The sequence below is a fragment of the Bacteroidota bacterium genome (assembly GCA_016715425.1).
GTDB lineage: Bacteria > Bacteroidota > Bacteroidia > Chitinophagales > BACL12 > JADKAC01.
In genome coordinates this window covers 45,001-160,343 of sequence record JADKAC010000008.1, presented here as the reverse complement: position 1 = coordinate 160,343, position 115,343 = coordinate 45,001, and the positions used below count along the sequence as shown (strand labels likewise).

The 115,343-nt window shown below is 34.0% G+C and carries 91 protein-coding genes and 4 pseudogenes (2 of these 95 only partly in view); 38 read left to right on the top strand and 57 right to left on the bottom strand.

Annotated features, from left to right (window positions below; genetic code table 11):
• Nucleotides 1-34, bottom strand: partial view of a type III pantothenate kinase gene (locus tag IPN31_14810; protein MBK8683145.1) — the 5' end (the start) only. It extends 707 nt beyond the left edge of the window; 34 of the gene's 741 nt are visible here — the first part of the coding sequence; its start codon is at nucleotides 32-34; its stop codon lies off the left edge, out of view.
• Nucleotides 35-80: 46 nt separating this feature from the next.
• Entirely contained in the window at nucleotides 81-404 is a 324-nt protein-coding gene (locus IPN31_14805) for a hypothetical protein (protein MBK8683144.1), read from the bottom strand.
• A 106-nt stretch (nucleotides 405-510) separates the two neighbouring features.
• Between IPN31_14805 and gldC the strand changes: the two genes are divergently transcribed.
• The 4 genes from gldC (at nucleotide 511) to IPN31_14785 (ending at nucleotide 3,910) form a co-directional block, all read left to right on the top strand.
• Complete coding sequence (gene gldC, locus IPN31_14800) at nucleotides 511-861, top strand: gliding motility protein GldC (GenBank protein ID MBK8683143.1); 351 nt, start codon at nucleotides 511-513, stop codon at nucleotides 859-861.
• 47 nt (nucleotides 862-908) lie between these two features.
• Nucleotides 909-1,676 carry a patatin-like phospholipase family protein gene (locus IPN31_14795; GenBank protein ID MBK8683142.1) on the top strand — a complete coding sequence of 256 codons (768 nt, stop codon included), beginning with the start codon at nucleotides 909-911 and terminating at the stop codon, nucleotides 1,674-1,676.
• Between the two features lies 1 nt (nucleotide 1,677).
• Nucleotides 1,678-2,211, top strand: coding sequence for a gamma carbonic anhydrase family protein (locus IPN31_14790; GenBank protein ID MBK8683141.1), 534 nt, complete (start codon nucleotides 1,678-1,680; stop codon nucleotides 2,209-2,211).
• A 73-nt stretch (nucleotides 2,212-2,284) separates the two neighbouring features.
• The gene (locus IPN31_14785) at nucleotides 2,285-3,910 is read left to right on the top strand and encodes a T9SS type A sorting domain-containing protein (GenBank protein MBK8683140.1); all 1,626 of its coding nucleotides are present in this window, start codon (nucleotides 2,285-2,287) and stop codon (nucleotides 3,908-3,910) included.
• A 212-nt stretch (nucleotides 3,911-4,122) separates the two neighbouring features.
• Here the strand turns inward: IPN31_14785 and IPN31_14780 are convergent, their stop codons facing one another.
• The 5 genes and pseudogenes from IPN31_14780 to IPN31_14760 all read right to left on the bottom strand — a co-directional run bounded on the left by IPN31_14780 (nucleotide 4,123) and on the right by IPN31_14760 (nucleotide 10,415).
• Complete coding sequence (locus IPN31_14780) at nucleotides 4,123-4,641, bottom strand: hypothetical protein (protein MBK8683139.1); 519 nt, start codon at nucleotides 4,639-4,641, stop codon at nucleotides 4,123-4,125.
• A gap of 69 nt (nucleotides 4,642-4,710) precedes the next feature.
• Entirely contained in the window at nucleotides 4,711-6,288 is a 1,578-nt protein-coding gene (locus IPN31_14775; GenBank protein ID MBK8683138.1) for a PspC domain-containing protein, read from the bottom strand.
• Nucleotides 6,285-6,628 (bottom strand): annotated as a pseudogene (locus IPN31_14770) (PadR family transcriptional regulator). The gene IPN31_14775 and the pseudogene IPN31_14770 overlap by 4 nt, the downstream one beginning before the upstream one ends.
• A gap of 146 nt (nucleotides 6,629-6,774) precedes the next feature.
• Nucleotides 6,775-8,454: a hypothetical protein gene (locus tag IPN31_14765; GenBank protein ID MBK8683137.1), complete on the bottom strand. Its 1,680-nt coding sequence runs from the start codon at nucleotides 8,452-8,454 to the stop codon at nucleotides 6,775-6,777.
• Nucleotides 8,454-10,415 (bottom strand): hypothetical protein, encoded by a 1,962-nt coding sequence (locus IPN31_14760; protein ID MBK8683136.1) that lies wholly within the window; start codon nucleotides 10,413-10,415, stop codon nucleotides 8,454-8,456. The genes IPN31_14765 and IPN31_14760 overlap by 1 nt, the downstream gene beginning before the upstream one ends.
• 73 nt (nucleotides 10,416-10,488) lie before the next feature.
• Here IPN31_14760 and IPN31_14755 point away from each other — a divergent pair, with 73 nt between their 5' ends.
• Together IPN31_14755 and IPN31_14750 are read left to right on the top strand one after the other, a co-directional pair.
• Entirely contained in the window at nucleotides 10,489-12,030 is a 1,542-nt protein-coding gene (locus IPN31_14755) for a hypothetical protein (protein ID MBK8683135.1), read from the top strand.
• A gap of 5 nt (nucleotides 12,031-12,035) precedes the next feature.
• Nucleotides 12,036-13,298 carry a CHAT domain-containing protein gene (locus IPN31_14750; GenBank protein ID MBK8683134.1) on the top strand — a complete coding sequence of 421 codons (1,263 nt, stop codon included), beginning with the start codon at nucleotides 12,036-12,038 and terminating at the stop codon, nucleotides 13,296-13,298.
• Nucleotide 13,299: 1 nt separating this feature from the next.
• Here IPN31_14750 and IPN31_14745 read toward each other — a convergent pair whose 3' ends face one another.
• The 3 genes and pseudogenes from IPN31_14745 to IPN31_14735 all read right to left on the bottom strand — a co-directional run bounded on the left by IPN31_14745 (nucleotide 13,300) and on the right by IPN31_14735 (nucleotide 17,377).
• Nucleotides 13,300-13,686, bottom strand: a complete 387-nt coding sequence (locus IPN31_14745) for a hypothetical protein (protein ID MBK8683133.1) — start codon at nucleotides 13,684-13,686, stop codon at nucleotides 13,300-13,302.
• A gap of 429 nt (nucleotides 13,687-14,115) precedes the next feature.
• Nucleotides 14,116-15,483: pseudogene (locus IPN31_14740) on the bottom strand (NAD-dependent succinate-semialdehyde dehydrogenase).
• 599 nt (nucleotides 15,484-16,082) lie between these two features.
• Nucleotides 16,083-17,377 (bottom strand): annotated as a pseudogene (locus IPN31_14735) (MFS transporter).
• 105 nt (nucleotides 17,378-17,482) lie between these two features.
• Here IPN31_14735 and IPN31_14730 point away from each other — a divergent pair.
• From IPN31_14730 to IPN31_14710, 5 genes and pseudogenes are all read left to right on the top strand, one after another.
• Nucleotides 17,483-18,827, top strand: a pseudogene (locus tag IPN31_14730) (MFS transporter).
• Nucleotides 18,828-19,332: 505 nt separating this feature from the next.
• Nucleotides 19,333-20,814 carry a potassium/proton antiporter gene (locus tag IPN31_14725; GenBank protein MBK8683132.1) on the top strand — a complete coding sequence of 494 codons (1,482 nt, stop codon included), beginning with the start codon at nucleotides 19,333-19,335 and terminating at the stop codon, nucleotides 20,812-20,814.
• A 4-nt stretch (nucleotides 20,815-20,818) separates the two neighbouring features.
• Nucleotides 20,819-21,637, top strand: coding sequence for a universal stress protein (locus tag IPN31_14720; protein MBK8683131.1), 819 nt, complete (start codon nucleotides 20,819-20,821; stop codon nucleotides 21,635-21,637).
• Between the two features lie 539 nt (nucleotides 21,638-22,176).
• Nucleotides 22,177-22,443, top strand: a complete 267-nt coding sequence (locus IPN31_14715) for a class II glutamine amidotransferase (GenBank protein ID MBK8683130.1) — start codon at nucleotides 22,177-22,179, stop codon at nucleotides 22,441-22,443.
• Between the two features lie 32 nt (nucleotides 22,444-22,475).
• The gene (locus IPN31_14710; GenBank protein ID MBK8683129.1) at nucleotides 22,476-22,883 is read left to right on the top strand and encodes a hypothetical protein; all 408 of its coding nucleotides are present in this window, start codon (nucleotides 22,476-22,478) and stop codon (nucleotides 22,881-22,883) included.
• Between the two features lie 268 nt (nucleotides 22,884-23,151).
• Here the strand turns inward: IPN31_14710 and IPN31_14705 are convergent, their stop codons facing one another.
• The 10 genes from IPN31_14705 to IPN31_14660 all read right to left on the bottom strand — a co-directional run bounded on the left by IPN31_14705 (nucleotide 23,152) and on the right by IPN31_14660 (nucleotide 38,015).
• Nucleotides 23,152-25,290 carry a catalase gene (locus IPN31_14705; protein MBK8683128.1) on the bottom strand — a complete coding sequence of 713 codons (2,139 nt, stop codon included), beginning with the start codon at nucleotides 25,288-25,290 and terminating at the stop codon, nucleotides 23,152-23,154.
• A gap of 29 nt (nucleotides 25,291-25,319) precedes the next feature.
• On the bottom strand, nucleotides 25,320-25,886 hold the full coding sequence (locus IPN31_14700) for a ferritin-like domain-containing protein (GenBank protein MBK8683127.1): 567 nt from the start codon (nucleotides 25,884-25,886) through the stop codon (nucleotides 25,320-25,322).
• Between the two features lie 452 nt (nucleotides 25,887-26,338).
• On the bottom strand, nucleotides 26,339-26,896 hold the full coding sequence (locus tag IPN31_14695; protein MBK8683126.1) for a YceI family protein: 558 nt from the start codon (nucleotides 26,894-26,896) through the stop codon (nucleotides 26,339-26,341).
• Nucleotides 26,897-26,927: 31 nt separating this feature from the next.
• Complete coding sequence (locus IPN31_14690) at nucleotides 26,928-27,650, bottom strand: pirin family protein (protein MBK8683125.1); 723 nt, start codon at nucleotides 27,648-27,650, stop codon at nucleotides 26,928-26,930.
• Nucleotides 27,651-27,984: 334 nt separating this feature from the next.
• Entirely contained in the window at nucleotides 27,985-28,608 is a 624-nt protein-coding gene (locus tag IPN31_14685; GenBank protein MBK8683124.1) for a Crp/Fnr family transcriptional regulator, read from the bottom strand.
• Between the two features lie 173 nt (nucleotides 28,609-28,781).
• Nucleotides 28,782-29,363: a hypothetical protein gene (locus IPN31_14680; protein ID MBK8683123.1), complete on the bottom strand. Its 582-nt coding sequence runs from the start codon at nucleotides 29,361-29,363 to the stop codon at nucleotides 28,782-28,784.
• Complete coding sequence (locus IPN31_14675) at nucleotides 29,360-30,112, bottom strand: alpha/beta hydrolase (protein MBK8683122.1); 753 nt, start codon at nucleotides 30,110-30,112, stop codon at nucleotides 29,360-29,362. Before IPN31_14675 ends, IPN31_14680 begins: the two co-directional genes overlap by 4 nt.
• Before the next feature lie 2 nt (nucleotides 30,113-30,114).
• On the bottom strand, nucleotides 30,115-31,953 hold the full coding sequence (locus IPN31_14670) for a glycoside hydrolase family 13 protein (protein MBK8683121.1): 1,839 nt from the start codon (nucleotides 31,951-31,953) through the stop codon (nucleotides 30,115-30,117).
• Between the two features lie 1,503 nt (nucleotides 31,954-33,456).
• Nucleotides 33,457-35,028 carry a RagB/SusD family nutrient uptake outer membrane protein gene (locus IPN31_14665; GenBank protein ID MBK8683120.1) on the bottom strand — a complete coding sequence of 524 codons (1,572 nt, stop codon included), beginning with the start codon at nucleotides 35,026-35,028 and terminating at the stop codon, nucleotides 33,457-33,459.
• Between the two features lie 11 nt (nucleotides 35,029-35,039).
• On the bottom strand, nucleotides 35,040-38,015 hold the full coding sequence (locus IPN31_14660; protein MBK8683119.1) for a SusC/RagA family TonB-linked outer membrane protein: 2,976 nt from the start codon (nucleotides 38,013-38,015) through the stop codon (nucleotides 35,040-35,042).
• 386 nt (nucleotides 38,016-38,401) lie between these two features.
• Here IPN31_14660 and IPN31_14655 point away from each other — a divergent pair, with 386 nt between their 5' ends.
• The 4 genes from IPN31_14655 (at nucleotide 38,402) to IPN31_14640 (ending at nucleotide 45,079) form a co-directional block, all read left to right on the top strand.
• Nucleotides 38,402-39,130 (top strand): T9SS type A sorting domain-containing protein, encoded by a 729-nt coding sequence (locus IPN31_14655; GenBank protein ID MBK8683118.1) that lies wholly within the window; start codon nucleotides 38,402-38,404, stop codon nucleotides 39,128-39,130.
• A gap of 153 nt (nucleotides 39,131-39,283) precedes the next feature.
• Nucleotides 39,284-42,085, top strand: coding sequence for a T9SS type A sorting domain-containing protein (locus IPN31_14650; GenBank protein ID MBK8683117.1), 2,802 nt, complete (start codon nucleotides 39,284-39,286; stop codon nucleotides 42,083-42,085).
• 321 nt (nucleotides 42,086-42,406) lie between these two features.
• Nucleotides 42,407-43,909 carry a T9SS type A sorting domain-containing protein gene (locus IPN31_14645; protein ID MBK8683116.1) on the top strand — a complete coding sequence of 501 codons (1,503 nt, stop codon included), beginning with the start codon at nucleotides 42,407-42,409 and terminating at the stop codon, nucleotides 43,907-43,909.
• 51 nt (nucleotides 43,910-43,960) lie between these two features.
• The gene (locus tag IPN31_14640; GenBank protein MBK8683115.1) at nucleotides 43,961-45,079 is read left to right on the top strand and encodes a gliding motility-associated C-terminal domain-containing protein; all 1,119 of its coding nucleotides are present in this window, start codon (nucleotides 43,961-43,963) and stop codon (nucleotides 45,077-45,079) included.
• A 442-nt stretch (nucleotides 45,080-45,521) separates the two neighbouring features.
• Here IPN31_14640 and IPN31_14635 read toward each other — a convergent pair whose 3' ends face one another.
• Nucleotides 45,522-46,223, bottom strand: coding sequence for a L,D-transpeptidase family protein (locus tag IPN31_14635; protein ID MBK8683114.1), 702 nt, complete (start codon nucleotides 46,221-46,223; stop codon nucleotides 45,522-45,524).
• A 44-nt stretch (nucleotides 46,224-46,267) separates the two neighbouring features.
• Between IPN31_14635 and IPN31_14630 the strand changes: the two genes are divergently transcribed.
• The 3 genes from IPN31_14630 (at nucleotide 46,268) to nadA (ending at nucleotide 49,623) form a co-directional block, all read left to right on the top strand.
• On the top strand, nucleotides 46,268-47,347 hold the full coding sequence (locus tag IPN31_14630) for a hypothetical protein (GenBank protein ID MBK8683113.1): 1,080 nt from the start codon (nucleotides 46,268-46,270) through the stop codon (nucleotides 47,345-47,347).
• A gap of 295 nt (nucleotides 47,348-47,642) precedes the next feature.
• On the top strand, nucleotides 47,643-48,218 hold the full coding sequence (locus IPN31_14625; protein MBK8683112.1) for a nicotinate-nucleotide adenylyltransferase: 576 nt from the start codon (nucleotides 47,643-47,645) through the stop codon (nucleotides 48,216-48,218).
• Nucleotides 48,219-48,609: 391 nt separating this feature from the next.
• A complete protein-coding gene (gene nadA / locus IPN31_14620) occupies nucleotides 48,610-49,623 on the top strand; it encodes a quinolinate synthase NadA (GenBank protein MBK8683111.1) in 1,014 nt (337 codons plus the stop codon).
• A 1-nt stretch (nucleotide 49,624) separates the two neighbouring features.
• Here the strand turns inward: nadA and IPN31_14615 are convergent, their stop codons facing one another.
• The 10 genes from IPN31_14615 to rho all read right to left on the bottom strand — a co-directional run bounded on the left by IPN31_14615 (nucleotide 49,625) and on the right by rho (nucleotide 57,504).
• Nucleotides 49,625-49,945, bottom strand: a complete 321-nt coding sequence (locus IPN31_14615) for a helix-turn-helix transcriptional regulator (GenBank protein MBK8683110.1) — start codon at nucleotides 49,943-49,945, stop codon at nucleotides 49,625-49,627.
• Nucleotides 49,945-50,283 carry a helix-turn-helix transcriptional regulator gene (locus IPN31_14610; GenBank protein ID MBK8683109.1) on the bottom strand — a complete coding sequence of 113 codons (339 nt, stop codon included), beginning with the start codon at nucleotides 50,281-50,283 and terminating at the stop codon, nucleotides 49,945-49,947. Before IPN31_14610 ends, IPN31_14615 begins: the two co-directional genes overlap by 1 nt.
• A gap of 57 nt (nucleotides 50,284-50,340) precedes the next feature.
• The gene (gene tsaB / locus IPN31_14605) at nucleotides 50,341-51,030 is read right to left on the bottom strand and encodes a tRNA (adenosine(37)-N6)-threonylcarbamoyltransferase complex dimerization subunit type 1 TsaB (protein ID MBK8683108.1); all 690 of its coding nucleotides are present in this window, start codon (nucleotides 51,028-51,030) and stop codon (nucleotides 50,341-50,343) included.
• A complete protein-coding gene (locus IPN31_14600) occupies nucleotides 51,031-52,095 on the bottom strand; it encodes a M28 family peptidase (GenBank protein MBK8683107.1) in 1,065 nt (354 codons plus the stop codon).
• Between the two features lie 626 nt (nucleotides 52,096-52,721).
• Nucleotides 52,722-54,389, bottom strand: coding sequence for a S41 family peptidase (locus tag IPN31_14595; GenBank protein ID MBK8683106.1), 1,668 nt, complete (start codon nucleotides 54,387-54,389; stop codon nucleotides 52,722-52,724).
• A gap of 26 nt (nucleotides 54,390-54,415) precedes the next feature.
• Nucleotides 54,416-54,655, bottom strand: a complete 240-nt coding sequence (gene yidD / locus IPN31_14590) for a membrane protein insertion efficiency factor YidD (GenBank protein ID MBK8683105.1) — start codon at nucleotides 54,653-54,655, stop codon at nucleotides 54,416-54,418.
• Nucleotides 54,630-55,007: a ribonuclease P protein component gene (gene rnpA / locus IPN31_14585; GenBank protein MBK8683104.1), complete on the bottom strand. Its 378-nt coding sequence runs from the start codon at nucleotides 55,005-55,007 to the stop codon at nucleotides 54,630-54,632. Before rnpA ends, yidD begins: the two co-directional genes overlap by 26 nt.
• Before the next feature lie 37 nt (nucleotides 55,008-55,044).
• Nucleotides 55,045-55,212 (bottom strand): 50S ribosomal protein L34, encoded by a 168-nt coding sequence (gene rpmH / locus IPN31_14580; GenBank protein ID MBK8683103.1) that lies wholly within the window; start codon nucleotides 55,210-55,212, stop codon nucleotides 55,045-55,047.
• 89 nt (nucleotides 55,213-55,301) lie between these two features.
• Complete coding sequence (locus tag IPN31_14575) at nucleotides 55,302-55,922, bottom strand: hypothetical protein (GenBank protein MBK8683102.1); 621 nt, start codon at nucleotides 55,920-55,922, stop codon at nucleotides 55,302-55,304.
• A 31-nt stretch (nucleotides 55,923-55,953) separates the two neighbouring features.
• A complete protein-coding gene (gene rho, locus IPN31_14570) occupies nucleotides 55,954-57,504 on the bottom strand; it encodes a transcription termination factor Rho (protein MBK8683101.1) in 1,551 nt (516 codons plus the stop codon).
• A 232-nt stretch (nucleotides 57,505-57,736) separates the two neighbouring features.
• On the opposite strand from rho, the gene serS reads away from it, so the two are divergent.
• The 3 genes from serS to IPN31_14555 all read left to right on the top strand — a co-directional run bounded on the left by serS (nucleotide 57,737) and on the right by IPN31_14555 (nucleotide 60,496).
• Nucleotides 57,737-59,008 carry a serine--tRNA ligase gene (gene serS / locus IPN31_14565; GenBank protein MBK8683100.1) on the top strand — a complete coding sequence of 424 codons (1,272 nt, stop codon included), beginning with the start codon at nucleotides 57,737-57,739 and terminating at the stop codon, nucleotides 59,006-59,008.
• Between the two features lie 63 nt (nucleotides 59,009-59,071).
• Nucleotides 59,072-59,680, top strand: a complete 609-nt coding sequence (locus tag IPN31_14560) for a hypothetical protein (protein ID MBK8683099.1) — start codon at nucleotides 59,072-59,074, stop codon at nucleotides 59,678-59,680.
• 78 nt (nucleotides 59,681-59,758) lie between these two features.
• Nucleotides 59,759-60,496 (top strand): hypothetical protein, encoded by a 738-nt coding sequence (locus IPN31_14555; protein ID MBK8683098.1) that lies wholly within the window; start codon nucleotides 59,759-59,761, stop codon nucleotides 60,494-60,496.
• 91 nt (nucleotides 60,497-60,587) lie between these two features.
• Here the strand turns inward: IPN31_14555 and IPN31_14550 are convergent, their stop codons facing one another.
• Both IPN31_14550 and IPN31_14545 read right to left on the bottom strand, forming a co-directional pair.
• On the bottom strand, nucleotides 60,588-61,139 hold the full coding sequence (locus IPN31_14550; GenBank protein ID MBK8683097.1) for a YdcF family protein: 552 nt from the start codon (nucleotides 61,137-61,139) through the stop codon (nucleotides 60,588-60,590).
• Between the two features lie 146 nt (nucleotides 61,140-61,285).
• The gene (locus IPN31_14545; GenBank protein MBK8683096.1) at nucleotides 61,286-62,287 is read right to left on the bottom strand and encodes an aspartate-semialdehyde dehydrogenase; all 1,002 of its coding nucleotides are present in this window, start codon (nucleotides 62,285-62,287) and stop codon (nucleotides 61,286-61,288) included.
• Nucleotides 62,288-62,387: 100 nt separating this feature from the next.
• Here IPN31_14545 and IPN31_14540 point away from each other — a divergent pair, with 100 nt between their 5' ends.
• Entirely contained in the window at nucleotides 62,388-65,006 is a 2,619-nt protein-coding gene (locus tag IPN31_14540) for a lamin tail domain-containing protein (protein ID MBK8683095.1), read from the top strand.
• A gap of 55 nt (nucleotides 65,007-65,061) precedes the next feature.
• Here the strand turns inward: IPN31_14540 and IPN31_14535 are convergent, their stop codons facing one another.
• From IPN31_14535 to IPN31_14520, 4 genes are all read right to left on the bottom strand, one after another.
• Nucleotides 65,062-65,505, bottom strand: a complete 444-nt coding sequence (locus tag IPN31_14535) for a hypothetical protein (GenBank protein MBK8683094.1) — start codon at nucleotides 65,503-65,505, stop codon at nucleotides 65,062-65,064.
• An 11-nt stretch (nucleotides 65,506-65,516) separates the two neighbouring features.
• Nucleotides 65,517-65,987 carry a hypothetical protein gene (locus IPN31_14530; GenBank protein ID MBK8683093.1) on the bottom strand — a complete coding sequence of 157 codons (471 nt, stop codon included), beginning with the start codon at nucleotides 65,985-65,987 and terminating at the stop codon, nucleotides 65,517-65,519.
• Nucleotides 65,988-66,109: 122 nt separating this feature from the next.
• Nucleotides 66,110-72,169: a hypothetical protein gene (locus IPN31_14525; protein MBK8683092.1), complete on the bottom strand. Its 6,060-nt coding sequence runs from the start codon at nucleotides 72,167-72,169 to the stop codon at nucleotides 66,110-66,112.
• Between the two features lie 114 nt (nucleotides 72,170-72,283).
• Nucleotides 72,284-73,297, bottom strand: coding sequence for a hypothetical protein (locus IPN31_14520; protein MBK8683091.1), 1,014 nt, complete (start codon nucleotides 73,295-73,297; stop codon nucleotides 72,284-72,286).
• Nucleotides 73,298-73,370: 73 nt separating this feature from the next.
• Between IPN31_14520 and IPN31_14515 the strand changes: the two genes are divergently transcribed.
• Together IPN31_14515 and IPN31_14510 are read left to right on the top strand one after the other, a co-directional pair.
• Nucleotides 73,371-76,484 carry an ATP-dependent helicase gene (locus tag IPN31_14515; protein ID MBK8683090.1) on the top strand — a complete coding sequence of 1,038 codons (3,114 nt, stop codon included), beginning with the start codon at nucleotides 73,371-73,373 and terminating at the stop codon, nucleotides 76,482-76,484.
• Nucleotides 76,485-76,529: 45 nt separating this feature from the next.
• The gene (locus IPN31_14510; protein MBK8683089.1) at nucleotides 76,530-78,335 is read left to right on the top strand and encodes a glycogen/starch synthase; all 1,806 of its coding nucleotides are present in this window, start codon (nucleotides 76,530-76,532) and stop codon (nucleotides 78,333-78,335) included.
• 69 nt (nucleotides 78,336-78,404) lie between these two features.
• Here IPN31_14510 and IPN31_14505 read toward each other — a convergent pair whose 3' ends face one another.
• Nucleotides 78,405-80,303 carry a gliding motility-associated C-terminal domain-containing protein gene (locus tag IPN31_14505; protein MBK8683088.1) on the bottom strand — a complete coding sequence of 633 codons (1,899 nt, stop codon included), beginning with the start codon at nucleotides 80,301-80,303 and terminating at the stop codon, nucleotides 78,405-78,407.
• Between the two features lie 174 nt (nucleotides 80,304-80,477).
• On the opposite strand from IPN31_14505, the gene IPN31_14500 reads away from it, so the two are divergent.
• Nucleotides 80,478-80,660: a hypothetical protein gene (locus IPN31_14500; GenBank protein ID MBK8683087.1), complete on the top strand. Its 183-nt coding sequence runs from the start codon at nucleotides 80,478-80,480 to the stop codon at nucleotides 80,658-80,660.
• Nucleotides 80,661-80,812: 152 nt separating this feature from the next.
• Here IPN31_14500 and IPN31_14495 read toward each other — a convergent pair whose 3' ends face one another.
• The 8 genes from IPN31_14495 to IPN31_14460 all read right to left on the bottom strand — a co-directional run bounded on the left by IPN31_14495 (nucleotide 80,813) and on the right by IPN31_14460 (nucleotide 93,088).
• Nucleotides 80,813-82,375, bottom strand: coding sequence for an Ig-like domain-containing protein (locus tag IPN31_14495; protein MBK8683086.1), 1,563 nt, complete (start codon nucleotides 82,373-82,375; stop codon nucleotides 80,813-80,815).
• Between the two features lie 68 nt (nucleotides 82,376-82,443).
• The gene (mnmG, locus tag IPN31_14490; GenBank protein MBK8683085.1) at nucleotides 82,444-84,306 is read right to left on the bottom strand and encodes a tRNA uridine-5-carboxymethylaminomethyl(34) synthesis enzyme MnmG; all 1,863 of its coding nucleotides are present in this window, start codon (nucleotides 84,304-84,306) and stop codon (nucleotides 82,444-82,446) included.
• Between the two features lie 76 nt (nucleotides 84,307-84,382).
• Nucleotides 84,383-84,817, bottom strand: coding sequence for an rRNA maturation RNase YbeY (gene ybeY / locus IPN31_14485; protein ID MBK8683084.1), 435 nt, complete (start codon nucleotides 84,815-84,817; stop codon nucleotides 84,383-84,385).
• Complete coding sequence (locus IPN31_14480) at nucleotides 84,817-85,233, bottom strand: ATP-binding protein (GenBank protein ID MBK8683083.1); 417 nt, start codon at nucleotides 85,231-85,233, stop codon at nucleotides 84,817-84,819. The genes ybeY and IPN31_14480 overlap by 1 nt, the downstream gene beginning before the upstream one ends.
• Before the next feature lie 2 nt (nucleotides 85,234-85,235).
• Entirely contained in the window at nucleotides 85,236-88,577 is a 3,342-nt protein-coding gene (locus tag IPN31_14475) for a DUF4175 domain-containing protein (protein MBK8683082.1), read from the bottom strand.
• Between the two features lie 195 nt (nucleotides 88,578-88,772).
• On the bottom strand, nucleotides 88,773-89,240 hold the full coding sequence (locus tag IPN31_14470; GenBank protein ID MBK8683081.1) for a DUF4878 domain-containing protein: 468 nt from the start codon (nucleotides 89,238-89,240) through the stop codon (nucleotides 88,773-88,775).
• 68 nt (nucleotides 89,241-89,308) lie between these two features.
• On the bottom strand, nucleotides 89,309-89,698 hold the full coding sequence (locus IPN31_14465; protein ID MBK8683080.1) for a hypothetical protein: 390 nt from the start codon (nucleotides 89,696-89,698) through the stop codon (nucleotides 89,309-89,311).
• A 105-nt stretch (nucleotides 89,699-89,803) separates the two neighbouring features.
• Nucleotides 89,804-93,088: a vitamin B12-dependent ribonucleotide reductase gene (locus IPN31_14460; protein MBK8683079.1), complete on the bottom strand. Its 3,285-nt coding sequence runs from the start codon at nucleotides 93,086-93,088 to the stop codon at nucleotides 89,804-89,806.
• Nucleotides 93,089-93,638: 550 nt separating this feature from the next.
• Between IPN31_14460 and IPN31_14455 the strand changes: the two genes are divergently transcribed.
• The 5 genes from IPN31_14455 to IPN31_14435 are packed head-to-tail and all read left to right on the top strand — an operon-like array spanning nucleotide 93,639 to nucleotide 96,797.
• On the top strand, nucleotides 93,639-94,400 hold the full coding sequence (locus IPN31_14455) for a geranylgeranylglyceryl/heptaprenylglyceryl phosphate synthase (protein ID MBK8683078.1): 762 nt from the start codon (nucleotides 93,639-93,641) through the stop codon (nucleotides 94,398-94,400).
• Between the two features lie 53 nt (nucleotides 94,401-94,453).
• A complete protein-coding gene (rsgA, locus tag IPN31_14450) occupies nucleotides 94,454-95,380 on the top strand; it encodes a ribosome small subunit-dependent GTPase A (GenBank protein MBK8683077.1) in 927 nt (308 codons plus the stop codon).
• Nucleotide 95,381: 1 nt separating this feature from the next.
• Nucleotides 95,382-95,834: a D-tyrosyl-tRNA(Tyr) deacylase gene (locus IPN31_14445; protein MBK8683076.1), complete on the top strand. Its 453-nt coding sequence runs from the start codon at nucleotides 95,382-95,384 to the stop codon at nucleotides 95,832-95,834.
• On the top strand, nucleotides 95,831-96,463 hold the full coding sequence (locus tag IPN31_14440; protein MBK8683075.1) for a hypothetical protein: 633 nt from the start codon (nucleotides 95,831-95,833) through the stop codon (nucleotides 96,461-96,463). Before IPN31_14445 ends, IPN31_14440 begins: the two co-directional genes overlap by 4 nt.
• 4 nt (nucleotides 96,464-96,467) lie before the next feature.
• A complete protein-coding gene (locus IPN31_14435) occupies nucleotides 96,468-96,797 on the top strand; it encodes a nucleotide pyrophosphohydrolase (protein ID MBK8683074.1) in 330 nt (109 codons plus the stop codon).
• A 134-nt stretch (nucleotides 96,798-96,931) separates the two neighbouring features.
• On the opposite strand, the gene IPN31_14430 is transcribed toward IPN31_14435, so the two are convergent.
• From IPN31_14430 to IPN31_14420, 3 genes are all read right to left on the bottom strand, one after another.
• Nucleotides 96,932-97,525, bottom strand: a complete 594-nt coding sequence (locus IPN31_14430; GenBank protein ID MBK8683073.1) for a hypothetical protein — start codon at nucleotides 97,523-97,525, stop codon at nucleotides 96,932-96,934.
• A gap of 197 nt (nucleotides 97,526-97,722) precedes the next feature.
• Nucleotides 97,723-98,298 (bottom strand): hypothetical protein, encoded by a 576-nt coding sequence (locus IPN31_14425; GenBank protein MBK8683072.1) that lies wholly within the window; start codon nucleotides 98,296-98,298, stop codon nucleotides 97,723-97,725.
• Nucleotides 98,299-98,308: 10 nt separating this feature from the next.
• Entirely contained in the window at nucleotides 98,309-99,133 is an 825-nt protein-coding gene (locus IPN31_14420) for a hypothetical protein (protein MBK8683071.1), read from the bottom strand.
• 520 nt (nucleotides 99,134-99,653) lie between these two features.
• Between IPN31_14420 and IPN31_14415 the strand changes: the two genes are divergently transcribed.
• From IPN31_14415 to IPN31_14405, 3 genes are read left to right on the top strand one after another with little or no spacing between them, the layout of a single operon-like run.
• Nucleotides 99,654-100,829: an MFS transporter gene (locus IPN31_14415; protein ID MBK8683070.1), complete on the top strand. Its 1,176-nt coding sequence runs from the start codon at nucleotides 99,654-99,656 to the stop codon at nucleotides 100,827-100,829.
• A 10-nt stretch (nucleotides 100,830-100,839) separates the two neighbouring features.
• Nucleotides 100,840-101,046, top strand: a complete 207-nt coding sequence (locus IPN31_14410; protein ID MBK8683069.1) for a hypothetical protein — start codon at nucleotides 100,840-100,842, stop codon at nucleotides 101,044-101,046.
• The gene (locus tag IPN31_14405; protein ID MBK8683068.1) at nucleotides 101,043-101,510 is read left to right on the top strand and encodes a hypothetical protein; all 468 of its coding nucleotides are present in this window, start codon (nucleotides 101,043-101,045) and stop codon (nucleotides 101,508-101,510) included. The genes IPN31_14410 and IPN31_14405 overlap by 4 nt, the downstream gene beginning before the upstream one ends.
• On the opposite strand, the gene IPN31_14400 is transcribed toward IPN31_14405, so the two are convergent.
• Genes IPN31_14400 through gcvT form a run of 3 tightly spaced genes read right to left on the bottom strand, consistent with a single transcriptional unit; the run spans nucleotide 101,511 to nucleotide 104,856 of the window.
• Nucleotides 101,511-102,992 carry a T9SS type A sorting domain-containing protein gene (locus IPN31_14400; GenBank protein ID MBK8683067.1) on the bottom strand — a complete coding sequence of 494 codons (1,482 nt, stop codon included), beginning with the start codon at nucleotides 102,990-102,992 and terminating at the stop codon, nucleotides 101,511-101,513. It lies immediately after the preceding gene.
• Nucleotides 102,993-103,026: 34 nt separating this feature from the next.
• Nucleotides 103,027-103,761, bottom strand: a complete 735-nt coding sequence (locus IPN31_14395) for a 2-phosphosulfolactate phosphatase (GenBank protein ID MBK8683066.1) — start codon at nucleotides 103,759-103,761, stop codon at nucleotides 103,027-103,029.
• Between the two features lie 9 nt (nucleotides 103,762-103,770).
• Nucleotides 103,771-104,856, bottom strand: coding sequence for a glycine cleavage system aminomethyltransferase GcvT (gene gcvT / locus IPN31_14390; GenBank protein ID MBK8683065.1), 1,086 nt, complete (start codon nucleotides 104,854-104,856; stop codon nucleotides 103,771-103,773).
• A gap of 59 nt (nucleotides 104,857-104,915) precedes the next feature.
• Between gcvT and IPN31_14385 the strand changes: the two genes are divergently transcribed.
• Nucleotides 104,916-105,644, top strand: coding sequence for a metallophosphoesterase family protein (locus IPN31_14385; GenBank protein ID MBK8683064.1), 729 nt, complete (start codon nucleotides 104,916-104,918; stop codon nucleotides 105,642-105,644).
• Between the two features lie 371 nt (nucleotides 105,645-106,015).
• Here IPN31_14385 and IPN31_14380 read toward each other — a convergent pair whose 3' ends face one another.
• The 3 genes from IPN31_14380 to IPN31_14370 form a co-directional block, all read right to left on the bottom strand.
• The gene (locus tag IPN31_14380; GenBank protein ID MBK8683063.1) at nucleotides 106,016-107,329 is read right to left on the bottom strand and encodes a hypothetical protein; all 1,314 of its coding nucleotides are present in this window, start codon (nucleotides 107,327-107,329) and stop codon (nucleotides 106,016-106,018) included.
• A gap of 17 nt (nucleotides 107,330-107,346) precedes the next feature.
• Complete coding sequence (locus IPN31_14375) at nucleotides 107,347-108,522, bottom strand: dipeptidase (protein MBK8683062.1); 1,176 nt, start codon at nucleotides 108,520-108,522, stop codon at nucleotides 107,347-107,349.
• 109 nt (nucleotides 108,523-108,631) lie between these two features.
• A complete protein-coding gene (locus IPN31_14370; protein MBK8683061.1) occupies nucleotides 108,632-109,306 on the bottom strand; it encodes a VWA domain-containing protein in 675 nt (224 codons plus the stop codon).
• 136 nt (nucleotides 109,307-109,442) lie between these two features.
• Between IPN31_14370 and IPN31_14365 the strand changes: the two genes are divergently transcribed.
• Both IPN31_14365 and IPN31_14360 read left to right on the top strand, forming a co-directional pair.
• On the top strand, nucleotides 109,443-110,282 hold the full coding sequence (locus tag IPN31_14365) for a helix-turn-helix domain-containing protein (protein ID MBK8683060.1): 840 nt from the start codon (nucleotides 109,443-109,445) through the stop codon (nucleotides 110,280-110,282).
• 34 nt (nucleotides 110,283-110,316) lie between these two features.
• The gene (locus IPN31_14360; protein ID MBK8683059.1) at nucleotides 110,317-110,724 is read left to right on the top strand and encodes a hypothetical protein; all 408 of its coding nucleotides are present in this window, start codon (nucleotides 110,317-110,319) and stop codon (nucleotides 110,722-110,724) included.
• Nucleotides 110,725-110,979: 255 nt separating this feature from the next.
• Here IPN31_14360 and IPN31_14355 read toward each other — a convergent pair whose 3' ends face one another.
• Nucleotides 110,980-111,804 carry a potassium channel family protein gene (locus IPN31_14355; protein MBK8683058.1) on the bottom strand — a complete coding sequence of 275 codons (825 nt, stop codon included), beginning with the start codon at nucleotides 111,802-111,804 and terminating at the stop codon, nucleotides 110,980-110,982.
• Between the two features lie 92 nt (nucleotides 111,805-111,896).
• Nucleotides 111,897-112,475 carry a DUF1211 domain-containing protein gene (locus IPN31_14350; protein MBK8683057.1) on the bottom strand — a complete coding sequence of 193 codons (579 nt, stop codon included), beginning with the start codon at nucleotides 112,473-112,475 and terminating at the stop codon, nucleotides 111,897-111,899.
• Between the two features lie 116 nt (nucleotides 112,476-112,591).
• Here IPN31_14350 and IPN31_14345 point away from each other — a divergent pair, with 116 nt between their 5' ends.
• Entirely contained in the window at nucleotides 112,592-113,533 is a 942-nt protein-coding gene (locus IPN31_14345) for a UDP-3-O-(3-hydroxymyristoyl)glucosamine N-acyltransferase (protein MBK8683056.1), read from the top strand.
• A 200-nt stretch (nucleotides 113,534-113,733) separates the two neighbouring features.
• Nucleotides 113,734-115,343, top strand: the 5' portion of a protein-coding gene (locus tag IPN31_14340; protein MBK8683055.1) for a putative metal-binding motif-containing protein. Its footprint extends 313 nt past the window's final position; only the first 1,610 of its 1,923 coding nucleotides appear in the window; its start codon is at nucleotides 113,734-113,736; its stop codon lies off the right edge, out of view.

Below are 115,343 nucleotides of genomic sequence, written 5' to 3'. Positions count from 1 at the left end.
CTGTGGTGTTACCAAGATCTATAATTAAATGCACGCTGCAAAAGTAGAATGAATTAAAGTAGAATTAAGATTGAAGACGATTACTTTTTGCGCCATGCGGCATCACCTTTCCAAGTGGTATATGCAATTACCAAATCCGCTTCGCTGCGATATTGTGTGAAATAAATTTTAAGTTTTGCTTCACTTTTCCATTCTGTAAAATACCAGATTCCACTCATGGGTTCTGCATCGCTTTTCCATTCGGTTTTAAAAACAACTACATCGGCATCACTTTGCGCATCGGTAACATACACGATTTTATCTGCTTCCGATTTCCATTCGGTAACATATACTATCTGGCTATAAGATTGTATTGAAATAAAAGATAAAATTGCAATAACAATAATTTTGAATGAGTTCTTCATTTTGTAGGTGTTTAAAACTTAAAGTTAACAGAAAATATAAATTGTTTGATTCCTATTTCTGATTTCTTCGTGCCATATTTGACTAATTTCGTGCCAAAGCAAGTATATGAGTGAATTTGAAAAACGATCGGATATTAAGTTCAGTGTGTATCTGGATAATGAAAAATTACCATCGAAAATTGAATGGCATGCTACCGACAGCACTTCTGAAAAACCACAAGAATGTAAAGCTGTAATGGTGTCTATTTGGGATCCACATTATGAAGAAGCATTGCGCATTGATTTATGGACAAAGGAAATGCGTCAGGATGAAATGAATAAATTTTTTTTTCAAACATTTATCTTAATGGCAGATACATATCATAAAGCAAATAACAACGAAACGCTTACCAAGCAAATAAAAGATTTTGCTATGCAATTTGGTGAAGCAACGGAAGTAATTAAAAAGAAAAATTAGTGCATTTAATAAACACATTTCAGTAGTGTTATGATTATTTTTAATCGATGAAACATCAGATAGGAATAGCATTATCCGGCGGTGCTGCAAGAGGAATTGCACATGTAGGAGTATTACAGGCTTTGTATGAAAATGGTTTACATCCCGATATCATTTCCGGTTGCAGTGCGGGTGCCATCATCGGTGTATTGTATGCGGATGGCATGTTACCGAAAGATATTTTGAAACTGGTTGAGCATAAAAATTTGTATAGTATTATACGTATGCGATTGCCCGATAGGGGAATGATGGAATTGGGTTATTTTAAAGATATGCTTACGAAAGAATTGAAGCATAATAATTTTAATGCATTAAAAAAAGAATTTTATTTATCTGTTACTAATCTGAATAAAGGTGGATGCGAAGTGATTCACAACGGTGATGATCTGATACAGTTTGTTATAGCTTCCGCATCTATTCCACTTGTATTTAAACCTGTAAAAATTAATGATCATTATTATGTGGATGGTGGTGTAATAAATAATATGCCTACCGAAGCAATACGGGAAAAATGTGAAGTGCTGATTGGTGTGAATGTAAATACGGTGAAATATAACAGCAAGATAAATGGAATTAAAGATGTGGGAATGCGATGTCTTGATATCAGTTTAAAAGAACATGTACAATCACGATTAAAGCAATGTGATATCGTTATTGATCCTGACACATCTGCATTCGGTTTATTTGATTTACAAAAATCAAAAGCAATTTATCAGGCAGGATATAATGCAGCACTTGAAGCAGTGCCTGCTATAAAAGAAAAATTAAAAAAATAATATGGCACTCATACTTCCGGTAAATAATATTTCACCAAAAATGGGCAATGGTTGCAGCCTTGCACCAACAGCTACAATTGTGGGTGATGTAATAATGGGAGATGAATGCAGTGTTTGGTTTAATGCTGTGGTGCGAGGCGATGTGAATAGTATTCGCATTGGCAATAAAGTAAATATTCAGGATAATGCAGTAATTCATTGCACTTATGAAACAGCGCCAACAACAATTGGCAATAATGTAAGTATTGGTCATAATGCAATTGTTCATGGATGCACTGTTCATGATAATGTATTGATAGGTATGGGTGCAATTGTAATGGATCATGCAATAGTAAATTCCAATGTATTAATTGCAGCAGGTGCAGTTGTGTTGGAGAATAGTGTTCTTGAAAGTGGATTTATTTATGCGGGTGTTCCGGCAAAAAAAGTAAAAGAATTAACTCCAGAAGTTTTTAAACATAATATTGAACGCATTGCCAATAATTATATCAAATACGCAAGTTGGTTTAAAGATTCTTTTTTAAAGAGCAACTGAATTTCGTACTTTACATTCCTATTACAATGCCACTTTGTAATTAATTAATTTAGCGAACTCAAAATCAGACAAATTGAAAAAATTATTTTTTCTAATCACAATGTGCGGTAGTATAATTGTTACAAATGCACAATCCACTTTCGAATCAGTATATAGTGTATTACAAATAAATTGTGGTGCATGTCATATGCCCGGTAATGAAAGTGGATTAGTATTAAATGGAAGCAAAGATGAAGTGTATGATGTATTATATGATGTTGCTCCAACTAACAGTACAGCATCTGCAAAAGGATTTAAATTGGTTACACCGGGTGATCCTTATCGGAGTTTTTTATTCAGTAAAATAAATAACGGACTTGCAATAGATGTGGATCTGGAAGCAGGTGAAGGAACTGCTTGCCCTAAAGATGTAGCCCCGCTGAATGATAAAGTTATCGAGTTGGTAAGGCAATGGATTATTTATGGTGCAAACAAAACAGGATCTCCTGTTGACACCGCTTTAATTGCTGAATTTTATGATAATGAAGGCATTCAAAGTGTACCATCGCCACCTGCTCCACCTGCGGAAGGCGAGGGTTATCAAATACATTACGGCCCTTGGTTTTTATGGCCTGGAACGGAAGCAGAATACTGGAGCAAATTCGAAACTCATATTCCAGAGGATATTGAAATAAATAGTTTGCAAATTGTTATGGGCGACTATTCACACCATTACATTATTTATAAATATGAACTAGAAACGTATCTCTTCAATCCTTATGGTTTACGTGAATCAGATCCTGAATTTTTAGGTGTATCCATGGTAACCGCTGCGCAATATGCAGGCACATTAGATTTGCCACAGGGAACCGCTTTTAAATGGGAGGCAGACACATGGTTAGATTTAAATTCGCATTATATAAATTACTCTACTGATAAGGCAATGGCTTGCGAAGTGTATGTAAATATTTATACTCAACCCACCGGAACCGCAGTGTATGAAATGCATACTGACTTACCTACGAATACAGATATTTATATTCCGAATGATTCCCAAATTCATTCATTCAGCGATGCAGTATATAGTCCGGGAGTAACGGATGAAATATTTGTTTGGGCCATGTCTTCGCATACACATAAATATGGTTACGATTACGACATCTATTTGCGCAATAGTGATGGCTCCCAAGGTGAACATATCTTTGATGCTTCTTGTGAAGGAACAAGTGGCGTTCCCGGTTGCCCGGACGAAATATATGATTACCGTCATCCCCCTACAAGATACTGGGATAATTTTTTACCTGTTGTTCCTAAAAATGGAATTATTCATGAAGCAAAATATTATAACAATGGTCCCGAACCAGTATGGTTTGGTTTAACAAGTGATGATGAAATGATGGTGATGTTATATTTCTTTATTGAAGATACAACAGGTCTTAATTTACCCACTGCATTGCATGAAATTCCAAATACCGATGCCATTATTAATTTATTTCCGAATCCGGCAAACGATATTTTTTATATTCAAACAACATTACCCGAAAATGAAAAAATATTGGTAAGCTTAAGTGATGTCAGTGGCAAAAAAATTACTTTAAATACTACTGTAGAAAATAATTTAATTATAATTCCTTGTTCTGATGTTGCACCGGGATTTTACAATGTCTCCTGGTTTACTGAAGATAAAGTCGGTGGTAGTTTACCTGTGATGATATATTAATATAATGGTGAATTATCGGTAGAGTTTAATTATTTAGTTGCGAATTATTCTACATATTTTCTAAACCACAAATTTGAAAATACATTAAAGCAAAAATATGCGCTATCTCATTGAAAAAAGATAACGCACATTTCAACAAAGTCTAAGAAAATAGATTAAAATACTACATCAGATTTCAAATGATAATTGACGATGCATGTATTGCTTTTTATTTAATCATCATCATTATCCATCTTCATTTTTTCAGTATTACCAGACTTCACATTTTCTGTTTGGCTGCCCGCTTCATTGCGAATTTCTGCATGCATAATTTTACCGCCGGTATATCCTGTGTATCCTAAAAAACCAGCTGCAATAATTGAAGCAAGAAATGCAAGTAAAATCATTAAACCTGTCCATTCACTTTTCCATTGCATGATACCAAGAGCGATAAGTGCAACTACAGCTGCTCCTATAATAGCAGCCAATGCACCTAACGCAAATTCTTCATGTTGTTCAAGATAAGTCTCACTGACCACAGTTGAATTTTCAACTACATCCTCTGCGGCCTCACCGGTATTATAAGCCGGAATAGCAAACAGACCCGCAACGACAATGATGAACAGCGATGCCTTGCGAAACCCGTTGTTTTTAATAAAAAGCGATGCGAACAAAAAACCTGTTCCAATGATACTGAGTATGATTGGAAAATGATTGAGCAATAAATGCCAATGTGCTCCATTGATTTGCATAATTGTATATTTAAATTGTTATAAAATAATTTTACAATTACGCTGCCTTCTGTATGCCTTACAAAGGTTTTAAAAATATACTACACTCTTTAATCCGGAGGGAGTCATCCGCAATTTAGAACCAAATAATTCTTTATCCGAAAGATTATCTGTGATTGCATTATCATTTAAATATTCCTCTAACTGTTTATCTAATTCAATCATTTTATTATCCGGCACTTTTATTACAATTCCTATTTGCTGACCTCTCCATAATTCAGTTTGACCGAGATTAATTGTGGAGGGAATTATAATTACCGAATCATTTTGATTGATGGAATATTGAAATTGTTCTGCCCTTGATTTACTATCTGTTCTGCTACTACCTCTTGCACTTTTATACAGATTTATATAAAATAAAGAATCTGTGCTGCGCTCAATTGTAAACTCTATATTATTGAACAATACGGTGTCTTTATAAATAACCACATTATCCCATTCATCCCATTTATATCTCTTGCCATAACCATAGTTTTCATAAAAATTATTTTTATAAGAATCATCCAATTGGATATACATAATATCATTTGCCGGTTGTGTAATCTCTACTTTTTCAGATGATCTTCCTTCATACTCAAAGCTCTGACCTAATTGAATACCCACAACAATTACTGCGGTAAAACAAACTATCCAAAGAGCAAATAAAGTCCAGTCCAATGCTTTGAATTTTCCTTTCACATTTAAAAGAAATTTCATCCCTTTAAATATCAGAGAAAACAAGGGAATTGCTAACAGTGCTAGTGCGCCGCCAATTAAAATTGTTGCCTGTTTTTTATTCTCAAATATATGTGCAGATGCAAAATTTAATTGTGAACTCAATCGACCTGAGTCTGTAAAAAATGCAACACAAACTGCAACCAAAGCAATTAAACAAACTGCTACAATTGCAAATACGATAATGCGCATAATTTGTTTAAAAAAAGGTTTCAATGATTCTAATACGCTTTCAATAAATCCACCTAGTGAATTACTTGTACGCTGCACATTTTCTTTTGAAAATGTTTCTTTCACTTCTTCACCAAATTCATTTAATCGGGTTTTCATGTGCGTAGTTTCTGTCTTAATACTGCGCTCAATATTTGAAATATTTACACGTTCGCCACGCATTACCAATTTCTCGGCTCTTGTTTTTGCAGTTGGAATTATTATCCATAAAATCAGATACAATAAAAATCCTGTTCCGAAAAATAACATCGACAATGCAAATGCTAATCGCAACCAAAGTGGATCTACATTAAAGTATGCTGCAATTCCGGAACACACACCACCCAAAACACGATTATCAGCATCTCTATAAAAATGTTTTGTTCTCGGCGTTGCATAATCAAATTTTTCATCGGTCATTGTATCCGCTTCAAACTCTTCCGGCCTTCCCATTGTAGTGATAATACTTTCTACGTGTTGCATCATTACTGCACCATTTAATCCCACCTGCTCAATTAATAATTCTGCAATACGCAATTCTATATCATTGATTATTTCATCACCACCATTGGTAGTGGCATATTTCTTTTTAATGCTGTTGAGATATGCATCCATTTTATGATAAGCACTTTCATCAATCTGAAAAACAGTGCCTCCTATATTTACATTTAATAACTTATTCATCTTTCGTTAGGTTTTAAGTGTTTTGTGTTAACTGATACTGCCTTGGCAAGTTCCTGCCATGTTTTGTTGAGTTCGTTTAAAAAAATATTTCCTTGCTCTGTGAGCTGGTAATATTTCCGGGGCGGCCTGAACTGCTTTCTACCCATTTATAGCTGAGTAATCCCATAACCCGCAACCGGTTTAGCAGCGGATAAATGGTGCCTTCAGCAACCGATAGTGAGCTTTCTTTTAGTCTTCCAATAATGTCCGACGGATAAATTTCACCTTGGTTGATGATGGCCAGAATACAATACTCCAGCACCCCTTTACGCATTTGAGCTTGAGCATTTTCTACATTCATGGTGCAAACATAATGCATAGGATAATACCATGCAATACATAGTAGCTTTTAAGGCAGGTACTTGGTGTTAAACATTGTTAAGTAAAACAAGGAACCCTTATTTTACTAGGCTTTTGAAGGAAATAAAAATTAAAAAAAAGTGAAAATTATTTTGCCCACCAATGATAACATTCGGTTACCTTGCCATTTTTCAGACGAATAAAAAGATTTTGAGCAGGATAGAGATACAAAGTTGTACCCGATTCATAGCGGATAGCATACGGCTGACCATAAGCTTTTATTAATTCTTGTTCTGTGCTGCCGGCATGAATGCCTTTACTTGTAGAAGTTTGTTTATCAGTCATACTGATTATTCGAATATATCGGAATGGACTGCCTCCGGGTTTTGGACGGATATCATACAACATCCCTCCGGGAATAGTATCATAAAATATAGTAGCATATCCTGCGGAAAGATCAAAACGATTAAAACGAGATGCACCATGTCCATCCATATAAGTACCTATATATTCTCCATCAATAGTGGTAGAAGTATCAGAACCAATAATTAATGAAGGAGAAATAATTTGAGAAGGATCTGCATAAATGTGCAGATTGATTTGTGCTGTTTTGCTACCGTTTTTTTCTGCATCATTCAATGCATCTTTTGCAAGATCTATTTTTCCTTTTAATAAATAACTCAAGCCGGAAATTTCATCATATAAAAATTTTCTATCGGCAGGAAGCAATGGTTGCACTTCATCTAATACATCAGTACATGAACCATATTTTTTAAGTAATAGCAGCGCAATACATTTATTGATATATGCAGGATAAAAAGTATTGTCTAAATAAATTGCATTGTCTAATAATGTCAAAGCATTATTCAATAACTCTTTTGCTTTCTCTGTATTATCACTTCCGGAATTTCCTCTGGTGCCGCCCATAGAATATAAAACAGATTCTGTTTCAATAATTAACGGCCATTGTAAATTAAGCAGAGTATCATTATCTAAATAAACCAATGCTTGCATGATATCGGCAATAGCAAGGTTATTAAACATTTCTTTGGTCTGAATATTTTTATCCAGAATTGCATTGATACTAGAAGATGCTAATTGCAAAATACTGAGCATCTCTTCACCTGAGTACATAGTTGCAATTTGTAACAGCAATGTTGCAGATTCAAAAGCTGGAATTAAAGTTTCAATATCTTTTGCTGCATCAGCGGCAATTTCTTTGCGTGAAGTTTTACTGGGATAGCCCAACAGTTTTTCTTTTAGATGATACCAATAATAAGTACTGTCAAGCACCATATCGGCAAGGCGGTAAGTATCATAACCTGCACTGAATGCATAATACATTGCGTAAATATCTGCTTGTGTTTCGTGCAATTGAATTGTAATTGTATCCGCACCAATTTTTGAAAGTTCTAATCCCCATTGCTCATCGGCATAAGAAGAACCAACCACATTTCCCCATAAATGATTATTGTAATAGTGCATTAATTCATGCGAAAGAATATGAGCAAGAGCGGCGGAAGAATCTGCGCCAAACGATCTGAAATGATCTATTAATTGATAACCAATTTTTATCTGACCATCGGAATAAGTACTTGCAATTAATGAAGCATTATTCTCAACAATTAAAACCGGTCGGCTCGGTGTATTTCTGTTGATGGTGCGCAGCAATGTTTCAAACACTTCGTAAGCATAATCTGTATTGCGTTGTGCATTTACACGGATAGCAGAAAACATCAACATAAAAAATACGGCAGGAAGAACTACCCTGCACAACCTGAAGTGCAGTAGATTCTTCCCACCTGTATATAAAGTATTACTCATCATTATTTTGGACTACTCACTTTTGTATAATCAGAAGGACCTTTTGCAAATGTTTCATTGCCACCAATTGTAGATCCCGGACTTCCTGTTGTTTCTACATTGCGAACAAAGGCATTGTTATCATACAACTGCATCATCACATTTCCATTCTCATCCATCACCATTGCATATCCGTCAATCACACCATTGTGATAATCTAAAATGATTTTATAACCATCGGCATATTCAACACGAGTTACACCATTGCTGCTACCTTGTTTCCAGTTACCCACCACTTTTGATCCATCGGGATATTGCATCACACCATAACCATCTTCAACACCGTCTTTAAATTCACCATCATAAATTACACCGCCGATATATTCACGTTTGCCATCACCGAATAAACAATCACCATCTTTACAATCCGCACTTGCATACGCTAAAGCAGCAGGTTCAAACATATTAAACTCACGCATGGCTGCAAGCATTTCGGATGATGCAAAACCATAAGTAGATCCGCTTTCCATTTTACCATAACTCCATTTTCCCGCTTCCACTTTTCCATTAGTATGCATCATATATCCAAAACCATGAGGTGAATCATCATACCATTCGCCTACATATAAATCACCATTACTGTATTTCATTTTTCCTAAACCTTCACGCTTGTCATTTTTCCATGAACCGGAATATTTCATACCGTCAGTGAAAGTATATTCACCATAACCATTGCGTATAAAACCGGAAGAAAGAGTACCATAATAAGTATCACCATTATTGTATTTCCAATCTGCAAATCCGGAAACCAATTTATCATTTTCATAAATGCATGTTCCATATTCACCGGTTGGTAAATAACGAGTTGCTTCACCATTGCGCATTCCATTTTTCCATTGACCTGCATATACTTCACCGGTTGGCCATGTATAAATTCCGTACTGATCATAATTGCCTGCGGTAAAATTTCCCTCATAGCGAGTGCCATCTTCAAATACATACACACCATAACCATCAGCACAATCACCGGTTGAACAACCTGCACCCAATAAATTTTCCATTGCTCCCACTGTTCCTAAGTCAATCCAAAAAGCCTGATAAACAAACTTTGCCCAATCATCATAAGATACCCAGATGAAACCTTTGTTGCCCCAACCTTCACCCCATGAATTCATAATTTCGAATGAGCCACCATTTTTATTATCATCATATCCAACAACAGTCATTGCATGTAATTGATGCATACCTGTATTATCCAAAACTGATTTACCGGGATTACTTCTTTCCTCAGCAGTAGCACTCCAATAATTTCCTGAAGCTGCAAAAAATGAAGCGGGAATATAACTTGCAAATGCAATTGGGCTTCCAATAGTTAATGCAGTTTTTACTTGTTCAATATCAACTTTAGGTTTTGAATTGAAATAATTATTCAATGCAGTTTCTGTGCGTTCGCTTGGCATTATATCCGTTGTATTATATAAAATATATGCATTTGCAATGCGATAATTTGCTGCATCATTCATCATCGCATCTGTAATTTCTGTTCCACATCCTATCACAGGCATATAGAATTTTTTTGCTCCTACATCCATTAAAAGCAATAATGAATTTTCAACAGAACTTCCACTCTGACATGATTCATCTGCTTTCACTTGGTTGTAAATAAAATAAGGATCGAAAGCTAATCCGGTAATTAAATTACGATTAGTAAATCCTAAATTATAAGCATAAGCAGTGGTTAATGTTCCATAGGCTACAGACCATGAAGTACAAGTACCATAGTTACCTTGATTTTTTGCATAAGGTGTATGTGCTTTCAATGAAAAACTTTCAGGAATTTCACTTCCATATCCTGCTGATACAGGAGTTTTGGATTTAAATTTTTTGGCAGCGATGGGATCAGGTATAACGCCGGTTCCATACTGCGCATAAGAGGCACTTGTTACTAAACAAGAAGCTACTAAGATTAAAAACAGGTTGCGCATAAAATTGATTTAAAGTTTATAAAATTGTTTTAATAGTAATTTAGATGAACCAAAGATAAAATTCCATAAGTGTATGTTGCATAGATTTTTAATGATAACCTTGTTTTCTGTAATGATTCCAATTATTGGCTTCACACAATCTTATACAGAACTTGCTAATAGTTGTGATCTTTTAATGGAGCAAGAAAAGTATTTGGAAGCTTGTGATATATGTCTTCTAGCAAAAAATTTAGCATGGGAAACACACCTTGGTGATACCATAAGAATTAATGCAGCAATCTTTGCGGGTAATGCATATTTCTTTGCAGGCAAATATCAGGAAACAGAAGAAATGTATGTAGAAGCCTTAACGCTTTGCAAACAAATTACTAAAGATGCTGCATGGATATTTGATATCACTTATGGTTTAGTACATGTTACTGATGTAACAAAAAATTTGGATTTACAATTAGAAATGACAACATCCGCTATTGCATTATCAAAACAATTATATGGGTCACCAAATGAATACGAAGTTGAATTATATCAGACGCTAAGCAGCTATTATGCGAATCTGGGAGATTATAATACTTCTGATAAATATTTAGAACAGGCGTTTGATACTTATGAAGCACTTGGCTTTGGTAAGGATGCCGGCTATGCAAATCTGATGGTATTTTATGCAGGTAATTTATTTAGTGTAGGAAAATATTCTGCATGTGTGGAAGCATGTATTGCTGCAATAGAAATATATAAAAATACACCCGGCTATGCGAGTGCTTTATGCAGTACGTTTGCTATGGAAGCGAATTGTTATTTCAGTAATGGTGAAGCAGAACAGAGTATGAATGTCGCATTGGAAGGTGTAGGTTATCTGGATTCTCTCGAGACCTCAGAAGAAATAATGTCCAACGCAATGATGTTTGCATTGCTTGTCATAAATGTTGATTTACAGCAAGGAACTACAATTGCGGATGAAACCGGTTTGTTAGAAGCATTAAAAACCGGAATTGCCTTTTTTGATACTTTGCCATACAGCGATCCAAACAATCTTATAAACGCCAATATCGGAATAGGCAATTATTATATTCAAAAACAAGAATGGGATAGTGTGCGATTATATTATTCCAATGCATTAAACAACACTTTAAAATATTTTGGAAGAGGAGATATTATTTACATGTATTGTCAAACTGTTTTAGCAAGCTCATCCGAACATTTACAAGATTTTGATGCAGCCGAAAAAATTTATCTCGACATCATTGATTACAGTGTTGATTTTTTAAAGTCGAATTTTTTATTTGTTTCAGAAGTGGAGAAGGAATATTTGCTCGGGCAATTTACATCTACACATAATAACTTTTTATACTTCTTAAAAGAACATCAACAAACATATCCTCAACTAAAAACTGTAGCAGCAGAAACAGATTTATTTTTAAGAGGTTTATTATTGAAAAACATTACATCATTGCGCAATAATTTTTTGCAATATGGCAGTGTTGACGATATACAAACTTTTAATACATGGTTAGCGGTTCGGCAACAAGCGGCTTCAGTTTCTGCACAGAATCCTTCATTGGCAACACAGCTTGAAAGTCAGGCAGAGCAAATGGAGAAAAATTTCCGGATACATTAAAAGCTATGATTAAAAGTACAGATGTGCAATCATGGAATTCTTTAGAAACAAGTTTGAAACCCGACGAAGCAATTATTCAATTTATTGATATTGATAACTCTGTTGAAACCGGATATTTTCGAAAAGATTATATAGCACTAATTACTATACCGGGTTCTGCTGATCCTGAGTATGTGTATCTGTGCAACAGCGATGAGTTAAATGAAATTTTACAAAGAAGAAATGATGAAAACGATCGCACTTATGTTCAACGTATTTATGGTTTTCCTGATCCTGATTTTCCTGAGGATACTTTATATTATCAGGGCGATAAATTATATGCCTTGCTTTGGAAACCGATGGAAAATTATTTGCAACAATCAACAACAATTTATTATTCGGCGGCAGGTATTATAAATCAAATTGCAATGCATGCTTTACCTATTAATAAAAATACTTGTGTATTTAATAAGTATCATTTGCTGTTGCAAACAAATGTGGGTGATCGCATTGTAGAAAGCACAAAACCCTTTTCATCTGTATTGTTAGCAGGTGGAATTAATTATGAAAGTGCAACTCCAACAGATGATGATGCCTACCTTGCTTTAGCAGAAACGGATACAGATATTTCAAGAGGTGATACCTGGAAAGCATTGCCGGGGACATTAACTGAAGTACAGGAAATTGCAGCAGATGCAAAAGAAAATAATTTGGCCACTAAAATTTATAAAGGCAGCAGCGCAACTGAAAAGAATATAAAAGATGCTGCCGGAAATTATGATGTAATTCATATTGCTACACATGGTTATTTCTTTGCTGATGCAGATACTTCAGTTACTGATTTAAATACACCGGGTTATAGTTACCGACATTCAAAAAATCCATTGATGCGCAGTGGAATTATTTTAGCCGGAGGAAATAACACATGGATAAATGGTGTTACAGATAGCACACAGGAAGATGGTATTTTAACTGCGTATGAAATCTCCAATTTGAATTTATTAAATACTCAACTCGTAGTGTTAAGTGCATGCGAAACAGGATTGGGAGATGTGCAGGGAACAGAAGGTGTATATGGTTTACAACGAGCATTCCGCATGGCAGGTGCAAAACAATTACTCGTCAGTCTCTGGAAAATTCCCGATCAATATACCGCCGAGTTTATGCAACTATTTTACACTGCATTATTAAATGGTGATGATGCACAAGCAAGTTTATACAAGGCAAGAATTGCTATGCAGAAAAAGACAGATGCATATAATTGGGCGGCGTTTGAACTGGTGCAATAAATCAGGAAAGTGCAGCAGCAAGAAAATGCCGGTAGTTTCCTTTTAATTCGTTGAATAGTTTTTCGTAAGTCTGTACACGATCTCGTAATTCTTCATGATCTAAACCTTCTACAGATTCCATTTCAGGATTGCGTTCAAGTATTACTTTTAAATTATGATCTGCAATTTTTAAATCATGAAATAATTCATCACTCACTTCTTTATGTCTGATAAACTGACTTTCAAAATGTTGTGCAAATTGCATCACATCCATCTCCTGTGGAGAAGAAAGTAATTCACCTAATTGATGTTCGAATATTGCAATCTCATCACGCACCAACAAAACGAGTTCTTTCCATTCCACTATCTCTTTATGTAGAGTTGCAATATTATATGTTTGATTTTCCATAGCTATATAATTTTTATAAAGATGTAAATATATTTCTGTATTGATCCAGAAAAAATCAACTGAAAAGGAAATAATTGTCATTCATTTAAAGATGCCATCGCATCCAATGTTTATAGCAAAACCCATTGTTATAATTTGTTCGACCCCTTCGGGTTCGCATGTAATTTGGGTGCGTGTTTTCTATATTCATGTTATCCCTTCGGGATAAATAGTTAGCCAGAATGTTTTACAGGATTAATATTTGTTTGATTTTAGGAAAATATTGAAATTGAAAAAATGCAGCCACGAATGCACGAAAAAGGTCAATGCACGAATAGATCTTTTATTCGCATTCGAATTTTTTATTTTAAAACAGAGTATACAAATTGTATTTATTCCTGAAGATTCGTGGCTAGTCTTTATTTTACCCACTACAAAATTTTCCGCATTTCATTTCAATCCCTTATCAATATACACCGTTTTAATATTTACAAATTCTAAGATTCCATATTTTCCTAACTCACGGCCATACCCGCTTTTTTTAGTACCTCCAAATGGTAATCGTGGATCGCTTTTTACCAATGCATTTATAAATACTGCACCATCTTCTATGTTGTCAATAAAATAATCTGCTTTTTGTTTGCTGTTTGTAAATACAGTTGCGCCTAATCCAAACTCACTATTGTTTGCATGCGCCAATGCTTCTTCTTCTGTTTTCACAATAGTGATTGCAGCAACAGGTCCGAATAATTCTTCATCAAAGGCAGGCATACCCGGAGTAACATTTATCAAAACTGTTGGAGAATAAAACGCATTTTTTCTTTTACCACCTGCAATTAATTTCGCACCTTTTGCAATGGAATCATTTACTTGTTTTTCTATTTGTTCGGCAAGATCAACTCTTGCAAGCGGACCCATTTGTGTTGTAGTTTCTAATGGATCACCACTTATTAATTTATTTACTTCATCTGTAAATGCTGTAATAAATTTCTCGGCAATATCATCCATTAAAATAAATCGTTTTGCTGCAATACAACTTTGTCCGGCGTTTTGCATACGAGCTTTCACTCCAACAGAAACTGCCTGTTTTATATCTGCATCACTCAACACAATAAATGCATTACTGCCTCCTAATTCAAGCAAAGATTTTTTAATATTTTTCCTGCAATTGCCGCTACACTTGCTCCTGCTTTTTCACTTCCGGTTAGTGAAACTGCTTTTACAAATTTGTTTTCTAAAATATCTTTCACGGCATCATGTCCAACAAAAAAGATTTTGAAATACTCCTTTTGGAAAACCTGCTTCAATAAAAATATCTTCAATATGTTTTGCGCTTCCCAATACATTTCCCGCATGTTTTAATAAGCCCACATTACCCGCCATTAAAGAAGGCGCCGCAAAACGAAACACTTGCCAGAACGGATAATTCCAGGGCATCACAGCCAGTATAGCTCCCAGTGGTTGATATTTAATTTTACTGGATTGCGCATCCGTTTCAATTGTTTCCGTCGCTAAAAACTGTTCTGCATTATCCGCATAAAAATTACATACCCATGCACATTTTTCAACTTCTGCAATTGCTTCATTAATTGGTTTACCCATTTCTAAAGAAATCGTATTTGCATATTTATTTCTATTCTTCAATAGAATTTCTGCTGCGTTATGCATCAATAAAACACGCTCTTTAAATGTGGTAGTTCTCCACTTTTTAAAAATAACATCCGCATTACTTAAAATTATTTGTAACTCCTCCGAAGTATGTTCAGCATAAGAAGCAATCTGTGAATTTGTAAAAGGATTAATAGTAACTATTGCCATAACAATTAGTTTAGTTTGAATTTATAAGTCTAACAGATAAGTTGTTATAAAGATGTATTATTTAATTAAGTCTTTAGGATTTGCAAGAAAGTAAATAGAAATTACACGGAGTTGCTCGGAGTTATTATTTATTCTCAGTGAAGCTCCGTGTTTTTCTCAGTGAACTCTGTGTAATTTTTTATGATTTCGAAAGGTTTGGCGAGACGCCAACCTTGGAGAAATTTACAATTGACAATGAAAAAAACTCATCACTGATTTAATGGCTATTGGCGTTTAGCTGTTGGCAGTTGGCGAGAAAACTATGACTATTAACTTAGACCATTGACAAAAAAACTCATCATTGATTACTCATCACTCTATTCACTATTCACCACTTACTATTCACTAAAAAACTCATTACTGATTTTCAATGTTACTGAAAACAAGCCATTGCCATTAGCTTTTGCCATAGCTTTTTCGATTCCACGATTCCACGATTCGCCAGTTCGACATTTTTCAAATTCACCATTCACTACTCACCATTCACTATTCACCACTCACTACTCACTCACTACTCACCATTCACTACTCACCATTCACTACTCACCATTCACCATTCACTATTCACCATTCATTACTTCCCCGCCTTTCTTTTCTTTTACAAATCGCCATAATAAAAAGCTGATAAATAAACTGACTGCACTTACTTCGAAAATCAAATTTTTATTTTCTGCTGACTGAATAAATTGTGCAATAATTAAACTCACTACCAACTGCGGAATTACAATACTCATATTAAAAATTCCCATGAACAAACCCATCTTCGCTTTATTCACTTTCTCGCTCATAATTGCAAAAGGTAAACTCACAATTGCTGCCCAACCCACTCCTGCCAATGCCATACATAAATATAATATCGGAACAGTATTGCCAAATAATACAATACATAAATACGCAATACTCATTACTAACAATGCAGTTGAATGTACAGTAATTCTTCCAAATTTTCTTGTAAGTGGTTCTAATACTAATGCAGGAAAAAATGCACCCACTGCATTTAATATTAAAAAGAATATCCTATTACTTTTCCAATTTGATTTTTATCAATATCACTCAACAAGGAATTTTCTGTGGTATTAAATAATATTTGCGCAGCGTAAGCAAACATAAACACAAACATTGTCTGCACACCAATCCATGAAAATGCATTTGCAAAATATATTTTTATCAATTCATTTACTTCTGCTTTTTTTGTATCTGCATGCACATCCATTTTATTTTCTTCATCGTGATCAGAAACTAATTCTTTTGGCTCACTGATAAATAAAGTAGGGAAAATTGAAAATGCCAGCACGATAAAAACACCTACATAAATCAAAGTGTAATTTCCCATTTCGGCACCAATAAAATATGCAAGCACACCAAATGTACCAGACACAGTTTGCATCCATGTATAACCTTTTGTTCTTGCTTTTCCATCGGGTGTAACATCTGTAATTAAACTGCGTGTTGGATTAAATCCTAAATTAATTGCAAGGTCTAAAGTAGTGGCAACACATAATGCAACAGGTATTAAACTTTTTGCACCAAATAATTTTTGAATTACATCTAAGTTGGGTAAACACAATAACATCATCGCAGCCAACACACCGCCAATAATTATAAATGGTCTTCTGCGTCCGCCCCAAAACCAAGCCTTATCAGATATTAATCCCACTACTAATTGCATCACTAAACCTGCTAATGGACCCGATGCCCACACCAATCCTATTTCATCAATTGCCAATCCATATTCTGTAGAGAGTATCCAACTCAATGCACTTATCTGCACACATAAAGCAAAGCCCATTGCTGTTGCCGGTAATGCAAGTATGGAGTAAAAAGAGTTGCTGAGTTTTTTCTGAATTGGTAGCATGTATTGATTAGATTAGAAATTAAAATGAATACAAATTAAAATAAAGAAATGATTGCCTTTCGCAAATATTCCTAAATTGCATCGCCTTCAAAAATAGAAATCAAAATGGAAAAACCTCGCCTTAGTTTCTGGCAGATTTGGAATATGAGTTTTGGATTCCTCGGAATTCAATTCGGCTTTGCATTACAGAATGGAAATGCTTCTGCCATACTTCAAAACTTTGGTGCCGACATTCATCATCTCAGTTGGTTTTGGTTAGTGGCTCCATTAACAGGTATGATTGTGCAGCCCATCATCGGGCATTATAGCGATCATACCTGGAATAGATTTGGTCGGCGCAAACCTTACTTTATCATCGGTACTGTTTTCTGTTGTCTCGCATTAATTTTATTACCTAACTCAGGCGTTTTTTTAACAGGCAAAGCAGCTCTTCTTGTAGGCGCAGGTTTCCTGATGATAATGGATGCAAGTATTAATGTGGCTATGGAACCATTCCGTGCATTAGTAGCAGATAATCTACCTGACTCACAACGCACTCTCGGTTTTTCTATTCAAACTTTTTAATTGGTATCGGTGCTGTTGGTGGAAGTTGGTTGCCATATATTTTAGCAAACTATGGTGGTGTTTCTGCATCTGCTCCACAAGGGCAAGTGGCAGATAATGTAATCTGGTCTTTTTATATCGGTGCAATCGTGTTCTTCGCAGCCATCATGATAACAGTTGTATTTGCAAAGAATATCCGCCGAAAGAATATGAAAAATATCACGGCAAAACAAAAGAAACACATGCGGGATTAAGACAAATATTTACTGATTTTAAAAACATGCCCGCTACAATGCGTCAACTTGGTTTGGTGCAATTTTTTAGTTGGTTTGCACTCTTCGGTATGTGGGTATTTACAACACCTGCAATCGCACATCATATTTATGGTTTACCTGTGGACGATACGTCGAGCGATACATTTCGCAAAGCAGGAAATTGGGTAGGAATTATTTTCGGGGTATATAATTTAGTAAGTGCAATCTATGCATTGTTTCTTCCCAGAATAGCAAAATTATTAGGCCGCAAACTCACACATGCATTTTCATTAACATGCGGCGGCATCGGTTTGCTATCTATGTATTTTGCAAAAAGTCCGGAAGCACTTATTTTTTCCATGATTGGAGTAGGAATTGCTTGGGCAAGTATTTTAGCAATGCCTTATTCCATTTTAGCAGGAAGTATTCCCGCAGGTAAAATCGGAATTTATATGGGACTCTTTAATTTCTTTATCACCTTCCCGCAAATCATCAATGGTATTTTCGGTGGACCACTCGTTGCCACCATTTATAATAACAATGCAATTTATGCAATTGTAATGAGCGGCATTTTTATGTTCTGTGCAGCCATCTCTGTGCTATATGTCCACGATAGCGGAGATATACGAATTAAGAAGGTGAGGGTGGCTTGATTGATATATTGGATTAAAAATTTTTTTTCTAAAAAATATAATTAGTTGTTGCTTTTTCTATATTTACATTGTAAACAATTTTTTATTTTTAAGAAACAGCAGAAATTTAGGAAGGATTTCTGCTGTTTCGTTTTATAATAGTGAATGGTGAATGGTGAATAGTGTATAGAAAAAATCAGTGATGAGTAATCAGTGAAGAGTGATGTTTTTTAACCTGAAACACGAAACTTGAAACTTTTTTAGTCAATAGTCAAAGTTTTTTTCGCCAACTGCCAAAAGCTAATCGCTAATAGCTTTTAAATCAGTGATGAGTGATGTTTTTTAACCTGAAACCCGAAACTTTTTTAGTCAATAGTCAAAGTTTTTTTTTCGCCAACTGCCAAAAGCTAATCGCTAATAGCTTTTAAATCAGTGATGAGTTTTTGTCAATGGTCAAAGTTCTAAGTCAATGTTTCTATGTCAATGTTCTAAGTCAAAGTTTTAATTACTATATTTAAAAAACAAGATGAATATTACCATTGAAAACATATTATTAATTGGCTCTCTTCTTCTTTTTATAAGTATTGTTGCCGGTAAAACTTCTTATAAATTTGGTGTACCTACTTTAATACTATTCCTGGCAATCGGAATGCTGGCAGGCACCGATGGCATTGGAGGAATTCATTTTGATAATCCTGAAATTGCGCAATTCATTGGTATAGTTTCTCTTAATTTTATTTTGTTTTCCGGAGGACTTGATACGAATTGGAAATCAGTAAAACCTATTCTTAAAGAAGGGATGGTTTTATCAACGCTCGGTGTGCTGCTTACCGCCCTTTCACTCGGAACATTTGTTTACTTCCTCACTGACTTTACTATTTATGAAAGTATGCTGCTTGGCTCCATCGTTTCATCTACAGATGCAGCAGCAGTGTTCTCAATTTTGCGTTCAAAAAATTTAGCATTAAAAACAAATCTCAGACCTACATTAGAATTAGAAAGTGGAAGTAATGATCCCATGGCCTATGTGCTGACTATTGCTTTTTTGACTTTAGTAATTAATCAGGATCAAAGTATTGTTTCTATAATTCCATTGTTTTTACAACAAATGATTTTGGGTGGTATTGCAGGTTTTGTCTTTGGCAAAGTGAGTAAATTTATTATCAATAAAATTAAACTTGACTTTGAAGGACTATATCCTGTGTTGGTAATTGCATTAATGTTTATCACTTTTTCAGCAACAGATTTTATTGGAGGTAACGGCTTTCTTGCTATCTACATTTGTGCGGTGTATTTAGGTAATCAAAATTTGATTCATAAGAAATCTATTTTGAAAATGTATGATGGCTTAGCATGGTTAATGCAAATTGTGTTGTTCCTTACTTTAGGATTGCTTGTGTTCCCAACTGAAATAATTCCATTCATTGGTATCGGAATGCTTATTTCATTATTTCTAATTTTAATTGCAAGGCCAGTGAGTGTTTTTATTAGTCTGATGTTTTTTAAAATGAAATTGCAACGACGATTTTATATTTCATGGGTAGGCTTGCGAGGCGCTGTTCCAATTGTATTTGCTACCTACCCCCTTTTAGCAGGAATTGATAAAGCAGATATGATTTTTAATATCGTGTTTTTTATTTCTGTTACATCGGTGCTTATTCAAGGAACCACTTTATCTATAGTTGCAAAATGGTTGAATGTTGCTTTGCCGGAAAAAGAAAAACAGAATACAGAAATGGATGAATTGATTTTAGATTTTCCAAAATCGCTATTAAAAGAATTTTTAATTATGCCTGATTACTATGCCGTGAATAAACGCATTGTGGATTTGAAATTACCAAGCTCAGCATTCATTGCAATGATAAAACGCAATGGAAAATATATTCGACCGGGCGGTTCAACAGAAATTGAAACGCATGATATTCTAATGGTACTTGCCGATAATCAGGAAGATTTTATTAAAGTAAACGATTGCCTTTACAATCCTCTTAATACTATAAAAGCATAATGAAATGAGAAAACGATTTATATTACTTATTGATTTTTCAGAATACTCAAGCAATCTGATAAAATATGCAATGGATTGGAGCAAAGAAGTAAATCCGGAAATTCTTTTACTTCATCAAACTATTATAATAGCTCCTGCACTTGCAAACAGTGAAGCCAAACAACAAATAATAGATTTTACAAATGATGAAGCGATTCAAAAATTAAAAGCACTTGCACAATCTATCATTCCAAACTCAAGGAATGTTACTTATATGGTTTCAGAAAAACCACTTCATATTTCCTTATCCGAATTATTAGCGGAACCGTTTGAAAATTTAATTTTTGTTGGAGTGAAAGGAACAGGGGTGCTAAAAAAATTATTTCTTGGCAGTGTTGCCGTTCAGGTGATTAAAAAGACAAAGAATATAATTGTGGCAATGCCTAAGGAAATTAATTCTTTTTCTCATGAAAAAATCTTTGTTGCAATAAATGAAAAAGAACCATTAAACACATTGGAGCTTAATAATTTTCTAAAATTTATTGACAATGAAAATACCAATATCACCTTTTTTTATTTAGCCAAACCAAATGAAAAGACAAATCATATAGAAAAACAATTGCAGCAGTTAGCAGAAATGTTTGCAGACAGATTTAAAACAGATTTTGCAATTTATGAAGGACAAAATAGACTGGAAGATATAAAGAAAGTAATCAATAATAACATTGATGAAATATTGGTAATTCAAAAAGGCTCCCGCAATTTTACCGATCAACTTTTCAAACGATTTATCATTAATGAATTAGTGTATGCAGGACAAACACCATTAATTGTTTTACCATAAAGTGGTGAATGGTGAATGGTGAATGGTGAATGGTGAATAGTGAATAGTGAATGGTGAATGGTGAGTGGTGAGTGGTGAGTGGTGAGTGGTGAAAAAATAATTAGCAATAAGCAATAAGCAAAATGCAATAAGCAAAATGCAATGGTAAATTATAAATGGTGAATTAAAAAATTAGTGATGAGGAGAGTTTTTCATTGTCAATTGTCAATTATCAATTGTCAATTTAAAAAGTCAATGGTCTAAGTTAATATTCATAATTTTCTCGCTAATAGCTAACTGCCAATAGCCAATAGCCATTAAATCAGTGATGAGTTTTTTTTCAACCCGAGATTTGAAATGCCAACAAAAATGCATTTACATCTTATTAGCATCACGAAATCAAAGAAGTTCTGTAATCCAAAATCAACTATTAATTAATACCTTGCATACACTATGTGTAGATGGCTTGCTTATTCCGGTGCTCCTATTTTAATGGGCGACTTAATTCATAAACCAAAAACAATTTAATTCATCAGAGTTTACATGCACAGTCGGTGCGTGTGCCTACTAATGGAGATGGATGTGGTATTGGCTGGTACGATAATTTTGCGACGCCGGGTTTATATCGCAGCATACATCCTGCTTGGAATGATATGAACTTGCTCGATCTTGCAGATCATATTGAATCGCCATTATTTATGTCGCATGTGCGGGCAACATCATTAGCTTCCGTACAAGAAACCAATTGCCATCCTTTCCGATATAACAATTGGTTGTTTTTACACAACGGTCAAATTGCAGATTTTAAAAATTACATCAGCCGTTAATCGCTAAAATTGCTCCTGAATATTTTAAAAATATGTTAGGCACCACAGACTCTGAAGTGATGTTTCATCTTGCACTTACTTATGGAATGGAAAAAGATGTGATTGGTGGAATAAAAAAAATGGTGGAGGTAGTAGAACAAACTGCAAAAGAAAATGGTATTGAGGATGCTATCTGGATGACTTTATGTATTTCAAATGGTAAATCTCTTTGGGCTTTTCGTTATGGTAGCGATGGTAAATCACCAACTCTTTATATCAGTCCGGGTATTGATGAACTGATAAAAATAAATCCTGCTATAGATGGCAAATTTGGAGATTTTGCCGCATGTATTGTTTCAGAACCTATTGGTAATTTCCAGGATATATGGCAAACCGTTTCAGAAAATTCTGTTGTAACAGTTGAGAATAAAAAAATAAGTGTTGTTGATTTTATTAAGTGAGTAGTGAGTGGTGAATGGTGAGAAGTGAGTAATCAGTGATGAGTAATCAGTAATGAGTTTTTTATAGTGAATAGTGAGAAAAAATAAGTAATTGGTAATGAAAAATTTTTTACCTGGAACCAAACCCGAAACTATTTTAGTCAATGTTCTAAGTCAATATTCAAAGTTATTTTACCAGATATAAACTGCAATTAAATTACTCTAAAAAAGTGAGGCTGAATCAAAATGAAACAGCCTCTATTTTACATTGAAAACAAAACAATTTTAATTACGCAGGAACAACAGGATTTAGTTCACGTTCCCAAAATCTGTGTTGCTTTATGTCTTTTACAAAATCCATAATTTTTTCGTTGGTGCAAACACCATCTGCCGGTAATTTAATTTCAGGAATTGCTTTCTTTATTAAATCAACAGCATCCTTATCTGCGCCAATCGGTTTGCAATGTTTAAAAGCTTCTGCTATAAAATGCAGCGCAGCAGACTGATTAGAAAGTGCTTTTACATTATTGCCACCTGCAACATATACCGCATCAAAAACAACCGAAGTAGCTGTGAGTAAACTTTCATCAATTGGATATTGATCGCCGGATTTTGTAGTTACAAATCCATGATTGGGAGCTATCACTGACACCATCGCATCTAAATCACTTAATTCTTTTTTTATTTTCGTGAATGCTTCGTCATTAACTCCATCTGCAGTTAGCAGCGCAACTCTTCTCGATTTAATATCTCCGGGTAATTTATTGGCCATACTTAATGATGGCGCACTACTAATAGGTAATTTATTTTTAAAAGATTTATAATCTTCTAATTTTCCATCTGCAGGAATACTACCTGTAATTGGTTGTGAAAGTTTCTCTGTTTTCAATCCTAAATTATCAGCAACAATGTTTGCTAATTCTTTATCTATTTCTAAAAGCATGTTTACCATTCGTTGACGAATAGGAACAATTTTTACCTTTCCTAATTCAAAAGAAAATGCATTTTGTAAATGTCGCTTCTCATGATTATTTAAACTATTATAAAATAATTCCGGCTGACTAAAGTGATCGAAGAAACTCTTGCTTCTCTTGCGGATTTTTGTTGCATCAATACGCTCTTCATAAGAATTAAATCCACCTTCTGACATCATTGCCTGAAACGGACAACCTCCACCAATTGAGTTAGGATTGTAGGAAACCTTTCCTTTATTAATTTGCATTCTATGCATGCCATCACGTTGATGATTAGTTACATCAGGAATAGATTTATTAATTGGAATTTCATGAAAATTAGGCCCACCTAATCTTGAAATTTGTGTATCGGTATAAGAGAATAATCTACCTTGTAATAAAGGATCGTTGGTGAAATCAATTCCGGGTACTAAATGCCCGGGATGAAAAGCAACCTGTTCTGTTTCCGCAAAGAAATTATCCGGATTTCTATTCAAGGTCATCTTTCCAATAATTTCAACAGGTACCATTTCTTCCGGAATTATTTTCGTAGGATCTAATAAATCAAACGGATATTTATGTTCATCTTTTTCAGGCACTATTTGCACACCTAATTCCCATTCGGGATAATGCCCTTCATCTATTGCTTCCCACAAATCTCTGCGATGAAAATCAGTATCCTTTCCTGCAATTCTTTGCGCTTCATCCCAAGCTAATCCCAATACACCTTGCAATGGTTTCCAATGAAATTTTACAAAATGCGAAACTCCTTTTTCATTTATAAAGCGAAATGTATGAATACCGAAACCTTCCATCATTCGTAAGCTTCTTGGAATAGAACGATCGCTCATTAACCACATAATATTATGCATAGCTTCGGGCATCAGTGAAATAAAATCCCAAAACGTATCATGTGCTGATGCTGCTTGTGGAATTTCGTTATGCGGTTCCGGTTTTACTGCATGCACCAAATCAGGGAACTTGGAAGCATCTTGAATAAAAAATACCGGCGTATTATTTCCTACCAGGTCATAGTTTCCTTCTTGTGTATAAAACTTTACTGCAAAGCCACGGATATCACGAGGCATATCTGTAGATCCTCTGGATCCTGCAACTGTAGAGAAACGGACAAACACCGGTGTTTTTATTGATGTATCATTCAGAAATTTTGCTTTGGTATATTTTGCCATTGGCTTATATAATTCGAAAACACCGTGCGCACCTGAACCCCTTGCATGTACAATTCTTTCCGGAATTCTTTCATGATCGAAGTGTGTTATTTTTTCACGGAGTATAAAATCTTCAAGTAGTGTTGCGCCTCTATCACCGGCCTTTAATGAATTTTGATCATCATTAATTTTTAGTCCTTGATCAGTGGTTAAAAATTCACCTTGATTATCCGTTGTAAATTTTCCTAATTGTTCCTGTTTAGGATTGGCCCCATCTTCAAAGGGTTCTTTTTCATTTATTTTCATAATAATTTTTCTTTAGTAAGTAATGAGATTTAAACAGCCTTTAATGCCTTGGATTTTAATTTACCACCAACAGCCTGAGAATTTAAATTAGTATCGGCGATATAACTCAATAAAGTATCTGATTTTTTTTCTTCTCCTAAGGTTTTTAATAATAAATCCAAAGCTGTTCTTTCATTTAAAGTTTTGGCAAATGCGGCTAATGTTCCGTAAGTGGCAATCTCATAATGTTCTACTTTTTGTGCGCTTGCAATGATGCCTGCATCACGTACCGGACCTTCTGCGGTTTCCTCCATTATTTCATCGCCTTCTTTTATCAAACCATCCATTGCCAAACATTTTTTTCCTTCGGCCTTTTTCCCTAATGATTTGAACACTTGCTCTAATCTGACAACATGTTCTTTTGTTTGCGCTAAATGATCTTTGATAGCAGTTTTTAATTTAATGTCAGTGGCATTATCATACATTTTCGGCAATGATTTTACCAGAGCATTTTCAGCCCAGTAGATGTCTTTTAGTGCATCTATAAAAAAATCTTTAAGCGTAGTAGCAACTTGACTTTTTTCGGTTTTTGTAGTTTTTGTTTTTTTAGCAGCCATAATGTTTATTTTTATTTGGGTTCACTATATAAATAATTTTTTAGCCCAAATTGTTTAAAACAGGTTTAAATTTTTTGTATCCACGATATTTGTTTTTTTGGTTAGTGAATGGTGAGTGGTGAGTGGTGAACAGAAAAAATCAGTGATGAATAATCAGTGATGAGTGATGTTTTTTAACCTGAAGCCCGAAACATGAAACCCGAAACTTTTTTAGTCAATAGTCAATGTTTTTTCGCCAACAGCTAACGGCCAATTGCTAATAGCCATTTAATCAGTGATGAGCTTTTTTTCATTGTCAATTGTCAACTATCAATTGTCAATTTAAAAAGTCAATGTTCTATGTCAATAGTTATAGTTGTTCAGCAAATTGCTAACGGCCAATTGCTAATAGCCAAATAAAAAAACCTTCACCACTTTCGTAGTAAAGGCTTTCTTCTTTTAACCCTTAAAAATTAATTCACTTGTTCTTTATTTTTTGTAAACTGAATATCAATATTCAACTTCACATCTTCTGCCACCAAAACACCACCGGCTTCTAAAGCTGCATTCCAATTTAATCCCCAGTCTTTACGATAAATTTTTCCTGTAATTACAAATCCTGCTTTATCATTTCCCCACGGATCTTTTAAGATACCGCCAAACTCCACATCTAATTTTACAGATTTGGTGATGTCTTTAATTGTAAGATCTCCGGTTAAAACAAAATCTCCTTCATCCATTTTTTCAATTTGTGTGCTTACAAATTTCATTTCAGGATATTTGTCTGAATCAAAAAAATCTGCACTGCGCAAATGTGTATCTCTTGCTTCTGCACTTGTATTCACCGAAGCAGTTTTTGCAGTAAATTTAATTTCTGCAGTGGAAAAATCTTCCCCTTCTGTAGTTAAAGAAACATCATAGTCTTCAAATTTTCCACGCACATTTGTAATCATCATGTGCTTTACTTTAAAGCCTACTTCTGAATGTGCAGTATCAGCCATCCATTGTGTTTTACTTGCTGTTGTTGTCATAATAATATTCTTTTTTATTAACTGAATTAATTTAATAAGTCGTCATCGGCACTTCTATCAACAAAATTTCTGCATCGTCTGTTAGTGCTTTTATATTTATGGTTTCTATATCAGTGATACCAATTGCATCTCTTCGCTGTAATATATTTTCGTTTAAAGAAATCTCACCGCTTAGTATAAATGCATAAAGTCCATTTATTGTTTTATGAATTTTATATTCCACACTTTTCCCCGCATCAAATTTCCCCAGATTAAACCATGCATCTTGATTAATCCATACACCAGCACCATTTGCATCAGGCGAAATAATTTGTTGCAATTTATTTTTTCTATCCGCCGCATTCAATGTAATCTGATCATAACGAGGCTGCACATTTCTTTTATTTGGAATAATCCATATCTGTAAAAATTTTACTTGTGCATTTTTATTCCTGTTGTATTCACTATGACGTACACCGGTTCCTGCACTCATCACTTGAATGTCGCCATTTTTAATAACAGTTACATTTCCCATGCTGTCTTTATGTTCCAAATCTCCTTCCAATGGAATACTTATTATTTCCATGTTATCATGCGGATGCGTTCCGAAACCCATTCCTGCTGCAACAGTATCATCATTCAAAACACGCAATGCACCGAAATTAATTTTTTCAGCATCATAATAATTTGCAAAGCTGAAACTGTGAAATGATTGTAACCAACCGTGGTCGGCAAACCCTCTTTCATTCGCTTTAATTATAGTATTGTTTTTCATAATAATTATACATGATTTGCTATTGTATAATATGTTATTGCAAAGTTAAGTTGGATGATACCAGAAAATTGTTGAAGTAGATTAAGAAAGTGAGTAGTGAATGGTGAATGGTGAATGGTGAATGGTAAATGGTAAATGGTAAATGGTAAATGGTAAATTAAAAAATCAGTGATGAGTAATCAGTAATGAGTTTTTTTAGTCAATGTTAAAAGTCAATAGTCAATGTTTTCTCGCCAATTGCTAAAAGCCAACTGCTAATAGCCAATTAATTAGTGAGGAGTTTTTTTTAACTCGAAACCCAAACTTGAAACCCGAAACTTTGAACCTTCTAACACTAACTTTTTTTCTTCGTTTTTCTATTTCTTATTTTACTTAAAAATTCCGGCGACATACCGAGGAAGGAAGCGATATGATGTTGAGGAATACGTTGAGGAATTTTGGGATAACGCTTTATAAATTCTTTATAGCGTTCTTCTGCAGTTTGTGTATAGGTTTGAAGTAAGCGATATTGCATTGCAATATTAGAACGTTGCAACATAATGCGAAACATGCGTTCGAATTTTGGTATCTCATCAAATACTTTTTCTTTATTCTTTTTTGTCATTCGCCAAAGAACACTGTCTTCCAACGCCTGAATAAATAAGCGTGATGGTTTTTCTTCCATATAACTTTGCAAATCACTGAGCCACCAATCTTCCACGGCAAACATCAGGTTCACATCAAATCCATTATCATCAATATAGTAAATGCGTACACAACCTTTAATTACATACCATTCGTATTTACATATTTGGCCTGCTTCCAAGAGATATGTTTTCTTTTTTACTTTTAGTTTTTCAAGCAGACTATGATATAAATTTCTTTCGTCATCATCTATTACAATACACCTGTTGATATAATTATCAATTTCAGCATACGCATTTTCTGTAGCGTCAATTTTTGATTTCGGTTTTGGCATATACAGTGATTTGAATGTCTGATAATTTGCTATTAAAAATATAACAGTTTTAATTGTGCTCAAGATTAAAAAGCAACAGTCCTTTGTAAAAAATTAACATTAAAGAACATAATGCAATTAGAAATAATAAAAAACCTTTGCGCAAAAACTTTGTGTCCTTTGCGGTATAATCCTTATGGTCTAAACTTCTGACGATTTATAAACCAGCTCACTCCAAGTTTAAAAACTATATCTGTGTAACTGTTTATTTCTCCGTATTCTTTATAAGCAGGAGACCAAGTAAAACGGGGAGCAATAGTGCCTGTAATAAAAAAGTGGCTGCCGGTTTTATAAGATGCAACAAATGCAGGTTCAACCGCAAATACATATAATGGATTTGGTTTCGTTAATGCAAAGCCATTATAAATATTTAAATCAGTACTTATCATCCAATTACTTTTTATGTAAGTAACACTTTCTTTATCCGCAGCACGAATAAATCCTGTAGGCCGCATCCATACTTTTGAATATCCTGTTTGAATTAATACCTGACTTCCCCAACCTGTTATGCTGTATTCTGCACCGAGATTATATAACACACCAAATTTTTTAATTACAGATGTATAGGTTGCATCTAAAGTAAATCCGGAAGAGATATCAAAATCAAAATTGTTGTTGTAATACAAACCAACTGCATTTCCCGCTTGCACAGAATATTGTTGTGCATGTAATGCTGTTGCAGAAAATAATAATATGCTGAGTATAAATTTTTTCAATTGAGATTATTTACTTCAAAAAATTTTTCGATAAACAGTATCGTTTCTGCTTGTTGTTGCTCTCTTGTAATTGTTGCATTTCCATCACCATTCTGTTCACCATAATCACCAAAGAAAGCATGTATGCCACCATCAATTTTATGATAATATGTTGCACCCGGATACATCAACATACTATCTGCATTTGTAATTGTAATTCCTGTTGGTAATAAATCGGAGGCATTGTCAATATCACTTTGAGAAACCAAACCATCAAGACTTCCATACATAGAAAGTACAGGAATAAACAGTGAAGAAATATTTGTGTTGTCTCCCGGATATGCAGCTAATAATATTAATCCTTTAAAAGTATTTTTTTCTTTTGCTATTGTTGTGCAAGCTATAGAACCTCCAAGCGAATGTCCTGCAATAACCCAATCATCCACATAAGAAATATCTTTAATTACCTGCATGCCTTTATCTGCATTTAATACCGCAAGATTTGCAGGTTCCTTTACAATGGCAACTGTATGTCCGTTACCACTTTTTGCAAACTGCGCCATTAATGAAATATACGCATGTGGATCTACAAGCCCACCGGGATAAAATAATAATCCGGTATTTCCGGGAATTCCTGTTTCAGATTCTATTAAAATATATTCCCGTTCTTCTGTTATTCTTACGCCATCAATTTGTGGTAAATCAGGCAGATAACTACAAGAAGTAATTGAAACAATTAAAAGAAAAATGCAGACAATATTTTTTATCATAATTAATGTATCAACTCAATTACTAATGCACTTTGTTTTGGAATTGTAATGGTTTTCAAATCAGAAAGTGTTTCGCCGCTAATAACGTTTTTACCTTTTGTATAAGTATGCAATCGTTCATAGAATCTTTTTGTATTCACTATTCCTTCTTTCTCATTAGAATTTAAAATTACCATCACACAAGCATCATCAGTATATCGAAAATATACATAGATACCATCTTCAGGAATGTATTGCATCAGCTTGCCGTCTGCAAAAACAGGATTATCTTTTCGCCAATTGGCAAGTGTTTGAATAAATTCAAAATATTCTTTCTCTTCTCCCAAAATATTTTTCTTATCAAATTTATTAATGGTATCTCCAGACCATCCTCCGGGGAAATCAGGACGCAATGCATCTAATGGATTTGCATATCCTTCAAATAAAATTTCATCGCCATAATACCATTGCGGAATGCCCCTGGTGGTCATAAAAAATGCAGCAGCCATTTTTGTTTTCGCAAGACTCTTTCCCACCATGGAATAAATTCGGCTTACATCATGATTACTAAGAAATAATACATTGTAATATGCACTACCATATAAATAATCCTGCGAAAGGATATGATATATTCTGCGCAATCCTTCTGTCCATCCAAAATTTTCATTCAATCCTTTATGCATGGCTTCATACAAAGTAAAATCAGTTACACCCGGCAATAATGAATTATAACCTGTAGTTAAATTATTATCTCCTGCAAAATATCCTTGTACACCAACACCATCCACCCATACTTCCGCAAACACTCCGAAGCCCGGATATTCCAAATCAATTGCTTTTTTCCAATCAATTAAAAACTGCAAATCAGAATACGGATAAGTATCTAATCTGAATGCATCCACTTGCGCATATTCCACCCACCAGATATTATTTTGAATTAAATAATTTGCAACAAAAGGATTGCGTTGATTTAAGTCGGGCATCTGTTTATCAAACCAACCATCGCTCATTAATTTTTTATCTGCTTCACTTGCATACATATCATGCAGAGAAGAAGTACGATAGTTTGTTCTAGTAAATTCCGGCCAAACATTTACCCAATCATCCATCGGCATATCGCGAATAAACCAATGCTGATCGCCCACATGATTATGCACTATATCCATCACCACTTTTATATTGCGTTTATGACATGCACTCACATATTCTTTATATAATTCATTTGTTCCAATGCGAGAATCAATGTTATAATTATCTGTTGTTGCATAGCCATGATAACTATATAATGGTTGATCATTTTCAATCATTGGTGTTGTCCAAATTGCTGTAACTCCAAGTGACTGTATATAATCCAAATGATTTATAATTCCCTGCAAATCTCCACCATGTCTTTTCAATACAGAACTTCTATCAATGTCTTTTTCCTGCATTGTTTCAAAATTATCATTGGTAGTATCACCATTTGCAAAACGATCGGGCATTAATAGATAAATAAAATCACCACCATCCAAACCATAATTAAAATTTCTTTGCGTGCGTTTTTTTAATTCATAGGAAAATGAAAATGATTTTTTACTTGCATTAAATTCCATTGGAACTAAACCCGGTTTTGCTGTTGAGTCAATCAACAGATTTATAATAATGTAATTCGGATTTTTAACATACTCAGTAGATAATAATTCTACACCGGGGTAATTAATTGTGATTACACTGCCGGTAATATTTTCACCGTGAATTAATAATTGCAAATTTGGATTATGCATTCCTACCCACCAGTTTGGTGGAGCAACATGTTGCACTTGTTGTGAAAATACAAAGAGTATAATTTGCAGAAATACTATCAGTGAAAATATTTTTTTCATAATCATTAAAATTAAAAAAGGGCTTCAACAAAGAAGCCCTTTCAAAAATATATATTGATAATTAAATTACCCGAAATTAATATCCCGGATTTTGTACAAGATTCGGATTTGCAACAATGTCTGCTTGTTAATTTTAACTGCAATATGATTCTCAAAGAAAAACATTGTGCGATCTTTCTTGTCTTGAAACAAGAAAGAACCAAAGAAATTCAAGGCTGTACAGTATTTCTTTGAATTCTACTCAAGTGAATTTCTTCAGCGCAATACAAGCCGTTGTGCTGCGCTTCACTTCTGTATGGCTTCCACAAAAGCCTCCGCACAAAATTCACTTGTTTGAATTCTACAGAAACCCTGTAAGGCCGATGAACATCTTGCTTCTATGGGTAAATGATATGAAATAAAAAAGATTTATGGAAATCAAAAGCTCTGCGTGATTAATTACTATGGAGCTTTTTCTTTTATATGCATTGCACAACTTAATTATTTATTTAGAATCAGGATTATTAAAGAATTTATTTGCATTGATTTTTTTTTAAATAGAATTAAATCATTGTGCGTTCTTTCTTGTCTTGAAACAAGAAAGAACCAAAGAAATTCAAGGCTGTACAGTATTTCTTTGAATTCTACTCAAGTGAATTTCTTCAGCGCAATACAAGCCGTTGTGCTGCGCTTCACTTCTGTATGGCTTCCACAAAAGCCTCCGCACAAAATTCACTTGTTTGAATTCTACAGAAACCCTGTAAGGCCGATGAACATCTTGCTTCTATGGGTAAATGATATGAAATAAAAAAGATTTATGGAAATCAAAAGCTCTGCGTGATTAATTACTATGGAGCTTTTTCTTTTATATGCATTGCACAACTTAATTATTTATTTAGAATCAGGATTATTAAAGAATTTATTTGCATTGATTTTTTTTTAAATAGAATTAAATCATTGTGCGTTCTTTCTTGTCTTGAAACAAGAAAGAACCAAAGAAATTCAAGGCCTTACAGTATTTCTTTGAATTCTACGCAAGTGAATTTCTTCAGCGCAATACAAGCCGTTGTGCTGCGCTTCACTTCTGTATGGCTTCCACAAAAGCCTCCGCACAAAATTCACTTGTTTGAATTCTACAGAAACCCTGTAAGGCCGATGAACATCTTGCTTCTGGGTTGTTTTTTTTTTTTTTTTTTTTTTTTTTTTTTTTTTTTTTTTTTTTTTTTTTTTTTTTTTTTTTTTTTTTTTTTTTTTTTTTTTTTTTCTTAAAAAAAAAAAACCCAGTTTTTTTTTTTCTCCCTCCCCCCCCCGGCCGCGCCGCCGCGCCCCCCCCCTCCCGCCCCCCCCCAACCCCCCCCCCCCATTCCCCTTTTCCCCCGGAACCCCCGGGCCGTCTTTCTATGGGTAAATGATATGTAATTAAACTGTTGGATGGAGGATAAGAGATGGGTCAGAAAAATAAAAAAAGGGCTTCTATGTTGAAGCCCTTTCAAAAATATACATTGATAATTTAATTACCCGAAATTAATATCCCGGATTTTGTACAAGATTCGGATTTGCAACAATGTCTGCATTTGGTAATGGATAAATATTTAAATATTCGTCTGTTGCAGTACCTCCCGGTACATTGCCTTTATATGGCCATAAATAAGTGCCGCCTGTAAATAAACCAAAGCGAATTAAATCAGTACGACGTTGACCTTCCCATTGTAATTCTCTTGCACGTTCATTAATTATTTTATCTAAATCAATTGAAACTACATTATGTGAAGCATCACCATAAGCACGTTCACGCACATTATTGAAATAGGTTATTCCCAAGCCCATATCAGCACCACCACGCACGGCAGCTTCAGCATACATTAAATACACATCTGCCAATCGGAACATGGGAAAATCAATATCAACAAAATCACCAACAGGATCGGAACCGGCTTCACCACCTTGTGTAATATTTCTCCATTTTGCCACTGCAAATCCTTGTGTAAATTGAGCAACATCTTCAATTTCTAAAGTCTGTCCATCGGTATAAAACATATTGCGTGTATCATCAATATCGGGAAACTGATTTACAAAAGCTGATGTAGCTCTGTTTCCCCCCCATCCGCTGTTAACACCAAACTCTGAAACAGGCATTGATCCTCCAATGGATGCATGCACAAGGAAAGAAGTACCTCCATAGGTTTGTGTATTTAATCCATCAAACGTAACCGGAAAAATCACTTCATTGCTCATATGATTATCTGCATAAAATAAATGTTTGTATTCCGGCTCTAAAGAATAACCTGCATCAATTACTTTTTGGCAATAGATTGCACAATCTGCATAACGATCTGTCCCATTATACACTTCAGAATTCAAATATATTTTTGCAAGCAAAGTCCAAACGGCTGCTTTATCAGCACGGCCATATTCATTTGCATTTGCATTCACCATAGAAGATTCAATTGCTAACAATTCCGATTCGATATAATCAAATAAATCTACTCTTTTAATTTGCGGAGGAAAGAAAGCACCCACTGCATCTTCTTCAGTTACGAAGGGAACATTTGCAAATAAATCCATTGCATGATAATAACTTAATGCACGCAGAAATCTAGCTTCTGCACGATAGGTACGAATAGTTGATTGTTGTGCATCTGTAAATCCTCTATCGCTCATATTCGCATCAGAAGCTTCACGAATAAATTCATTACACAATGGAATCTGATAAAAAATTCTGTAGTACATCGCTTGCACAAATGAACTTGAAGAATTCCATGTAGAAGTATTTAATTCAGGAATACCGACGTCATTCCATGCGCAAATTACCTCATCTGTTGGCAGTTCCTGTAAGTTCCATAATACACGTATGTAAGCAGAAAATCCTTCATCAATTCCGATGATATCCGGATCGCCCGCAGGACCTTGATTTCCTGATACTGCAAGACCTGCATATAATTTTGCAAGCACATGAATATACAAATCCGGGTCTTCATAAACCGCTGTGGTATTTAAACCGTATTCCGGCGAAAGATCAAGCTTATTGAAACATGCAGTAAGTGAAAAACTTACGATGCTTACAAAAGCGATTATATAAAATAATTTATTTTTCATTCTTAAATAATTTAGAAGTTAAAGCTTAAGTTAACTGAATACGTTCTTGGTCTTGGATAAAAATTATTATCTATACCCGAAGCAATTTCCGGATCAAGACCGCTGTAAGAACTTGCAACAAAAACATTTTGTACAACTGCAGTTGCTCTGAAACCTACATTGCCATTTATAATTTGACCGAAGTCATAACCCACATTCACATTATCCAATCGAACAAAGCTTGCTTTCTCTACATAGTAGTCAGAAAATAATTGTGGATTTTTAAATTCAGTTTCATTATAATTATCAACCACATTATTGAGATATCCTTTTGAAGAACCTACATTGAAAAAGTTACCGAGATTTGAATTGATATTATTATACACATAGCCTCCAAACTCACCTCTTAAACTGAAACCTGCGCTCCATTTTTTATAGTTGTAATTACCATAAAATCCTAAGTAGAAATCAGGAGCAGGATTACCATCAAAACGCACAAGGTCATCTGCATTTATTTTACCATCATTATTCTGATCTACATAACTGCCTTCCACAGGTTTTCCTGCTTCATACTGTTGCTGATAAGTATAAAAGGTATAAGTAGGAAATCCCACGGAATGAATTTGAATTGTACTTCCGACACCACCAGAAATACCTCCTACCAAAATACCTTCACTTGTTGGATCAGGAACTGTAGTAAGATTTGTTATTTCATTTTTGTTGTAAGTACCATTGAAACCAAATTCAAGATAAGTATTTTCATTATCCATAAAAATATAACCCAATGTAATTTCCATACCTGTGTTTTCCATACTACCTACATTGGTTAATAATTGATTGGTAAAATTTGTGCCTGCAGGAATCGGAATTACGGATAATAAATCATCAGTAGTTTTTTTATAAAATTCCAATGAACCATTGATGCGATTATTATTAAATCCAAAGTCTAAACCCACATTGATAGTGGTTGTTTCTTCCCACTTAATATTTGGATCATATCCATCAGGACGCAATACATAATAAAACAAATCGCCAAACTGATATTGTGCTGTAGAAGTACCTTCTGCATAGTTGGCGATATATGGATAATCATTACCCTGAATATCCTGCTGACCTGTTATACCCCAACCTAATCGTAATTTCAGAAAGGATAATGAACCGGCATTCTGCATAAAACTTTCTTCGCTTATTCTCCATGCACCTGCTACTGAAGGAAATAATCCCCAACGAGTATCCGGACTAAAACGTGAAGAACCATCTTCACGCAAAGTTGCTGTCAATAAATATTTCTCATTAAACACATAATTCAATCTTCCATAAAAAGAGATCAATGCATTATCTGTTTTAAATGGAATTCCCGGAGGCGTAATTGTATCGCCGGCAACATTCATATCCGGTTGCGCTGGACTTTCTGTAACCCAATATTGATAGGAATAACCACCTGTTAAATCAAAACGACTTTTAATTGATTTTAAATCTTTTGCATAATTAAAATACAATTCTAATAAGTTGTTGTTTTTACTTTGTTCATACACATTATCAACGCCACCTCTTAAATATGCCGAAGCTGCATCCGCAGGAACAAACACAGTTCCGTTGCTATTTGAAATATCTGTTCCGAGATTTAAGAATGCATGTAACTCAGGTAATACAGGTAATGAATAATCAAGTAAAACATTTCCAATAAATCTGTTCACCTTGCTTTTATCTTCACGTTGATTTAATAATCCAACCGGATTACGTGGAGCCAATTGATTTGGATCACCGGTGTTGGGATCAAGCCATTCAAAATATCCACCATAATCACTATTACCGGAATTCACGGATTGTGAAGGATCAAAAGTTACTGCAGAACCTATAGCACCTTGATCAGCAAAAGTGTTGCTATTATTATAAAATTTTGCGTTGGCATCCACCTTTAAATTATCATTGAAAAGTGTTGGATTTAAATTTAATGTTACACCCACTCTGTCTAATTGTGAAGTGCGCAAAATTCCATCTTCATGATAATATTCCATTCCTAAACGATAAGGTAAATTTTTAATACCACCTGTTAGTGATAAATTATTATCGGTATTAAATCCTAAATGATAAATCTCTTTTTGCCAGTCGGTATTTTCTGTTCCCAATTTTTCTTTTTGAGAAACAGAACCCTTTTCATTTATCAAAGAACGAAACTCATCACCGTTAGGAACAGCTACATAACCGGTTACCTGAGCAACACCATTATTGGTACTGAAATCCACATGCAATTTATCAGAAGCTTTTCCTTTTTTGGTAGTGATAATCATTACACCGTTAGCAGCACGAGAACCATAAATTGCGGCAGCAGATGCATCTTTTAAAACAGTAATACTTTCAATATCATTTGGGTTTAATAAACTCAGTGGAGTGGATGCACCATTGATAGAACTATTGTCAACCGGCACACCATCAATCACAATCAAAGGATCATTACTCGCATTTAAAGATGAGCCACCACGAATACGAATTTGACTTCCCGCTCCTGGCATACCACTGTTGGAAGTAATTTTTACACCCGCAATTTTTCCTTGCACTAATTGCTCCGGCGTAGAAATATTTCCTTTGGCAAAATCTTTTGTGGTAACTGCAACAACAGAACCAGTAAGGTCTTTTGTTTGCGTTGTACCATATCCGATTACAACTGCTTCATCCAAAATATTTACATCTTCCTTCATTATAAAAGAACGGTTAACAGTTTGACCGGCAGCAAATGTGATGCTCTCTATAGTTGTGAGATATCCCACATAAGAAAATACAACATTGTGGATTCCCGGATTTATTCCGCTTAGGATGTAGTTACCATCCATATCGGTAACAGTACCCGTTGATGTACCTTCTAAAAGAATGGTGGCACCGATTAAAGATTCTCCGAATTCATCCGTTATTCTTCCTTGTAATGTGGCTGATTGAGCAGCAGCAATAAGTGGAATTGATAACAAGCAAACCAGCAGAATTCTTTGAAAGCTTGAGTAGACTTTTCTCATGAATATTGGTTTTAAATTTTTAAAGAATTGATTTCCCCGATTTGACTTATAAAATATAAGCTTCCGGTTTTCTCTGCAAGTTTAAGTATTTACTATCATATAAGTAATGATTATTTTTTCAAACCATTAAATTAGAATTCCTATTAATAGCAAGGCTATGGCGGTTATTCCGACACACCTTTAATCCTCAAATGACTTCGGCTTACATCAATATTTGGCTTTAGAGGTGTTATCTAAACGAATTCAATGGATGCTCTGGAAAAATGATTTTCATTTATAAGTAAAATATTCCCGTTAAAAAGTTTTAAAAAAATTTATTAATCCGCTATGCATTAAAAGTTTCTCTACCTTTATTCTACAATTTTAAAAAATCTAAAAAGAAAATTATGAAAAGAAAATTACTTACAACCTTAAGCTTGTTTATGATACTTACCGGAGCAAGCTTTGCCCAACTTGTAACTATTACTTACAATGCAAACATTGGTAGTGGTGCCTTAGGTGCCGGTGCCGCAAGTGAAGTGTATATCCATAGTGGCGGTGGTGTTGCAGGTCCATGGGAAGCTGTGGTAGGCAACTGGGGAATGGATGATGGTATTGGTGAAATGACTGAAACTGATGATGATATCTGGGAAATTGAACTGCAATTAGATGAGTACTATGCTACTGCAGGATACACAGGTGGTATTCCTGTAAACTTCATCGGTATGGTTTTCAGAAATGGAGATGGAACCTTAGAAGGAAAAAATGAAGGTGCAGATATTATTTCTACTTACGATGCAGGTACTGATTCATATTCTACAGATTGCGAATGTGCAAACGTTGCTAAAGTAATTCCACAAAGTGTAAATACTATTGATGGTATTTCTAATATCACAATCGGACCAAATCCTTTTACATCTAATGTAGAAATTGCTTTCAATTTAGTAAGCAATGAAAAAGTTACATTAACTATTTACAATATGATGGGTGCGCAAGTTGCAACTCTTATTAATGGCAACTTAGGTGCAGGTAATCATGTTGCAAACTGGAATGGTAATAACCTTCCTGCAGGTAACTATATGTACCGCTTACAAACTGGTGCTGAAGCTACTTCCGGCAGCATTGTTAAATTATAATAATTAATTCTTTTATAGAAAACCCATCTCGAAATTATCGGGATGGGTTTTCTTTTTATATACATAATTGATTCAGCAAAATAATATTTACAAACCAAAGACTTACTTATAAATTGATTAGAAGTATTTTAGTAATTAAAGATTTATAACATCATGAAATTTTCTGCACTTTTTATTACACTATTTTTTAGCACTCTATTATCTGCACAAGTAGTTTCTACTATTCCGATATTTCCGCATGCAGATGATTCGGTTACAATAATTTTTGATGCAACAAAAGGCAATGGCGCCCTCACCGATGTGCCGCCACCCATATTTGCGCATACAGGTGTGGTAACAAATAACAGCGCCTCATTTACAAGTTGGGTGAATGTGCAAGGCAATTGGGGAACCTACGATGAAGAAGTATTGATGACAGAAATTGGTGAGAATCTTTATAAAATAAAATATCATATCCGTGATTTTTATGGTGTGGATGCCGAGGATACAATTTTCAGAATGGGATTTGTTTTTCGCAATACTGATGGAAGTATTGTGGGTAGAGAAGCAGATGGTTCTGATATATTTGTTGAGGTATATGATGCCGGATTAAATGTGTCAATTATTTCTCCTTCTTATGATCCTTATTTAGTTGAGCTTGGTGAATCTATTCCAATTTCTGCTGCTGCCACTTTTGTTGATAGCATGTTTTTATTTATTAATGATGTGCTGATTACTTCTGTGGAAGATTCCAGTATAGATTATAATTTTCTTACTACAGAATATGGTGAAGGTGTAATTCGTATTAAGGCAAAATCTGGTGCAGAAATAAAAGAAGATACAGCCTATTATTTTGTGCGTCCTCCGGTTACAGTTGAAGCATTACCCACCGATTTGCATCAGGGAATTAATTATGTAGATGACAATACAGTTACGCTTGTGTTATATGCACCGCTGAAAGAATATGTGTTTGCAGTAAATACATTTCATAACTGGAAAGAGAGTGTAGATAATTATATGAAAGTGGATACCGACATGGCTACTTTCTGGATTACAATTTCAGGCTTAACTGCCGGAGAAGAATATGCATATCAATATTTAATTGACGGTAATCTTTGGGTTGCAGATCCGCTTGCAGAAAAAATATTAGACCCGAATGCGGATAGTGGAATTCCAATTTCTGTGTATCCCGAAAATTTAGAATATCCCGCAGGTGTTTCTACAGGAATTGTTTCTGTTTTTCAAACGGCGCAACCGGAATATGATTGGATGGTTCCGGAATTTACTCCACCTGCTGTTGAAGATTTAGTTATCTATGAATTATTGGTTCGTGACTTTGCATCCGTGCGCAGTTATCAAACATTAATTGATACAATTAATTATTTAAAAACGCTTGGTGTAAATGCAATTGAATTAATGCCAATCATGGAATTTGAAAACAATGATAGTTGGGGTTATAATCCAAGTTTTTTTATTGCTCTTGATAAATATTATGGTACACGAACAAAGTTTAAAGAGTTTGTAGATATCTGTCATCAAAATGGAATTGCCGTGTTGTTGGATATTGCAATGAATCATGCTTTCGGTCAATGTCCGCTTGTGCGTATGTGGTGGGATCCTGCATTAAATGCGCCGTCTGCGGAATCCCCTTATTTTAATACAGTGGCTAAACATGATTATAATGTCGGCTACGATTTTAATCATGAAAGCGAAGCGACAAAAAATTTTAGAGACAGAGTTTTTACTTATTGGTTAAATGAATATAATGTAGATGGTTATCGATTTGATTTATCGAAAGGTTTTACACAAAATAATACTTTGGGTGATGTGGGTGCATGGGGTGCGTATGATGCAAGCAGAATTGCAATATGGAAAGAAATTTATGATACACTGATTGCTACTGAAGAAGATGCGATATTAATACTCGAACATTTTGCGGATAACACCGAAGAAAAAGAATTAGCAAATTATGGTTTTTTATTGTGGGGAAATATGAATTATAATTATGGTGAAGCTGCAATGGGTTGGGGAAATGCCGGAGGAAATTCCAGTTTGTTTTGGGCAAGTTATATATCCCGTGGTTGGGATAATCCGCATGCAGTTGTGTATATGGAAAGTCATGATGAAGAAAGATTGATGTATAAAAATGAAACGTTTGGCAACAGCACAATTCCGGATTATAATTGTAAAGATCAAAATATTGCATTGGCAAGAATGGAACAAGCAGCAACATTTTTATTTACTATTCCCGGACCAAAAATGATTTGGATGTTTGGTGAGTTGGGATATGATTACAGTATTGATTTTGGTTGCCGTGTTTGTCCGAAACCTGTGCGTTGGGATTATTTTACTGACCCGAATCGCTATAGACTTTATACTATTTATGCAGCACTTGCAAATCTGAAAACAACGTATGATGTATTTGGTACTGATGACTTTACTTTATCCGTTACAGGTCCTTTAAAAAGAATTAATTTAAATGATGATGCAATGAATGTAACTGTGTTGGGAAATTTTCAAGTAACAGCAGATGCAGTGTTACCAAACTTTCAACATACAGGTTGGTGGTATGAATATTTTACTGGCGATTCAATAAATATTTCTACAACAACAGATGGTATAAATATGGCGCCGGGTGAATATCGTTTATATACTGATGTGCGATTAACAACACCTGATATTCCTCAATCTGTTTTCGATGGAATTGCAACAACAGAAAATGGTATTACTATTTATCCAAATCCTGCAAGTGATATTGTGCATATAGAAATTGAAACTATTTATACTGCTGATGCGCAGTTAGAATTATATGATTTAACAGGCAAATTAATGTATGTTTCTAACAATGTGAATCTGCAAAATGGTGTAACAGGTTTTGATGTTGATGTGAAAATTTTAGGATTGCAAAGCGGCATGTATATCACAAAAATAATTGCGCAAGGAAAAATTTATACGGCGAAGTTGGTGGTGGAGTGAGCAGTGAATAGTGAATAAAAAAAATGAATGATGAGTAATCAGTGATGAAATTTTTTTAACCTGAAACTCGAAACAAAACGTAGAAAATTTTTTTTATAAAAAGATAAAATAAATTTTTATTTCTAATAAATTTATACGACTTTTATCGAATGGAAATTATTTTAAATAGTAATTACCCCCCCCCCCCAAGAAATTCTACTTTTGTCTTTCAGGTCTAATGAAACTTTGTGAAAAAAGTACACATCCACCTTAGTTGTTTATTTACGTTTTATCGAAAACACTTAACTCCTCAGTTTCAGTTAACAATTTAAATGAAATACAATGAAAACGAAATTATATACAACGATCATTATTATACTCACTGCCTTCAGCACACAATTAAATGCACAATGCTCTTACGCTTGGATTGGAATGGATTGGAGTGAATTTACTATTGAAATAACCGGAGGAGATTGTGCTCCTTCCACCCTAAAGGTAAACTGGGATTACTTTGTAGCTTCTTATGGGGGTTGCAGCCAAACTCATCAGTATAAAGCCACGGTAAAATTATACAGACGAAGTACTCCCACCGGAACAGGTACACTTGCACAAACTCAAGTAATTTCACCCAGCAGTTATCCAAAAGATTCGGCTGTATTTACAGTGGGTACCAGCTACTACTATTATGCTACGGTATTGGCAGAAACAAGAGTTACTAATGGCTGCTGCGGAACTACAGGATGGTATGGAAGTACTTGGGGCAACAGAAAAACAGTGAACGAGGTATTTATTGACGATGCACCTGTTGCAAATTTTAATGTAAACGGTTTAACAAGTTCCCTATGCGGTGGTGGGCCAGTGGATGTTTATACTTGCGGATCGTTTGTTTTAAATGATTTGAGCACTGGAAATATTGATGAGTATAGAGTATCCTATACTAAATATACTTCTGATTGTGGCGGACCAATAGGATCTTCACTTGCTAGTTCTTGGTATACCGGGAATCCTTCTGCAATAGATATGCATAGTATTTTTTCAGGTCAATTTACTAACAGTGCTAATGCAGGTTGGTATAAAATTAAGCTTGAAGTTAAAAACGATTGCGGAACAGGTTATTTCGAAAGGTGTATCAAGTTAACAAGCAGCACAACTGCGCTGGCTGATTTTAAATTTTTAAATGATATTGGAGGTTCTACTATTACACCCGGCACAAGTTGCGCTACAGCACCTTCCGTTTGTCAGGTTACACCTCAAATTGATCCTACATCCAGTACTGGAACAATAAATGAATATTATTTAAAAATAGATGAGTATAACAGTTCATGCACTTTTGTAAAAACGGTGGTGGATGGGTCGGACGATCCGGGAAGTATTTGCTCACTTTCTGAGCTAAACGTTATTTCATTGCCGTCTTATGTATATCAACACTGGGATTTGGGAGGTACCGCCGATCCGGTTTATTTTTATCATAATCCCAACATGCGATATAAGGTTACACTTACTGTATTAGGTGATTGTGGTTCTTATAGTAAAACAGGTTGGTTTGCAAATACAGATACAGATTGCAGATTTGGCGCTGAAGAAAATTTATTTGATTTTGATATATTTCCAAACCCGGCAAATGATGTTATTACAATTGCCTTTAGCGTAACCCGGTCATCTGATATTGTAATTGAGATTTACGATATGCAGGGAAATATTATTAATCGAATTTCGGATAAAGGTTATGAAGCAAATTCCAATTATAAACTGAATGCCGATATTGGTAATTTACCTGAAGGAATTTATCTATGCAAGTTTACAAATGGAAACACCACACAAACAAAAGCTTTTATTAAACAATAATTAAAAACAAAATGCAGCCATGTTAAAAATGCATGGCTGCGTTTTTAGATTATGAAAATATTTTTTGCTGTAATTCTGAATAGCCTTATTGCTTCAAATATTTATAGTCAAGAACTGTATCAAACATTTTTTGTGGTATATAAAGGTGATACTGTTCCTTATTATAGCAATGTTACTATTTGCGCTGGTGATACAGCAACTTTTTTTTCTGATACTGAATGGGAGCCATCCTTTTGGTTATGGTATTTTGACGGGGGAATTCCGGATACCACTTTTGAAAAAAGCCCTTCAGTAGTTTATAATAATATTGGGTTATTTAATGTTTCTTTATATGTTGGCGCCGAAGATGATATTTATGATACCGCCTATTTTCAAAATCTCCCTCTTATTACAGTTGAATATTGTCCCCCCATATCCAATTTTAATTTCTCCAATGAAATATGCATGGATGATTGTTTTAATACTAATAGTACATCATCGTATGCACCCACAACATGGCAATGGACATTTACATCGGGCAGTCCGCCGGAATGGAATGGCGAGCAGCCTCCGGAAATATGTTATGATACTACTGGTATTTTTCCTATTACTTTAATTACTACTAATCCTGCCGGTAGCGATACTCTTGTGCAATACATTACAGTAAATGAAATGCCTGAAGGGGAGGCCGTCACGCAAAATTTAGATATGAATTTCGGAGAGTTTATATTGTTAGAGTCCTGTGCAGAAGGAGCATTTTATCAATGGCAGCCAACAGAGTATTTAAGCTGTTCAGATTGTGCAGATGCACTCACAAATCCTGCAATACCGTTTATACAATATACCAATACAGTTTCAAATGAAAACGGTTGCGAAGTAGTATGTACTTACAACATCACAGTTAATAATCTGCCGGAGGAAATATTTATGCCCAACTCATTTACACCAAATGGCGATGGAATAAATGATGTATTTATGATCTCTCAAAAATTTATTCAATTACAAAGTTTTCTTATTTACGATCGTTGGGGTGAGATGATGTTTAACACAGAAAATGTTTTTGATGGTTGGGATGGAACATATGAAAATCAAAAAGTAAATTCAGGAGTATATATGTACATAATTAAATATTCACTCCCCGGCAACGATGGAATAAAAATAAAAAGAGGAAATGTTACAGTTTTGAGATGAGAATTAGTGGGTATTGAGTATCGGGTATTGGGTAAAAAAATGAGTGATGAGTAATCAGTAATCAATAATCAGTGATGAGTTTTTTCATTGTCAACTGTCAACTGTCAATTGTCAATTTTAAAAAGTCAAAAGCTAATAGCTAACGGCCAATAGCCAATTAATGAGTAATCAATGATGATTTATTTGTTGATACTTTTTAATTGTCTGAACTTTGATTAAAATGATTACATGAATACTATGATTATATATCAGTATTTATTTTTAATCATAGTTATCAAAAAATTAAATAAATCATAGTACAGACAACACGGAACATGAAACTCGAAACCCGAAACTTTTTTTTTCAATAGTCAATAGTCTAAGTTTTTTTTATTGTCCACTGTCAATTGTCAATTTTAAAAAGTCAATGGTCTAAGTTTTTTTGCCAATAGCCAATAGCCTTTCAATAATCAATCTTCTCTTGAATCAACATCGGTTTCCTTTTCTCATCCAAAGCATAAATCAATTGTAATAGATTTTCTTTTTGCATGGCAGTACATCCGGAAGTGGGAGAGTTTTCATCTTTCCAAACATGCAGAAAAATACAAGAGCCATTTCCTGAAATTATAATTTCTGCATTATAATTTACCCAAATACCATATTCATATTGCAAGTCGTTGCGCTGCATAAATTCAAAACTATTCCAATCCTGATTTGTAATTGTATCTGTATTAATTAATCTGTTATAATATTCTGATTGTACATCATCCACACATAAATAATTTTTATTCACTTGCTGAAAAGGCATTTTTAAATTTTCCATTGCATGATAACTAAAAACAGATCCTAAAGTAAATACACCTGCCGGTGAACAACCATCACCTTCCTGTTTTGTAATTGTTGCTGTTGTATCAAAAACAATATCTGTTGCAAATCCATTCCGTCCAATTTGAACAGGAAAACTGAATTGTTTCTTCCATTTATCTTTCACGGTTTCTCTTTCATAAAATATCAACTCACCATTTGATTGAATTCCTGAAGCAGTTACTAAAATTGCTTGCGTACTATTTACTAAATAGCCATTGTATTTAGCAGGTATTTGTGATACACAACTTTGCAGTAACATCATTAATAATGTAAAATAAAATATCTTTCCTGTTGGCATACGGTAAATTTAATCGAATTTTGATGTCAATAATTAATTGCAATATGAAAAAAATCTTTTCTCTATTTATTTATGCTTGTTTCCTGAGTTCAATATTATTTGCGCAAACAGCGATTACTTTAACCGTAGATGATATTGCAGATGCCGGAGATATTTATGTGGTGAGTAATGGAAATCCACTGGAAGATTATTCTTTAGATTATACAGGAGAAAATATTGTTTGGAATTATAATTTTCTTACACCAGTCACACAAGATTCTGTGGTGTGGTTGGAGCCTACCGAAACTAATGTTGCTTATTTTCTATTATGGTTTGTTTCAAACATCGCCGAAGAATCCGCACAAGTAATCTCATCTGATTTATTTTCAATAGAAGATATTTTTAATTTTTATAATCGCTCGGGTTCTGAACTTGCAATAAAAGGTTTTGCAGGAACAGTGGAAGGAATTCCATTACCCGCAGCTTATGATTCGCCGGATAAAGTCTATGAATTTCCAATAACGTATGGAAGTGATTATAACAGCAATTCCAGTTTCACTTTCGGCATTCCTGGTTATGGCTCCTGGGCAGAAGAAAAAGAACGCACTTGTGATGCGGATGGATGGGGAACTGTAATTACACCATTCGGTGAATTTGAAACCGTGCGTTTGCATTGCGAAATTGCAGTGAGTGATGTGTTTGAATATTCCGGTTTTGAAATTCCAATTTCATATACTTCTCATGAATACAGATGGCTTAGTCCGGATATGGGAATTCCTGTTTTACAAATAAATACACAAGCACTGTTAGGATTTGAAACAGTTACTCAGGTAATTTATCAGGATACATTATTACCTGCTCCGGTTTCAATTCAGGAAAATTTGTTGCATGCTGATATTACTCTGCAAAATCCGGTAAGCAATACAATGCAAATTGCTATTCAAGCAGAACAAGCATATCCGATGTATTTAATTGTGAAGGATACTAAAGGTGCAACAGTATTAGAAACAAAACAGGAAATATTGAATACAGGAATTAACAATTTCTCTTACTCAATAAATAATTTAGAAAGTGGAATGTATCTGGTAAATGTGGTAATGGATAATCGGGTAGTTGAAGTAAAAAAACTAATTGTATTAAAATAAAAAAACCGGGAGCAGTTTGAGAAAAGCCCCCGGCACCTATTAAAACAATCACTACTTAGAAAACTATTTACTATAAGCTCTACATTGCTATTAACAACACCTTATTTTAAAAGTTTTGTTTCAGCACATATAAGAAGTTAAGTAATTGTTAAGGTTTTTTTGAAAACAATCTTTCCCTTCTGAGGTTATCTTAATTATATTTGATTATTGTTGTTTAGGAAATTTTTTCGTCAGGAATCAATAACCTTATTTATAGCAACATTTAATTATTTCCAACACTTTCAAATTAATCAAAATGACTATTGGTTTATTTTTCGGCTCTTTTAATCCTATACATACAGGCCATCTTATTATCGCCGATTATTTTGCAAATAACTGCGCATTAGATCAAGTGTGGTTAATAGTTTCTCCGCAAAATCCACTAAAAGATAAAGCAACATTGCTGGACGAAAAACATCGTTTGTATATGTGCAATATTGCGGTTGAGGATAATTACAAATTACAGGCTTCTAATATTGAATTTCATTTACCAAAACCCTCTTATACAATTGATACGCTTACCCATTTGCAAGAGAAATATCCTGACAACAAATTTGTGCTGATAATGGGCTCTGATAATCTGGCGAGTATTGACAAGTGGAAGAATTATGAATTGCTGCTTAAAAATTTCACATTCTATATTTATACAAGGCCTGAATTTGAAATTAAAAACATTCCTTATAGCGGTGATATCCATTTTTTTGAAGTGCCGCAGATATTTATTTCCAGCTCCTATATTCGTCAGGCTTTAAAGGAGAAAAAGTCCGTGAGATACTTAGTGCCCGAAGTGGTGAGGACACATATTGAAGAAATGCATTTCTACGAAAAGTGAAAGAATTAGATAAAATGCACTTTATGTTATCAAGTGATGTTGAGCGGTGTACAAGTGACAAATGTGTGTAGATAAGAAAATGAAAAGATGGCTTGTGTAATTCAAATAGATGATTTTAGAAAACAGAATGTTATAAACCCATCATTGATGCACCATGAATTAACTTTGAAAAAATAATATATAACGAAAAGTTATGCTGTGCATAGTGAATACACAGGGTGTGAACAAAGCAGAATAAGTGTAGTTTTATTGAGAAGTAATTGTGAATCTACTGTGGGTAAAGAACAAATGATTGGGGATTAAATGATGCACAAGAAAACAGAAATATTTTTTCGAACAAATACACAGTGCTGATGATGATTATATTTTTAATTAAAAAAAGAAGATCGTAATGAATAGTGAGGATAACTTAAATGTGGATTTTGCAAAATTAGATCGCAAAGGCTTTATTGATTTTGAACCGGATCCCACTTTGGATTTAGTGGCCGAAATAAATAAATTGAAGAAAGAAAAGAATATGATTATTCTGGCGCATTACTATCAGGAAAGTGATATTCAGGATGTAGCCGATTATATTGGTGATAGTTTGGGTTTAGCGCAGCAAGCAGAAAAAACCAGTGCTGATATCATAGTATTTGCAGGAGTACATTTTATGGCAGAGACAGCAAAGATTTTAAATCCCACCAAAAAAGTGATTATGCCTGATTCTAATGCAGGTTGTTCGCTGGCTGATAGTTGTCCTCCACAATTATTTAAACGGTTTATAGATGCACATCCGGGGCATGTTGTAATCAGTTATATTAATTGTACTGCAGGTGTAAAAGCATTATGCGATATTATTTGTACAAGTACCAATGCCGTGAAAATTGTAGAGAGTGTTCCAAAAGAAACACCGATCATATTTGCACCCGATAGAAATTTGGGAGCATATATTCAGAAAAAAACAGGAAGAGAAATGGTATTGTGGAACGGCACATGTATGGTGCATGAAATATTTTCTTTAGAAAGAATTAATAAATTAAAACAAGAAAATCCAACAGCAAAATTGATAGCACATCCTGAATGTGAAGAAGCAATTCTAAATCAAGCAGATTTTATCGGAAGCACAACAGGCTTGTTAAAATATTCGCAAACAGATTCAGCGCAATCATTTATTGTTGCCACCGAGCCAGGTATTATTCATCAAATGGAAAAAGCATCACCGCATAAAACATTTATTCCTGCACCACCCGATAATAGTTGTGCTTGTAATAATTGTCCGCACATGAAGCGCAATACTTTGGAGAAACTTTATGTAGCAATGAAGTATGAATTACCTGAAATTATATTGTCTGCGGATATCATTGAAAAAGCAAGAAAACCAATTGAAAGAATGTTGGAGATTTCAGCACAACACGGCTTATAAATTATTTAGTGCGGTATTTTTCTAACACTGTATTTATCTGTTGAATAGTTGTGTAGTTAACAGAGTAATGAATAAATTTTCCATCACGTTTTGTATTCACAAGATCTGCATTGCGCATAATTTTTAAATGTTGCGAAACAATAGATTGTTCTGTGTTGAGTAGTTTATAAATTTTATTGACATTGGCAGTTTTATTTTTATCTAACAACACTATTATTTTTAAACGCAACGGATGCGCAATTGCCCGCATTAATGAGGCAGCTTTTTCCAGAGTGCTTTGTTGCAAAGTTCCTTGTATAATATAATCTGCACCTTTAGCCATCAGTCAATTAATTCTTCAGTCATTTGTGCAATTTCTTTCAAGCGATCATAATTCAAACTATAAAAAATATACTTCCCTTTTCTATTTGTACTTACCACACCGGCTTTACGTAAAAAAGCAAGATGTTGTGAAGCTACCGATTGTTCCATGCGCATTTTTATATAAACTTCCGTAACTGTCATTTCTTTATTATCATCTAATAAGCGAATTATTTGTTGACGTAGTTTATGATTTACTGCACGCAGAATTATTACTGTGCGGCGGTATGAATTATAATCTAATTTAACCTCAGCTTCGTTAGGTGCATTTATAAGTTTTACGTTTGGATAAGAGGGCATAATTGAAAATCTAAACCTAATGTACAACTAAAATATAAAAACTAATAGTTAAATATTTCAAATGTCAAAAGAATGCCTTGCAATACCTGAAAATGTTTTGATATACTCTGGTTCAAATTCCGCAATATCACTGAATAGTTTATTTGAAAACATAGCAGTAGAAATACCTATCTGATGATTAGCCATCAATTGAAAATTATTCAGGAATGTACTGTTTGGATGCTCCAATACATGTTTGATTTTATTTACACCGCTACCAAAGAATAGAATTTCATTTGTTTCTAAATAAGAAATAAAATCATTGCTGTTCATAATCACTGCTTCAGGATTACGGATGCATTCAAGATTGGAATTATATATTGCAGTATAAACTTCCATGCGTCTTGCATCAATTAATGGAGCAAATAATAATGCAGGATTATTAAAATTTTCTGATGCACCGGATGCCATTGCCTGTAAAGAATTTACTGCGATAAACGGAATTTGTAAAGCATGACAAATTCCTTTTGCAAATGAAGCACCGATGCGCAATCCTGTATAAGATCCCGGACCGGCACTTACTGAAACTGCATTTAAATTTTTTATAGAAAAAGAATTGTTATCCAAAAGATTTTTCGTGATAACGGCAAGTTGTGCAGCATGATCATTTACATCATCACTGTTTTGTTGATCCCATAAAATTCCAGTGTTTGAAAGTGCAACAGAACACACAGGAGTACTGGTTTCAATATGCAGAATTACAGCCAATCAGAATTGCACTTTAAATTCCATATTCTCTTCGCCTCGCATTACATGCACTGTTGTAGCATCACCTTTTTCAAACATACTCAGCGCTTTCATATAACTCATCATATCCACTACTTCCACCGGACCTAATTTCACGACAATATCACCGGCAAGTAATCCTGCTTTTGCTGCAGGTCTGTCTTCCGTAACTGCATCAATACGCATTCCTTTTCCTTCAAAAATATAATCGGGAATTACACCTAAAGTCACTGTGAATCTCGGTGCATTTTCATTGCTGTCTTCTTTTGTTTTCATAAATTCTATTTTACCTTTTGCATTGTAATTAGCAATAATATCAATCACATAATTTTGAATTAATTCTATACCATCATAATTAATTTTATCCTCATCATCCGATGGTTTATGATAATCACTGTGTGTTCCTGTAAAAAAATGCAACACAGGAATATCTTTTAAATAAAAAGAAGTATGATCGGATGGTCCAACACCGGACTCTGTAGTTTTTAAAACAAAACGATTATTATTTATTGTATCCAGGTTTGCAAATGCAGGTGAAGTACCCACACCATTTATTATCAGATTATTTTCTTCATCTAATCTGCCGACCATATCAAAGTTCAGCATGTAATTTATATCCAATGGTTCAAGCGCTTTGCTGGAAGCAGAATATTTAGAACCATACAAACCCAATTCTTCTCCTGAGAATGCAATGAATAAATAATTATTGTTTTTATAAGAGAGTAATTGCAATGCTTCCGCAAGTTCCATAATCATTGCAGTACCACTTGCATTATCATCTGCGCCGTTATGAATAGCAGGTTTGCCACGATATAAAGAACCACCCATTTCATTATAACCTAAATGATCATAGTGCGCACCAATTACAATAGTTTCTTTTGCATGATTATCAATAAAGCCTAAAATATTATGACCGGTTTTTTCAATATCTAATAATTCAGTTTCTAACGTAACCGGTTTTTTTTCTGCAATAATTTTTTCAGCAATAGATTCAGTTACATACATTGCGGGAATGGATACAGCAGAAGTTTTCATGGTGTAATCCATTCGTGGAGTTTCATAATTGCTATCCACATTATAAAAAATAATTCCGGCAGCGCCATTTTCAATTGCTGCATTTACTTTACTTCTTTCATCTGCATACGGATAAAATTTTGTGTGCGGATGATAGCCCTCCGGAGAAGATAATTTTACCAATACAATTTTACCTTTCACATTTTTTCCGGAGTAATCATTATAGTCAATTGAATCTGCTGAAATACCATAATCCAAATCAATCACTTCTGCGGAAATATTTGCAGTTCCGGATAATACAAGAGGATATACTTCCGGATAATCTATTTGCTTGTTGCCAACAGTTATAAAATTATTTTTTGTCGCTTCTTTACCTGCAGAAAAAGTAAAGCTTTGTATATATGTTTTGTTATCACCAAAAGGTGTTAATCCCAATGCTTTAAAATCTGCTGCAATATATTCCGCAGCCATCATTTCACCTTTGCTTCCTGTAAGTCTTCCTTCCAATTTATCATCTGACAAATAGGTAATGTGTTCTTTAAGCTCAATTACTGTTTTGTCCTGTGCAAATACACTTGAAAGAATTAATAATAAGGGGACAAGTGCAAATAAATACTTTCTCATTTTAAATTATTAAAAATTGATTTTATAACTTTTTATTATTTAGATGGTTTTAATAACGCTTCATATCTCTCGAGTTCATTAAGCACACGCACTGCTTCCTGAATATCCGGATCGTAATTAAAAGATAATTCTATGCGACCTACATCTTGATAATATCTACCTACAATTTCTTTATTCAGCTCATACAAAATTTCATTTTTAAATTTATACAAGTCTGTTTCTTTATTGTGATGAATCAGTGTTTTTAAATTATCAATATCACTTTTTATTGCATCGAAATATTGATCTTCCACAGCACTTGCTTCAAACTCCGATAATTGTAATTCAGTCTCGGTTACATAATCATAATCTTTATCTGCAAGGTATTTTACGAAGTCTTCGTATTGTGCATCTGTCAAAGAAAAATTTCTAGCATCAGTAATTTCCGGGTGCTCATATTGGAATAAGGTAGCATAATTGAAAATGATATCTTTTGTAATTAAACTGATGGTAATGTCTTTATATGTTTCAGTAGGCACAGTGATATCGGGATCAATTCCACCACCATCATACACCACTCTTCCGGACGCAGTTTTAAAAGCGGTTTTTAATGAATCAGGCATTTTTCCAAGACTGCCATCTTCATTGCGATGCGCATAATCAATAGCTTGAATACATCGGCCGCTTGGTATATAATATTTTGCAGTAGTGAGTTTCAGTTTTGTTTTATAGGAAATATCTCTGGTGGTTTGTACTAATCCTTTACCATAAGATTTTTGACCTACAACTATACCACGATCATAATCCTGAATAACACCCGCCACAATTTCTGAAGCCGAAGCAGAGGATCTACTTGTAAGTACAACAAGTGGAATAGTTTTATCAAGCGGTGCATTCAGTGATGTAAATACTTTATCCCATTCTGTTACTTTTCCTTTTGTACTCACTATCTCAACTCCTTTATCTACAAACACATTGGATACATTTACAGCCTCACGCAATAAGCCACCCGGATTGCCCCGTAAATCTAAAATAACACCACTCAATTCGGGATGATCTTGTTTCAGCATTCGTAATGCACTCTCCACATTGCGACCAGAGTTTTCAGTGAATTGAGTAAGTATGATATAACCGATATTTTCTGTTACCATTCCATAGTATGGCACATTTTCCATTTTTATTTCTTCACGAACAATTGTGCTTTGATATTCTTGATCATCGAATGGTTTTGTGTATTTGATAGAAACAGTAGATCCTGGTGAGCCTCGAAGAAACTCACTGATTTCCTCATTATTTTTTCCGTTAGTTGCTTTTCCGTCAATTTCTGTAATTATAAATCCGGGTCGCAATCCGGCATTAAATGCAGGAAATCCCTCATGTGTATCTATCACAGTTATTTTACCATCCACCGGACGAATCGTTGCACCGATGCCACCATAATTTCCTGTTACCTGAAATTTATATCCTTCCAGTTCTGCTTCCGAAATATAATTAGTATATGGATCCAGTGATTCCAGCATCGCATCAATTCCGGTGCGCATAAGTGTGTTCGGATCTATTTCATCTACATAGTAAGTATTTAATTCTTTGTAGATAGTTGTAAAAATGTCGATGTTTTTAGAAACTTCAAACAGATCTACTTTAACTGCAGCAGCACTTAAAATTATTGTAGCGGAGATCGCCACTGAAATAATTACAACTCTTTTTTTTAATTGTGTAAGCATCTTATAATTTTCTTTTTACAAATTATTTAAGGAACAGGATCATGGCCATGGCCACCCCAAGGATGACAAGAACTCAATCTTTTTAATCCTAGCCATCCTCCTTTAATGAAACCATATTTTTTAATTGCTTCAATCATATAATGTGAACATGTGGGTGTGTATCTGCAACTGTTTGGCAAAAAGGGCGAAATAGCATATTGATAAAATTTTACTAATAAAATTAGCACGAAACTAATTGCCTTATTTATCGCTGCTAAAAGTTGCATGTAAACGCTTTAAAACTAACTTGAATTTATTTTCTATCTCGTTAAAAGTTGTTAGGTTATTTCCAGTATAAATAAATACAACAGACAGTGGAATTTTCTTTTCCAGAAGTAACGCTTTTAACTCCGAGTTATTTAAACGATAAGCTTCCCGCATTAATCGTTTTATCCGATTTCGGTTTACGGCAAGTGGCATTTTGCGTTTGCTTACTGTAAAGGCTGCTTGTAATAAATTCTCAGATAAATTTTGGTTGTGTAAGTATATTACTTGCAATGGTGCTATAAAAAAATTTTGCCCCGCCTTAAATAGCAGGGCAATTTCTTTTTTGCTTGAAAGCCTTTCCGCTTTTTGCAAAGTATATTTTCTGACGGGTGTCATTTCACCCCTGTAATTAAACGTGGAAACGTCTGAGTGTACGCTCATCAGAAACTGTAAGCTTCTTACGACCTTTACGGCGGCGGCGAGCAATAATTGCACGGCCATCTTTACTACTCATACGTGTACGGAATCCGTGCTTATTTACTCTTTTCCTTTTGGATGGATTAAATGTAGGTTTCATTTTCTACTTAAAATTTTGGACGGCAAAGATAATTATATAACCGCTATGAACAAAATATCAACAATTATTAATATTGAATTTGCTTACAATTATCTGTTTGCCAATTCAGAAAGATAAATTACTAAGGCACCATTAAAGCCAAATTGCCATAATGTGCTAAAAGTGGAAACTCCTGCTCCGGAGCCACCTGTTCCAACATAAAAGCCACCGCCGAATGCTTGAACAGGAACTAACATTTGTCCGCCGATGCGAATGCCTATAACAGGAGAAGGATTTAATTCAACACCCAGACCAGCACCCCATGCAAATTTTTCGACATCTTGACTTGATTCCGGCGATCCGAAAATTGCCATACCTAATTCAATCCCAAAGAATCCTTTAGCTACATCACTGAATGGTAAATACCGTTGCCCGGCAGCCATGATATAGGATACATTCACATCCCCCGAACCCGTACCATATATATAATCATAAAGTTTTCCGGTAGTAGGTTGTTGCTGAAAAGAGAGCTTTATGCCATAAGCTTCATTGACATTGAAAATAAGACCTGTATTCCAATGTCCTGATTCATTCACTCTACCGTAGCCAAATTCAGTATCGAAATCATCACCAAAGGTGTAACCTCCACCGCCAAATAAACCAAAGGATTGAGCTGAACCTTGAAATTGTAAAAGCAGCACAGCAATTGAAATGAATAATAATTTTTTCATTAAATATTTTTTGTAAAATTAATCAACACGGTTAACTATTCATTGAAATAAGAAACTCTTCATTGCTCTTGGTTCCTCTCATATTTTGAAGTAGGAAGTTCATCGCTTCTTCAGTATTCATATCAGCAAGATGCTTGCGCAAAATCCAAAGCCTTTGCAACACTTCTTTTTCATGTAATAAATCTTCTCTTCTTGTACCGGATGCGATAAGATCTATAGCAGGGTAAATGCGTCTGTTAGATAATTTGCGATCTAATTGAAGTTCCATATTACCGGTTCCTTTAAACTCTTCAAAAATCACTTCATCCATTTTTGATCCTGTATCAATTAAAGCAGTTGCAATTATGGTTAATGAACCACCATTTTCAATATTTCTTGCAGCACCAAAAAATTGTTTTGGTTTATGTAGTGCATTTGCTTCTACACCACCGGATAAAACTTTTCCGGATGCGGGAGAAACTGTATTGTGTGCTCTTGCAAGTCGTGTAATTGAGTCCAATAGAATAACTACATCTTGACCACATTCCACTAAGCGTTTTGCTTTTTGAAGCACTATTGTAGAAACACGTACATGTTTATCTGCGGGCTCATCAAAAGTGGAAGCAATTACTTCTGCATTCACACTTCTTTCCATATCTGTAACTTCTTCCGGACGTTCGTCAATCAGCAATACAATTAAATACACTTCCGGATGATTTTTGGCTATCGCATTTGCGATAGATTTAAGCAGCATAGTTTTACCGGTTTTCGGTTGTGCTACTATCATTCCTCTTTGGCCTTTTCCGATAGGAGAAAATAAATCTACTATACGAGTACTATAATCACTAGTATCATGTACCAGGTTTAATTTTTCTTCAGGGAATAAAGGAGTAAGGTAATCAAACGGAACTCTATCTCTAACTGCCTGTGGGTTGCGACCATTAATGGTTTCCACTTTTAATAAAGCAAAATATTTTTCACCTTCTTTCGGAGGCCTGATTGTTCCTTGAACCCAATCACCGGTTTTTAAACCGAATAATTTTATTTGCGATGGGCTCACATACACATCATCTGGGGATGTGAGATAATTGTAATCTGCACTGCGTAAAAAACCATAACCATCCGACATCAATTCCAATACGCCTTCGCCGGGAACAGCACCTTCTAAATCAATATTAAAACGTTCTCTGCGTTTTTGCTGATTGAAATCTCTATTGGGATATTTATTTTGAACTTGCTCTTCGGGTTGTTCTTTTACCTCCTCATTTACTTGTTGATTTTCCGAATTGTATTCTTCTTTTAATTCAACAGGTTGCAGATCTTGAGATTGAATTATTTCAGGTTCTTCTCTTGAAAGTTCTTCTGCCATTTCATCTACTACAGGAGTAGATTCTTTTTTCTTTCTTGGGCGGAGAATTTTTTTATCCTCTTTATGAGGGGTAGGCTCGTTTTTGTCTGATTTATTTGTCATTGCTTGTGCATCCAGAATTTGGTAAATAAGATCTTGTTTGTGAAGTTTTTTGGGGTCTTTAATGGAAAGCGATTCTGCTATCTCCTTTAATTCAGGAACGAGCATGTCGTTTAACTGCAATATGTCGTACATAAGAAAATGAGTTACACGTTAGAATAAGAAATTAAGAATATAAGTAAGTGTTGGTTTTAAAAACAGGAGAAGCGAAATTTATGAAGAATGCCTCTCTTGAGAGTTTGAATCTGATGCAAGGTTAAAAAGGATTTGTGAAAAAAAAAAATTTTATTTAAAACCTGTATCCAGTAAGAGTTCTGTAATCACCCAAGAATGGCTAACCTTGTATATTTGCTGATAAACAGAGAACATGCTTGATATTAATTACCTGCGCAATAATACCGATGAAGCGAAGAGCAGACTTAAAAAACGCAATCGTGAACCCGTATTAATTAATAATGTATTGCAATTGGATGAAGATAGAAGAAAGACTCAGGTATCATTAGACAATGCATTAGCCGAAATGAACAGCACTTCGAAAGAGATTGGGAAATTGATTGCTCAAGGGAAAAAAGAAGATGCTGAATTGGCGAAATCTAAAACAGCAGAATTAAAAGAATTAATTGCCACTTTTCAAACACAACATGATACGATTGCGGAATCAATTCGTGAATTATTAATTACCATTCCCAATTTGCCGCAGACAATTGTTCCCGAAGGAAAGGATGCTGAAGATAATATCGTAGTGAGACAGGGCGGCAATGTCCCGGTGTTTAACGAAAATCCATTGCCCCATTGGGAATTAGCTGCGAAGTATAATATCATAGATTTTGAATTAGGAAATAAATTAACCGGAGCAGGCTTTCCTGTTTATATTGGTAAAGGCGCAAAATTGCAACGAGCTTTAATTGCATTTTTTCTGGATAAAGGAGAAAAATCCGGATACACGGAAATCATGCCTCCATTAATGGTGAATGAAGATTCGGGTTATGGAACTGGTCAGCTTCCGGATAAAGAAGGACAGATGTATTTTATGCCTGCGGATAAATACTATATGATTCCAACAGCAGAAGTTCCATTGACTAATATTTACAGAGATGTAATTTTAAAAGAAGAAGATTTGCCGATTAAGCTAACTGCATATACACCATGCTTTCGTCGAGAAGCTGGATCTTATGGTAAAGATGTGAAAGGGTTAAACAGACTACATCAATTTGATAAAGTGGAAATAGTACATCTTGAACATCCTGATCGTTCTTCTGCTACATTAGATGTTATGGTGGACTATGTTGAATCAATAGTGCAAGCGCTTCAATTACCTTATCGGATATTGCGATTATGTGGCGGTGATATGGGCTTTGCTTCTGCAATTACTTACGATTTCGAAGTGTATTCTGCAGCACAAGAAAGATGGTTGGAAGTGAGTTCAGTTTCAAATTTTGAATCCTTTCAAGCCAATAGAATGCGATGCAGATACAAAGATTCTAAATCAGGAAAAAATCAATTGGTACATACATTAAATGGAAGTGCTTTGGCATTGCCAAGAATACTTGCAGCACTTTTAGAAAACAATCAGGATGCACATGGAATAAACATTCCAAAAGCATTGATTCCATTTACTGGATTTGATAGGATTTCTTGATTCGAATTGTACTACATTTGATAGGTGATATCGTTTCAGAGCATACTGAATCAAATTTCTATAGTGGCATGCTTTCAGGGATTCCTCCATGCAGCCGGATTATTTTTTATAAATGAAGGAGATAAAATTCTCAATATCATCTTCCGAATTTATTTAATGTGTCTCTCCTTAATTGCATTATATTCCACTTTGTATTGTATGGGCTATTATGGAAAATATTCTGCTATTTTGTGTTTCAATTTCCCCACAGATTTTATTGGTAATGCAGTAATATATTTATTTGTTTTTTGGTTAATAAATCTGAATTATAATATATATCTGACAACAATTTTTCATTTTAATTCTGCAATATTAATTCTTACCTACTATGCCAATTATTATTTTTCTGCAATACATGTAAAGCAGGAAATAATTCAAAGACGTTATTATTATTTTCCGTATGTAGTTGCTTTCCTTTCTTTTTTGGATATTATATACTCTGTGATTTGCATTTTGATAGACGCAGTAATATTCCAACACAATAAAAAGCAGGCATCAGAATTTTACAGCGATTACGAATGGCGCAATCAGAGGATAGACTGTTTGGCTTATATCATAAAATGCAGCCGGATGAAATTGCATTCGACTGTAATTAATTTAATGAAGACATGCAACAGGGTGTGGGATATTTGATGACGGGAGCAATTAATAATTTAAAAAGAAAAGTATAAAAATTAATATAATATATTTTCACCTTTAAATTTTACAACTATGAGAAAGTCAAAAAAAAATTTCCGCATTATCTCACTGGTAATTCTAATTTCTTCGCTGATTTTTTTACCTCTGTATTCTTGCTCACAATCCAAGGCAGAACAATTAGAGGGTAAAAATTTTACTATTGTTACGATGGAAAAAAATAAACCTGTTACTGCAGGAATAGAACATGCGCAATTCATGGATGGAAAATTCATGAATAAGGAATGTGGTCGTTGGGGATTTACTGAAGGAAGTTATACTGCAAAAACCAAGGATGACCTTACAACTTTTGAATCTACCTTGCTAAGTCCGAATGAAGGTAAAATGACGTTTATAGGAACAGTACAGGGAGGTAAAATAGAAGGCACCTTTATCTGGAGTAAAGAAGGTCAGGCCGATATTAATTATGAATTTATTTCAGGCGAACAATTACCTCAAGAATCCGCACAGCTCAATGGTAATTCTATTCTTATAAAATATGATGACGGCACTGGAGAAAAAGAAGAAATTATAACATTTAATAACGGGATGCTTGAAAGTCCTGCTTGCTATGAATGGGGTTTTAAACCATCACCATATTCGGCGTGGATTGATGGAGATAAAATAAAATTTGAAAGTACTACCCTCAGCGAAAAGGAAGGGAAAATGCATTTTGTAGGAAGTATCAGAGGTGGAGAAGTAAATGGAACAGAACATTGGACAAAAGAAGGTCAAAAAGATATTTCTTATGCATTTACAGGATGGGTTAAATAAAGTATGTTTTAGATAAAAAAAACGGCATACATTATTTGTGTGCTCGTTTGTTTATTTGAATAACAATGATTAAATACTTTTTTAAAATAGGTTAAATATTTATTTTCTCTCCCAAATATTTTGGTTTGGTCTGTAATATATAACAATCAATAAATGCACTTACTCTTGCAGGATATTCACGCAAATGTGTTTTTACACTTTGTCCGGGATCCACAGCGATATATCCATAAGCAACTAAATTTTTTCTGTTTGCAATAAATAATGCTCTTTGCAAATGAAACATTTGACTAACTATAATAATTGAATCCTGACCAAAGACTTCTTTGGATCGCACTACACTATCGAACGTTCTGAATCCCGCATAATCAAGTACTATACATGAGTCGGGCACATTTAATTTTATAAGTGCTTTTCGCATTTCACGTGGCTCATTATATTGCATAGTACCATTATCGCCACTCAATAAAATTTTAGTTACTGTACCTGCATGATATAATTGCGCAGCCGCTTCAATACGATATTTAAAATACAGATTTTCATTACCGCCAATTACCTTATGGGATGTGCCTAATACAAGCGCTGTATATGTTTGAGGAATAGCATTTGTTTCAGAAAATAATTGATGGCGTACTGAATAATTCATCCAGATACTCAGACTTATTATGCAAGCAATTAGAAAGGCAATTAATCCTATTAAGATTATAAAATATTTTCTGATGTGATGCAAGAATTTCATGTTATGCTGACAAAACGAAAATAAAGCTTAGTTCTTATTTAGTGTGTGTGCAATCAGGATAACTTATATTTCTTCATTAATAATTCTGCAATTTGCACTGCATTAGTTGCAGCACCTTTACGCAGGTTATCGGCAACTATCCAGCAATTAAAAGTATTGGGTTGAGAATAATCCATGCGTATTCTTCCCACAAAAACATCATCTTTTCCTTCTGCATATATCGGCATCGGATAGAGTGGTTGTTGCAAATCATCTTCTATAATCACACCTTCAGTATCATGTATTAACTGCGTAATTTGTTCAATAGAAAAAGGTAATTCACATTCCACATTTGCACTTTCGCTATGTCCGCCGGAAACAGGAACACGCACCGTAGTGGCAGAAATCTTAATAGAATCATCACCATAAATTTTTTGTGTTTCATTATGCATTTTCATTTCTTCTTTCGAATAGCCGTTATCTAAAAACACATCCACTTGGGGAATTACATTCATATCAATACGAAAAGCATATGCAGGATTTTCTGTGGTTCTGCAATTTGAAGTTCGCTCTGTATGTAGTTGCATAATTCCTTTTGCACCCGAACCTGATACCGATTGATACGTAGAAACCACAATGCGTTTTATTTTAAAAGCAGTATGCACTTTATGCAATGCCAAAACCATTTGTATTGTAGAACAATTTGGATTTGCAATAATTTTTCTTTTGCCTTCCAGATGATGCGGATTAATTTCCGGAACCACCAAAGCACATTCCGGATGCATGCGCCATGCCGATGAATTATCAATTACCCAACAGCCAATTTTTTCAAATTCCGGTGCCCATTGCAAAGAGGTTTCACCCCCGGCAGAAAATAATGCAATATCAGGGTGCATAGCTATCGCCTGTTCCATACCAACTACTTCAATATTTTGATTTTGAAATTTTATTGTTTTACCTATGGAGCGTTCCGTAGCAACAGGAATTAATTGTGTAACAGGAAAATTTCTTTCTACTAATATCCTGCGCATCATTTGACCTACAAGACCGGTGGCGCCGACTACCGCTATTTTCATGTTTGAGTTTTTTTCAAAGTTAAGTTTTACTTCGTCTTCCTTTAATAGAGTAAAAAAATACTGTTTATTTTAAAATGCAATTTGTAATTTTCTACTTCCAATGAAAAGGACATTTTTACTTATAAGTATTTTTCTACTTCAGCAATGTATTGTTGAAGCGCAGGATTTTGTTGATGATTTCGCTGATGGTGATTTTTCTACCTCCATTGTTTGGGATGGCAACACCGATAATTTTATAATTAATCCTGAATTTAATTTGCAATTGAATGGAGATTGTGCAAGTGGTGGATCCAATTATTTATCTGCTGTTTTTACTTCTTTGGATTCTGTTACTTGGACATTTAATGTACAATGTTCTTTTGATCCCTCTTCATCCAATTATGCCAAGGTGTATTTGCAAAGTAATAGTGCTGATTTAAATGGCGCACTCAACGGTTATTATGTGCGCATTGGCGGTGAAAGTGGTTCTACAGATGCAGTTGAAATTTATAAACAAGAAGGTACTACAAGTACTTTGGTTTTAAGAGGTATTGATGGCAATGCTGCGGTTTCGCCCCACCTGGGAATTAAAGTAATACGTACAAATTCTGCGGAATGGAATTTATATGTAGATGTAAGTGGTGGAACTGATTATGTATTGGAAGGAACTGCTATTGATGATGCAATAAATGGCGGCGCATTTTTAGGCGTTGTTTGCAATTATACCAGCACACGCTGTCAATCTTTTTATTTTGATGATTTTATTGCAGGACCAATTTTCGCAGATTATGATGCGCCCGTTCTTCAAAGTGTGTCTGTTATTTCACCTGAATCATTGGAGTTATTATTTAATGAAACTGTTGAATTAATAAGTGCAGAAACAATTACCAATTATTCTGTAGATGCGGGTGTTGGCAATCCATTAAATGCAGCTCGTGATTTTTCGAACCCGGCTAAAGTATTACTCACATTTGCAGATGAATTTCCACAAGAAATACTTTTGCATTTAAGTGTAGATAATATAGCCGATGAAGCAGGAAATAGTATGAGTTTGCAAACGATGGAATTCTTGTATATCACCAATAATTTATTTGATGTGGTATTCAATGAAATTTTTGCTGATCCATCACCGGTAATTGGATTGCCGGAAGCAGAATATATTGAGTTGTATAATACTACACCATTTGATATTTCTTTGCTAGATTGGTTTCTAACAGATGCTACAGAAATATCAGATGCATTTCCTGAAATTATACTTCCTACGGATAGTTTTATAATTGTTACTGATGATGCAAATGCAGCTTTATTTTCTGCATACGGATTAGTGATTGGTGTAAATAATTTCCCCTCATTAAATAATGAAGGTGATAATCTTACACTATTTAGTTCTGAAGGAATTGTAATGCACAATGTGCAATTTACGGCTACATGGTATCAAAATACTATCAAAGAAAATGGCGGTTATTCTTTAGAAATGATTGATGTATTTAATCCTTGTCAAGGAATAAATAATTGGATTGCAAGTAATGATTTATCAGGAGGAACTCCGGGGAAAAAGAATTCAGTAGCAGCATTAAATCCGGATAATGTTTCTCCTATGTTGTTAAGTGTTTATCCGCAATCTAACGATACGATTATCGTGTATTTTGATGAAGAGATATTGAGTTCAACGTTAAGTACAACAGTGTTTACCATTGATAACGGTATTGGAAATCCAATAGCGATAATTGTGGAAGGAAGTATAATAAATTCTGTTACACTATTATTATCAACTCCAATAAGCAGCAGTATACTTTATACTTTAACTGTATCAGATATCAGCGATTGTTCAGGTAATATCATTATGTTGGGCAATACAATTCAGTTTGGTATTTCTGAAGAAACTTTTCCGGGTGATATTGTAATAAATGAAGTGTTATTTAATCCGGCAACAGGTGGTTATGATTATGTTGAACTCTATAATAACAGTAAAAAAATTCTCGACCTTTCGGATTTATATATTATTGAATTAAATATGGATGATACTTCTATGATTTCTGAATTTGCGAATGTGAGTGTAAGCGGTCGTTTATTTTTCCCGGGCACTTATGTATTGCTTACAGAAGATATTTCCAATGTTGCGCAACAATACAATAGAAATGATATCAGCAATTTTATAGCAATAACTGGAATGCCTAACTATCCGGATGATGCGGGTGTGGTATTAATTCAAACAAAAACTTTTGTGAATATTGATAGATTAGAATATTCCGATGAATGGCAATTTGAATTGTTGGAAGATGATGATGGTGTTGCATTAGAGCGAGTATCATTTTCTTCACCAACTCAAGATGCAAACAACTGGCATTCGGCAGCAGAGCTTATCGGCTATGGAACACCGGGTTATCAAAATTCAAATTATAATGCCGCAGTTATTGCAGATAATTTATTGCACATAGAATACTCCGTATTTAGTCCGGATGGCGATGGCTATCAGGATTTGTTGATGATAACTTATCAAACACAGGCAGAAGGATTTGTTGCCAACATCAGAATATTTGATGATGCAGGCAGACCGCTTGCTACAATTTTAAATAATGAAACATTAGCAAGAAAAGGTTTTGTTACATGGGATGGAGTGTATGATGATGGCCGACGGGCACCAATGGGAATTTATTTTTTGTATGCAGAATTTTTTAATCTGGATGGCATAGTAACAAAGCAAAGAAAGAAATTTACACTTATCAGAAAGTATGAGTAAGCAATAAAAAAAAAGCCCGATGATTAACCGGGCTTTTGATAAATATGTTTTTCAATTATTCTATACGTAATAATTCGTATTCAATACTTGTAGTAACAAATGTGGTATCATTTAACTGAATCACTTCCTGATTAAGAATTACCTGACGATCTTTTTCATTTACAGTAAAATCAAAAAGAAAATCTTCATTGTTGTATTCAATTAAAAGTTTATTTTCATCGGTAATGCTCCAGTTAAACTCGGTGAAATAAGTTACATCCGGCTCTTTTAAATCAATCCATTGGCCATCCAGATTTTCGAAAAAATACATATACCCGCAATCGCCATATTCCAAAGTTTCTGTTGGTAATCCAGTAGTTGCAATGGTGAGCTTATAATTATCAATATTCCATCTGCCGCATTGGCGAGTCAAGTTATTCTCTAATTGCGATTGTTTGGAACATGACGCAAGCAGAAGAATAATTACCGGCAGAATTGCTATTCGATTGAACAGTTTCATAGCTATAAATTTTATTTATTTTTTATTTCGTTTACTCTTGAAATAGTAATTTGAGTGTTAATAATAATAGTAACACTGGTTATCGGATCCACGATAGATTCTTCTCTCGTCCAGATTTGTTTGTCTTTATTAGTTTGCTCAACATTATATTCTTGCTCCAAGCTATTTTCAAAATTGATTAAAATTGTATTACTTGTATTTTCATATTCAAAATATTGAGCTACATCCACATTCAATGTTGTGTCTAAACCAATCCAAATTCCGGTTCCTGATTCATAAAATAATAACTCACCTTGATTGGAAATCTTTTCTTCAGAATACACCGGAGGATCAAGTTGAACTGTTGTATTTACTTTGAGTTCATCTATGTTCCAACGGCCTCCATCTTTTGTAAGTGTATTCTGCAATTTAATTTCCGGAGAACAAGAAATTGCAAACATTACAATGACGATTAGTGCTGCTGCTATTTTTAATTTTTGCATTATACGTATTTATTGAGAAGGTAAAGTTAATGTTTTGTTCAATTCAAAATTACACCACACAACAATGATAGACTATATTACTCTCCATTTATACATGGAATCCATTGTACAAACGCATTTTTTTACCTTACCGTTACTCTGATACCTTCTGAATGCGCACTAAATTCCGGTGCATACATACATTGAATACTTGTGATGCCATTACTGAATTTACCTTTTTGAGAAACACGTAAACTGTATTCAAATACATAGGTTCCTGTGGGCAATCGCTCAATAAAGAAATTTGTAGAAGCATCTCTTGTGCTTTCATAATATCCTAAACCATCCTGCCATTTATAACTACTCAATACATTCACCGGTTCGAAGCATGCAGCCCGCATATCTTTCAGATGAATATATTCCATGTCTCTGTCGGAACGCAATTCAATTCTTATTTGCACAAGGTCACCAATTTCTAATGGTGTATTATATGTAATCGCTTGCAGTTGAACACCCGTTGCAGTATTCACTTGTTTAAATAATTCTTTGTGCAATTTCAATGGAGTTTCCGCCGGAGTTATCTTATCTAATTGTTCGAAATATTGCCAGTAAACAGCACCATAAGAAAATCCGGATTGCGTACCTGTAACAGAAACGTTTGCCATATTTTCTGCTATTGCATTTCCACTCCAGGTATTATTAAAATATCCTGTTCCTGCTTCAATATTATCCGGTTTTATTTTTAATCCACCAATAGTAATCTCTGCAAGTTCAGTACTCGCAAGTAAATCATTTCCAGTAAGCAACAATGCATAACATGCTTCAGCAGTTGCCTTCGTTGTTTTCCAATCGTTAGTTTGCTTATTGCGCAATAACCAGATTTTTAATTCTTCCACTGCAGGTTTATCCATAGTGATTTCATTAAATACTTCAATCATCAGTGCTTGAGTTTCAATAGGCGATTGATACCAGAAATAGCCGGGAGTATTATTTTTCCAATACATTCCCATATCTTCTTTTTCAATTGCAAATTCTTTTAATGATGCTACTATATCTGTTGCTGTTTCAATTTCACCTGCTCTATATAATGTAAGTGCAATTAATCCTTTGGAATATAAATCATGGTCCAACCAATATTTTTTTAGCTGACCAATAAAATAGGTTTTTGCTTCAGAATAATTATCTGCAGGAAACGGCATATCCGAATAAAAACTACGGCCATATAAATAATGGATTATTAAAGTGGATGGATGATATGTTTTTTTATCCGTTTTATATTTTGCGAGATCCGTATAATCTTTCAGCATTGCATCATCCAGAAAATTTATAGCAGAAGTGGTCATGCTATTAATCGCTATATCAGATTGTGTTACCACTTGCAATTTTTTTAAATGACCTATTCCATTTACGATATGTTGAGTTATATATCTGCTATCGGGCATACCATTAAACCATGGCCATGCACCACTTGGCGATTGCATTTTCTGAAGCTTCAGCATAGCAGTTTGCAATTCCATTTGCATCTTATTCGCATCAAACAATATGGCAATTCTTTTCTTGCGTTCTGTTTCATCTTTTGCCTGTAATACCCAAGGTGTTTCTTCAAGCAATAATGATTTTAATTCTTGATTTTTTTCGAGATTGGAAGTCAAACTATTTGGTGCTGCATTCCATTGATCAAATACATTTTTTATTTCCGGTTTGGATTGTGTGATATGCGTTGCAATACTATTTGCATAATAGCGGCTAAAAACCTGCTCCGCACATTCATAAGGATATTCCATTAAATAGGGTAATGATTGCACTGCCGACCAAACGGGATTGGAAGTATATTCCAATGTTAAACTCTGATGTTGTAATGTGGAAGATGATGATGCATTTAATAATTTGGTAAATACAAAATCTGTTGTTTTTCCTGCTCTCACCCAAAGCGGCATTGACTCCGTAACTAACATGGTATTACTTAATACAGGCAATACATTTTGTTCACCATCAGTAAATTTTTCTGCACTTGCTTTTAATTGATATTGCACCGCTTGAATCTCTGCAGGTATATTCAATTGCCAACTCACGGCAACACTTTGTTTTGGCAACACACTAAATGTTACTTGCTTGTTTGTATTTATAAATGCAGAATCTACATTTTGCATATTCAATGCATTAAATAATTCTAATTGCGCAATTCCGGTTTGTAATGTATCAGATAAGTTTTGAATTTTTGCTGCAATAATTATAGTATCACCTCTTCTGAAAAAGCGAGGCATGTTGGGTGTAATCATTAATTCTTTTTGTGTGATTACACTGCTGTAAGCAAAGCCGCTTAACAAATCCGTTGTATGTGCCAGTGCAGTAAATTTCCATTCGGTTAAAGCTTCCGGCATAGTGAAACTAAACACGGCAACACCATTGGAATCTGTTTCTAAATGCGGATAAAAGAAGGCCGTTTCATTAAAGTTTTTTCTGAGTGGTACATTATCTAATTGATTAAAATTATCAGTGGTTTCTTCTTCAGTATTTTGTATTGAATCAAAAGACTCCATATCATCGGATGATTCTGCCGGAGGAGCTGCATTTTTATCCGACTTTTTATTTTTTCTATTACCACCATCATTTACCACCATCACTTCTTCTAAAGCCACACCATCATAATTTCGGCCATAATAATACATATTGTATCCAAACCAATTAAGCTGATCGAAATTATAATATTTAAAAGTTGGATATTCATTGCGATTATTATCTATCTGCATTCCTTGCACTATGATAAACATATTATTATCCGAGATGCGTGGGGAGTTATAATTAATTGGCCAACTAATAAAATTCCAATTGTTTCCTTTAAAAGCATCTAATGATTTATCATACATAGAAGCAAGAATTTCTGCAGCAACTGCATCACCTTTCGGTCCCGCCACTTTTATTTTCCATGTTTCATTTTCTCCGGGCTCTAATAAATTGCGATGTGTTTCAAGAGTTACCGATAATTGTTTTTCATTCCATGGAACATTTATCCGCCAACTAATTTGATGAATCCGATTGTCGTTCACCATGTATGCCGTGATATCTATTCCACCAAAATCATTTTCATAAACAGGAATAGTAAATTCATTAATCTTATTTTTAAGTGTGTACCAGTTGTAAGAAACCGGAGTATCAGGTCTGCTTACTACAAATAAAATTCTTGCATCAGACACATCGCTATTCAAATGAATATTTATTTTATTTCCCGGTTGACTTGTAAATTCTGAATCAGTGCTTCGTAAATATTGCTTAATAACATCTGTATTTTTTTTATCGGTTATACGCATGTATTTCTCAACTTTAATCTCATTGCCTTTATCATCTTTTGTAACCAATACTATTTTATATGCACCCGCATTCCATAGTTGTGGATTTAAAATAACTTCTGAATTTTGCGATGTATTGAAATCCGCTCGTTGAACACTTTCTCCGAAAACCCATTTCTGCATATTGTTTTCATCTGCATATAAATCAATTGGAAATAATGCAACATATTCTTTCTTCGTCATTGTAAATAAATCCGGCTGTGACCACAAACGATTTCTGTATAATTTATCAGGAGCTGTTAATGGATAAATGGTAACAGTTCCTGTTGCAGAAACTTCGGTATCATTCAGATTTGTTGTAGTTATTTTAACTGCAAAAGAAGAATCTTTACTTGCTGTTTCAGGTAATTCCATGTCTGCTTTAATGCCAATATAACCTGCAACAACTGTGGTAGTACTTGTACGTGTTTCACCAGAAATATCAGTTACTTCTGCAATCACTTCATACATGAATTCAGGTTTGAGTTTTTTATTTATTTCTTTATCCGCTAATGCTGCAAAAGAAATTTCAAAAACACCAGAACTGTTTGTAGTTGTAAATCCATTTGTTATTTCTAAATCTGCTTGTCGGGGATAAATAGATTTATAATAATAAGGCATTGGATAAGGAAACCTTGCTTTGCGAATTACTCTGTAACGCACCGCAGCATTGTCCACTACTGCACCTGAATAATTCATTGCAGTTCCTTTCACAGTAATTGTATCTCCTAATGTATATGTCCCATTTAATTTTTCAGATTTCACATAAAATGTAGGACGTTTATATTCTTCTACACTTATGGTTTGCATTCCACTTTCATTGCGCAAAAACATTTCACCTGTAATGCCTCCTTGTGGTGCAGAAAAAGTACCGCTGAATGAACCGTATTCATTTGTAGTTAAAGTAACCTTACTTATCAGTTGATTATTTACATCATAAAAACCAAGTTCAGTGGAATAATTGCTGAGAACATTTTTTGATTTTCCGTTTGCTGCATTCTCCAACATTATTCCTTTGAAATAAATTGTTTGACCTGGCCGATAAATAGATCTGTCAGTAAAGAAAAAAGTACTTGTAAATTTATTGATCGATTTATTTTCAGGTCGTTGAATATAAAAGTATTGCTCATTGTATAAAGTATCGCCTTTATAATTTATTTCGATTTTTAAATAATTATTCTCAGCCTCTGCAGATGGAATAAAAAATGCACCCTTGTTATCGGAATAATATTTTATTCCCGGCGTATAAATATATTTTTTGCTTTTATTATCATATATCTGATAAAATGTTTGCGCCTCTGCATTAATTAAAGGAGTGCCATCCATACGATCCAATACATAAAAATTATTACCGCCGGTGGGAAGGGCATTTGTAATGTAACTGATGTTTGTAATATTTATAACACCATAAGAAACTACGGCCGTATTATTTGCAAAGTCGCTTTCCGAACTTGCTACCAACACATAAATTCCATTCTTTAAAGCATCCACTTTTATTTCGGCAGAATGATTTTGATAATCGTTTGTTTGAGGTAACTTCTGTTGCCATTGTTTATAGGATTTTATTTTAGATAGAAATTTTGCTTTAGAATCATAATCTGTTGCATTTAAAGATTCCAATTCTTTCTCCGATAATTTGATAAGATGCATATACGCAACAGGTACATTTTTCCATTCCACCAATGCACGAAATGGTAAGTCAGGTACATTATATTTTTCAGTGGTAATTTGAATTGTTTTATCTAGAATTATTTGTTTTAAAGCTGCGCAATTAATTCCTCCTGTACTTTTTGGATAATGTGCAATTGTACTATCGCAAACTTCTAAAGCTTTGGCAGCATCCATCTGCACATCAATATTATAAAACGGATTATAGGCAGCACTTTGATCGTAAAGTTGTTGTGCTATTTCATAGCTGTAATCCGCAGAAGCCGGATGTTGAATATATTTTTTTTCTGCCGCTTGCAATGCGTTTAAATACAAGCTGTCTTTAAATGCAAACACCGCATTTTGTTTTACAAACTGCAATCGTTTTATATCCGCCTGAATCAATGCTGTAGGTTCCGGATCTTTTAAATGAAACGTTATTAATTCCTGCATTAAACGCAACGCATATAATTTATCCGCAGTGGAATCGGCAGATAAAATATTTAATGAAGCAAAGTTTTTATTATCAGATAAATATTCGGGATTATCTATTTTAAATACATAAGCGGGTTGTGTTAAATAGGTTTCGTTATTTGCAAAATAATCGAATGCACGATGAGCAAGAAGATCATATAATGTTGGTCGGATTAATTTACTTTCTTTATCACCCGTAATTAATAGTTCTTCATAAGGAATGAGCAATGCTTTTTGCAGTACATCAATATCCGAAACCGATTGTATATATAATTCTTTTGTTTTTGAAACTAGAGTACTTAGATCCCATGTGCGAATATCATCCGTGGCAGTTTGCATTGCAGATCTGTTATAAAACCGCCATGAGTTTTGTTGATAATAATTCTGATACATTTCCGCTAACATGGATTGCATAATGTTTTTTGCTGGAACAGATTCTGAAACAATATTTTTTTCAAGATATTCAATTGCTTTTATGTCACCATCTTCTTCTAAAGTAGAAATGTATTTGCAGGAATAAATAGTTGCTTTAATTATTTGCACCTGATTATTTTCTTCTTTTGCAAAATCAAGAATATCTTTTACTTTATCATAAGCAGATTGGGGTAATCCCTTTTCATCTAGTTTTTCAACGGAAGCCCAGGCCTTATCATAACCTTCAAAAGTATTCTCATTTGTAAGCATAATATTTTTTGCTGCAATAGTTGCAACCATAAAAATAATAGTAGATAAAAAAAATGTTTTTATGAATTTCATCCTATAAAGATAAATTGAACCATGCACATAGATGAATCAATGCAACATATTCCATATATAAATGCAAAAAGCAACACATAAAGTATGTATTGCTTTCTTGATTCTAAAAGTGAATTATATGATTTTAAAAGTAGTATTGCCTGTTATCGAAACATCAATTAGTTGACCTTGATCTTCAATATGCATTTTCACATCTTGTTTTAATTCTGCACTTCTTGTCCAACCCGAATGTGAATCAACTTGCATAGTACCATTTTGTCCGCCGGTCATCGTTACTTCATTACCGGTTCCACCAATGCTGCGGATATAATCTTTATCCACAGAAAAAGTAGAATTCACTGAAATATTTGCAAGCTCGCTATCAAAACTTTTAAGTGTAAACACATTTTTCATAATAGTTGGAACGCCACCCATATCAACAGAATCAATAGTAATCCATGTATCGCCGGGTTTAATTGCTTTGCGTGGAAAAGCAACAAAACTGTTTAATACTTCCTGATTTAAATCACTCATTTGTTGCGCAACCATAACCGCATCATTACCTAATTCTGTTTGAATTTTTTTCTGAATTGCATCCGTTCCTTTCATTGATAAAATGCGTGCATTTTTATCCATTTCAATAGTAACCGGCATACCAATGTAACAATCCATAATCTGACGCAACATATCAGCATCTTGGTCTGCAGATTTCTTTCCTGATTCAAAAGCTACTTCTATTGTACCTTGAGTAACTTTTGATTTAAAATTTTTCACAGAGCTTGTAATTATAAAATATCCATCACTATTTGGCTGTTCCACTTTTAAATTATTGGATGCAGATAAATTCATGATATTGGATGAAGCCTCACCATTAACGGTTTGCGAAATCCTGGAAGTTGTTTCCATTAAAGTAGAATACGTTTTACCTGTAATAGGATTAAACGTAAGATATAATTCACCTTCGCCCACTACAACAGGACTATCATCTACTTCTTCACCGCCAAAGAATGAAATAGTATCACCACCGGTAAGTTGTAAAGTATCTGTATTTTCTGTTGAATTAGTATCTGTAGATTTTTTTTCAGATTTGCATGCAACAATCAAAGAAAAAAGTATTAGAAATATAACGCTATAAGAATATCTGATCATTAATTTTAATTTAAATAAGTATTGATTATGTAAGGGGGCAAAATTACCCGAAATTCGTAACATAAATTATCCAATGAAAAAAGAACAATTTGATAAAACGCATTTTGAAAATGCATATCAGGAATTAAATGAACGACAGAAAGAAGCTGTAGATTGTATTGAAGGCCCCGTGCTTGTAGTAGCTGGTCCCGGAACGGGAAAAACTCAAATACTTGCAATTCGAATCGGTAAAATTTTACAGGAAACAGATACGCTTCCAGAAAATATTCTCTGCCTTACTTATACAGATGCAGGTTCTATAGAAATGCGAAAGCGTCTTGTAACATTTATCGGCACTGCTGCATATCGTGTGGGCATTTATACCTTCCATGCTTTTTGCCATGAAGTAATTCGTACACATCAGGATTATTTTGGCACTCGTACATTGGAACCTGTTTCGGAATTGGAACAAGTAACTATGGTAGAAAATATATTGCTGCATCTGCCACCAAATAATATTTTGAAAAAGTTTTATGATGATCAATCTTATGAAACAGGAAGATTGCTCCGGCTTTTTGATACCATGAAGAAAGAGAACTGGATGCCTGCCACAATTTTAGATGCAATTGAATTATATATAAAGGATTTACCCACCAGAGATGAGTATATCTATAAGACAAATAATAAAGCTAGAGGATTTTCCAAAGGGGATTTAAAAACTGCGGCAATTGAGCAAGAAGTAAAAAGAATGGAACAGTTGCAAGCAGGTGTTGCACTCTATGATGTATATCAAAAGGAAATGCAAAAAGCAGGTAGATATGATTTTAATGATATGATTCAATGGGTGAAAGATGCATTTGAGAATAATGAGAATCTGCTTCTTTCTTATCAGGAAAGATATTTATATTTTTTAATTGATGAGTTTCAGGATACCAATGGAACGCAGAATAAAATATTAGAACAACTCACTAATTATTGGGATATTCCAAATGTGTTTGCAGTGGGTGATGATGATCAAAGTATTTTTGAATTTCAAGGAGCACGAGTGAAAAACATTCTTGATTTTTATAATCAATACAAAGGAAATATTCGCCTTATTGTTCTAGAAGATAATTATAGAAGCACACAATCTATTTTAGACTCAGCCAAATATTTAATTGATAATAATGAGGAAAGACTTATTAAAAAATTACCCGGCTTATCAAAAACTTTAATTGCAAGTAAGTCGGAAAGAAAGGCAAATAATTTTAAACCGGAAATTCATATTTATGAAAACCTGGCGCAAGAAGAAGCAGGAATAATAATGCAAGTGGAACAATTGCGTGATGAGGGAATACCATTACAAGAAATTGCAATTTTATATCATCGTCATGCACAGGCAGAAAATTTAATGCAGCTATTTGAAAAGCGCAGTATTCCTTTTCAAGTGAAAAAGAAAATGAATGTTTTGGAAACACCGTTAGTACAAAACCTTCTACAACTGTTTGAATATATTGTTGCCGAAACGCATAAACCGAATTCCGGAGAGCATTTATTATTTCGCATTTTGCATTTCCCTTATTTTGATATTGCACCACATGATGTAGCTTCTATTGCTGCATATATTTCAAATAAACGGGAATACATTTCCTGGCGAACCTTACTTGCAGATAATAAAGCATTGTCGCAAATTAAATTGAAGAATCCTGAATCATTATTGCGTTTTGAAAAGGCGATGCAATATTGGTTAACGGAATCCACCACACTTACACTACCGATGTTGTTTGAGAAAATGCTTAACGAGAGTGGATTGTTGCAATACATTATAAAACAGAATAATCGCATCTGGTTGTTAGAAGTATTTACAACACTTTTTGACTTAATAAAAGAAGAAGCTTCCAAGAAACCGCATATTTTAATTTCAGAATTTCTGGAATTAATTGAACGTATGGAAATACATGGATTGGGCTTACCAGTTTATAAAACAATCATGCAAAAAAATGGAGTGCAATTTATTTCGACACATAGTGCTAAGGGGATGGAATTTGACTATGTATTTTTAATGGGAGCTGTAAAGGATAAATGGGAAAAAGCACAAAGTGGAAATCAAAATTTTAAACTGCCGGATACATTGACATTAACTGCTGCTGAAAATAAAACCGAAAGTCTGCGCAGGTTATTTTATGTGGCGGTTACCAGAGCACGTCAACATTTGTATGTATCCTACTCTAAGAAAACTAATGCAGAAAAAGAGCAGGAGCCATCACAGTTTATTCTTGAATTAAAATCGAATACAGATATTATTTCTACTGAAAAAGAGATTCCAGAATCTATTCTATTGGAATATAAAATAAGTGAATTATCAGAAGCTCCGAAGGTAGAAATTGATTTATTCGACAAAGAATTTATAGCAAGGCGACTCAACAATTTTGTGATGAGTGCTTCCTCATTAAATGCATATCTGGAATGTCCGGTAAAGTTTTATTTTGAAAAAATTATTCGTGTTCCGCAGGCAAAAAATGATTCAATGGCATTTGGTTCTGCAGTGCATAATGCGCTTCATAAGTTGTTTGAAAACATGAAGGAAAGCTCTAAGCAAATATTTCCAAATGCAGCAGAATTTGTTTTGTATTTTGAATTGGAAATGGCCAGAAATAGAGATGCATTTACAGATAAACAATTTAAAAATAAATTGGAACAGGGGAAACTTATATTGCCGGCATTCTATAATAATTATATAAAAACTTGGAACAAAGTTTTTGTTACTGAATATCCAATTCGTGGAGTAGAGTATAATGGTATTCCCATAACAGGTGTATTTGATAAAATTGAATTTGATGGTACCGATGTAAATGTGGTAGATTATAAAACCGGAAGTGTGGAAAGAGGTAAAGAAAAATTAAAAAAGCCTAATGATAAAAATCCAAATGGAGGAGATTATTGGCGTCAATTAGTTTTTTATAAAATATTAATGGATGCACAGAAATTAAAACCATGGAAGATGGTAAGCGGTGAAATTGATTTTATAGAGATTGATAAGAAGAATAATGTTTTTGAAAAATATAGACTAGAAATTACGGATGAAGATATTGGAATTGTATCAGCACAATTAATTGACAGCTATAACAAAATAATGCAAATGGAATTTACTGTAGGTTGCGATAACTCCGATTGTAATTATTGTAAATTCGTAAGAGATAATTATATACCTGCAAAAAGAAATGATTAGCAAATGTGTTGCTAATAAATATTTAGTAATTTTCGACCAATAGATATGGCAAAGAAAAGTTTATACGAACCGTTATTAATAGAAGTAGCCTGGGAAGTGTGCAACCAAATAGGTGGAATTTATACCGTGGTACGTAGCAAGGTGCCATCAATAGTAGAAAAATGGGGTGATCAATATTGCCTTATCGGTCCGGTATTAGATAATAAATTGCCAGCGGAATTTGAAGAAGTTGTAGAACCTGATGATGTTGTAAGCAAGGCAGTAGATGAAATGCGTGTTCAGGGTTATGAAGTATTTTATGGTAAATGGTTAACACAAGGTACGCCCAGAGTTATACTTATAAATCCAAAACAAGCGGAGGGAAAGTTTAAAGAAATACGTCAATATTTACTACATGATCATAAAATAAATATTGTAAATCCGGATGAGCTATTGCAAGAAGTTTTGTACTTCGGTCATTTAGTTTTTCAATTTTTTAAAATTCTTGAAAAGACAATTGTAGGCAAAGAAGTGATTGCACATTTTCATGAATGGATGACGGGTATGCCTATCGGATTATTGAAACATGTGAATTCAAAGATTCGCACAGTATTTACCACGCATGCTACTATTTTGGGTAGATATGTTGCAATGAATGATACCAATTTTTACCGCAATTTATCTTCTATAGAATGGCTGCCTGCAGCACAAAGATTTTATATTGAATCGCAGGTAAGATTAGAGCGAATGGCTGCAAATGATTGCGATGTATTTACAACAGTAAGTGAAGTAACCGGAAAAGAATGTGAATTTTTGTTGGGCAGAAAACCAGATCATATTGTACCGAATGGACTTAACTTATTGCGCTTTCTAGCAACACATGAATTACAAAATTTACACTCACAGTTTATGGAGAAAATCCATGAATTTACAATGAGTCATTTCTTTCACTCTTATACTTTCGATCTGGATCAAACACTCTATTTTTTCACTTCAGGAAGATATGAATATCACAACAAAGGATATGATCTTACACTAGAGGCATTGCGTCGCTTGAATGAGAGAATGAAAAAAGAAAAGATTGATAAAACAGTTGTGATGTTTTTTATTACAAAGCAGCCATATGAATCTATCAATCCTAAAGTATTACACTCAAGAGCGGTGATGGATGAGATACGTTCTACATGTGAGGAGATATTAAAACAGATAAAAGAAAAATTATTTAAGGAAGCAGCAGTAAATCCTGATCCTAATTTGCCGGAGTTAAATAGTTTGGTAGATGATTATTGGAAATATCGATATCGTAAAATGATTCAATCATGGAAAAGCGATTATTGGCCAATCGTGGTAACACATAATTTAACGAGTGATAGTGAAGATGAAATTATAAATTTTGTACGCAATGCAGATTTAATTAATAAGCCTACTGATAAGGTTAAAATAATTTATCATCCAGATTTTATTACACCAACCAATCCATTGTTTGGAATGGATTATCCGCAGTTTGTACGTGGATGTCATTTAGGAATTTTTCCAAGTTATTATGAGCCTTGGGGATATACACCTTTAGAATGTGTAGCTCGTGGAGTTCCTTCTGTATCAAGTGATTTAAGCGGTTTTGGAGACTATGTTTATAATAAGTTTCGCAATACAGATGAGCAGGGAATTTACCTTGTAAAACGTCGTAATAAAACCTTTGATGAAAGTGCTGAACAATTATGTGATATCATGTTCAACTTTGTACAATTAAAAAGAAGGGATAGAATTATTTTGCGAAATACAGTTGAAAGTTATGCTGAAAATTTCAGTTGGAATACACTTGTTGTGCATTATGAAAAAGTGTATCAGATGGCCTTGGAAATAAATAAGTGAAATAACTTATAAAACAAAAAAGAGGCTATATCACTTTTGATATAGCCTCTTTTAATTTTAAGAAAATTATTATCGCACTAAAGTGAATGTTCCGTTTTTACTAAATGAAATTCCAGTGTTGAATAATGCATTTACAAGATAAACATAAGAACCTACTTCCTGCTCTTCATTATTGTATCTTCCATCCCATCCTAAAGAATAATCAATGGAATTTGTTTCGAACATTAATTCACCCCAACGATTAAATATTTGCATATTATAAGTTGCTAAATCAAAAGCAATTCCCTGAAAATTATCATTGATATTATCACCGTTAGGTGTAAAAGCATTTGGCATTAACACTTCATTTGTATATATAACTGTAACATAAACCGAGTCTGAAGTATAACATCCATTTAAATCAGTAATTCCAACAATAATATAACCTGAATTACCAGGAGTAACAGTGTAAGAAAAGCAAATACCAGTGGTGTCAATAAGAGTATCACAATTTAATGTACCTCCTCCCGGGCTCCAGGAAACACCACTTAATTCCGTAGTAGATGGTTCAGCTTCAATTGTAACTGATGCACCAAATACTATAGAAAGATCCGGTCCTGCATAAATAGATATATCATCGGGTTGATTAATCGTAAAAGTGGTGGACTCTTCACATCCATTTGCATCAGTAACTACTACATCATAATCGCCGGCAGTAAGACCGGTTAATATACTTCCTGCCCCGCTATCGCCATTTACTGAAATTGTATATGGTATGGCACCTCCACTTGTGCTTATTTCTGCAGAGCCATCATTGTAACCATAACATTGATTATCATTTATGTCTTCAATTTCTAATACTAATGGTATAGGTTCTGCAATTGTAAATTCAAATATTTTTTGGCAACCATCAGGTGCAATTACTAAAACATTATAATCTCCCGCTGATAAACCTGATAAAGTATTTGACCCTGTTGCACCGGTTGACCATTCATATGTATAAGGACCGGCGCCACTTAAATTTATTGTTGCTGAACCATCTGTATCACCACCACATGAAACATCTGTTATGGTTAATGTGCCATCAAAACTTTCTGCAACAGTAATGGTAACATCATCTTCAAGGGTAGTTCCATCACATAGAGATTGCACTAAGGTATATGTAGTAGTTTCTTCAGGAGTTACATCAACAGTTGGGCCGGTACCTACTATTAAACCATCTTCATCATACCAAGTTAAGTCACTGGTGTACCATCTCCAAGACTCTTCACTTGCCGCCCATTCAGTAGCATTTCTACCATCGACAGCAAAGGCAATTGTTCCATCTGAATTTTGCACTCCTTGAGTTGCTACGCCTATGTCCCAAGTTGGACAAACCATGACATCTACAAAATGATTGTCTATATAGTTAGAAGATTCATATAAAACAATTTGAAATGTGCCTACATCTGAAGTACATTCATACAAAGGAACTTCCTCCCATGTAATTACTGTCTTTTGATTTGGTGATATTCCTATGGTTTCATAATGAATACAATCATCACATAAGCCAGTGTACCAATCTGTCCAAGGACCAAAAATTGCATTTTTCGGAACGTTTGCAGCGTTGTCCGGAATCGGACCGTCAGGAGTCCAATTGCCAGCCCAGCTACCACCCGGCGCTGAAAAACTTATCCATCCGTTTGAGCATACATAAAATTGTGTAAAATCAGTTCCAAAAAAGCAAAATGTGAACCCAATATCAAAAGGACCTATATAAGTGTCATCCACCATAGAGGTTGCTACTCCACCTATTTCTTCAGGTGCATATGGAATTTCTTCATAGGTATAGCAATCACCACAAAATTCTGTAACCTCGGAATACAGTGTGAGAGTTTCACCACTACAAACTGTAGTATCCGGATATGCAGTAATTTGAGATGTTACTATTTTGGAATTAGTTACCAGGAAGAATGTAACTGTTGTGAAAAGTATAATTCTTAGTTTCATTTTTTTATAACTTATTAATGCTTTAAAGTTAAAGATTGATTTGTTTTAGTTATAGACAAGCTCACAATTTTCTGTTACTATTTTGTAATGTTAAGTTTCGATTAAGATGCAACATAAGTAAATGAGAGCTCGTTTTGGTATTACATTCAGCAAATAAATAATTTACCAATGACAATGTTAGAATATTTTAAACTTATCCTTGAAAAGGTAAGTTTTGATCCTGCACTTTTCAGAATGGAATTTAGAAAAGCTGCAAAGAAATTAATGGAAGAAGAAATTGCAGAATTAAAAAAGTGGTGCATTGACACATTTGGGTTAACATATTGTCTTAAGGCAGATCCTTCATTTGGTATTTAATACTTACATTTAAATTTAGTGGGATTTCAAGCAATTTAATGCGCTTAGCATTTTTATGAAAGGTTATCTTTTAAAAATCTTTTTCTTCAATTAGAGCGCACTTAAATAAACATATTATTTTTTATAATATTGAATACATATTCAATTGATAATCAATGTTCTAACTTCCATTCTATAGTTTGATCCCAGTTAGCTCTTATCGGAAGAGGATCTTTATAGAAAATGATTGGTTCAGGCTGTTGCAGTAATTTTAGATTTCCCGTATCCCATTTTTGATTATGATTTTGATCTATTCTAATACGCAGATTATATGTTCCTGGCAATAAATATTGCATTTGAATTTCAGAATCATCAGGCGACAAAATATATTCATTTCTGACAATGGTAAAATCATCTTTTAATAATTCCAAAATAATAGGGTAGGTTATTGTGGTTTTTATTTTGATTTTCAAATTACCATAATCTTCTGCACTTCGGGTTTTAAAAAATATTATTAACGAATCATTTTGTGAATCAAAAATGTCTGTAATTGCTCCTTTATTAATTACAAGTTGATATTGTTTATTTGGTAAGAATTTTAATGAAGTAGTTATTTTATCTCTTAAAAGAGTATCCAATGCAAATGTTGCCGAAATTGGATTAGGTGACGTGTCTTCAAAAAAATTCATTAATTGATGCGAAATATTTTGAATTGGAAAGGTTGAAATAATTTCCAATGGCTTATTTATATCTAACAGATAAGGATTTTCTATGTTGTTTATTGGCTTTTTTATATTGTAATAATTGGTTGAGATTATATTTTTGTGATTATAATTTTCGGAAGGAAAGGATTTTAATTGGACAATTACTGAGGTATCAATTGAATCATATTTAATTTGAAAATTATGTTGTTTTATTACTGTGTCTGATGACCAAAAGAAAATAGTATCATTTGTGATATTGGATTGTTTTAAAAGATTCGAATTGTATTCAATTGTTGTATTATCAATGCTTTTGGAGAACGCAAGTCGGCTAGATGCATAAGATAATGATTTAGCCTCTAGTAATTGTTGAGGAATGTGGTTTTCGGAGAATAATTGTAATTGATATGATTGATTTATAGAATCTGGAGTAATTGCAGTATCTATAAATGCGATTAACTCATTAGGTAAGTCGTAGTAATAATTAAAATTTTGATCTGTTAAACCATATAATTGATACTTTCCGGATTTAATATTTGGTATAGTAAAGTCTCCATTTGCATCTGCCTTTGCAAAATACCAAGGCTTAGAATATTGAAAGGATGAATCTATAAAATCAGGATAAAGGACTGCAACTGAATTCTTTTCTGGTCTTCCTGTAATTATATTTATAATATTACCTACCACTTGAAGTGAATCGAGTTGGTCACCAGTAGAAAAAACATATGTGAAATTTTCCAATGTATTTGATTCAGTGTTATCCTTAATTCCAGAACCAAAGTTTATAGTATATGTGGTTGAATCTCTAAGATCATCTAAAATATTGATAATCAATTTTTTACCTTTTATTTTAAATTCAGGCATGTTATTCATTGGTGGAGAAATAATTACTTGATTAAATAGATCAGATGTTTGAATATATTCATCAAATAGTATTTGAATTGTTTTGCCTTCAAAATTTACGGATTCATTTTCGGGTTGATAATTTAGTACTTGTGGTGGAGTTGTGTCTTTTTTCCCCCCTTGAGGGGTCACTACATTAGCGCAGGAACTTAAAAATATACAAATTAAGAATAAATAGAATTTGAATTTGTGATCTTGTATCATCTGCCCATATAAACCATTAATACTGAAATATCCGAAGGCGAAACTCCGCTAATTCTGCTTGCTTGTCCAAGAGTTCTTGGTTTAATAGCAGTAAGCTTTTCTCTTGCTTCATTTGAGAGTGATGTAAGTTTATTATAATCAAGTGTTTGATGGATAGCAACATTCTCTAAGCGTAACATTTTTTCGACTTGTTCTCTCTCTTTTTGAATGTATCCTTCATACTTGATATTAATTTCCGCTTGTTCTATAATTTCCTTTTCAAAGCTTTCTAATTTTTCAGCTATTGTTGCATTTATATTAAAGAGATCTGAGATATGTAAATGCGGTCGTGAAATAATAGCTGCAAGTTTAGTTTTTTGATTGATAGGGGCGGAATCTTTTAAATTTAAGATACCATTAATTTGGTCGGGGCTTATAGAAATAACTTTTAAAAAATTTATTAGATCAGCAGTAAGTTTAATTTTTCCAGTTACCTTCTCCATTCGAGAACTATCTGCCAGACCTAATTCAAAGGATTTTTGAGTAAGTCTTATATCTGCATTATCTTGTCTTAATAGTACTCTAAATTCTGCCCTTGAGGTAAACATTCTATAGGGTTCTTTTGTGCCTTTATTAATAAGATCATCTATTAATACTCCTATATATCCTTCAGATCTTTTAATGGAAAAAGAAGGTTTGTCATTAATTGATTGATGTGCATTAATACCTGCAATTATTCCTTGACAGGCGGCTTCTTCATATCCTGTAGTCCCATTGATTTGTCCGGCAAAAAATAGATTTTTAATAAGTCTTGTTTGAAGAGTATGTTCTAATTGTACCGGTGGAAAATAGTCATATTCTATAGCGTAACCCGGTCTGAACATTTTTACATTTTCAAATCCTTTTATTTTCTGTAAAGCGGATAATTGAATATTTTCAGGAAGTGAAGTAGAAAACCCATTAACATATACTTCCACGGTATTCCAACCTTCCGGTTCCACGAAAATTTGATGTCTGTCTTTTGATGAAAATCTATCTATCTTATCCTCAATGGAAGGACAATATCTGGGGCCTGGCCCCTTTATTCTGCCAGAGAACATTGGCGAGTCATCAAAACCTTTTCGCAACTCATCATGTACTTCTTGTGAGGTATAGGTAACAAAACAACTTCTTTGTTTTTGAAGAGCTTTAGTATCAGTGAATGAAAACTTCCCTGTTTCTGTGTCACCAAATTGTTCTTCCATTAACATGTAATCAAGGCTTCTTCCATCTACTCTAGGAGGTGTACCGGTTTTCATTCGACCGCTTTCAAAACCAAGTTCTTGTAATTGTTCAGTTATGCCAGATACAGCTTTTTCTGCAACTCGACCTCCACCAAATTGCTTTGTACCAATATGTATTAAACCATTAAGAAAGGTACCATTAGTTAAAACAAGAGCTTTACAATTTATAGATAAACCCATTGTAGTTTTCACTCCTTTTATTCTACCTTCTTTTACAATTAAGCCACTTACTGTATCTTGCCAAAAATCAACCAGGGGAGTTTGTTCTAGCATTTCCCGCCATTCTTTTGCAAATAATAACCGATCGCTTTGAGCCCTAGGACTCCACATTGCAGGACCTTTAGATTTATTTAACATTCGAAATTGAATAGCTGTTCTATCAGTAACAATACCTGAATAGCCACCAAGTGCATCAATTTCCCGAACTATTTGACCTTTTGCTACACCGCCCATTGCAGGATTACAGGACATTTGGGCAATTGTCTGCATATTCATCGTAACCAATAAAACAGATGAACCTAAATTAGCGGCAGCTGCAGCAGCTTCACAGCCAGCGTGCCCTGCCCCTACTACAATTATATCATATTCTTTAAACACGCTACAAAGGTAAAATAAACATAATTGGAATGTTGTTTCACATGGAACACAACCATAAAATATCTGATATTTAGTTTCACATGAAACTGCTTATCGGAAGCAGTTCAAGCATAGAATCTTCTTTTTGTTTAATATATTGTTGTTCATCCTCTGTTATATCATTAAAACCCAATAAATGTAAAATGCCATGTATAATAACTCGACACAACTCATTAATAAAAGATTTTTCATAATTTGTTGCATTTTCAATAACTCTATCTATGCTAATATAAATTTCACCAGAAATGGTATTACCCTGATTGTAATTAAATGTGATGATATCGGTAAATGTGTTGTGCTTTAAATATTCTTGATTTAAGGCTAACAGAAATTCATCATCACAAAAAAAGAATTGTAATTCTTTACAGGATTTTCCATGTTTGGAGATTACTTCTAGAATCCAGGCTTTAACTTTTGTCTTATTTTTTAATTGAAATCCAGGATAAATTTCATTGAATACAATAATGGGCATTACACTCTAAATTGAATTTCTACATTACTACCGTCACTAGAAAAAACTACTAGGTCAGCTAAATGTTTCATGAGAAAAACGCCTCTACCTCCTAAGCATTCAATATTTTCGGGAGCGGTTGGATCTGGCAAATTGTTATAATCAAATCCATTTCCTTCATCTTTAATATTACAAGTAACAACGTTTCTTCTTTTTCGGATTACTAATCGTACTGATTTGCTCTTATCCATTTTATTACCATGAATAATCGCATTATTAACCGCTTCTGTTACAGCAACTAAAATATTTCCAAATATTTCATCATCAATCTTATTGTTTTGACGAAATTCATCTATAAATGATTCTACCTCTAAAACACCATTTGAACAGGATTCTATGAGTATTTCTTTTTCTATAAGTTCTTCACCAATTTGCATATTTATTCAAAGCTTATTTTGCTAAAGTAAACTTCTACCAGATTTTTATAAAAAGGTTTCAATTCGGGTGAAATTGTTTTGTATAAATCTATTTCTGCTTTTCTTTTCTTTAAATAGTCTTCAATTTCAAGGGGCGTTTGTCGACTAATTTCTGCAGCTGTATTACTTTGTCGTTCATTATCTGTTTTTCTTTCCCTCTCTGCATCGGAAGCTTCTAATAGTCTTGTCAAGATATCTTCTTGTCGCTTAAGTGTTTGCTCTGTAATTTGTTTATTTACTATATCTTCTTCCGTCTGATCCATTTTATTTGCTAAATCCTGAAGTTGCTTGGCTAGTTTTCCATCTTCGGTATTTCCACCGCCTAGCTCCTGAGCCATTTTTTGCAATGCCTCTCGAATTGCAGCTTGTTGTGCTGCCATTTCAGCTAATTGCTGACTCATTCCTTGTTTATCAGGAAGCTGGCCTTTATCATTTTGCCCTTTTAATTTCTTTAACTGCTCATTTAGTTGTTTTTGCATTTCACCCATAGTTGGGAGTTGGGAATCACCACCAGGCTTTTGACACATTTGTGAGCCGGGCATTGATTGTGCCATTTGCTCTTGCATTTGTTGCATTACTTCGTCCAACATCAAAGCCAGATTATTATAACCAGTCATTGTATATTGCTGATACATTGCAGCTTGAGGTGTTTGCCGCTCGCTCATGGCATTTATAGTTTTATCAAGGTTTGAATTCACCTCACCAATTTCACGGGTAACAAAACTGCTGATTTCATATACTCTTTTGCTTAATGCTATAAGGCTATCTTCTACTATTTTGGTATCTTCTTTTATCTTTTGCTGTTCAGCCATCAACTCAATATAACGGGGATTATTCACCCTCACTTCTGCAGATTCATAAATCAAATCTTCCTGGTCAATTGATAACTTTATTAAGTTATCTAATAATCTCATCAAGGCATTCATGTCTTCCTGCTTTTGTTCCATTGCTCCTTGATTCATTTGCGACTGCATTTTTTTTGCCATCTCTTGCATTCCACTTGCGGCACTTTTTTGACTTTGACTTGCTTGCTTGTTTTTCTTTTGATCTAATTGCTCACTACTATTTTGTAAATCTTTTTGAATTTGTTCTTCAGAGTTTTGAGAATCTTCCATATTCTTTGGCTTTTCAAGCTCTTGATTCATCTCATTTAATTTATCTAAATCTTTTTGGATATCTTCAAATTTTTTATTTATATCTTCCTGATTATCAATGCTTTGTTTCTGATCTGAATTTTTATCCAGTGTTTCTTCACTCAATTGTTCCTGCTCTTTACTAAGCTGATCTAGTTTGTCAATAGTTTCCTGAAGCTTTTGGTCCATTTCCATCTGCTTAAATAATTCTAACATTCTATCCAACTCCTGCTCCAATTGTTGGTTAGACATATCCATCTTTTTTAATTCTTCAAGAGATTGTTCTTTATTCATTTGTTCCAATAACTTTTGAATTTCTTCCATCAGCTTCTGCATTTCCTCAGTAAGCACACTTTGAAATAATTCATCTAATTGTTGTTGCTTCTCTAATATTTTTTCATCCGGTTGCAGATATTCTTTTTGTTTGGAAATATTTTCCTTATAGCCGCTTTGCATTTCTTTTACCTGTTCTTGCAAATTTTGTTGGCGCTTTAGCAAATCTTCAACTTGTTTTCTATCTTCCCAATTCAATTCTTTTTTCTCCAAAAATTTATCTTGAAGCTCGTTAGTTTGATTACGAATATTTTCCATTTCGCTCAATGTACTCTGCATTGCATTTTTTAAATCTGCATTTTGCTCATCTTTTATTTCTTGCAATTCTTCTATTGTTGGAACAATAAATTGCATTGGCAGAGATCGTGTTGATTTTGCTCCATGTAAACCATCATTATCCCATATTTCAAAATAATATGTAATTCTATCACCAGGTTGCAAATTGTTTTGACGAAGATCATACGCATAGGTGAAAGGATTGCGAAGACCTACATTGGTGTAATTTATTTTTTCAGATTTTTCATCACGGGTTATTAATTCATTGTTCTTATCCTGTGTTTCTACTTTGTAATAAAAATTTAATTTAGAAAATCCATAATCATCACTTATTTCACCCAAAAAATAAAAGTATTTATCATCCAGAGAATCTTTAAATTGCTGCACAGTGATTTGTGGATATGCATCAGGGATTACTGTTAATTGATATTGTAATGTATCGGTGTTATATAATTTTTCATTTGCCATTCCTATCTTATAAAATACATTTTCATTTGCAGTATAAGTATAGCTGAAAGTGTTTTTATCTTTTAGGTTTGCATCAGTTTTAAGATTGGGAAACAGCATTTCAACCCGCTGAGTATTATCTGTATTAAATGTCCATTGAAGTTGTGTACCTTCTGGAATAACAAGGTCGCCTGTATTTTTAATTACTTCAGATTTTTTCCGGGTATATGCAGGATACGTAAGGGTTACATCAAAATTTACGAGAAGAGGTTTGGGAATTGTTGTAAGTAAATAGGGCTTACTTTCAAATCCGGTAGCAGCAAATCTGAATTGAATATCTTTTGGTACTTTATTGAATGTATAGGTAAAAGTATTGGATGCATTTTTAATCATTGTATAACTGCCATTATCTGTAATTAGGTTTACAGAAGCCGGTAACGCAGAGCCTGTAATTTTTACTTCTACAGTGTAATCATCATACTGTACTACTTCAAGTTTTTCATTCGTAATATTAAATTGAAAAGGGGCTTGTTTTTCAAATGCAACATTGTTATTTAGAAAACGATAGTTACTATCTCTGAGAATATTAGGTGCAGCAAATAATAAAAATATAAAAATTGCAAAAGGCGGTAATGCATATCGCAAATACTTTTTATTCTTTTTTAAATCAATTGCTTTTGCAAATGGAACAGGTTTTATTTTTTCTATCTTTTGATTAATACTCGCTTCAATTAATACCTTGCTTGTAGATTCATTTTGCTGATCATGAAGTTCTAATATATTCATTAACCTATCTTCTACTTCGCCAAAGTGCTGACCAATAATTTGCGATGCTGTTTTATAATTAATTGTTTTTCCTAAGCGATAATATTTTCGCAAAGGATCAATAATCCATATATACAGCAAATAAGCAAATGAAATTATAAATCCATAAAAAACAATTTTTCGAATAAGGGTGGACAGATAAAGATTGTATTCTGTATAACTTAAAATAAGATATACGCTTAATCCAACTGCTATTAAATATAAACTGCCACGCAGCAGCTTATTGATATAATACTTTCTAATAAACTCATCGAGTTTCGATAATAGCAGGGTATAATTATTTTCCGACATATTGATTTGACAAACTTAACGCATTAATGTTTTTAAAGGTGCGCAGGTAACGTAATTTAACGAATACATGTTTCCAAAATACTTCAGGGGTTAGATGATATTTACTTTCCATTCCATAAAAGGTATTTGCAAAGGGTATAAATTAAGAAACCCACTCGAAGGAGCGGGTTTCTGATTATGTAATTTAAAAAAAAATTATTTCATTGTATCTGTCTCTACTTCTGTTGACTCCATTGTTTCCGACATGGAATCCATCGCTTCGTCCAGAATATCTTCAGTTTTCATATCTCCCATAATTGCTTCCATGGTAAAATTTACTTTCCATTTTCCGTCAACTTGCAATACCTGATAAGCCATTTCATTTCCATTTTCATCTTTAGAATATACAGTAGCTTTCTCTCCATCAACCACGGTCTTTTCTTTTATAATCTCAAATTTTAATGGAGTATAAGCTGAATCCGGAACCATGTCGGCAAAGCCTTTCACCATATCTAACATACTTTCACTTTCCTTTGTGGAATTGGCTTTAGCAGCATCCCAATTTCTTTGATTTATTGCTTCGATAAAACTGGTTACTGTTTTTTCCGGGCTGTTTGATTTAGTACAAGATGTGAACATTAAAATTGTTCCGATAATTAAAACTGGCAGGGTTATTTTTTTCATTTTTTTTCTTTGATTTTGATGTAAAGTTAATTGTAATAGAGTTATCTATTTGATACCATAATAGAAGCCTATTGAATTGGAAATGGAATTTCCAGCTTTGTTTTAAAATAGGAATCGCAAAAATAAAAATTTACAGGTGCGCCATTAAAAACCTCATTGGATAAGCTCATGGCAAACGACTGCGCATTGGTAACGTTTTCAGGATTAGCCTCCGCATCCTCCTTTGAAACCATTTTAAATTGATACACCTCTTCTACTTTATCTATTTGTACAGATATTTTATCGCCAGAAAAAAAATTCTGTTCTACCAAATAATTTCCCAGAGCATTGGCTTCTTCTTTATCAATAGCTTTAGTATAATATAATTCACCTCCATTAAAATCCAGACGATTTCCATAGCCAGTGCATGCTACTAAAAGCAAACTAATAATCACTCCTAATATGGTTTTTTTAAACATAGTTCTCTTTATTTTTTAAAACAAAAGTAATCAATAGCAAATGGTAGTATCAAAAAAAACCGTTGGAAACTCCAACGGTTTTTTACTTTATGATGGTGATGACAATTAACTACATCCTAAGCTTTCGCCACAATTCAAGCACTTATAACAGGTGCCATTTCGAATTGTTGTGTGTCCACAATTTGGACATGGAGGCGCATCGCCCATTAAACTATTATTAGAAGCGCTTTGGGCATCTATTTTATAATTAGATTTTTTCGTTGATTCACTTGCTGTCTTTTCCGGGTTTTTATTGATAACCCTTTCGCTCACAGGAAAATCTCCAATGGTTTCCGTAGAAAGTTCATGCGTTGCTTTTTCATGTTGCGCCATATCTTCCGGTGCTACATGCACAAGATCTGTACGATCTAAATATTCAAATGCTAATAATCGGAATACATAATCAACAATAGATGTACTGAACTTAATATTCGGGTGATCTACAGGTCCGCTTGGTTCAAAACGGGTGAAAGTAAATTTATCTACAAATTCTTCCAGTGGAACACCATATTGTAAACCAATAGAAATTGCAATTGCAAAACAGTTTACCAACGAACGGAATGCTGCACCTTCTTTATGCATATCAATAAATATTTCACCTAATGTGGCATCATCATATTCACCGGTTCTTACAAATAATGTTTGTCCGCCCACTTTTGCTTTTTGTGTAAAACCACTGCGTTTAGCCGGCAGTTTTTTTCTTTCCACAACTCTTGAAAGCTGACGTTTGAAAATTGTATCCTTAGAAGATGCAATGATTGATTTAGCTGCTTCCAATACTTCATCAGCAGTCCAGTTATGTTCAGCTCCAGTTCCTGAAGTTTCTTTTGTATCGCTCTTTGTTGATAATGGTTGAGAGAGTTTGCTGCCATCACGATACAGTGCATTTGCCTTTAATCCCAATTCCCAACTTAGTTTATAACAAGATTTTATCTCATCCACATTTGTTTCGTTCGGCAGATTAATTGTTTTCGAAATTGCACCAGAAATAAATGGTTGAACGGCTGCCATCATTTTGATATGACCTTGAGCCAATATATAGCGCACACCTGTTTTACCACATTTGTTTGCGCAATCAAATACCGGATAATGTTTTTCCTGTAGTACCGGAGCACCTTCAATTGTCATTGTACCACAAATAGTTTTGTTGGCTAATTCAATTTGCTCGGTTGTAAATCCTAAAGCTTTTAAAACATTAAATCCTGGATCCGTGTATTGTTCAGGTTTAAAACCAAGCCGTTGTAGGGTTACTTCACCAATAGTATAAATATTAAAAGCAAATCCAATTTCAAATGCATGTTTTACTACATTATCCAGATGCAGAATTTCAGCATCTGTAAATCCTTTATGAGATAGTGTTTCATAATTGATATATGGTGCGCCTTTTAAAGTGCCAATACCTTTAGTATAATTTATAATTTCTGTAATAGACTCATCTTTATAACCAAGATTTTTTAGAGCTAATGGAATGGATTGATTGATTATTTTGAAATAACCTCCTCCGGATAATTTCTTAAATTTAACAAGAGCAAAATCCGGCTCAACACCTGTGGTATCGCAATCCATAACTAAACCTATTGTTCCCGTAGGTGCAATTACTGTTGTTTGCGCATTGCGATAACCGAATTCCTCACCTAATTTCAAAGCACCATCCCATGCATTGCAAGCTGCTTTCAACATATAATCCGGACAAAGTTTTTGATCAATGCCCATTGGTTTAATTTCTAAATCTTCATAATTATCTGCTGCATTATAAGCGGCATATCTATGGTTGCGCATTACACGCATCATGTCTGCTTTATTGCGCTCATAACCCGGGAATGCACCAAGAACACTAGCCATTTCTGCAGAAGTTTTATAGGAAGTACCAGTCATGATTGCAGAAACTGCTCCTGCAATTGCTCTTGCTTTATCGCTGTCATAAGGGATTCCTGAAATCATTAACACCGAACCGATATTGGCAAAACCCAAACCCAGTGTACGGAAATCATAACTCAATTTTGCAACTTCTTTACTTGGAAACTGCGCCATCAATACAGATATTTCCAGAACAATAGTCCATAATCTGCAACCATGTTCCAAAGACTGTACATCAAAAATAAGTTTATCGCTATCAAAGAATTTACGCAGATTCAAAGAGGCCAGATTACAAGCTGTATTGTCTAAGAACATATATTCACTGCAAGGATTGGATGCATTGATGCGGCCGTCTTGAGGACATGTATGCCATTCATTAATAGTAGTGTCAAATTGAACTCCCGGGTCTGCACATCTCCAAGCGGCATAAGCTATTTTATCCCATAATTCATTTGCATTTACTTCCTTCATTGGTTTGCCTGTGCTTCTTGCCAGCAATTCCCATTCACCATTTTCTTCTAATACTTTAAAGAAACTGTTAGGAATACGCAATGAGTTATTTGAATTTTGACCAGCCACTGTGCGATAAGCCTCTCCTTCATAATCGCTGGAATATCCTGCGGCTATCAATGCAGCCACTTTATCTTCTTCTTTTACTTTCCAATCAATGAAAGATTCAATTTCGGGATGATCCAGATCTAAGCAAACCATTTTTGCTGCACGTCTTGTTGTTCCACCACTTTTAATAGCACCTGCTGCTGCATCTCCAATTTTCAAAAAAGACATTATACCGGATGATGTTCCACCACCTGATAGTTTTTCACTTTCCCCTCTGATTTTTGAATAGTTTGTTCCAACGCCGGAACCGTATTTAAATATGCGGGCTTCACGAGTCCATAAATCCATTATGCCACCGGGATTTACCAAATCATCATCCACTGATAAAATAAAACAAGCATGTGGCTGAGGACGCTCATAAGCAGAAGTAGATTTTTTTACTTCACCTGTATTTTGATCTACATAATAATGTCCTTGGGGTTTTCCTTTAATACCATAAGAAGAATATAATCCGGTATTAAACCATTGTGGTGAGTTTGGTGCAGCATATTGACCAACAATCATAAATGCCATTTCCTCATAAAATATTTGAGCATCTGTTGCAGAAGCAAAATATCCATTGTCTTCTCCCCATTGTTTCCAGCAATTAGCCATACGATGTGCTACTTGTTTAATAGAGCTTTCAGAACCTGTGCTGCCATCTTCTTTGGGTACACCTGCTTTACGGAAATATTTTTGAGCAAGAATATCTGTGGCTACCTGACTCCATGATTTAGGTACTTCTACATTATTCATTTCAAAAACAATATCACCCGTGGTGTTGCGAATTACTGATGAACGCATTTCGTATTCATACATATCGAATGGGCTGATTCCTTCACGGGTAAAGTGGCGATTAATCTCTAAGCCTTTGTGTTTTGTTTCCTTTTTTGCCATATTGTTTAAATGAATTTTGGTGAATTATAGTTTCTATTGTGTTTCGTTGTAAAATGATAAAACCTTCCGGTTTTTTCCGAAAGGTTTTTCGAAATTACTTAATTGCACTGTATTAAAACAAGTATCATTTTTACACAACTATGTTTATAAAGAGAGAGATGCATTACAGGCTTAAATTTGATTTGTACACATATATATATTTATTATTTGAAGTGAAAAATTCTATTTGATTTATTGTGGAAATATATTGAGTAAATGGGGAAAAATAGATATTCAAAAATTTGGTGTTTGATTGAAGATGCAATTTGTTTTTAAATTTTACTTTAAAAAAATGGAGTTAGTACATGCATTACTTTTCAATAGAATAGTGAATGTAAAAACACAAATGATTTTTTAGTGTGAAATATAATAATGTAAATAAATGTATGAATGCAAATCAAAAGCAAATTGCAAAGCAATCATCATTTAGCTTGTTACAAATACGGCTGAACTTCATTCTATTTAATAGTAAGAGACAATATATTACCTTATTTTTGCTTATTATAATTTTATGAAATCAGCTATTGCACATCAATTAAAAAGCAACTGCGAACAAGGTCGCAGGCAATTTGCCGTACTCATTGATCCGGATGAAGTAACTCCTGATATTTTAGAAAGGATAGTTACATCTGCAAAGGAAAGTGGTGTTGATTATTTTTTTATTGGTGGAAGTTTGGTTGTAGGAAGTTATTTAGAAACTACTATTCAGTATTTAAAAAAACATTCCAATATTCCGGTAATAATTTTTCCAGGGAGTATTCAACAAATCAACCCAAGTGCAGATGCTCTATTATTTCTCAGTTTAATAAGTGGTCGTAATCCGGAATTATTAATCGGTAATCATGTGCTTGCTGCACCTTACATAAAAAAATCTGGTATGGAAGCTATTCCTACAGGATATATTCTTGTAGATGGCGGCGCACCAACCACTGTGAGTTATATTTCGAATACTTTACCAATACCGCACGATAAAAATGATATCGCTATATGTACTGCTTTAGCAGGTGAATTATTGGGAATGAAATTAATTTATATGGATGCAGGAAGTGGCGCAAAAAATCATATCTCTGCAAGTATGATTAAAGAAGTACGGAAAAATATTTCTCTTCCTATTATAGTAGGTGGTGGTATCAGAACTCCCGAAGCTGCTTATGAATTGAGTAATGCAGGTGCTGATATTATTGTTGTTGGAAATGCGATTGAAAAAGATTTACAACTTATCAAAGAAATTTCTTTTGCCATACATTCTGTTTCGGTTTCTAACGCCCGTTAATTCAATTTTAATTTTTTCAATCACCTTCTTTATTCGCTGACTACATTTGCACAATGCAACAAGGTCGTGTTATACAATCCACAGGTAGTTGGTATGAAGTAATGCTGCATAATTCTGCAATAATCAGTTGCAGATTAAAAGGGAAATTCAGATTGCAGGAATCAAAATTTACAAATCCGATTGCAGTAGGTGATGAGGTAATAGTAGATAGTGATGAAGATGGTTCAAGTGTAATTACAGAGATTCTTCCTCGTAAAAATTATATCATTCGTGAGGCAACACATAAAACAGATCATAAACATATTATTGCTTCCAACATTGATCAGGTTTTAGTTATTGCTGCTTTAAAATTACCCCGAACTTCCACCGGATTTATTGATCGTTTACTGCTTACTGCAGAAGTGTATGGTATTGCTGCTGTTGTTGTTTTTAATAAGTACGATTTATATAATGCAAAGGATAAAGAAAAGCTTTTTGAATTTGAATATATATACAAGCAAGCGGGATATACTGTGTTGCATACTTCTGCAAAGGACGATTTAAATATTTTGCAATTAAAAAATATTTTGAAAGATAAAACAACATTAATAGCAGGACATTCCGGTGTTGGAAAATCTTCTTTAATTAATGTGATGGAGCCTGCAATGAATTTACGTGTGGATGTAATTTCAAAAGCACACGGCAAAGGAATGCATACCACTACATTTGCCCGCATGATGCCTTTATCGTTTGGTGGATTTATAATTGATACTCCGGGTATAAAAGAATTTGGAACTGTAGATATGGAGCCGGAAGAAATCAGCCATTACTTTCCTGAGTTCAGAAAATATTTATTGGAATGCAGATTTAATAATTGTGTACATATTAATGAAGAAGGCTGTGCTGTGAAAGATGCGTTGGAAAATTTAGAAATAGCTCCCTCCAGATATATCAATTATCTTTCTATTTATGAGGAAGTAAAATCAAAAAAGAAATGGTGATATGCGGGCAGTAATTCAAAGAGTGGCAAATGCTAAAGTAGCAATTGAAAATAAAGCGGATGCAAGCATCGGCAAAGGATTACTTGTGCTGTTGGGAATTGAAGAAAATGATAATGCAGAAGACATAGAATGGCTATCAAAAAAAATTACTCAACTGCGCATTTTTTCTGATGAACAAAGTTTGATGAATTTAAGCGTGCAAGATGTGAATGGCGATATTTTAATTGTAAGTCAGTTCACATTATTTGCATCTACAAAAAAAGGAAATCGCCCTTCATTTATTCGCTCAGCAAAACCATCCATTGCAATTCCGATGTATGAAAAATTTATTACCGCCACAGAATTGTTATTACAAAAAAAAGTAAGTACCGGTGAGTTTGGTGCTGTGATGCAAGTAACACTTTTAAATGATGGACCGGTTACAATAATTATTGATTCAAAAAATAGAGAGTGAAAAAATTTTTTACACGCTTTGGCGAAATTCTGTTGGTGTTCTTCACTATTTTGGTAGTGTATTTAAAACCCACATTTGGTGCAAGCGGTGATAGGTTAAGTATTTTATTATTCGGCACACTTGCATTTTATTATCTGGCTTCGGGAGTGCTTACATTTTTAGATAAGAAAAGAATTACCCGCAGTGTGCGATTAATTTATATTGTTGGCTTATGGGGAATATCTGTAATAGTAATTGGTATTATGTGCAGAATTATTTTATTGCAAGGCGATAAGGAATTACTGATTGTAGCATTATTTTCATTGATAGGTATTTTAATGTTTGCATGGCTGAGTTATAAAAATATTGAAGAAGAAAATAACCGAGATGCATTTGTGTGGCAGATGCAGCCATTAATTGTGCGCAGTATTCTTGCACTAATAATTGGTGCCGGATTTTTATTTACGGATAGTTATACCATTTATCGCAGCTTCGGCACATTCAGAAATAACACGGAATATATAAATACAATTGTGGATGCATATCAAAATCCAAATGATACTTTAAAGGTGAATACTTTCAAGCGATTGGATTCTGAAATACGTTCTGCACCAAGAGAAAAACCAATTCCTGATTCAACAAAAGAATAAGACTATGACCATCGAAGAAGCGCAACAACAAATTGATAATTGGATAAACACAACCGGTGTTCGATATTTTAATGAACTAACAAACATGGCAATGCTCACTGAAGAAGTGGGAGAGGTGGCAAGAATAATTGCACGAAAATATGGCGAGCAATCTTTTAAAGAATCGGATACAAAAAAAGAGTTAGCAGATGAATTAGCTGATGTTTTATTTATAGTAATATGTTTAGCAAATCAAACAGGAATTAATCTTACAGAAGCAATGCAAAAAAATCTGGAAAAGAAAACACAACGTGATACAGAAAGACATCGCAATAATGAAAAATTAAATTCTTAATAAAATTTATTATTTAAAAAAAATATTACACTGAGTTGCGCAGAGAAACACTGAGTTACACAGAGAAAAAATACCTCAAAATATTTTAAGGAAATTCTATAGTTTCCGCATAAGAAAACTATAAGATGTAATCATCATTTAGGTAAAAATTCATAAATAAAACTCAGCACAAATGATGATTGGCATATGCCTGAAAGATCTGTGCCTTCACCCGGTAAAGAAAGATTTGCCCTTGCCTCTAAAATAAACCATGATGGTTTCCATTGAATGCTTGTTGATATTGCAGGAAACCCGTTATCTTTTGAATATCTACGTGCCGGAGTGCCGTAACCTGTATCGCCATCAGAGAGCCATGAAAAACCTGCACCAAACAGAAAATATCTTTTCTCTGAATATTGCCAGCTATACCAAAAATCAAAATAATTATTCATCATAATTTTGGATAAATACATTGGTCCTGTATAACTTATAATACCTAAGGTGTCTATATTTCTTCGTGACCAAACAGGCATGATATCATTTCTAAAACTGAATTCCAGATTGCAATCAGATTTCTTGATTTTTAAACCAAGAGCCAGACCACCATTATTATCTATTGGTATAACAGTAACGCCTAACTGCGGTAGTAAAACTATTTTATCATTCGTAGTCTGAGAAAATAGAGTTTGACTTTTAAAGAGTATCACTAAAGACACTGCAAAAAGTTTTAATCCAAAAATATTTTTCATAAGTTTTAGTTTTAAAGATGAACATGAAAATCTAAATAGCCTTTAGAATAAAAGTCTGCCATGAGGAATCGGAATAATCCAACCAAACACATTGATACCATTCATTAGAATTTTTCATTCTAAATTCGAGTATAGGCAAGATAAAATACAGGATTACAATTACTGTATTGCTTATCTTATACGATGAGATTAAACAATCAATTTCTTTTGGGATTAAAATCATAACACAAGCCAATGGCAATTGGAAATTGTTCCATTCCACCTGTAAGTGATGGCTCACTTAATTTAATATTACCTCTTACTTCTAAAATAAACCAACTTGGTTTCCATTGCACTGATGTTGTTATACCCCAATATCCTTCTGATTTTTCGTAGCGTATTGAAGGCACACCATAATATCCATCACCTGTAGAAATCCATGTATAGCCTAATGTAAAATTTATTTTTCTATCAACTTTATAATACAAAGAATAAATACCTTCCAAATAGGTATTCATTTGTATTGCCATTAACTCAAGGTTTTGTGAATAATTTGTAATGGAATTATTTGTATAAGAAATGCGACCATATTCCGGAATTATATCGTTGCGAAAAGCAATTCCAAATTTACCGTCAGGTCTGGCAACTTTTAATCCTAATAAAAGTCCCCCCATATTATCTACAGGAATATAGCTGATACCTAATTGGGCATTTAACTCTAAATTCGGATTTTCTATTTGTGAAAATCCTTGTAGAGAAACGAATAGAAGAAATGAAAAAATTATGTATTTCATATAAAATATTTTATAAGTGAACATGGATATCGACAAAACCTTTTGAGTAAAAAGTTTGCCAGGCTGAACCTGAAAAATCTAACCAAACTTTTTGATACCATTCATTACTATTTACCATTCTTACTTTAATAGCGACTGACCCCAATGGTCCGCCACTAATAAAAACCGTTTGGTAAGGTGCATACCAGTCATGTTCATAAAAAACAATATATTGACTTAATATACTGGGGCTGTAATCCATTTGATAATCATCATATATAATATTTCCTATGTCGGAGGGCTTAACATCTTTAATATGATATTTATCACTTAATGTAGTATAGCCTCCTGAATAAACAGTGACAATCCGCATATTATATTCAGAGTCTCCACTGCTTTCATATCTATAATCAATCTGAAAGCTGTTAATGTATGGAACGGCCGTAGTAATGTTCCCTTCTTTTAATGTATTGTTTTGAGTCATTTCTAAATTTCCTGATTCCTCTGATTGAGATTCCGAATTTTGGTAATTATATATTATCACCATTCGTTCTTCACTTAACGCCGAATTTTCATTTAATAGTATTTCATTATATATACTATCTTCTGTATAATACCAACCGGGGATATAATCATTTAAGGAATCTAAATTTAATTCTGAATTTAATTCAGTACCTACACAAAAGATAGGGTTTAAATCAAGATTGGCTGTGTAAAGGTTTGGAATATAAATAGAAACACTATCTGTCAATTCATCTTGATTTTCTATACTCAAATTTAATTGACTAATAAAAGAGGTTAGTTTAAAATCTGTGCTAAAATTATCCAGTACTTTCTGTCTATTATGATTACTCATAAGTATGAATATGAGGATTGAATAATTTCAGATAATTTTTTATTACTCAATTCTTCAGCCGGAAAATTTGGATCGGAAATAAGTTGTTCAAATGTATAAGTTGATTCTTGTGTGGTTGGTTGAATCAAAGAAACTTTATTGCAAGAAAAGATAAATAGGGAAAAGATAACAATGAATAAATAAATTACTTTGATTTGCTTGTTAAATGGTTTTGCGGGGGGGGGGGGGGGGGGTAGAATTTCTCATGTGGTTTTTTTTTGTAAAAATATTTCATATAAAACTATTTACAAATAGTGTTGATGATGATTCTTATCACTAATTCAAGAATGATATTTATCATATTAATTCGGTGAGGGTTTCAAAAAATATGGCTTAATTAAAAATATAAAACAGTATTAATTCTCAAAGCAATTTCAATTTCTTAATTCCACATTGCAATCTGCCGACTACCTTTGCATTCTTGAATTCCAAAGAAAAATTTCTTCCCTTACGCAATATCGAATTCCGGTATTTTCTTTCTATGCGCAGCATGATAACCATTGCATTTATGATTCAAGCAGTGGTGGCAGGTTGGGAGATTTACAGCATTACAAAAAATCCATTTTCATTAGGTCTTATTGGTTTGGCAGAAGCCATACCTGCAATTAGTGTTGCATTATATGCGGGCCATCTTGCCGACATCAGTAATAAGCGCAACATTTTAGTATTTGCAATTGCCGGAATGTTTCTTTCTTCATTCGGACTTTTTATAGTTACATCTTCATGGATGCGCAATATCAATTCAGATATGCTGACGGTAAATCTGATGTATCTTTTTATTTTCATCACCGGTATTGCACGAGGTTTTTATTCACCAACAGGCACTGCATTTATTTCGCAAATCGTAAGTAGGGAAATGCTTTCAAAAGCTGCAACACTGAACAGTACTTTTTGGCAAATGTCTGCTATTATCGGGCCGGCTGCCGGTGGATTTTTATATGCTGGAATTTCTATCAGCGGCGCATTAATTACCGTTTTGGTTTTGCAATTATTGGGATTGTTTTTTATGCTGCATGTAAAATCAAAACCTATAATTCAACTCAACAATAAAGAACCGATTGCGCAGCGATTAAAACAAGGATTGCACTTTGTGTATCAGAATAAAATTATGTTGCATGCATTGACCTTAGATATGTTCTCGGTTTTATTTGGTGGTGCTGTTGCATTGCTTCCGATTTTTGCAGATGAAATTTTACGAGTTGGTCCGCAGGGTTTAGGTATGTTAAGAGCAGCTCCTTCTGTGGGTGCAGCAATCACAATGACATGGTTATCTTTTTCTAAAGTTCCGGGTAAAGCAGGTAAAACATTATTATGGGCAGTTGCAGGTTTTGGAACAACAATTATTTTATTCGGACTATCCACTAATTTTTATTTATCACTTTTTCTGTTGTTTTTAAATGGTGCATTTGATAGTGTAAGTGTAATTATTCGGGCGAATATTGTGCAACTGCTTACACCCGATGAAATGCGTGGAAGAGTGAGTGCAGTGAATACCATGTTTATCGGATCCAGTAATGAGTTGGGTGCATTTGAAAGTGGTGTTGCTGCAAAATTATTAGGCACAGTAACCAGTGTTGTTTTTGGAGGCACAGTTACATTATTAATTGTGGGAATTACTTCTTTAAAAGAAAAAACATTGAAAGCATTTGATTATTAACTTTATACTAATGAAGCCGCAATTAATTATACATGATAAACCACTTTCAGCAGAGGAGATTGAAGCAAGACGCAGAAAAGAAAATATGCAACTTACACCTGCTGAAAGATTTTATAAGGCATTTCAATTAATGGAATTAGCGATGTTGTTTTCGCCAAATGGTATTATAAAAAAACCGCAGGGGAAAGGAATAATTTTAAAACCGGGGAAACAATGAACCTACTCAGTGAAGATACTTTAAACTTGTTTAGATTATTTCAAAAGCACAATGTAAAATTTATTTTAGTTGGCGGATTAGCAGTCAATTTTCATGGCTACGCCAGAGCAACAGGAGATATTGATGTTTGGATAAAAGAAGATTCAGAAAATAAAAAAGCACTTGTAAAAGCATTGTCGGAATATGGTATTCAAAACGCAGATGCTTTAATTGACATACCATTGCTTGCAGGGTATTCTGAAATAATGTTAAACCAGGGAATATATCTGGATATGATGGGTGCTTTAGTTCAGTTTGATAAAATGCAATTTGATACAGCGTATGAGAAAGCAGTTAAATTTAAAGTAGATGAATCATTAATTATTCCAATATTAGAATTACAAATGTTGCTTGAAGAAAAACGAAAATCCAGCAGAGAAAAAGATAAATTAGATGCTGACGAATTGGATTATATTGCCGGTTAATTACTCCACAATAAATTTCCCCCGATACACATTTTCATCATCACGAATTTCTAATAAGTAAATGCCACTTGTTAGATCAGAAACTGAAATTGTGTTTTCTGTAAGCACATCATTTTTAATTAACTGACTTTGTAAATTATAAATGGAGTATTGTAAAGGATGTGTTATTGTTATTCCGGTATAGATAATATTTGTTGCGGGATTGGGGAATAATTCAATTTCATTTTTTCTTAATTGATTGATCTCAGTCGGAAAATCCAATTCACCCCAAGTGATATCCCCAATTTGGTAACCAATTAATCTATAACTTATTATTCCATCGCCAGCAACTTCAAAATAATTGCTTCGATATGTAAGTCCAGCAAACGAATGCAAAGTAAAACCATATCCTAACCCAATGCCATGTATTATTTCGCAGGTATTAGTATCTAATCTTACAAATGCAGAACCGAAAGTTTGGGTTATTTCCGTTTCAACTAAAGCTGAATCAATTTGCCAATAACCATTAGTCCAAAGTGATATATCATTTGGTCCTGAATTGAAAATAAAATTATTTCCTAAGGCAAAGGTGAAACTTGGTGCGCTAACAAATTCCGAAAAGCCCAACTTTGTATACTTCTCAATAATGGATTCAGTATAATTATAATTACCGTACTGATCTTGACGTAAAGTATTATAAGTTAAAATTATCGAATCTGGAAATCTATCAACGTTCGTTATTAAGTCTTTATAATATTCGTAATAAGGAGGATCCATATAAGAAGGTGGATCATTTGAGAATTTCCAAAGTCTGATATCCCCAGTATCATAATTGAAAAAATTTTGCCAATTCGGGATGATAAAGCCTAAAGTATCTTCTTCATTTGTACAGCCAATTAATTTTTTTGTGGTGAACTTGCCATCATCCGGGTGATTTAAAAAGTGTCTTAAGTCTATAAATTCTAACAACCCAAATGACTTACTTAAAATAATTTCATAATTTATAATTGGATCAATTGCTTCATCAATACCAATGGCTCTTAAACTATATTTTTTCAAACTATCCGAAGTGCCTATTACTGAACCCACATATTTTTCAATACAAGTTATTTTTATTTCTGAATATCCATCTGTTTCAAAATCACTTTTAACTAACCAAAAATCTCCCGGTTCGGAATTATTTAAAAAATAAAATATACTATCAAATCCCGGATAATAATATATCGTAGAATCCTCTTTTACAATAATTGAATCAAGATAATTGCCATTAGGATATTCAGACTTTAATGCATTAGTGCAATTTGGAGATTGATCTCCTTCATATTTTCTATTAAAATAGTGTTTGAATCCTGCTATTGAATCTTGAGTAAACACCTCTATGTATGATATGTAATAATTTTCTGATTGATAGACACTCTTTTGCCCAAAAGGAAACAAAGCCCAATCCTGTGCAATCAGTAAATTGGAAAAACCAATAAGGCATATCAACAGGAAATTTCTCATTCAATAAAATTAAAAGAAAATATTTAGGGTAATGTCAATGCATCGCAATGAAACCTTCGCCATCATAAATGGGAATCACATCGAAGCGGTGATGGCCCATACAGAATTTGATATCTTTTTCGATACCGAGTTTTGTTAATCGCTTGAAATGTTGTGCTTGTTTTATAGTGCGCAACATATTCATACGCACATATCGGTATTGTACTTTTACTGAAAGTGTTGCATCATCAATCACTCTGAATTCATCTGACAACATACGCACTACTGCTCCTGCAAATAATGCATCTTCCATATTGTAATGATCTTTCCAACCGGCACAGAATAAAATGGTATCTCTGTTTTCGCCTTTTATCCAATTTAAAATACTTTCCATGTTCAGGAATGAACCGGCAATAATATTATGCGCACCTTTTGCCATCAATACACAACGAGTTCCGTTTGTAGTGGTATGAATTATATCTTTTCCTTTCACTTCTTCACCCATAAATTCAAATGGAGAATTGCCGAAATTAAAATGCGGAATTCTATATCCGTCACGTTCGCCAGCCACTAAAAATCCTTTGGCTAAATATTGTTCTGCTTCCTCCACAGTTTCCACCGGAATCATTTTATGTACGCCGTGAAATAACGCCGAAGCAATAGTACTTGTAGCACGGATAATATCAATTACTACCACATTTTTTCCAATGAAATCATGCTGATACCAAAGCGCAGGAGTCAGGCATACCTCTATAACAGGTCGAGTATCGGGTGTGGGTGTGTCGGTCATTCTTATTTCTTAGAGAAATGGAATTTTTACAACAACAGCTTTAACAGGCTTTTGACGAATTTCAATAAAAATTTCGGTTCCTTCAGCAGCTTTTTCTGTAGGCACATACGCAAGTCCTATCGCTTTTCCTAAAGTAGGCGACATGGTACCGCTGGTAACTTTTCCAATTACATTTCCTGATGCATCCAACACAGGATAATCATGACGTGGAATTCCTTTTTCCAGCAATTCAAATCCCACTAATTTGCGTTTTAATCCGGCTGCTTTCTGATCAATAAAATATTGCTTATTGGTAAAATCATTATTAGCTGCTTTCAATTTTGTAATCCATCCTAAGCCGGCATCTAATGGAGAAGTGGAATCATCTATATCATTGCCATATAAACAAAATCCTTTTTCAAGTCGCAGTGTATCACGAGCAGCAAGACCGATGGGTTTAATACCAAATTTTTCTCCTGCTTTGAAAACGGCATTCCAGATTTGTTCTGAATATTCTTTTGGAAAATAAATTTCAAATCCACCGGCACCGGTATAACCTGTTGCAGAAATAAGCACATTATCTACATCGGCAAAACGATGTTTTTTAAATGTGTAGTAGGGAATATCTGCTAAATCTAAATCAGTGAGCAATTGCATTGTCTCCAAAGCTTTCGGTCCTTGAATGGCAAACAGTGAAGTATCATCACTGATATTTACCATATCCACATTTGCAGTATTATGTTTTTGAATCCAGCTCCAATCTTTATCAATATTTCCTGCATTTACCACCAGCATATAATTGCCATCTTCAAGATGATAGATTAATAAATCATCCACTATTCCACCATTGTCATTCGGCATACAACTGTATTGTGCTTTGCCGGGACTGATTGCATAAATATCATTTGTAGTAACCCGCTGAATTAAATCAGCAGCGCCATCGCCTTTCAAAATAAATTCACCCATGTGGCTCACATCAAATACGCCCACGCCGTTGCGAACAGTATTGTGTTCTTCCACTTGACTATTATAAACTATCGGCATATTATAACCGGCAAATTCGCCCATCTTAGCCCCAAGTTTTTCATGTGTAGATGTTAGTGCAGTCTGCTTCATAACCCGTTTTTTAAGTGCCGCAAAGCTAAGCATTTTTATATGCTCACTATATTTGAAGCATGCATATAGCTTTTATAACCGATTTACATATTGGTGCAGAAAATGAGAAGCCTTTTAATATTGATGTTCGCAGCCATTTTGAACAAGTATTACAGGAAGTAAAAAGTCATCAACCCGACCTGATTATTTTAGGTGGAGATTTGTGTTTAGAACATGCAGATAAAGAAGTTTATGAATACATAAAATCTCAGTTGGATGCAGTGGGTATTAGTTACAATATTATCTCCGGCAACCATGATAATGCAACTGATATTGCAGAAGTATTTCACCTATCACTTTGGAATAATCAATTGGTAAAAAGAACAAGGTTGGGAGGTGTTGAATTATTTTTTCTGGATTCAACTACTGCAGAAATTTCGCAAGAGCAATTGGAATGGTTACAAAAAGAATTGGAAGAATGTAAGTCACCGGTTTTTGTGTTTGTACATCATCCACCATTAAAAGCAGACATCCCTTATATGGATGCTGAATGGCCGTTGGAAAATGGAGCAGCACTTGAACAAGTGTTATTAGATTTTGGTAAACAGGTATTTGTTTTTGCAGGTCATTATCACATTGAGAAAACAACAATAAGAAAAAATATTACGCAGTTTATTACACCATCATGCTTTATGCAAATAGATCAATATGCAAAAGAATTTAAAGCAGATCATAATGTGCCTGCTTGGCGAATGATTACTTGGGAAAATAAAACACTGCAAACGACAGTGCATTATGAAATGAAATGATGTGCGAATGTGATTGATGTGCCCACGATAGCTATCGGGGTGCAAATGTGATTGATGTGCGAATTAAATGATTAGCCGATGTGGTGATTAGCCGATTAGCCGATGTGTGTAATGTGCAGATAAGTAAATGTATAATTACAAATTGCTTTGTGTTCTTTGCGATTTTTTCCTTTGCGTTCTTTGCGGTTAATTCTTTTAATTACAAAGAGTACAGTTTCTTCAACTAAACCATTCGACAGTTCGACATTATGATAGCCATCGGAACAATTCTACAAACAAGCCATCGCCATTAGCCATCGCTATTGCTTTTTTTTTCAGTTCTACAATTCTACAGTTCTACAGTTCTACAGTTCCCCAATTCGACATTCAAATTATTTTGCAGTGCTAATTAAATTAGAAGGCAACACCGGATTACTTAATAACCATGCAAATGCAAGCCATCTTTTTTCCGGATTATCAGCAGTACCACCTTTTGCTTCCACATAATTTTTCACTAATTCAAGTCCGTAATTATAGTTGATGATATATGTGCGATAATCATTTATGAAGTGCATACTTTTTATAGCTGTTTCATCATTCATCAAACCATAATCTTTTAACCAGCGCATGGCTTCTGTGGAATCCATTGTATGATTTATAATTCCTCGGCCTACCTCATTGCGTGCAAAATTTAATGCACCTCTCACTTCCAATGCAGTGAAATAATTACTTATGCCGGTAGTATCTATACCTGCCAATGGCAAGAGAACATCTTTACAATATTGTACTTTTTCATATCCGGGAAACACTACATCAATACCGTAATTAGCAGTGCCTTCCGCAATTAATGATTGCGGACTAAACAACGGATATAAAGAAATTTCCACCCAGCCTTTTTCATGATATAAATGTTGTTCCATAAGCAAATTATATACATGATGTCCGGGATAACTTTCATGACTGCCTACATCAATTGCACGATCAATAAAAATTTGCATATCGGTATTTATCTGAATCAAACTTTCATAATTTCCTTTATACCAATTGTATCCACTCCACGATTTATTATTTACAAACTCAAGAGTAAAATTTTCATTCTCGGGTAATGTGTAATGTGCTAACGTGCGTTTTCTACATTCCGCAATAGATGCTTTAAATACAGTATCTAATTTATCTTTTGGAATAATAAATTTATTTGCAAGTGATTGAAATCTTTCCGGAATAGAACCCGTTCCCGGTAAAACATTACCTAATTGCTTTACCAAATCCTGATAATGTGATTCGGGATATATTGGTGCAACCGCATCAAATAATTCTTTTGATTCTTCATCGAAAGATGCATATTCACCAGAGTAAATTTTTATTCTTCTGCCATAAGCCGTGAGTTGTGCATGCATCCATTTTGCACGGGTAATTATAGTATCATCTTTTTCTGATTTTAATAATTCAGTTAAAGCAGTTTGAATTTTAGACACCTCATTTAATAAACTGTCTTTTGGAAAAATATCTTTTATTGGAGCAGTAGGTTGCAAAGAATCCGGACCGTAATACGCATCTATAAAGGCAGCATCATATCTGCCGATATCCAAACCAAGCTTTACATAGTTTTCGGCAAGAGTATTTATTGTTGGTGCATTGTTATGTTGCACTTTTGAATTGCAACTCAACAAAAAAATGATTGGTAAACAGAAATATATATTTTTCATACAGTTAAAATTAATACTTATTGATTTGCTTCAAATACACGAATAAAATTTCCACCTAATATTTTATTTATATCTGTAACAGAATATCCTCTTGCAACTAATTCTTTTGTAATCAGCGGAAAATCTTCAGCGCCATCCAAACCTAAAGGAGTGGTATTGATACCATCAAAATCAGAACCTAAACCAACATAATCTACACCTACCAGATTTACAATATAATCCAGATGATCCATTAATAATGATAGTGGTGGACGAATAGAATCAAATTCTTCGTGATATTTTTTTCCAAGATAATATTCAGCAGTAAATGCATACATATTTTTTGCAACCATACTATCTAATTCCTGTTGATGATTGGCGAGAAAAATATCAGCCTTTGCACTGTAAGTGCTATCAAGAAATATGGAATAAAAATTTAACTGTATCACACCACCATTTTTTGCAATTTGTTGTATCTGATTGTCTTTCAGATTACGAGGGTGCGGACATAATGAATAAACACAACTATGAGAAGCAATAATCGGTTTTGTAGTATTTTGAATTACATCCCGAAACGTTTGTTCACCCACATGACTCACATCCACCAGCATTCCCAATGCATTCATTTTTTTTACGATTTCTATGCCTTTATCGGTTAGTCCTTTATTTGTAAAAGAATCATTTAACAATGTTTCTTCAGCAGCAGAAGTTGCCCAATTTGTAGAGTTATTCCAGGTAAGCGTCATATACCTCACACCTCGATTATATAAGCTATCAATTTTTGAAATATCATCTTCAATCATATGACCGCCTTCCACACCCAACATAGCAGCAATCTTTTTTTCTTTTACTGCTTGTTGTAATTCAGCAGGGTTTGTAACCAACATCATTTTATCCGGATTTCTATCTACCCATGCATACACAGAATCTATTTCTCTATTCGCCCATTGATAGGGATTTGTTTGATCCCCATCACAAAAAATAGAAAAGATTTGTACATCTACTCCACCTTTTTTCAATCTGAAAATATCGCTGTATGTTTTACCATAGAGATCACTATCAAATGCTAAATTTAATTCGATAACAAAACTGGGTACATCATTATGTGAATCCACCACAATAGCTTTGTTATGTATTTTTTTATAGCTCTGACTAAAAGCGAAATTGCCGGTAAATATTATCAGCAATAATAATAGGTAAGAAATTTTATTCATTGAATGCGCAAGATAATTAAATAATAAATTCTATATATGGAGCCCTCACTTTCTAATAAAAAAACCTCCGTTTACAGGAGGTTTTTAAATATTTCATAGGGATAGAGAGTTATGCGTTTTTCTTTTTTTCATTCAATGCTTTTTCAGCCACTTCCATCAGACCTTCATTTAATTCTATTTTTTGTCGCACTCTCGACGCATGTTCTTTTCTTGAACTATGCATCATAAATACTGCATCTTCCATACACTCTTTATTAAAACTCACTCGTGCACCTTTATTGAAATTTATAGAATCGGCTGCTTTGTGTACATCATGTTCTGTTCCCAGATAAGTGAATGCCCAACCTTTGGTTTTCAAATCTTCCACCAACAATTTTATTTCTTTGTTTGAAAATTCCTTAGATGCATTTTCCATTCCGTCGGTGAAAATGGTAACTAACACATGTTGTAAAGGCTTACCCCAAATCTCTTGTTTCAATCTTAAAATAGAAGAGCCCATCGCATCCCACAAAGGCGTATTATCATCCGGATTGTATTTGCTATAATCCAATAATCGCTTTTCGTTGAGCAGCTCATTAAAGCACACTGTTTTCACACCACACCCATTGAAGGTGATAAAGCTGAGGCGATGTTCCTGATCTGGATTTTCGGAAATCAAATTGGTGTTGTGACTCATTAATTCATTAAAGGCATCAATAGTTTGTTGGCGAACGGAACTCATAGATCCACTTTCATCTAAGATGAATAAGTGGTGGATGGTAGTTTTTGCTGTAGTGTCTGTCATAATTTTGAATTTAAAAGTTTAAAAAATTTGATTTCCAATTCTCTGCATTTGCTGTTTTGCTCAAATACTTTGCAAAGATGCAAATATATTTTGCAATTTTGCAATTATATTTGGCAATTGGATAAAATATTTTTTTATGAGCTATGGGAAAAAGTTTAAGGAAGTGCGCCGGGCGCATTTATTAAGCCAGGAGGAATTTGCAAAAAAGCTGGGTATCAGCCGCTCCATTGTAAGTCAGGTGGAAATTGATAAGATTAAACCGACAATAGATGCGTTGAAAAAAATGGCCTCTACTTTTAATATCAGTTTGGATTATCTGATGCAAGATGAAGAAGAGCCGGGTAGTGAAGTGGATTTCAGAGACTCGATAATAAATGAAAGACAATGGCAATACAATACCTCACATTTTAATCGTAGTGAAAAGATAAGATTTGAAGAAGGTGAAGCGATTGATAGAAGGAATAATTTCTTTGATAAATCTATGGCCTTCCGGAGGGAAAGTAAACAACAAAATTATGATGAACAGTTTCCTGTAATTCCGTTTGTGCCTTTAAAAAAAATGCAGGAATATGTAACTAAAGGATTTGAAAATTTTTTAGAATATGGATTTCAAAAAATTCAAATTCCCATTCATCAAACTGGAATTTTAATGGCTTTTGAATTGCAAAGCGAAACCTCGTCAGAACCCTTAATTGCTGTTTGTCAAAAAATTCATTTTAAAGAGATTGTAATTGCAACGAATGTAGTTTTGGTTTTAAAGGATACTATTGTTTTTGGACAAGTATATTCTGTTTCTGAAAACATTATTGTTTTAAATGACAAAGAATATAATATGATTGATGTGCAGGAAATATGGTTATATAAAATGCAAATTCAGTCGGGCAATAATCTGCAACAAGTACATGCGAGATTAAATAATATCGAATCTTTATTACAAGGAATTTCAAAGGAGAAATCCAATAAGGAAAAGAAATAGAATTGAGTAAAATACATTCCCAAAAAATCATTGTATGTCTTCCATAAAAACTATTTCACCCAAAATTGTAAAACCGGATATTGATGCGGAGTTGCGAAAAAAATTTAAACAGCAGGCGCAGGAGCAGAGCATTGTGATTTTGCATTGCTATTATTTCCCCACCGCATTTAATGATATGATAAGGATTTGGAAAAGCACATTTCTGATTGCACATAACAGCTCCCATCGCAGTGCTTTATTGCATGCAGAAAATATTGATCTATATCCTGAATGGACACAACTTACTCCGGGAATATTATATGCATTCACATTACTTTTTGAAGGATTGCCGAAATCATGTACTGCTTTTGATATGCTGGAAGACATTCCCGAAGAAGGTGGATTTTTTATTCCCGATATAGCAAGAAATAAAAGTGATGTATATGATGTAGTGATTGATTGAAGGAAACTAAGTCGCCTCAAATGATTTTAAAAAAATGCAGCCACAAATGCAAATGAAGTAATATGCTTCGTATTCATGTTTTTAAAATACAGCCACGAATGCACGAATATTTATATTACACGAATGCACGAATAAATGCAATAGATTATTATTAATACATTTTTCATTTTTTATTCGTGCATTCGTATTTTTATTCGTGCATTCGTGGCTGCATTTTTTTTTATTTGCATTCGTGGCTAATTTTTTTTCAAGTATTCAATGCAGATTATCTTCCTCCACATCCAAATCTTTCCCGCAATGCGGACACACATGTATTTTGGTGCGTCGGGTTTTGCGGAACTCCTGTAAAAATCCTGCGGTAATTATACCTGCCGGTAATGCGAAGAGAGCCACACCCGTGAGTGCAATAATTCCCGTTAATAATTTTCCCATTATTGTAATCGGAATCATATCACCATAACCAATAGTGGTAAGCGTAGTTACACTCCACCACAATGTATCGGGAATGCTTTTAAATTTTTCGGGTTGTGCATCATGTTCCGCAAAAAAGATAATACATGATGAAATAATTATCAAGCTAAGTGCAAGTGTGAAGCTTAACAACAACTCATGCCTGTGATTTTTAAAAACATTGCTAATCATACGTGATGAACGCATATAACCCGTAAGTCGGAATATTCTTAATAATCTCAATAATCTTAGAATTCGCAACACCCGCAAATCAAACCTGAATATGGAATGCAAGAAGAAAGGTAAAATAGCAAGCAAATCAATCATTGCCTCCCAAGTCAACATATATTTTATACGACCCCAAAACCAATGTTTATATTTTGCTTCGTAAGTACAACTCCACACACGCAACACATATTCAATACTGAAAATGATTACCGAGAACACATCAAATGCATGGAAGAAATATTTATGCGGTTGATAAATAGAAGCTTCTGTTTCCAACATCACCGCAGCGAGGTTCAGCAGTATTAAGGTGATGATAAATGCATTTAAAATTTTATCCCCTTTCGTATCGCCTTCAGTTGGGTGCAAAAGAATATGCACTTCCTTTTTTATTTTTTTATACATAGTGGTAATCCGGTTTAATAGCTATTAAAAATAGAAAACTATGTGGTAACAATGCAGATGAATGTTTAGCCATTTTATTATCATAACAGAATTTATTCTTTTAATGCACCCTCAATATTTCTGTCGGGTATCAGCCACATGAGTGCAATTAAAATAATTATTCCACCTGCAATTGGGGTGTATATAAATGCAAAAATCATCGCAGCCGTATAAAGAAATAATGAGGCTAATCCTTTTCTGGATTGTTTGTTCAGCACCATCATCAAAGCCATATTTTCTTTATTGCAATTTCGCAAAGTAATAAGCAAAATATAATATGCAACACCACACATGTTTCCAATAAATGCATACACTGCTATAGTTAGCGGTTGAAAATGATTTTCACCCATCCATCCGGTTGCAAATGGAATTAATGAAAGCCAGAATAATAAATGCATATTCGCCCACATAATACTACTGCGCACTTCACGAATGGTATGGAGTAAATGATGATGATTATTCCAGTAAATAGCAATTAGAATAAAACTCACTATATAGCTTAAAAACACCGGCCATATTTGTAGTAAATCTTTAAAGTCTGCACCATGCGGAATTTTTAATTCTAATACCATGATAGTAATTATGATTGCGAGTACGCCATCACTAAAAGCTTCGAGTCTTGATTTGGTCATTGGGTTATTCGTTTATTCAGCAGTAATAATACTCTGTTCAAATACATTCACAAAACAGCTTCACATTTTTTTTAATGATTGTAATCAACACAATGCAAGACAGTAACTTTGCTGTGATGAAACTAAAAGAAACAATTTCGCTGGCCGAAGCTGCTGATTGGCTGGGAGCCACTTTTTCTGGTGATGGCAATTCTGTTATCACGGGTATAAATGAAATTCATAAAGTAATTGCAGGTGATCTCACCTTTGTTGATTTTCATAAATATTATGATAAAGCATTAAACAGTGCTGCCACATTTATAATCATAAATAAACAAGTGGATTGTCCGGAAGGAAAAGGTGTAATTTTTTCTGATGATCCATTTCGAGATTATGTAAAATTGGTGAAGCGTTTTGCTCCCTTTCGTCCTTCATTAAAAAACATAAGTGATGAAGCAGTGATTGGTGAAAATGCGATTTTTTTTCCGGGTGTTTATATCGGCAATGATGTAGTGATTGGAAATAATTGTGTGCTGCATCCCAACGTAGTAATTTATGATCGGGCAATCATTGGCGACAATGTAATTATTCATGCGAATACTGTGATTGGTGCTGATGCATTTTATTATAAAAAACGCAATACTGAAAATCCGTTTTATGATAAATTAGAAAGTTGCGGACAAGTAATTATTGAAAATAATGTGGAGATAGGCGCATCATGCACAATTGATAAAGGTGTGAGTGGCGATACGATAATTGGTGAAGGAAGTAAATTGGATAATCATATTCATGTAGGTCATGGCGTGGTGATAGGCAAGCGTTGTCTTATGGCGGCACAGGTTGGGATTGGCGGCAAAACAATTATTGGTGATGATGTAATTGTATGGGGACAGGTGGGTATTTCAAAAGATTTAAGCATTGGTAATGCAGCAATTATTCTTGCACAAAGCGGCGTAGATAAATCATTGGAAGGCGGCAAAACTTATTGGGGTGCGCCGGTGGATGATGCACGAAAAAAATGGAGAGAGTTAGCGGCTATTCGCATACTGCCAGAGATAATTAATAAGTTAGATAAATAAATAAATTATATGCATCACAGATTAACAAAAAAATCTAATCCATGCAATCAGTGCTATCTGTTATATCCCTGTAGACAGGCGTAATTAAGATTATATTTTATCCTACTATTTTTTCTAGAATCATAAGTTGAATTAAACATTTTATTTGATAAGCAATCCCACAATGTTTATTTTTAATAAATGCATTTTAATTATTTGCGATGAAACAAAATACTTTTCTTCTTTTTATTTTAATTCTTTGCACTTTCAATTTTGTATCTGCACAAGAGCCAGAAATAATATGGCAGCATACTTATGGAGGAAATAGTGATGACAGGGCACAAGATATTTTAGCTACGGATGATGGAGGTTATTTGACAATTGGATACACCAATTCAATTGATGGTGATATCACTTTTAATCATGGTTTAAATGAAATGCTTGTTGTAAAAATGGATAGTGCAGGAAATGCAGAATGGATTAAAACTTATGGAGGTTCTGATAGGGATTATGGATATGCAGTAAGTGTGGGAATTGATGGTGGATATTTATTAGGTGGTGAAACCGGATCAAACGATGGTGATATTTCTTTTAATCATGGTCAAGATGATCTTTGGTTAATTAAAATAGATGAGTTTGGGGATATTGAATGGGAAAAAACGTATGGTGGAAGTTTTGAGGAACTCGCAAAGGATATTGAAATTACTTCAGATGGTAATTACATCATAGTGGGGGGAACAAACTCTTCTGATGGAGATGTTGCTGAAAATAAAGGCAGTAGTGACTATTGGATTATTAAGCTTAATCCCTTCGGCGAAATAATCTGGGAAAAAACTTATGGATCCAGTGAATTAGAAGGTGCTTATGATGTGCAAGAGGTTTCAGATGGTGGTTTTATAGTCGCAGGATATACAGTAGGCAACGATGGAGATGTAACAGAAAATAAAGGTGATAGGGATTATTGGATAATTAAATTAGATAGTGAGGGTGAATTAGAATGGCAAAAAACGTATGGTGGTTCTAACACAGACGAGGCCTATTCCATAGTCGAAAAACCGTTTGGTGGTTATTTGTGTGTTGGTACAACATTTTCTTCGAATGGTGATGTAAGTGGATTCCATGGTTTTCAAGATGTATGGGTAATTTCATTAGATAGCATAGGTCAATTGGTATGGCAGAAAGCATATGGTGGCAATGATGGAGAAGCTGGTTATTCAATAATTAACATAGAAAATCAATATGTTATTGCTGGAATTTCAGGAGATGTAAATGGTGATGTAACAACTAATAATGGCTTTACAGATTATTGGATTATTAAAATAGATGAAGAAGGAGAAATACTTTGGCAGAAATCAATTGGTGGGTCTAGTTCAGAAACAGCTTATGCAATATGCAATACTTATGATAATCATCTCATCATTACAGGTTATTCCGGTTCATCAGATTATGATGTAACTGCCGAATATGGGATATTTAATTTTTGGGTTGTAAAACTCGGCATTTGCGAAGATGTATTTTATGCAGATTCGGATGGTGATGGTTTTGGTGATGTAATGCACGATACACTTGCTTGTGTTTTACCTGCGGGGTTTGTTGCAGATTCTTCGGATTGTAATGATGCGGATAATACTATCTATCCAACTGCAATAGATTTATGCAATGGAATAGATGATAACTGCAATGGTATTATTGATGAAGATGCAATTTTTATTGCTTACTACATAGATGCAGATGGTGATGGTTTTGGTAATCCAGAAACTGAAGAACTATTTTGTTCTTTTCCTTTTGGTTATGTTACCGACAATACGGATTGCGATGATACCAACGAAAA

Coding starts and splice junctions, on each gene's coding strand:
- IPN31_14805 (MBK8683144.1), bottom strand. CDS start 404: ATGAAGAACTCATTCAAAATTATTGTTATTGCAATTTTATCTTTTATT.
- gldC (MBK8683143.1), top strand. CDS start 511: ATGAGTGAATTTGAAAAACGATCGGATATTAAGTTCAGTGTGTATCTG.
- IPN31_14795 (MBK8683142.1), top strand. CDS start 909: ATGAAACATCAGATAGGAATAGCATTATCCGGCGGTGCTGCAAGAGGA.
- IPN31_14790 (MBK8683141.1), top strand. CDS start 1,678: ATGGCACTCATACTTCCGGTAAATAATATTTCACCAAAAATGGGCAAT.
- IPN31_14780 (MBK8683139.1), bottom strand. CDS start 4,641: ATGCAAATCAATGGAGCACATTGGCATTTATTGCTCAATCATTTTCCA.
- IPN31_14775 (MBK8683138.1), bottom strand. CDS start 6,288: ATGAATAAGTTATTAAATGTAAATATAGGAGGCACTGTTTTTCAGATT.
- IPN31_14765 (MBK8683137.1), bottom strand. CDS start 8,454: ATGATGAGTAATACTTTATATACAGGTGGGAAGAATCTACTGCACTTC.
- IPN31_14760 (MBK8683136.1), bottom strand. CDS start 10,415: ATGCGCAACCTGTTTTTAATCTTAGTAGCTTCTTGTTTAGTAACAAGT.
- IPN31_14755 (MBK8683135.1), top strand. CDS start 10,489: ATGTTGCATAGATTTTTAATGATAACCTTGTTTTCTGTAATGATTCCA.
- IPN31_14750 (MBK8683134.1), top strand. CDS start 12,036: ATGATTAAAAGTACAGATGTGCAATCATGGAATTCTTTAGAAACAAGT.
- IPN31_14745 (MBK8683133.1), bottom strand. CDS start 13,686: ATGGAAAATCAAACATATAATATTGCAACTCTACATAAAGAGATAGTG.
- IPN31_14725 (MBK8683132.1), top strand. CDS start 19,333: ATGAATATTACCATTGAAAACATATTATTAATTGGCTCTCTTCTTCTT.
- IPN31_14720 (MBK8683131.1), top strand. CDS start 20,819: ATGAGAAAACGATTTATATTACTTATTGATTTTTCAGAATACTCAAGC.
- IPN31_14710 (MBK8683129.1), top strand. CDS start 22,476: ATGTTAGGCACCACAGACTCTGAAGTGATGTTTCATCTTGCACTTACT.
- IPN31_14705 (MBK8683128.1), bottom strand. CDS start 25,290: ATGAAAATAAATGAAAAAGAACCCTTTGAAGATGGGGCCAATCCTAAA.
- IPN31_14700 (MBK8683127.1), bottom strand. CDS start 25,886: ATGGCTGCTAAAAAAACAAAAACTACAAAAACCGAAAAAAGTCAAGTT.
- IPN31_14695 (MBK8683126.1), bottom strand. CDS start 26,896: ATGACAACAACAGCAAGTAAAACACAATGGATGGCTGATACTGCACAT.
- IPN31_14690 (MBK8683125.1), bottom strand. CDS start 27,650: ATGAAAAACAATACTATAATTAAAGCGAATGAAAGAGGGTTTGCCGAC.
- IPN31_14685 (MBK8683124.1), bottom strand. CDS start 28,608: ATGCCAAAACCGAAATCAAAAATTGACGCTACAGAAAATGCGTATGCT.
- IPN31_14675 (MBK8683122.1), bottom strand. CDS start 30,112: ATGATAAAAAATATTGTCTGCATTTTTCTTTTAATTGTTTCAATTACT.
- IPN31_14670 (MBK8683121.1), bottom strand. CDS start 31,953: ATGAAAAAAATATTTTCACTGATAGTATTTCTGCAAATTATACTCTTT.
- IPN31_14665 (MBK8683120.1), bottom strand. CDS start 35,028: ATGAAAAATAAATTATTTTATATAATCGCTTTTGTAAGCATCGTAAGT.
- IPN31_14660 (MBK8683119.1), bottom strand. CDS start 38,015: ATGAGAAAAGTCTACTCAAGCTTTCAAAGAATTCTGCTGGTTTGCTTG.
- IPN31_14655 (MBK8683118.1), top strand. CDS start 38,402: ATGAAAAGAAAATTACTTACAACCTTAAGCTTGTTTATGATACTTACC.
- IPN31_14650 (MBK8683117.1), top strand. CDS start 39,284: ATGAAATTTTCTGCACTTTTTATTACACTATTTTTTAGCACTCTATTA.
- IPN31_14645 (MBK8683116.1), top strand. CDS start 42,407: ATGAAAACGAAATTATATACAACGATCATTATTATACTCACTGCCTTC.
- IPN31_14640 (MBK8683115.1), top strand. CDS start 43,961: ATGAAAATATTTTTTGCTGTAATTCTGAATAGCCTTATTGCTTCAAAT.
- IPN31_14635 (MBK8683114.1), bottom strand. CDS start 46,223: ATGCCAACAGGAAAGATATTTTATTTTACATTATTAATGATGTTACTG.
- IPN31_14630 (MBK8683113.1), top strand. CDS start 46,268: ATGAAAAAAATCTTTTCTCTATTTATTTATGCTTGTTTCCTGAGTTCA.
- IPN31_14625 (MBK8683112.1), top strand. CDS start 47,643: ATGACTATTGGTTTATTTTTCGGCTCTTTTAATCCTATACATACAGGC.
- nadA (MBK8683111.1), top strand. CDS start 48,610: ATGAATAGTGAGGATAACTTAAATGTGGATTTTGCAAAATTAGATCGC.
- IPN31_14615 (MBK8683110.1), bottom strand. CDS start 49,945: ATGGCTAAAGGTGCAGATTATATTATACAAGGAACTTTGCAACAAAGC.
- IPN31_14610 (MBK8683109.1), bottom strand. CDS start 50,283: ATGCCCTCTTATCCAAACGTAAAACTTATAAATGCACCTAACGAAGCT.
- IPN31_14600 (MBK8683107.1), bottom strand. CDS start 52,095: ATGGATTACACCATGAAAACTTCTGCTGTATCCATTCCCGCAATGTAT.
- IPN31_14595 (MBK8683106.1), bottom strand. CDS start 54,389: ATGCTTACACAATTAAAAAAAAGAGTTGTAATTATTTCAGTGGCGATC.
- yidD (MBK8683105.1), bottom strand. CDS start 54,655: ATGCAACTTTTAGCAGCGATAAATAAGGCAATTAGTTTCGTGCTAATT.
- rpmH (MBK8683103.1), bottom strand. CDS start 55,212: ATGAAACCTACATTTAATCCATCCAAAAGGAAAAGAGTAAATAAGCAC.
- IPN31_14575 (MBK8683102.1), bottom strand. CDS start 55,922: ATGAAAAAATTATTATTCATTTCAATTGCTGTGCTGCTTTTACAATTT.
- rho (MBK8683101.1), bottom strand. CDS start 57,504: ATGTACGACATATTGCAGTTAAACGACATGCTCGTTCCTGAATTAAAG.
- serS (MBK8683100.1), top strand. CDS start 57,737: ATGCTTGATATTAATTACCTGCGCAATAATACCGATGAAGCGAAGAGC.
- IPN31_14555 (MBK8683098.1), top strand. CDS start 59,759: ATGAGAAAGTCAAAAAAAAATTTCCGCATTATCTCACTGGTAATTCTA.
- IPN31_14550 (MBK8683097.1), bottom strand. CDS start 61,139: ATGAATTATTCAGTACGCCATCAATTATTTTCTGAAACAAATGCTATT.
- IPN31_14545 (MBK8683096.1), bottom strand. CDS start 62,287: ATGAAAATAGCGGTAGTCGGCGCCACCGGTCTTGTAGGTCAAATGATG.
- IPN31_14540 (MBK8683095.1), top strand. CDS start 62,388: ATGAAAAGGACATTTTTACTTATAAGTATTTTTCTACTTCAGCAATGT.
- IPN31_14535 (MBK8683094.1), bottom strand. CDS start 65,505: ATGAAACTGTTCAATCGAATAGCAATTCTGCCGGTAATTATTCTTCTG.
- IPN31_14530 (MBK8683093.1), bottom strand. CDS start 65,987: ATGCAAAAATTAAAAATAGCAGCAGCACTAATCGTCATTGTAATGTTT.
- IPN31_14525 (MBK8683092.1), bottom strand. CDS start 72,169: ATGAAATTCATAAAAACATTTTTTTTATCTACTATTATTTTTATGGTT.
- IPN31_14520 (MBK8683091.1), bottom strand. CDS start 73,297: ATGATCAGATATTCTTATAGCGTTATATTTCTAATACTTTTTTCTTTG.
- IPN31_14515 (MBK8683090.1), top strand. CDS start 73,371: ATGAAAAAAGAACAATTTGATAAAACGCATTTTGAAAATGCATATCAG.
- IPN31_14510 (MBK8683089.1), top strand. CDS start 76,530: ATGGCAAAGAAAAGTTTATACGAACCGTTATTAATAGAAGTAGCCTGG.
- IPN31_14505 (MBK8683088.1), bottom strand. CDS start 80,303: ATGAAACTAAGAATTATACTTTTCACAACAGTTACATTCTTCCTGGTA.
- IPN31_14500 (MBK8683087.1), top strand. CDS start 80,478: ATGTTAGAATATTTTAAACTTATCCTTGAAAAGGTAAGTTTTGATCCT.
- ybeY (MBK8683084.1), bottom strand. CDS start 84,817: ATGCCCATTATTGTATTCAATGAAATTTATCCTGGATTTCAATTAAAA.
- IPN31_14480 (MBK8683083.1), bottom strand. CDS start 85,233: ATGCAAATTGGTGAAGAACTTATAGAAAAAGAAATACTCATAGAATCC.
- IPN31_14475 (MBK8683082.1), bottom strand. CDS start 88,577: ATGTCGGAAAATAATTATACCCTGCTATTATCGAAACTCGATGAGTTT.
- IPN31_14470 (MBK8683081.1), bottom strand. CDS start 89,240: ATGAAAAAAATAACCCTGCCAGTTTTAATTATCGGAACAATTTTAATG.
- IPN31_14465 (MBK8683080.1), bottom strand. CDS start 89,698: ATGTTTAAAAAAACCATATTAGGAGTGATTATTAGTTTGCTTTTAGTA.
- IPN31_14460 (MBK8683079.1), bottom strand. CDS start 93,088: ATGGCAAAAAAGGAAACAAAACACAAAGGCTTAGAGATTAATCGCCAC.
- IPN31_14455 (MBK8683078.1), top strand. CDS start 93,639: ATGAAATCAGCTATTGCACATCAATTAAAAAGCAACTGCGAACAAGGT.
- rsgA (MBK8683077.1), top strand. CDS start 94,454: ATGCAACAAGGTCGTGTTATACAATCCACAGGTAGTTGGTATGAAGTA.
- IPN31_14445 (MBK8683076.1), top strand. CDS start 95,382: ATGCGGGCAGTAATTCAAAGAGTGGCAAATGCTAAAGTAGCAATTGAA.
- IPN31_14435 (MBK8683074.1), top strand. CDS start 96,468: ATGACCATCGAAGAAGCGCAACAACAAATTGATAATTGGATAAACACA.
- IPN31_14430 (MBK8683073.1), bottom strand. CDS start 97,525: ATGAAAAATATTTTTGGATTAAAACTTTTTGCAGTGTCTTTAGTGATA.
- IPN31_14425 (MBK8683072.1), bottom strand. CDS start 98,298: ATGAAATACATAATTTTTTCATTTCTTCTATTCGTTTCTCTACAAGGA.
- IPN31_14420 (MBK8683071.1), bottom strand. CDS start 99,133: ATGAGTAATCATAATAGACAGAAAGTACTGGATAATTTTAGCACAGAT.
- IPN31_14415 (MBK8683070.1), top strand. CDS start 99,654: ATGCGCAGCATGATAACCATTGCATTTATGATTCAAGCAGTGGTGGCA.
- IPN31_14410 (MBK8683069.1), top strand. CDS start 100,840: ATGAAGCCGCAATTAATTATACATGATAAACCACTTTCAGCAGAGGAG.
- IPN31_14405 (MBK8683068.1), top strand. CDS start 101,043: ATGAACCTACTCAGTGAAGATACTTTAAACTTGTTTAGATTATTTCAA.
- IPN31_14400 (MBK8683067.1), bottom strand. CDS start 102,992: ATGAGAAATTTCCTGTTGATATGCCTTATTGGTTTTTCCAATTTACTG.
- IPN31_14395 (MBK8683066.1), bottom strand. CDS start 103,761: ATGACCGACACACCCACACCCGATACTCGACCTGTTATAGAGGTATGC.
- gcvT (MBK8683065.1), bottom strand. CDS start 104,856: ATGAAGCAGACTGCACTAACATCTACACATGAAAAACTTGGGGCTAAG.
- IPN31_14385 (MBK8683064.1), top strand. CDS start 104,916: ATGCATATAGCTTTTATAACCGATTTACATATTGGTGCAGAAAATGAG.
- IPN31_14380 (MBK8683063.1), bottom strand. CDS start 107,329: ATGAAAAATATATATTTCTGTTTACCAATCATTTTTTTGTTGAGTTGC.
- IPN31_14375 (MBK8683062.1), bottom strand. CDS start 108,522: ATGAATAAAATTTCTTACCTATTATTATTGCTGATAATATTTACCGGC.
- IPN31_14370 (MBK8683061.1), bottom strand. CDS start 109,306: ATGACAGACACTACAGCAAAAACTACCATCCACCACTTATTCATCTTA.
- IPN31_14365 (MBK8683060.1), top strand. CDS start 109,443: ATGAGCTATGGGAAAAAGTTTAAGGAAGTGCGCCGGGCGCATTTATTA.
- IPN31_14360 (MBK8683059.1), top strand. CDS start 110,317: ATGTCTTCCATAAAAACTATTTCACCCAAAATTGTAAAACCGGATATT.
- IPN31_14355 (MBK8683058.1), bottom strand. CDS start 111,804: ATGTATAAAAAAATAAAAAAGGAAGTGCATATTCTTTTGCACCCAACT.
- IPN31_14350 (MBK8683057.1), bottom strand. CDS start 112,475: ATGACCAAATCAAGACTCGAAGCTTTTAGTGATGGCGTACTCGCAATC.
- IPN31_14345 (MBK8683056.1), top strand. CDS start 112,592: ATGAAACTAAAAGAAACAATTTCGCTGGCCGAAGCTGCTGATTGGCTG.